Here is a 109,720-nt window from a genome sequence, read left to right as displayed (position 1 = left end):
GGCGCGGCGATGCGCAGCGAGGTGCCGGCCTTGTCGACCGTCACCGCGTCGGCCTCGATGCCCGCGAGCGTGAGCGCGCGGCCCAGCGCATCGCCGACCCGGTAGGGCTGCGGCGCGCCGTCGTTCACCGACAGCACGGCCACGCCGGCCTGGCCCGCGCCCTTGATCAACCCCTTGACCGCGATGTTCGCGCGGACCTCGCCGGGCCCGAACCAGGCCGCGAGCGCATCGGCCGTGGGATCGGCGACAGCGGCCTGCGCGGGCGCGGCGCGCACCGGCAGCGCGGCCGGCGTGAGCAGCCGGCCCCAGGTCACGGCACCGGCCACGACCAGCGACAGGCCCGCGGCATGAACGAGAAGGCGGGCGGAAGGTGGCGTGAAGGGGCGCATGGTGAAGGGCGGTCAGCGGGCCGCGAGGGCGGCGGGCACCCCCTGTGTCTATCACGCGGGCGTTGGGGTTTCGTGTCAGCACTGCGTTTCATCGCAGCATCACGCAGCCTGCCTAGCATCGGCCGCATGGCGTGTTTCCACGACGGGATGACGAGCGGCATGCGACCACGCGCAGGCGGGGAGCGCGGCTTCTCGCTGATCGAACTGATGATCGTGCTGGTCATCGTCGGCATCGCCACCGCCGCGATCAGCCTGGGCATCGCGCCCGACCCCGCGCAGGAACTGCGGCGCGACGCGCGCGAGCTGGTGCGGCATCTGGCCGTGGCGCAGAACGAGGTGCGCGTGGACGGCCGCACGATCGCGTGGCAGGCCGATGCCGAGGGCTACCGCTTTGCGCGCGGCACCTGGGTGCAGCGCGGCGGCAGTGCGATCCCGCAGGTGACGACGCTCGGCGCGCTCGACACCTTTGCGGCGGACGACGAGCTGCGTCCGCGCGGCTGGCGCGTGGGGCCGGTCGAGGTCGTGCCGGCGGGGCCGGTCGTGCTCACGTCGGAGCCTGTGGGCGCGAGCTGGCAGCGCGAACTGCGGCATGGCGCGGCCACGGTGACGGTGACGCGGGATGCGTCCGGGGCGTTTCATGTGCGCTAAGAACCGCGGCTTCACCCTGATCGAAATCTTGATTGCGTTGACCATCGTGAGCATTGCGTTGGCCGCGATCGTGCGCGCCTCGAGCCTCACCATCGGCAACCTCGGCCTGCTGGAGCGGCAGTCGCTGGCGATGCTGTCGGCGGGGAACCAATTGGCGGAGCTGCAGCTGGGCGGTGTGCCCGGGGCGCCGGGCGTGTCGCGCAGCGACTGCCCGCAGGGCGGCATCCGCTTCGTCTGCCGGCTGGAGGTGGGGACCGTGGTCGATGGCTTGCGGCCCGTGCGCGTGCAGGTCTACGCGGCCGACGACGAAGACCGCCTGCTGGCCACGCTGCACACACGCAGCGCGCCACCATGAAGCGCACGCAACGCGGCTTCACGCTGGTCGAGGTGATGATCGCCATCGCGCTCATGGCCGTGCTCGCCGTGATGTCCTGGCGCGGCCTGGACAGCGTGAGCCGTGCGAACGACCAGCTCGAAGACCGCACCGAGCGCGTGGCCCGGCTGCTGCGCGCGCTGGACCAGTTCGAGCGCGACGTGGCCTTGCGCGCGACCACCGAGCTGCCGGCGCCGGCATCGGCGAATCCGTCGGCCGCCTTGCCGCTGCTGCCGGTGGCGATGCAGGCGCGCCAGCCGAACGGCGCGCCGTTCGTGGTCGAGATCGTGCGCACCGCGCCGGCCGCGCCCGGGCAGTGGCAGCGCGTGCAATGGTGGGTGCGCGGCGATGTGCTCTACCGCGCGGCGGGGCCGGTGTCGGCCGTTTTTCCGCTGCAGGCGCCGGAGCCTGCGGACCGGGTGGCGGTGCTCGACGGTGTCGCCACCTTCCAGCTGCGCGCCTGGGAACCGGGCCTGGGCTGGCGCCGCCTGCCCGGCGTCGCGCCGGCGCGCGCACCGGCCACCGGGGTGGAGTTGCTGCTGGCGGTGTCGGCGGGCAATGACACTGCCGCGCGGCAATTCCGGCGCGTGCTGGCGTTCTGAGCCGCCTCAGGCCTCGGGTGCGCGCAGGCGCGGCTCCCAGTCTTCGACGCGCCCCGCATCCACCCGCTTGCGAAACGCGGCGCGCCAGCGCTCGGCCAGGGCGGGCAGGGCGGCGGCCTGTTCCCATTCGGGGGCGAAGCGCGCGTCGCGCGAGAACAGCAGCGCGATGAGGCGCGACAGCGGCCAGTCCGGGTGCGGACGTTCCACGCGCGTGGCCATCGCGCCGGCCCGCACCCAGCCGGGCTCGAGCACGCGGTAGTACCAGCCCGTGCAGCCGCGCGCCTGCATCTCGCGCGCCATGCCGGGCCTGCCGAAGTGCGCATCGATCTTCCAGCAGGGCTGCCGACCCTGCGACACCTGCACCCGCGCATCGCCGAGCTGCACGACGTCGCCGATGCACACGGTCGATTCGTTCCAGCCCGTGGTCGAGATGTTCTCGCCGAAGGCGCCCGCGTGCACCAGCAGTTCGGTGTGGCAGCCACCCGCCGCCCAGCTAGCGTAGTGCTCGCGCGGGTAGTGGTGCACGGCCTTCTCGACACCGCCGTGGATGCGCAGGTCGGCCTGCGCGTCGCCCTGCAGGCCTGTGGGCGAAAGCCACAGCGCATCGGCCGCGGGTGTCTTGCGGATGCCGCTGCGCGTGCGGCCGTCAGGCAGAAGGGCCACGAGGCCGACCAGCAGTGCATCGATGGGCAGGGCGGGCTGCGTCATGCGAGCTGATCCAGCCATGCGGTCAGCATGCGCGTCGCGGCATCGGAGCGCAGGTCGGCCAGCTCGGCGCTGCGGGCACGCAGCGCGGGAATGTCGATGCCGGCCGTGGCCAGTTCGTGGTGGTGCCCGATGAGCCAGGGCTCGATGCGCGCGGGGTCGGCCTCGGGGTGGAACTGCAGCGCGAGCGCATGGCGGCCGTGGCGGAAGGCCTGGTGTGGCGTGCGCGCGGTGCTCGCCAACAGTTCGGCGCCGGACGGCAGGTCGAAGGTGTCGCCGTGCCAGTGCAGCACGGGTTCGCCGTCCAGCGCCGCGAGGCACGAGGCCCGGCCCGCCGCGCTCAGGTCGACCGGCGCCCAACCGATCTCCGTGTGCCCCGACGGGTACACGCGCGCGCCGAGCGCACGGGCCATGAGCTGCGCGCCCAGGCACAGGCCCAGCGTGGGGCGCTGCAGCGCCAGCCGTTCGCGCAGGCCGCCGATCGCTTCGGCGAGCCAGGGGTAGGTTGCCGTGTCGCAGGCCCCGATGGGGCCGCCGAGCACCACGACGAGGTCGGCGTGGCGCCACTCGTCGGCGCTGAGCGCGGACGGGCCCGCCTGCCGGTAGTCGATGGCGTGGCCGGCCCGGGTGAGCACGTTCGTGAAACGCCCGAGGTCTTCGAAGGCGAGGTGTTGCAGGGCGATGCATGGCATGCGGCGAGTGTCCTTTCTTCTTTCAGGCGCGGCAGGCGGTGTCGTCGCACGGGCCGTCTGGCGATGCATCGTCTGCAGGTTGCGCAATGAGGTGCGCGGGCGCCTCCTCGGCCGCGAGCTGCCCGATGGCGGCGCCCAGCGCCATGTCGTCGAGCAGGCCGAAGTGGCTCATGCGCAGGCGCCCCTGCCGGTCGACCAGCACCGTGCTCGGCGTGCCCTGCCACTGGTAGTCGCGCATGGTGGCGGGGATGCCGCCGGTGGGCGAGGGCTGGTCGATGCCGATGGGAAAGCCCAGGCGGTACTCGCGCACGAAGGCGTCGAGCGCGGCCGGCGTCATGACGTCGTGGTGCTCGAACACCGAGTGCAGGCCGATCACCGCGACGTCTTTCGCGGCGAACAGCTGCCGCGTCTTCTTCGCCTGCGGCAGGCCGTGCGACACGCAGGCCGGGCACAGCATCTGGAACGCGTGCAGCACCACGACCCGGCCGCGCAGCGACGCGAGCGTGACGGGCGCATCGGTGTTGAGCCACTGCGCGACCTGCAGCTCGGGCGCCTCGGGGCGCGGCCAGGCCATGTCAGGCCGCCTCGGTGCGCAGCTTCACCTGCGGGAAATCCACCGGCACCTGGAACGCCACGTTCACGTAGTTGGTGAACAGGTTCAGCGCGACGTGGGCCAGGATCTCGACGATGTGCCGGTCGTCGAAGCCCACGGCGCGCAGGGCCTGCACGTCGGCGTCGTTGACCTGGCCGCGTGCATCGACGAGCTTGAGCGCAAAGCGCAGCGCCGCCGCCGTGCGCGGGTCGGCCGATTCGCCGGCCTGCGCGGCGGTCATGTCGGCCGCCGACACGCCCGCCTTGCGACCCAGTGCGGTGTGGGCCGCGAGGCAGTAGTGGCAGGCGTTGCGGTCGGCAACGGCCACGGCGATCTGCTCGCCGAGCTGCGCCGGTATGACGCCGCCGCCGAGCGCGCCGAACGATCCCCACAGGCTGCGCAGCGCCGCGGGCGAGTTGGCGACGGCGCGGAACATGTTGGGCGTGGCGCCGAAGGCACCGTGGATTTGGGAGAGCAAGACCTGGGCGTCGCCGGTGTCGGCGGTGTCGGCGGTGTCGGTGACGAGGTTGACGCGGGGCATGAAGACTTCCTTTCGGTGATGACGATGGATGCAGTGTCTTCCCGAAATCCGTATGATTTGAACGCTTTCATCCATTCAACACACCTTTTCATCCAATGCCGAGCGCAACACCGCCGCCGCCCATCGACAGGCTCTCGTCCCTGCTCGAGCGTTTCCGTGTCCGGGCCCACCTGTTCCACACGGGGCCGCTGTGCGGCGTGACGCACTTCGCGGCGAAAGAGGGGCGCAGCTTCCTGCATGTGATGCGGCGCGGCGAGATGGTGGTCACGCATTCGGCGCCGTCGGTGCGTTCGGCCGGCGTGCCGCGCAAGCTGGTCGTGAAGGAGCCCAGCCTGCTTTTCTACCCACGCCCGCTGGCGCACGACTTCCACAACGCGCCCACCGAAGGCTCGGATTTCGTCTGCGCCACGGTCGACTTCGACGGCGGCGAGGCGCACCCGCTGGTGCGCGCCTTGCCGCCGCTGGTGCGGCTGCCGCTGCATGCGGTCGACGGCCTCGAAGCGGCGCTGGCGCTGCTGTTCGCGGAAACCGGGCGCGTGCTGTGCGGGCACCGGCTGCTGGCCGACCGGCTGTTCGAGGTGGTGCTGATCCAGCTGCTGCGCTGGCTGCTCGACCATCCGCAGGAGAGCGGGGTGCCCGCCGGCCTGCTGACGGGCCTGGGCGATCCGCAGCTGGCGCGCGTGCTGGTCGCGCTGCACGAGCGCCCGGGCGAGCCGTGGCCGCTCGAACAGATGGCCACGGAGGCGGGCATGTCGCGCAGCGCGTTCGCCGCGCGCTTCAAGTCGGTGGTGGGCGCAACGCCCGCCGACTACCTGGCGCAGTGGCGCCTGACGATTGCCCAGGCCGAGCTGCGCACGGGTGCGTCGGTCAAGGCGATTGCCGACAGCCTCGGCTACGCGAACGCCTCGGCGCTGTCGCGCCTGTTCGCGCAGAGGGTGGGCGTGTCGCCGCGCGAATGGCTCGCGCGGCAGTCGGCTTGAACGTTCAGTCCGCGGCGCGCAGGAAGCGCTCGGTCAGCAGCACCCAGTAGGCGCCGCCCACGGCAACGTTGCTGTCGTTGAAGTCGTAGCCCGGGTTGTGGACCATGCAGGCGCCGTGCGCGTCGCCGTCGCCATTGCCGATGAGCAGGTAGCAGCCGGGCACGCGCTCCAGCATGAAGGCGAAGTCTTCGCTGCCCGGTAGCGGCGGCGTCTGCCAGGTGACCTGCGCCGGGCCCACGAGTTCTTCGGCCACGGTGCGCGCGAAGGCGGTTTCTTCGGGCGTGTTGACCAGCACCGCGTAGCCGGGCCGCCAGTCGATCTGCGCCTGCACGCCGAAGCTCTCGGCCTGCGCGGCCACCAGCGCCTTGATGCGGGTTTCGATCTTCTTGCGCACCTCGCGGTCGAGGGCGCGCACGCTGACCTCGAGCACCGCGCCTTGCGGGATCACGTTGTTGGCCTTGCCCGCATGGATGGCGCCCACCGTGACCACCGCCATCTGCAGCGGGTCGATGTTGCGCGAGACCACGCTCTGCAGCGCCATCACGATGCTGGCCGCGGCCACGATGGGGTCGGCCGCGCGGTGCGGCATGGCGCCGTGGCCGCCCACGCCGGTGAGCGTGATGGTGGCGTAGTCGGACGAGGCCATGGCCGGGCCTTCGCGCATCGCCAGCCGGCCCTGCGCCATGCCGGGCATGTTGTGCATCGCGAAGATGGCGTCGCAGGGGTAGCGCTCGAACAGGCCGTCGTCGATCATGCGCACCGCGCCGCCGCCGCCTTCCTCGGCAGGCTGAAAGATCAGGTTCAGCGTGCCGTCGAAGCGCCCGCGCTCGGCCAGGTGCTGCGCCGCCGCCAGCAGCATCGCCGTGTGGCCGTCGTGGCCGCAGGCGTGCATCACGCCCGTGTGTTCGCTGGCGTAGGCCAGGCCCGTGGCCTCGTCGATGGGCAGGGCGTCCATGTCGGCGCGCAGGCCGAGGCGGCGCGTGCCGCTGCCGCGCACCAGCCGGCCCACCACGCCGGTGCCGCCGATGTGGCGCTCGACGGTGTAGCCCCAGGCTTCGAGTTTTTCGGCCACCAGCGCCGAGGTGCGGTGCTCGTCGAAGCCGAGTTCGGGGTGCTGGTGGATGTCGCGGCGGATGCCGATGAAGGTGTCGGCGCTGGCGTGCAGGTCGTTCAGGAGGGCGGTGGTGCTCATTGGGGTTCCAGGCGGATGGACTTGGCGATGTCGCGGTAGCGCGCGGTCTCGGCTTCGTAGAACTTCGCCGATTCGGCCAGCGTCGTCTGCGGCGAGGCCAGCTGCGTCTGGGCCGCGAGCTGCTCGCGCACGCTCGTTTCCTTCAGCGCCGCGCCGACGGCCTGGTGCAGCTTCTGCACCACGTCTTCGGGCGTGTTCTTGCGCACGAAGAAGCCGCTCCAGGTCTTGTAGTTGACGTTCTTCAGCTCCTTGCCTTCGCTGGCGGTGGGCACGTTCTTCAGCAGCTCGGAGCGCTGCCCGCCGAGCTGGCCGAGGATCTTCAGCCGGCCCTGGTCGGCCAGCGCGCCCATGGCGGCGCTGTAGACCAGCACGGCAAAGTCGACCTGGCCGCCGCCGATGTCCTGCAGCAGCGGCGCGTTGCCCTTGTAAGGCGCGTGCATGAGCTTCACGCCGGTGTCCAGCTGCACCTTCTCGAGGATCAGGTGGTAGAGCGAGCCGATGCCCACGCTGCCGTACGACAGCGGCTTGTCGGGCGACTTGCGCGCCAGCGCAATGAGTTCGTCGACGCTGTTGGCCGGCAGGTCCTTGCGGGCGACGAAGACCATCACCGCCTCGGCCACCGGGTGCACCATGCGGAAGTCTTCGGCCTTGAGCTTCACGGCCGCATTGGCCAGCGGCGCAAGAATGATCTCGTTGGGCGAGCCCTGGAAGAGGTAGTAGCCGTCGGCCGGCGCGGCCAGCACCTTCTGTGCGGCCATGGCACCGCTCACGCCGCCCAGGTTCTCCACGACCACCTGCTGGCCCAGCGCCTTGCCCAGTGGCACGGTGAAGATGCGCGCGGTGGCGTCCGAGGGGCCGCCGGCCGGGTAGGGAACCATCAGGTTCACGGGCTTGGCGGGAAAGCCGTCGGCGCGGGCGGGGCCCGCGGCCGCCAGCATCAGCCCGCAGCCGAGCAGCAGCGCGGATCGGAAGAGCGAAGTCGTCGTCAAAGTCATGTCTCCTGGGGTGGTGCCGGCTCGTGGGGCCGGATGCAGGGGAATGCTAGGAGCGGCTCGACGCAACGTCCAATGCATTGTTGGCTGCATTAGCATGAGTCCAATGCATTCCTGAAAACGAGGCTTTCGCCATGACGCTGGTTCAACTGAGGCACCTGATTTCGCTGGCCCACACGGGCTCGTTCAGCCAGTCGGCGCAGGCGCTGCACCTGACGCAGCCCGCGCTCAGCCGCAGCGTGCGCGCGCTCGAGGACGAGCTGGGCATGCCGCTGTTCGACCGCATCGGCCGGCGCAACGAGCTCACGGTCTTCGGGCGCGAGGTGCTGGAGCGCGCGCGGCTTTTGGTGTCGGAGGCCGAGGCGCTGCGCGACCGTGGCCGGCAGATGCGCGAAGGCGAGGGCGGCACCGTGCGCATCGGGCTGGGCTCGGGGCCCGGCGCGCTGCTGATGACGCCCTTTCTGCTGCACATGGCGACGCACCATCCGGCCGTGCGCACCGTGATCGCGCGCGGCAGCACCGACTTGCTGGCGCAGGCGCTGCGCGAGCGCAGCCTGGACGCGCTGGTGGTCGATGCGCGCGCACTCAAGCCCGCGCCCGACCTGGTGCTGACCCACGTGTACGAGCTGCGCGGCGCTTTCCTGTGCCGCCGCGGCCATCCACTCACACGGCTGCGCAAGGGCGTGAGTTTCGAGGCGGTGCAGCGCTACCCGATCGCCTCGACACCGCTGAGCGACGAGGTGGCCCGCACGCTGGTCGAGACCTACGGCCCACAGGCACATCCTGCCAACTGCGTGACCCTGCAGTGCGAGGAGCTGCCCAGCATCGCCGACGTGGTGCGCCAGAGCGACACGGTGCTGCTCGCGGTGCACGAGTCGGCACCCGACCTGGTCGAGCTGCGGATGGAACCGCCGATGCGCGGCACGGCACGCTTCGGACTGGTGACCTTGCGCCAGCGCACCGAGGCACCGGCGCTGGCGATTCTTCGGCGGTTGATGAAGGAACGGATGGCGGGGGCGTAGGGCGCCGCCTGCTCAGGACGCCGCCTGTGCCGACAGCGCAAGCTGGAGCTCGTCCAGCAGGTCCGCCACGCGCATGTGATCCGAAGCGGTTTCGGCGCGAGCGATTTCTTCCAACGCATCGGCGGGCGCTGCCACAGCCGCAGCATCGACCATCAAGGCCGCGCCCCTGATGCGGTGCGCATGGTGCGCCGCGCTCGCGGTGTCGCCCGCAGCGAACGCCCGGCGCAGCGCCGCAAGATCTTCCGCCATGGCCTCGTGAAACTGCGGCGGCAAGGCCGTGTCGGGGCGTTGCGGCGACGACGGCGCCCCGCCCAGCCAGAGCTGCAGCATGCTCGACAGTTCGTCCAGGCGCAGCGGTTTCTTGAGCACGCCGTCCATCCCGCTTTCCATGCATTCGTCGAGGTGCGCCGAGTCGGTCGCGGCCGAGATCGCGATCACGGGCAGATGGCCGGCACCGGCTTCGCGCTCGCGCTCTCGGAGGCGCCGCGTCGCCTCGTAGCCGCTCATCCCCGGCATGTGGCAGTCCATGAGCACGAGCGCAAAAGGATGTGGCGGCGCGAGCGCCGCCAGTGCCGCCGCGCCGTCGGCCTCGATCCGGGCGTCGTAGCCCAGCATGCGCAACTGCTCCGCGATGATGAACTGGTTGCCCGGATGGTCCTCCACGACCAGCACGGTGGCCGCAGAACCGGAAGGCGGCTTGCCATGCGCCGCAGCAGCATCCCTGGACAGTTCTTGTGGGGGCGACACAAGCTTCACCGGCAGGGCGAACTCGACCGAGGTGCCCGCACCAAGGCGGCTCGTCAACCGGATCTCGCCGCCCATCAATTCGACCAGCTCCTTGCAGATGGTCAGCCCCAGGCCGGTGCCGCCGAAGCGCCGGGTCGTGGAATTGTCGGCCTGCGAATAGGCATCGAAGAGGGTGGCCTGCTGCGAGGGCGCAATGCCGATGCCGGTGTCGCTCACCGTGACGGTCAGCAGGCCGTTCATGTCGCCATCGTCCAGAAGCTCCAGCGTCACATCGATGCGCCCGCGCTCGGTGAACTTCACGGCATTGCCCAGCAGGTTGAGCAGCACCTGCCGCAACCGCGTGGGGTCGATCAGCACCTGCCGGCCCGACGGGTTGTGCGTGCGCACCGCGATGACCAGCGGCTTGTCCTGCGCGTTCACGCGCGCCACATGCGCCACCTTCTGCGCCAGCGCGTCGACGTCGGTGGGCACCAGTTCCAGCGCGAGGCGCCGGGCGTCCAGCTTCGAGAGATCGAGCACATCGTCCAGCAGCGACAGCAGGGCTTCGGCTGCCGCCGAAGCGGTGCGCGTGAAGCGTGTTTGGCGCGCATCCAGCGGCGTGTGCGCCAGCATCTCGATGGAGGCCAGCACCGCGTTCATGGGCGTGCGGATTTCGTGGCTCATGACCGCCAGGAAGTTCGACTTGGTGCGCTCGCTCTTCTGCGCGGCGCGCTGCGCCACGCGGGCGCGCCAGGCGAACCAGCCGAGCAGCACGACGCCGCCGAGCAGCAGCAACAGCTGCGGCAGGCGGTACCGGACGATCGACAGCAGTGAGGGCTCGCCGAAGTCGGTCTGCTCCAGCCACCGGTCGTTCATCTGGCCGGTCTCCGCCGCCGAGAGGCTCGCGAGCGACTTCTCCACGATGGAATGCAGCAGCGGCAGGTCGGCGCGAACGCCCATCTGGGCCACGTACAGGAGATCGCCGATCGTGCCGGAGATGCTCAACTGGCGCGCATGCCTGCGGCGCATCATGGGCAGGAACACCGCGTCGGAGCCGATGGCAGCGTAGGCCTCGCCGGTGATCACCGCATCGAGGCTTTCCATCGGTTCGCTGGTGGGCAGCACGCGCACGCCGGGGTAGCGCTCGGCGAAGACATGGGCGTAAGTGCCTCCGCCGCGCACGGCCGCCACCTTGCCGTCCAGGTCCTTCATGTGCAGGACGAAGGGGGCGTCGGTGCGCGTGACGATGATCGTCTGCGCCACGAAGAAGGGATCGGTCAGGCGCAGCCGGGCGCCGACCTCGCGCGTGGTTCGCTGGGCGCTGGCGTTCGGGAACATGTCGACCTTGCCGTCGAGGAAGGCCTGCTGGGCTTCCTGCCAGTCGGGGGTGGCGTGCAGCTCGAAGCGCAGGCCCGACTTGCGCGCGACCGCGTCGAGGTACTCCGCGATCAAACCCTTGTAGCGGCCATGCTCGATGGATTCCAGCGGGCTCAGCCGCGTGTCGGCGGCATAGCGCACGACGGGGTTGGCGTTCATCCAGCGCTGCTCCTCGTCGGTGAAGACAGGCTGCGCCTGCGCCCAGGCGGGGCCGGCGGGGAGGGCCATCGCGCCGCACATCGCCCACCGCGCCGTTCGTCCGAGAGCGCGCCAGGGATTCATGTCTTGTCCAGCTGGTGGCGGATCTTGAACAGCTCGTTGTCCGTGCGGATGCCCAGCTTGCGGAACGCCGCGTGTTTCTGCGTGCTGATGGTGTTCACGTTGCGGGAGAACTTGGTGGCGATCTGCGTGACCGACAGGCCCTCCAGGCAGCAGCGCAGCACCTCGCGCTCGCGCGGGGACAACTGGGGATGCTTCGTGAGCGCCTCGGCGTCGGTGTGGTGCGACGCGGCCTCGGAAAGGGTGGCGATGTCCGCCGCCATGTCGGGATGCAGGTGGATGCGGCCCTTGCTCACCGTGCGCACGGCCGCCACGAGCTCGTCCAGTTCCTGGTTCTTGCCGACATAGCCGCGCGCGCCGGCTTTCAACGCCAGTGCCACGGTGGCCGCGCTGTAGTGCGCGGAGATGACGATCGTCCGGCTGCGCGGATGCCGGACCTTCAGCGCCCGCAGGAGGTTGAGCCCGTCGATGTCCGAAGGCCCGAGCGAGAAATCCACGAGCACGACATCCGCCGCCAGGGTGGCCAGGGCATCGAGCAGTTCGCGGCTGGTGGCATGGCTGCCGACCACCGACAGGTCGGGCTCGTCCGCCAATCTGGCGATCAGGCCATGCCGGACGACCGCGTGGTCGTCGAGCACCATCAGGCGAAGCGGCTGCGCGGCGAGGTGGTGTGCCATGAGGACCCTCCCAGTGGGCGGATCGTAGGCGGCTCGCCCCCACGTCGACACCATCACAACGAGGGGATGCGTGAGTGCATGCCGCGCGAGCCCGCGCCGCCCCGGGTTCGAATTTTCGAACGATCCCTAAGTCGACCTCCCGGTTTTTCGTTGTATTTCTATATCGGGAAAAGCACCCGAAAAGAACAATTCATCGGAAGAAAACACGCCGCCGCTCACACGCTTTTCGTGCGCACTTTCAAGGGCACTCGCTGCAAGAGGCGCAAGGCCCTTGCAACGCGAAACCCGATGCATCGGCGGTTGGATTGGGTTCGTTGCGGTGCAGTCAAACGCATCGTTTCGAGGCCATGGGTGGGTTTCAACGAATCCTTCGTTGAACCCTTTTTTGAAGTTCTTGAGGACATACCAGTGAAGAAAATTGCAACCCTTGCCGCTGCCACCTGCGCGGCTGCCGTGATGTTCGTGCCCGGCCAGGCGAGCGCCGACAGTGCCGAGCTCCGGATCGCCGGCATCATCGTGCCGGCCGCCTGCACGCCCGTTTTCACAGGCGGCGGCGTGGTCGACTACGGCAACATTCCCGCCAGCTCGCTGAATCCGACGGCCCAGACCACGCTCGCGGACAAGTCGACCCAGCTGACGCTGACCTGCGATGCGCCTGTGCTGTTCGGCTTCAAGGTGATCGATGAACGCGCTGCGACGGCGGTCGCCGCGTTGGAAACCATCCCGGGGTATGCCACGAATGCGAAGTTCGGCCTGGGCGCTGTGGATGGCAAGAACATCGGCGCCTATTCGTTGCAGATCACGAAAGAGACGGCCGATCAAGGCAGCACCAAACACATCAACAGCGTGGACGGCGGAGCCACCTGGTCGGACTTTGCGGGCGGCATGACCGGCGACGGCGGCACGCTCGTTGCCTTCGCCGCCAGTGCCACGGGAACGGTGCCGGGCGCCCACACCGCCATCACGGCCGACATCCGTGTGGTGACCGCCATCGACAAGGGCAGCAACCTGCCGCTGACCCAGCAGATCCCGCTGGATGGCCTGTCGACGTTCGAACTCGTCTACCTGTAAGCAGCAACTGACGAACAGCCCGTCGATCCCTTTCCGCTCTTGTTTCTTCTGCCGTCAAGGGCAGCGTTTCGGGGCCATGGCGGGCGTCAACGAATCCTTCGTTGAAATCTCTTTTTTGAAGTTCTTGAGGAAATTATTCGTGAAGAAAATTGCAACTCTTGCCGCTGTCGCCAGCGTGGCCGCCGTGATGTTCGTGCCCGGCCAGGCGAGCGCCGACAGTGCCGAGCTCCGGATCGCCGGAACCATCACGCCATCCCCTTGCACGCCCGTTTTCACGGGCGGAGGCGTGGTCGACTACGGCAACATTCCCGCCAGCTCGCTGAGCCCGACGGCCCAGACCACGCTCGCGGAAAAGTCGATCGAACTGATCATGACCTGCGATGCGCCTACGCGGTTCGGCTTCAAGGTGATTGACGAACGCGCCGCGAGCGCGATCACTTCGCTTGAAACGATCCAGGGGGCCGCCCCGAACATGAAGCTCGGCTTGGGCACTTCGGATGGCAAGAAGATTGGCGCCTATTCGTTGAAGCTCCTGGGTCTGATCACCAGTGAAGGCGGCGCGTATATCGTTCAGAGCGATAACGGCGGCACCAGCTGGAGCCAAGTTGGCTCAAAATCTGCCCTGGTTGCTGATGGGAGCAGGCTCATTGGGGCCGTCAACAGCTCCACGACCACGACGCCGAATCCCCACAAGTCCATCACGACCACGATCGGCGTGACGACCGCCATCGACAAGAGCAGCAACCTGCCGTTGACCCACGCGATCCCGCTGGATGGCCTGTCGACGTTCGAACTCGTCTACCTGTAAGCCGTACGGCTGTATCGGGCGGTCCTTCCGCCCGATACAGGGTGGTGCCGGGCAGGGCGCCTGGCGCAACCCTTTCCAGGACGTCCCGTTCTCGAGCCCGCTGCGGCATTGAGCACCGGCCGGCATCGCGTCCGGACCGATCGGGATCGACGCGGTGCCACGGCTGGCGAACGGCCCGTCGGTCCCTCCCCATTTTTGATTCTTCTCGAAAGCACCCCTTTCGAGACGGCGGACGCGCTCGTCCGTACACAGGAAAGAGAACCGTGAACTTCATCCCCGCCAGATTTGTTTTCGCACTGTCCGCCTCGACCGCATGGATCGCGGGCCTTGCCCCGTTGCCGCTGCATGCCGCGGGCATGCTGCCGGAGACCTCGGTCGTCATCGTCAACGAGAGCGATGGCGAGGCCAGCATCAACGTCAAGAACACGGACACCAAGCCGGCGCTCATGTTCACGTCGCTGACGGGCATTCCCGGGGACGATGACACCCTGCTGATCGTGACCCCGCCGGTCGCCCGGGTCGAGCCGGGTGAGACACAGCTGGTGCGTTTTCTGCTGCAGACCAAGGAGCCGCTGAAGACGCAGCGCCTGCGGCGCGTCATCTTCGAAGGCATCCCGCCGAAGAACACGGAACCGGGCCTGCGCGTGACCATGAACGTGCGCCAGAACCTGCCGGTGCTGATCCACCCCAAGGGCCTGGCGAAGGACGACCAGCCATGGAAGCGACTGAAGTGGTCGGTCGGGACCGGCACGCTGCGCGTGGTGAACGACAGCCCGTATGTGGTGCGCCTGGCCACCGCGGTCCAGTTGCTCCCGTCGACCGCGACGGTCGACTTGCCGCGCCCCCATGTGCTGCCCGGCGAGACGGTGGAAGTGCCCCTGCCGGCCGCTGCGAAGGGGGCCGCCACGGTGCGGATGGTGCCTGCGACGGTGTACGGCTTCACCGTGGCCAGCTACGACGTCAGGCTCGCGGCGCACTGACGATGGCTGGGCAGTCGTCCTTGCGCACCGTGGTCCCGGCGGCCGTCACGGGCGAGCGCGCGAAAGGCACTTCGGCCGGCCTGCCGGCGATGCTCTGCGTGCTGTTGGCCTCTCCGTCGGCCTTTGCCCTGGCCGGCGAGGATCGCGCCGACGTCATCGAGCAGTTCATCAAGGAAAAGCAGGGCGCCGGCTTCGACCTGGACGTGCTCAGGCAGCGCGGCATCGACCCCAAGCTGGCGGACTACTTCCGCCGCGAAGCCCGCTTTCGCGCCGGGACGAGCGTGGTGACGCTGTTCGTCAACGGCGAGCGGCGCGGGCTGGTGCCCGCCACCTTCGATGCGGACGGCCGCCTGTGCTTCGACGAGACGCTGCGGGACAAGGCCGGCCTCGTCACGGGCCGCGGGGCGGGAGACGCAGCTGCGGGCGCCACGGCCTGCGACGAATTCCAGCGCCAGTTCCCCAGCACGATCGTCGAGCTGCGCCCCGGCAGGGACGAGGTCCGCCTCCTCGTGCCGACCGACGCGTTTCGGGCCCGCGAGCGCGCCGACACCTTCAGCCGCGGCGGCGTCGCCGGCCTGCTGAACTACGACCTGCTGACGATGGACAGCCGCCATGCCGGCGGCACCAGCAGCTTCCATTCGCTGGGCACCGAGGCCGGCCTGAACGTCGGCGACTGGATCTTTCGCAGCCGCCAGAGCTACACCTCGAACAACGGCAGGGAGAAGCTCCAGCACCTGTATGCCTACGGCCAGAAGACGCTGACCGGCTTGGGCTCGACGATGCAGGGCGGCCAGATCACCATCGCCAGCTCGATCTTCCCGGGCGATCCGATCCTGGGCGTGCAGATCGTCCCGGAGGAGGCCCTGCGCGCGGACGCACGCGACAACGGCGCCGTGGTCGAGGGCATCGCCCACACGCAGGCCCGCGTCGAGGTGCGGCAGAACCATGCGCTCATCTATTCGACGGTCGTCCCGCCGGGGCCGTTCTCGCTGACGGGCCTGCCTCTGCTCAGCAGCGCGAGCGACCTGGAAGTCACGGTCATCGAGGCCGACGGTTCCCGGCGGCCGTTCACCGTGCCTGCCGCCGCCCTGGGCGCGACCGCGCTTCGCACGACGGCGGGCTATTCGTTCGCGGTCGGACGCTACCGCCCGTATGGCCACGGTGAGCGGCAAGACAAGCCCTGGGTGGCGACGGGCACCGGCACCTGGGCGCTCGACAAGCGCACGCACCTGACGGCAGGTGCCATGGCGGCCTCGCGCTACCAGGCCGCGGCATGGGCCGTGAATCGCATGGTGGTGCCGGGCACGATGGCGGGGTTTCGCCAGGCCGTGTCCAACGCCACGGGGGAGGGCGTGCGTGGCACGCAGGTCAACGCGTCGCTGAGCAGCGTGATCTCGCCCGCCTTGTCGGCGTCGATGAGCGCCACGCAACAGACCCGGGGCTTTCGCGACCTGGCGGACACGGTGAACCCGGACCTGTTCGACACCGGCTGGACACGCCAGCGCTACAAGGGCCAGTACACGGGCTCGGTCGGCTGGACCCACGCGAGCCTTGGCGGTTTCCGGCTGGCCTATTCGGCCTCCTCGAGCTTCGATGGGCGCCATATCCAGCGCGTGATCGGCTCGTGGGTGAAGTCGTTCCCGCACGCCACGGTGTCGCTCAACGTGGAACGCAGCACGGGCGACCTCGGGCGCTTCGACAACCGGCATGCGGCTTATGTCACCGTGAGCATTCCGCTGGGCTCGAAGACGGTCAAGACGTACGTCAACCGCTACGACGACCGGACCCGCGCCGGCGTCACGCTCAACGAGCGCATCAACGACACCACGAGCTACCAGGTCTCGGCCGAGCGGGACAGCCGCGACGGGCGCAACGACTTCGCGGGGCGCCTGAGCCTGCTGCCGCGCTACACGCAAGCCAACCTGGGCTTCTCGCGCAACGGCGCGAGCACCACCTACAGCGGGCAACTGCAAGGTGGCATCGTCGCCCACAAGGACGGCATCACGTTCTCGCCGTACCCCGTGCAGGACACCTTCGGCATCGTCTCGGTGGGCGGCGTGTCCGGCGTCCGGATCGGCACGCCGCAAGGCCCGGTGTGGACCGATGCCTGGGGGCGCGCGGTGGCCCCGCAGCTGTTCCCGTACCACACGAGCCGGCTGGAGATCGCGACCCGGTCGCTGCCCCGCAACGTCGACCTGGTGAACGGCTACCAGGAGCTCGATGCGGGCCGCGGGTCGGTGAACCACATCCGCTTCGGCGTGGTCAACGCCCGCCGGGTGCTGCTGAAGGCCGTCGGTCCCGCAGGGCAGGCGCTCGAGAAGGGCGGGGCGGTGGTCGACGGCGACAACCAGTACGTCACCTCGGTCGTGGACGGCGGGCAGGTCTTTCTGCCCGACGTGCGAGACGGCGCGAACTTGAGGGTCACGCTGTCGAACGGCGACAGCTGCAGGCTCGCGTTTTCGCTGCCGGAAAAGCCAGACGCCTCCGCCTACTTTGAATCGGCCGATGCCACCTGCACAACCATGGAAGCACACCAATGATCACGATGAAAAGCCTGCGCCGAATGAGCGCGACGTTCGGCATGGCACTTGCCGTGCTGGCAGCAATGCCGGCGCATGCACAAGCCTCGGGGCGCTGCGATGCGCAACTGAGCGAGTCGCTCGTCGACTACGGGCGGATGACCCGCGCACAGTTGCTGGAGCGCCAGCCCGACCCCGCCCGCGCCTCGCTGGGCAAGCGCCTCGTGACGCTCACGGCGGTGTGCGCCGAACGCACGGCGGTGGCGCTGTCGTTCCAAGGCGCGGCGGCGGACGACACGGGTTTCCGGTTCGCCGGGAACGGTCGCTTCACCCTTCGGGTCGTGCAGGCGCAGTTCGACGGCAAGCCGGTTCGCCTGGCCGCATCGCATGCGGACGCCACGGGCTCGGCCCCTTCGTCGTTCCTTCGGCCCGGCGACCGGATGTCGCCCATGGACAGCGCGGGCCTGGCCCAGGGCCAGCGCCTGACGGTCCAGCTCGAGATCGAGCCCTTCGTGGGAGTTGCTGCCACGCGCGTGAGTGCCGAGAGCACCTGGGAAGGCGCGGGGCGTTTCGAAGTTCTGAGCCGTTAGCCCGTCGTCCAGAGCGCAAGCCACCCCGTCGACTCGCCCACAAGGCGATTCGACATCCGATCCATCCACTCACCTCCGGAGCGATCCTTGAAGCAGAGTCATTGCACCCTCCACACCGCCACCCCCTCCACGCTGCGGCTGCCCATCACATGGGGCGAGACCGCGTGCGCCACCATCGCGGTGATCGACCCGGAACTGCGGCCCCGACAGCAGATGGGGCGGGCCATCCGCAGGCTCGGCCATTGGCCGCTGGTCTTCACCAGCGCACTGGAACTGATGCAGGCGTGCCGTTACCTCCACCTTCGCTTCGACGCCGTGGTCGTGGCCTGCCCGGTGGACGCCGGCGCCGCGGGCGCACTGATCGCCCAGGTGCGGGAGCAGGTGGGTCCAGAGTGCCCCCTGGTCCTGAGCGGCGGCAAGCGTGGTCTGCGTGAACTGGCGGTCCTGCATGCGCGCGAATCCGACCACGTGGAGGTGACGCCGTCTTCGTTCGAAGAGGCGTACCTCCTGATGCGGTGCTTCCTGCAGTGGCACCGGGCACGGGTGGCGGGCCAGTTCGTCGAGTGGGGCGCGTTCCGCTTCGACCTGTCCGCGGACAGCGCGCAGGTGGCCGGCATCCGGGTCGAACTGACGCCCAATGAGTTCGACCTGGCCATCGTGCTGTTCAGGAACGTCGATCAGGTCCTGACCCACCACGCGCTGCGCGCGCTGGTGTGGGACAGCGGCCACCGCTGCGGCTCCGGGGTGCTCTCCACGAACGTGTGCGGCCTGCGCCGCAAGCTCGGCCTGGGCGCCGGACGCCATGGGTTGGAACTGCAGGCCGTTCCGGGGCAGGGCTACCGGCTGAGCAGCACGGCCAGCGCGCCGGAAGAGAACAGGCGCCGGCAGCGGGAACCCGTCCGAAGGGCAGGGGAACGCGGCTGGGGGAGCGCAGCCGCTGCGCCGGGCTCGGCCGCCTAGGCGCTTGCCGATGCGGCTTCTGCCGCCGCATCGGGCCGCGCCAGCCCCGACGCCACCGCCGCCAGGATGCCGCGCAGCCAACGGTGCGCCGGCTCGTGCTGCGAGCGGTCGTGCCACAACTGGTAGAAGCGCATGCGCGGAAAGCCCTGCGGCGCGGGCACCGCCACCAGCGGCAGCGTGTGCACGAACTGCATCGCGAAATGGCGCGCGGTGGTGAAGACCAGGTCGGTGCCCACCAGCAGGTGCGGCGCCACGGTGAAGTAGGGCACGGCAATGCAGGCCTCGCGCGTCTGGCGCAAGGTGGCCAGGTGCGTCTCGACCACGCCGCGCTGCGACGCCGCATACGGCGTGGGCACCACGTGGCGCGCGGCGATGTAGCGCTCCATCGTCATGGCGCCCTTGGCGGCCAGCGGGTTGTTCTTGCCCATGAGGCACATCAGGTCGTCCTCGAGCAGCAGCGACAGGTGCAGCCGGTCGGGCGGCTGCGGCCAGTTGCCGATGACGATGTCGAGCTCGCCCTGCGCCAGCGCACGCTCGTAGTCGTAGGTGACGCTCAGCGGGTGCACCACCAGCCGCGCGTGTGGCGCCTCGGCGCGGAACCGCGTGGTCACGTCGGCCAGGAAGCTCATCGCCAGGTAGTCGGGCAGCGCGAGGTGGAAGGTCATCGCGCTGGAGGCGGGCTCGAACTGCTCGGGGCCCGAGAGCATGCGGTCGATCTCGAGCAGCGCGCCGCGCGCGCGGTCGCGCAGCTGCAGCGCCCGCTCGGTCGGCACCATGCCGCTGCGCTCGCGCACCAGGATGGGGTCGGCGAACACCTCGCGCAGCCGGCGCAGGGCGGTGCTGATGGCGGGCTGGGTCTGGTTCATGCGCACGGCGACCCGGGAGACGCTGCGTTCGGCCACCAGGGCGACCAGCACGCGCAGCAGGTAGGTGTCGACGGGAGCGTGGGAGCGTGACATGGCGGCAGGGCGGAAAAAAATGCCTCTGGGGGCGTTGCCGGCGGCAGGACCCTCATTGCAAACCGTTATGTCGCACATTCTAGAGAGCGTGATCCGGGGCCGCGATATCTGCCTACAGTTCGCCACCAGCGGGAACGGCAGCCGCAAGCGGACCCACAGAAGGTCCCAGGCGGCGCATCCCGTCCACACCTAGAAATGGAGACAACCATGAGCATGGACGCCACGATGGCGCCGGTCCGGGAACACACCGCCACGGCGGAACTGGACGGCATCTACCGCAAGATCATCTTCCGCCTGATTCCCTTCCTGATGCTGCTGTGGGTGCTGGCCTGGATCGACCGGGTCAACATCGGCTTCATCAAGCTGACGATGCTGGACGACCTGAAGTGGAGCGAAGCGGCCTACGGGCTGGGCGCGGGGATCTTCTTCCTGGGCTACTTCTTCTTCGAGGTGCCCAGCAACCTGCTGCTGCAGAAGATCGGCGCCAAGAAGACCATCATGCGCATCACGATCGGCTGGGGCCTGACCTCGATCGCCACGATGTTCGTGAAGAGCACCGAGATGTTCTACCTGCTGCGCTTCCTGCTGGGCGTGTTCGAGGCGGGCTTCTACCCCGGCATCATCCTGTACCTGACCTACTGGTTCCCCGACAGCCGGCGCGCCAAGGCCTTCGGCATGTTCATGTCGGCCTCGGCCTTCGCGGGCGTGATCGGTGGGCCGCTGGCCGGCACCATCATGAACAACATGCATGGCGTGAACGGCTGGGCCGGCTGGCAGTGGGTGCTGCTGCTCGAGGGCATTCCCTCGGTGCTGGCCGGCATCGCCACCTACTTCTACCTGACCGACCGGCCCGAGCAGGCCCACTGGCTCACGGCGCGTGAACGCCAGCTGGTGCACGACGACCTGGAACGCGACCGCAAGACGCTGGGCCACCGCGAGCACAGCATGCTGGCCTCGCTGAAGAACGGCAAGTTCTGGCTGCTGATCCTGATCTTCTTCTGCATCATCGCGGCGAACTCGTCGCTGACCTTCTACGGCCCGACGCTGGTGAAAGAGATCGGCTTCACCAACCCGCTGACCGTGGGCTGGATCATGGCCGGCGCCTACCTGTGCGGCGCGGCCGGCATGATCTGGAACGGCTTCCACTCCGACCGCCACCAGGAGTCGCGCTACCACTGCGCGCTGGCCGCGGCGCTGGGTTCGGGTGCGTTGCTGGTGGTGGCGCTGTTCCTGCGCCAGAGCCCGGCCCTGGTGCTGGCGGGTCTCACGCTGGCCATCGTCGGCACCATGAGCGCGATCCCCGTGTTCTGGCAGATGCCCAACCGCTTCCTGGCGGGCACCGCGGCCGCCGGCGGCGTGGCGCTGATCAACTCGATCGCCAACCTCGCGGGCTTCGGCGCGCCGTGGATGCTGGGCCTCATCAAGACCGCCACCGGCAGCCTGGCGCCGGGCCTGTATGTGGTCGCGGCGGTCGAAATCTGCGCCACCGTGCTGATCCTGCTGTTCGTGCCGCGCCTGCACAAGACGCCCGCGCGCTGATTCCTTCCACCCCTTCGTCCGACTGTCTGAATACAAAGGAGATGCTCTCCATGCCTTCCCACGCCCATCGTTTCGATCTCCAGGCGCTCAACGCCATGGACTGCGACGCGTTCGTCGCCGCACTCGGGCCGACTTTCGAGAACTCGCCCTGGGTCGCACGCTCGGCCTGGTCGCTGCGGCCCTTCGCCACCATCGACGCGCTGCACGAAGCCATGCTCGACGTGGTGCGCCGTGCGCCCGACGCCCAGCAGTTGGCGTTCCTCTGCGGCCACCCCGAGCTGGCGGGCCGCGAAGCCCAGGCCGGCACGATGACCGCCGAGTCGGTCGGCGAGCAGGGCAGTGCAGGGCTGAACGCCCTCAGCCGCGAAGAGATGGCCGAGATCCAGCGGCTGAACCGCGTGTACCGCGAGCGGCACGGCTTTCCTTTCATCATCGCGGTGCGGCGCAGCACCAAGGGCCAGATCTTCGAGGCGCTGCGCAGCCGCGCCGCCGAGTCCACCGAAGCCGAGCGCCGCGCGGCGCTGACGCAGATCGGCCTCATCACCCGCGGTCGCATCGACACGCTGCTGGGTGCGTCCATCTCCCAAGGAGCGGTCCATGCCTGAGAAAGAAATTTCCCTGCCCGCACGCCGTCGCTTCGCGCTGTCGGGCCTCGCGCTCGGCGCTGCAGCCCTGGCGCCGCACGGTGCTGTTGCGCAAACGGCCGCACCCGCCGGCCCGGCCCAGGCCAGCGGCCCGATCGTGCTGCACGGCGTGAGCCCGCGCCTGACCGTGCATGCGCTCGACACCTTCCACGGCGCCGCGGCGACCGGCCTGCGCATCGATCTCTCGGTGCGCGAGGGCGACGGCTTCAAGCTGCTGCGCACCGTGACCATGAACGGCAACGGCCGCTCCGACGAGCCACTGCTGATCGGCGACAGCTACCGTGCCGGCGACTACGAGCTGCTGCTGCACGTGGACGAGTACTTTGCGCGCAAGCAGTCGCGCCTGCCTACGCCGCCGTTCCTGTCGAAGCTGCCGGTGCGCATCCGCGTGGCCAACGTGGCCGAGCGCATCCACCTGCCGATCCAGTTCGGCCCGTGGAGCTACACCTACTCGCGCGGCAGCTGACCAAGCAGGCCCCGTTCGTTCCCTTCGTCCGCAAGGAGTTTTGTTCTCATGACCGGCATCACCACCCACGTGCTCGACATCACCACCGGCCGCCCGCTCGTCGGGTTGAAGGTCGACCTCTACGACGTGGCGACCACGCCGCCGACGCGCCTGAACAGCACGCGCACCAACGCCGACGGCCGCACCGACGCGCCCATGCTGGCCGCCGCCTCGGCGCGCACCGGGCAGTTCGAGCTGCAGTTCCATGTCGGGGATCACTTCAAGGCGGCCGATGCGCTGTCCGACGTGGTGCCCGTGCGCTTCGCCATCGCCGACGCCGCTCAGCACTACCACGTGCCGATGCTGTGCGCCCCCTGGTTTTTTTCCACCTATCGCGGCAGCTGACCGCGGGAGCTTTTGCTGAATGACAACATCCCATGACCCCCACGCAGGCGCGTACCTGCTCGACTCCATCCGCCTCGCCATGGGCAACATCCGCGAGCGCAAGACCTGGCCCTTCGGCGCCGTGATCGCACGCGACGGCAAGGTGATTGCCACCGCCGTCAACGAGGTGGACGCCCTGTGCGACCCCTCGGCCCACGCCGAGATGCAGGCCGTGCGCGCCGCCGCCAAGGCCCTGAAGAGCACCGACCTGTCGGGCTGCACCGTGTACGCCAGCGGCTACCCGTGCTCGATGTGCCTGACGGCAATGTACCTGTCGGGCGTGAAGGAGGTGTTCTACGCCTACTCGAACGAAGACGGCGAACCCTTCGACTTGTCGGCCGCGCGCGGCTACGTCGAGATCGCCCGGCCGCTGGAGAAGCGTGAGATGAAGCTGCATTCGCTGCCGGTGCGCGATGAGGCCGATGAGGACTTGTACGAGGCCTGGCGCAAGGTGACGCAGCCGGCGGGTTGAGCCAGAGACAGCGCTGCGCCCGAGCCTGCTGGGCCGATGCTGCGTGCCATACTGCCCGCGTGTTCACGTGGCGCAGCAGCCATCGAGGAGAAAGACGCACATGGTCCAGCAGGCCAAGCGCAGCGCAACCACCGTCGGGGCCATCCTCGCCTCGGCGCGACAGCTGTTCATCGAGCGGGGGTTCGCGGCCGTCAGCATCGACGACATCGCGGCCGGTGCAGGGATCGCCAAGGGCGGTCTGTATCACCACTTTCGCGCCAAGCACGATGTCTTCGAGGCCGTGCTCGATGCGGTGCAGGCTGAGCTCGCAGCGGAGCTCGGCACGCGCATCCAGCGCATTGAAGGGCACCGCTCGCCCCACACCATCGCGACCAACCTGCGCATCTACCTCGAAGCGGCCACGCAGGAAGGCCTGCGCCAGCTGATTCTGGTCGACGGGCCCGTGGTGCTCGGCTGGGAGCGCTGGCGCGGCATCGACGACCGCCACTTCATGGACTCGATCCGCACCGGGCTCGTGGCCATCATGCCGGCGGGCACGCCACCCGAAGAGATCGAGGCCGCCACGCGGCTCATCGCCGGCGCGGTGGCCGAAGCAGCGCTGGCCTGCGGGGCGGTGCAAGACCCGATGGCCGCCGTGCAGCTGCATTGCCGGTTGCTCGAAACCATGCTGTGCGGGCTGCAGCAACACGGGTCGGATCCGAACCCGGATTGACAAACCGACTTTGAGTCGGTAAATTTTCGCCATCGCATCCGATGGAGACAGACATGGCGTTTCCTGGCAAGACCGATCCCGCCGACCCCGCCCTGGGAACCGAAGCGTTGTTCGCGCGGTACCACGTCGGATGGGAAACACGCGACCCCGACCGCATCGCGTCGCTGCATTCCGAAGACACGACCTATTGGCTGCACGACGGTTCCACACCGGTGCGCGGGCGCGAGGCGCTGCGCCAGTACTGCGTCGACGTGTTCGCCCGCTATCCCTTCAGTTTCGAGCTGCGGCGCAGCCTGTTCGGCGCGCGGCACTGGGTGCTGGAGTGGGTGATGGTGCTGCCGCTGAAGGACACGGCAGGGCAGCCGTTCACCGCGCGCGTCGAGATGCTCGACGTGGTCGACGTCAACGACGCCGGCGAGGTGACGCGCAAGGACGTCTACATGAACGGCGCCCAGTCGCAGGCCGCCTTTGCGCGCGCGGGCATCGCGCCCGGCCAGCAGTAGCCGCCCCGTTCTCGAACATCGCTCCCGCCTCCGGCACGCCGGAAGCGGGCAGGGCGCAGCCACGCCCATCGACCGACGCTCACCACCCACCAGGAGCACGCCATGCAGACCCGCCCGCATCACACGTTCTGGCCCCGGCGCCTGCCCCGCGCCTTGCACGCGGCGCGCACGCCGCTGTGGGACAACCTCGCGGTCAATGCCCGCCGCTTTCCCGGCAAGGCGGCGCTCATCTTCATGGGCCGCACGCTGAGCTACGCGCAGTTGTGGGCCGCCGTCGAGCGCCTGTCGGCCGGCCTGCATGCGCTGGGCGTGCGCCCCAGCGACCGCGTGCTGCTGGCGATGCAGAACTGCCCGCAGCTGGTGATCGCACATTTCGCGATCCTGCGCGCCGATGCCGTGGTGGTACCGGTCAACCCGATGAACCGCGCCGAGGAGCTGAAGCACTTCATCGTGGACCCCGATGCGCAGGTGGCGATCGCGACGGCGGACCTCGCGGTCGAGCTCGCGAAAGCCAGCGATGCCTTGCCGCAGGCGCAGCAGCTGCGCCACCTCGTCGTGACGCAGTTCACCGATGCCTTCGACCCGGCCGCGCTGTCGGAACAGGACATGCCGGCAGCCTGGGCGCCGTGGCTGCTGCCACGGCGCGAACTGCCGATGCTGGCCGGCGGCGCGGTGCACGCGTGGTCCGACTGCCTGGCCTGCGAAGCAGCGCCGCCCACGGCCCGCGCCGATGCGGACGCACTGGCCCTGTTGCCCTACACCAGCGGCACGACCGGCCTGCCCAAGGGCTGCATGCTCAGCCACGCGAACGCGATGCACAACGCGATGGCCATCAACGCCTGGGGCAACGTGACGCCGCAGAGCATCCACCTCGTGGCCGTGCCGATGTTCCACATCACCGGCATGGTGGGCGTCATGCATGCGGCGATGCAGGTGGGTGCCACGGCCGTGCTGATGCCGCGCTGGGACCGCGAGCTGGCGGGCCGGCTGATCGCCACGCACCAGGTCACGCACTGGGCCAACATCCCGACCATGGTCATTGACCTCTTGGCCAGCCCGAACGTGGCGCGCTTCGACCTGTCGAGCCTGGTGGCCATCGGTGGCGGCGGGGCGGCGATGCCGCAGGCGGTGGCGCAGCGGTTGTTCGAGCAGTACGGCCTGCGCTACGTCGAGGCCTACGGCCTCACCGAAACTGCCGCACCCTCGCACTACAACCCGCCCGACACGCCCAAGCTGCAGTGCCTGGGCATCCCGTTCATGAGCACCGACGCGCGCGTGATCGACCCCGACACGGGCCGCGAGGTCGCGCCGGGAACGCAGGGGGAGATCGTGATCCACGGGCCACAGGTCTTCGCGGGCTACTGGAAACGCCCGGCGGACACCGAGGCTGCTTTCGTCGAGATCGACGGCAAGCGCTTCTTCCGCTCCGGCGACATGGGGCATGTGGACGGGGAGGGCTACTTCTTCGTCACCGACCGGCTCAAGCGGATGATCAACGCGAGCGGCTTCAAGGTCTGGCCGGCTGAGGTGGAAGCGCTGATGTTCCGTCACCCGGCCATCCAGGAGGCCTGCGTGATCGCGACCCGGGACGCCTACCGCGGCGAATCGGTCAAGGCGCTGGTGGTGCTCAAGCCTGCGCAAGCGCCGGTGAGCGCGCAGGACATCATCGACTGGTGCGCCGCGAACATGGCGGCGTACAAGGCGCCGCGCGTGGTGCAGTTCGTCGATGCGTTGCCCAAGAGCGGCAGCGGCAAGGTGATGTGGCGCGCGCTGCAGGAAGCAGAGGCTGCGTCAGCGTGAATCCGACGGCCCAGGGCGAACGATGACCGGCGCATGCTGCGCCATGAGCCCGGCGACCCACTCGATGAACGCGCGCAGCTTGGCGCTCACATGCCGGTTTGGCGCGAACGCCACGTACAGCGGCATCGGATCGAGCTGCCAGTCTTCGAACAGCGGCAGCAGTTCGCCGCGCGCCCGGTGCGGCGCGGCCATGTAGTCCGGCAGCCAGAGGATGCCCAGGCCCGCCAGCCCCGCGGCGAGGTAGGCGTTGCCGTCGTCGACCGAGAGCACGTAGCGGCCCTGCACGTCGACGCGCTCGCCGCCTCGGCGCATGGCGTACGGAAGAGTCTTGCCGTGGCGTGACCACAGGAAGCCGACGATGCGGTGGTGCGTGTCTTCCAGCTCGCGCGGATGTGTTGGCGCGCCGGCCAGCTCGAGATAGCTCGGTGCTGCATAGACCCCGAGTTGCAGGTCGCCCACGCGGCGGGCCATGAGCGAGGGGTCGGTGAGCTCGCCGCCGCGCACGACGCAATCGACGTTCTCGCCGATCACATCGACCATGCGGTCGCTCACGCCCATGTCGAGCTGGATGTCGGGGTAGCGCGCATGGAAGGCCGGCAGCGCGGGCACCAGGATCATGCGGGCTAGCGGGCTGGGCACATCCACGCGAAGGCGGCCGCGGGGCAGGGCGGCGGCGCCCGACAGGCTGGTCTCGGCATCGTCCAGGTCGGCCAGCAGCCGCACCGCACGCTCGTAGTACGCCGCGCCATCGGCCGTGACGTTCACCTTGCGCGTCGTGCGATTGAGCAGCTTCACGCGCAGCCGCGCCTCCAACTGCTGCACGAGCTGGGTCACGCTGGTCTTGCTCATGTGCAGCGTGTCGGCGGCCTTGGTGAAGCTGCCCGCTTCCACCACGCGGGTGAAAGCTTGCATTGCATCGAAACGGTCCATGAGAGGGCTCCTGCGGGGCGTGTGCCGTGATTGTTTGGGATCTGCAAACAGTGATTGTTGGCTTTGCCCGTTTATCGATGGCGCGTGGCTTCCTAAAGTCCCTGCATCGTCCTCATTCACCGCAGAAAGAAAGCATCCCATGGCCTCACGCGACGTCGTTTTTCCACCCGGGCGCCAGGCGCTCTATGAACGCAACCGCTATTCGCCGGCCGTCCGATCCAACGGCTTCCTGTTCGTGTCGGGGCAGGTCGGCAGCCGCGAAGACGGCTCGCCGGAGCCTGAACTGGAGGCGCAGGTGCGGCGCGCGTTCGACAACCTGAACGCCATCCTGAAAGCCGCGGGCTGCACTTTCGACGACGTGGTCGACGTGACGGTCTTCATCGTCGATCCAGAATCGAACTTCGAAACGATCTGGAAGCTGGTGCCCGAGTACTGGGGCGAAGCGCCGCACCCGACGCTGACCGGGATCGGCGTGACGTGGCTGTATGGCTTTCAGTTCGAGATCAAGGTGATTGCGAAGCTGCCGGATGGGAGCACGCTGAGCTGATTCGGCTCAGGGCTACTTCGCTCTGGCCTGAAATGAAGGGCTGGGCGAAGTGCGAAGGCCGGAAGTGCATTGGGCTCGGGTCGAGGACTGCCAAGGCTCTCTGGTTCATAGCGGCAAACGGTCCGCATCCCCACAAGTCATTTTACATAATATACATTGTGTTGATTTTAGATGGACCATCCCAGCCGCATTCAACCCATCCAGCCGCTCACCACTTCCCATCCTTCGGCACCGCCTTCACCGCATTCGCCTTCGCATCCCCAGCCGCCTTGATCAGCTCCGCAGACTCAGCCCGATTGGCTTTCACTGCAAAGTCGACCGCAGTCATGCCAAGCTGGTTCTTCATCGCCGTGTCCGCGCCTTCGGCCAGCAGCAGCTTCACGGCGTCGTTCGATCCGTACATCGCGGCCATCATCAGCGGCGTGGTGCCGTTGGGCGACTGGGCATCGATGAAGGCGTGGTTCTCGAGCAGCAGCTTCATGATCGACAGTTGCCCGCTGCTGGCCGCGTAATGCAGCGGTGCCCAGCCGGTCTTGTTGACGGCGGCGTCGCGCTTGAGCAGTTGCACCACCAGGTCCTGCTGGCCCTTGATCGACGCCAACATGAGCGGCGTTTCGTCCTTGGCGTTGGCCAGGTCGACGTTGAGTTGCGGCGACTCCATCAGCACCTGGATGACCTTCGGCGACGGCTCGCGCAGCGCGAGCATCAAACCGGTCTGGCCGTGTTCGTCGCGCGTGTTCGGGTCGAAACCGCGGTTCAGCAGGGTGCGCACACCGCTGGCGTTGTCGCCGCGCACGGCGCGGAAAAAGTCTTCGAACGAACCGGCATGCGCTGCAAAAGATGCAGCCATGACAACAAGATATATCGACTTCTTAAAGTAGTTTTTCATGATTTGACTTCCCTGAACAAAGCTTCGAAGTTGTCGCTTGTCGCCTTGGCGATGTCCTCTACGGGCATTTGTCGCAGTTCGGCGATCTGTTGCGCCACGAAGGGCACGTACGACGGATTGTTGGTCTTGCCTCGGTACGGCACGGGCGCCAGGTAGGGGCTGTCGGTCTCGATCAGCATGCGGTCCAGCGGCACGAAGGCCGCCACGTCGCGCAGGTCCTGGGCTTTCTTGAAGGTCAGGATGCCCGAAAAGGAGATGTAGAAACCCAGGTCGAGCGCGGCGCGTGCCACCTCGGCGGTTTCGGTGAAGCAATGGAACACGCCGCCGGCCGCCCTGCCCGCGCCGTCTTCGCCCTCCTCCTTGAGGATGGCCAGCGTGTCGGCCGAGGCGTCACGCGTGTGGATGATGAGCGGCTTGCGGGTCTGCTGCGCGGCGCGGATGTGCACGCGGAAGCGGTCGCGCTGCCACTCCATGTCGGCGATGCTGCGGCCGCCCTTGCGTTCTTCCATCTGGTAGTAGTCGAGGCCGGTTTCGCCGATGGCCACGACGCGCGGGCGCGCCGACAGGCGCACCAGGTCTTCCACGGTGGGCTCGGCGATGTCCTCGTTGTCGGGGTGCACGCCCACGCTGGCCCAGAAGTTGTCGTAGCTGGCGGCCAGGGCCTGCACGTCGTCGAATTCCTCGAGCTTGGTGCAGATGCACAGCGCCCGGTCGACCTTGGCGGCGGCCATGGCGGCGCGGATCTGGGGCATCTGGTCCGCGAATTCGGGAAAGGTCAGGTGGCAGTGGGAGTCGGTGAACATCGGAAAGGATGAAGTGCGGCGCGCCTGTGGGAGATCGCGCCGTGTCCGGAGTTCCGCGTCACGGGGACGGCGGCGGAGAAAGAACTCAGATGGTCTGGGTCGGGCGGTCGGAGGCCATGGAGCCACCGAGCGCGGCTTCGATGCGCGCCTTCAGCTGGCGCGACTTCTCGTCCGAGGGAAAGCGCACACCGACGCCCGGCGCCCGGTTGCCGGCGGCGCGGGCCGGCGTGATCCAGGCGACCTTGCCGGCGACCGGATAGCGCTGCGGGTCTTCGGGCAGCGTGAGCAGCACGTAGACGTCGTCGCCCAGCCGGTATTCGCGCGTGGTCGGAATGAAGATGCCGCCTTCGGCAAACAGCGGGATGTAGGCCGCGTAGAGCGCGCCCTTTTCCTTGATGGCGAGCTGGATGACGCTCGGCCGGGCGGGCGTGGCAGACGAAGCGGCGGCGGGAGCGACAGGTTGGTTCATGGGCGGCGAGCGGCAGAGTTTAGGGTGCTTCGCGCCTCGCTCACAAGCGCTTCGAGCATGAGGCCGGCGTTGAACGGGTGCTCGGCGGTCCGCGCGGCGGCGGCGAGCGACTTCGACCAGCGCGCCAGCGCCAGCTTGTGCGGGGCCGGTGGCAGGTCGGCCGCGTCGAAGAAACGGGGTTCGGCGCCATGGCCCACGGCCATGAGGTCGTGGCAGAGCTTTTGCAGCGAGACGACGGCCTGGGCCGGCGCCTGGTCGGCCAGCGCGCCCACGTCGCCGCGCGACACGGCCTTGGGCAGCAGCGACCACGCCTTGGGCGACTGGCCCGAGCGCGCCAGCCGCAGCGCATCGCTGGGCCGTCCGCCCGCGGCACGCAGCAGTTGCGCGGCATCGGCGGCCGGCACGTCTTGCGCCACCAGCCAGGCCTCGGCCTCGGCGGTTTCGGGCCAGGGCAGCGTGAAGCCCAGGCAGCGGCTGCGGATGGTCGGCAGCAGCTGCCACGCGGCCTCGCTGGCGAGCACGAAGCGCACGTCGCCGACGGGTTCCTCGAGCGTCTTGAGCAGCGCGTTGGCGGTGATGGTGTTCATGCGCTCGGCCGGATACACGAGCACGACCTTGCCGCGGCCGCGCGCGCTGGTGCGCTGGGCAAAGCCGACGGCGTCGCGCATGGCTTCGACGCGGATCTCGCGGCTGGCCTTGCGTTTCTTGTCGTCGATGTCGGACTGCGCCTTTTCGTCGAGCGGCCAGCCCAGTTCCTGCATCGCGACTTCGGGCATCAGCACGCACAAGTCGGCGTGGGTGCGGACCTCGATGGCGTGGCAGCTCGCGCAGTGGCCGCAGGCGGCACCGCCCTCCTCCACCGGTTGTTCGCACAGCCAGGCGGCGGCGAGCGCCAGCGCGAGTTCGTACTGGCCGATGCCCGACGGGCCTTGCAGCAGCCAGGCGTGGCCGCGCTGGCGCAGCAGTTCGGCCAAGGGCTGGCGCAGCCACGGGGTCAGTGTGTTCACCGGCTCGCTCATCGCGCGGCTCCCTGCACCGGCGCCAGCACGCCGCGCGCCACCAGCGCGGTGTCGATCTGCTGCCAGACCTGGTCGCGGGCCTGGCTCGCGTCGATGCGCACGAAGCGCGACGCATCGGCGGCGGCGCGGGCCGCATAGCCCTGCGCCACGCGGCGGAAGAACTCGACGGGCTGGGCCTCGAACTTGTCGGGCACGCGCGCACCGGCCAGGCGCTGGGCGGCGATCTCGGGGGCGAGGTCGAACCACACGGTCACTTGGGGTTGCAGCAGTTGCGAAGCCGGCAGACCGGCCCGGCCCGCCTGCACCCACTGTTCGAGGGTGGCCAGCACGGCGGTGTCGAAGCCGCGTCCCGCGCCCTGGTAGGCGAAGGTGGCGTCGGTGAAGCGATCGCACAGCACGACCTCGCCGCGCGCCAGCGCCGGCTCGATGACCTGGGCGATGTGGTCGCAGCGCGCAGCGAACACCAGCAGCGATTCGGTCAACGGGTTCATCGGCTGTTCGAGCACCAGCCCGCGCAGCGTCTCGGCCAGCGGCGTGCCGCCGGGTTCGCGCGTGCGCACCACGGTGCGGCCCTGTGCCTTGAAGCGGGCTTCCAGCGCGTCGAGGTGGCTGGACTTGCCCGCGCCGTCGATGCCTTCCAGCGTCAGAAACAGACCGCCATTGCTGATCGAACTCATTGGGTCGCCTTGGGTTGGGAGCTGCTGCCGCCGCCGCGCTGGTAGCGGTTGACCGCGCGGTTGTGGTCGTCGAGCGAGCTGCTGAACTGGCTCGTGCCGTCGCCGCGCGAGACGAAGTACAGCGACTTGCTCTGCGCCGGCTGCACGGCCGCCAGCAGCGCGGCCTTGCCGGGCATGGCGATCGGCGTGGGCGGCAGGCCGCCGCGGGTGTAGGTGTTCCAGGGCGTGTCGGTCTGCAGGTCGCGCTTGCGCAGGTTGCCGTCGAAGGCGGTGCCCATGCCGTAGATCACGGTCGGGTCGGTCTGCAGCGGCATGCCGATGCGCAGCCGGTTGGTGAAGACGGCGGCAATCTCCGCGCGGTCGTTGGCCTTGCCTGTCTCCTTTTCGACAATGCTGGCCAGAATAAGCGCCTCATCGGCCGATTTGAGCGGCAAATCGGCCGCGCGTGCCGCCCAGGCGGCCTCGAGCTTCTTGTCCATGGCCCGCATGGCGCGCTGCAGCAGCGCGATGTCGGTCGAGCCCTTCGAGTAGGTGTAGGTGTCCGGGAAGAAGCGCCCTTCGGGGTGCAGGCCCGGCTTGCCCAGCGCGGCCATCAGCGCGTCTTCGCTCATGCCCACGCTTTCGGGCTTGAGCTGTTCGGCCTTGGCGAGCGCGGCGCGCACCTGGCGGATGTTCCAGCCTTCCACCAGCACCACGCTGCGCGTGGCTTCCTCGCCGCGCACCAGGACGTTGAGCAGCAGCTTGGGCGTGACACCGCGTTCCAGTTCGTAACTGCCGGCGCGCATCTGGCGGTCTTGCCCCGAGACGCGGAACCACAGGTACAGCAACTGCGGCTGCACGTCGACGCCGGTGTCGGCCACGGCCTGCGCAATGCCGCGCGGCGTGGTGCCGGGCTCTACCGACAGGTCGACGCTGGGCGTCGGCAACTTGAGCGGCTGGTGCACCCACCAGAGACCGGCGCCGCCGAGCGCCAGGACGGCCAGGGCCACGAGCAGGAAGAGCGTGAGGAAGAAGCTGCGCACGAATCCGAGGAAAAGACGGAGGAAGAAAAAGGGCTGGCAAGCAGATGGACACCGACCCGCGGGAACGGCCGGCCCCGTCGCTGCGACGGGGAATCCCTGCCGCCCCGAAGGAACAGGCACGGCCATGATAATTCAGCGATGACCACAGTCGTTCTCAACGGGGTGAGCACCCTGCCCCACCTCGGCGTGATCCGCGCCGAAGGCCCCGATGCCGCCAGCTTCCTGCACGGCCAGCTCACGCAGGATTTCTCGCTGCTCGGCGCCACCGAAGCCCGCTTGGCGGCGCTTTGCACGGCCAAGGGCCGCGTGATCGCCAGTTTCATCGGCATCCGCCCGCAACCCGAACTCATCCTGCTGGTGTGCAGCCGCGACATCCTGGCGGCCACGCTCAAGCGCCTGTCGATGTACGTGCTGCGCGCCAAGGTCAAGCTGACCGACGCCACCGAGCAGTTCGCGCTGCACGGCGTGGCCGGCACCGCCCTGACCGCCAACGGCCTCGACGCGGCCCTGCCGCCCGGTCGCAGCACGGCCATCGGCGAAGACATCAGCGTGGTCTCGCTGTACCCGGCCGACGGCGTGCCGCGCGCGCTGTGGATCGCGCCGGCCGACCAGAAGGCGCCCGTGGGCCCGACGCTCGACGCCGCCCTGTGGCCCTGGAGCGAGGTGCGCAGCGGCATCGTCACGCTGACCACGCCGGTGATCGAGGCCTTCGTGCCGCAGATGATCAACTACGAGTCGGTGGGCGGCGTGAACTTCAAGAAGGGCTGCTACCCCGGCCAGGAAATCGTGGCGCGCAGCCAGTTCCGCGGCACGCTCAAGCGCCGCACCTACCTCGCGCAGACCGACGCCCCGCTGGCCGCGGGCCAGGAGGTGTTCGCAGCCAACGACGCCGAACAGCCCGTGGGCACGGTGGCGCAGGCCGCGCCCGCGCCCGACGGCGGCTGGTCGGCGCTCATCTCCATCCAGATCGCCGCGCTCGAGGCCGGCGGCCTGCACGCGGGGGCGCCCGGCGGGCCGGCGCTGTCGGTCGAGCCGCTGCCCTATCCGCTGCTCGAAGACATCTGATTTCCCCTGCGTCCCTGCCTTCTTTCCGGGGGCGCTTGGCGCTGTCTCACCGACAGCGCCATTTTTTTTGCGCGACGCTTAACCCCGTTCGCGAGGCCCCGCCGTAGAAGCCTGCATCGATCCACTCCTGGCAAGGAAGCCACCATGATGCAGCGCAGACTTCTCCTCACCACCGTCCTGGCCCTGACCGCGCTGTCGGCGGGGGCGGAAAGCCCGATGCGGCCGTACCCCTCCGGTGCCAGCCGCATCGGCGGGCTGATGAACATCAGCATCGTCGACCGCACGAGCGGCGCCGAGCTGCCGATCTACCGCCACCGCGGTGAGTACTGGGTGGCCGGACGGCCCGGCGCGCGCTATGCGATCCGGGCGCGCAACGCGATGGGCGAACGCATCATGGCCGTGATGTCGGTGGATGGCGTCAACGTCGTCACCGGCGAAACCGCCGGCGTCGGCCAGAACGGCTACGTGTTCGGCCCGCGCGAGCGCAGCGACATCGCGGGCTGGCGCAAGAGCGATTCGCAGATCGCGGCCTTCGAATTCGCCGCCGCCGGCAATTCCTACGCGAGCCGCACCGGCCGCCCCGACGACGTGGGCGTGATCGGCGTCGCGATGTTCCGCGAACGCCGGCCGGAACCGCCGCCGCCGGTCGTGACGCCCTATCCGTCGCGCGACGAGTACAGCAACAGCAGCCGTGAGCGGCGCAGCGAGGCGCCGCCGGCACCGTCGTCGATGGGCGATGCGCGCGCCAAGGCGGCCCCGCCCGCCGGCAACGCCGGCAACGCCGGCAATGCCGACATGGCCGCCGAGTCGTCGGCCGGCGCCATGGCCCGCCAGTCGGCGCCCAGTCCGAGCCTGGGCACGGCCCACGGACGGCGCGAGACCTCGTACGTCGGCAAGACGACCTTCGAGCGCGCCAGCTCGCAGCCCGACGAGGTGATCCGCATCCGCTACGACAGCCGCGAGAACCTGGTCGCCGCGGGTGTCATCCCGGTGCCGCAGCGCTGGCCGCGCCCGTCGGGCCCGTCGCCATTCCCGGGCTCGGACCCCGGCTACGTGCCGGACCCGCCGGCCCGCTACTGATCGGGAGTGCTCAGCGCAGCGCGCGCCGCATCTCGATGTGCGCGATGCCGGCTTCCTCGAAAGGCTGGCCGTGCACCGCGTAGCCCAGCCGCGCATAGAAACGCTCGGCGCTGCGCTGCGCATTGAGCGCCACCTCGCGGTCGCCACGCGCGCGGGCCGCCTCTTCGAGCGCCAGCACCACGGCCGCGCCGTGGCCGCCGCTGCGCAAGGTGCGGTGCACCGCCATGCGGCCGATGTGCGAGACGCCGTCCTCGGCGGGCAGCAACCGGCCGGTGCCGATGACCTGGCCGAGCCGGTTGCGCGCCACCGCGTGCAGCACGACGGCGTCGTGCGCGTCCCACTCCAGCTCCTTGGGAATGTTCTGTTCCTCGATGAACACGGCGCGGCGCAGCGCGCTCGCGCCTTCGCCGAGCGTGGCCCAGTCGCCGGTCTCGACGGTGCGCATCGGCTCGCCGGCCTCGAAGGCCGTCAGCGTCTCGCGCAGGGCCGCGGGCACCGGCTTCGAGGTCTGCGTGGCCGGGTCGGCGAACACATAGACGAGCTCGCAGCCCACCAGGAACTCGTCCTGGCGGAACAGGCCGCCCTGGAAAATGATCGACGAGTTGCCGATGCGCGCGCACTTCATGCCCACGTCGATCACGTCGTCCATGCGGGCCGAGGCGCGGAAGTCGATGGTCGCCTTGCGCACGTACAGGTCGCCGCCCAGCGAGTGCATCGCCTCTTCGTACGGCAACGCCATCGCACGCCAGTAGTCGGCGATGGCGGTGTCGAAGTACATCAGGTAGTGCGCGTTGAAGACGATCTTCTGCATGTCCACCTCGGCCCAGCGCACGCGCAGGCGGTGGAAGTAGTGGAAGTCCTCGCGGCGGACCGGGGTGTTGTTGTTGTCGCTCATGGGTTCAATGCCTCTTTCAGTGCGCGGGCCGCGTCGTTCTGCGCCTGCAGCGCTTCGGGAATCGCGCGGCCCATCTTGATGAATTCGTGGATCACGCCACGGTAGATTTCCAGGTCGACCGCCACGCCCGCGGCGCGCAGCTTGTCGGCGTAGGCGATGCCTTCGTCCACCACCGGGTCGGCCTCGGCCAGCCCGATCCAGGCCGGCGCCACGTCGTCGACGTCGTCGGCCAGCAAGGGCGCAAAACGCCAGTCGTCGCGGTCGGCGGGCGTGTTCACGTACTGGGCGAAGAAAAAGTCGATCATGGCCTTGGTCAGCAACGGGCCGTCGACATGGCGTCGGTGCGACTCGGTGTCCTGGTGCGCGGCCATGCCGGGGTAGATGAGCAACTGCAGCGCCAGCGGCAGGCCGGCATCGCGCGCCAGGATGGCGCACACGGCCGCCAGCGTGCCGCCCGCGCTGTCGCCGCCCACTGCCAGGCGCGTGCCGTCGAGGCCCAGGCTGGCGCCCTGCGTGGCGATGAACTGGAAGGCGTCCCAGGCGTCGTTCGACGCGGTCGGGAACTTGTGCGCGGGCGCGAGCCGGTAGTCGACCGACACCACCGCGCAGCCGCTCTTGAGGCTCAGCACGCGGCACAGCGTGTCGTGCGTGCGGATGTTGCCGACCGTGAAGCCGCCACCGTGAAAGTACACGAGCACCGGCAGCACCTCGGCCGACGGCGCGTACAGCCGCGCGGGAATGGCGTGGCCGTCGCGCGCGGCGATGTGGAAGTCTTCGATGCGCGCCAGTTCGGGCTTGGGCACTTCGAGCACGCCCGCGCCCTTTTCGTACGAGGCCTTGGCTTCGTCGGGCGTGAGCTGGTCGAGCGGCGGATGGCCCGCGCGCGCCATGCGTTCGACCACGCTGGCCATCTTCGGGGTGAGTGCGGGTTGCGCGAGGCGGTTCGCTGTCGTGGTCGTGCTCACTTGAAAGACACCACCACCGGTTGCATGCGCGACAGCCCTTCGTAGCTCACCACCACCGTCTGCCCGGCCTTGGGCGGCAGCAGCGGCGAGAACGAGCCCAGGCTGATCAGGTCGCCCGGCTTCAGCGCGATGCCTTCCTTGGCCAGCGCGCCGGCCAGCCACACCACGGCATTGAGCGGGTGCTCGAGGATGTCCGATCCCTTGCCGGTCGCCAGCTCCTTGCCCTGCCCGTCCTTCATGACCACGCGCATGTCGCGCAGGCTTTCGAGCATCCAGGACTGGCCGTCGGCCGTCGCCGGCACATCGACCGGCAGCCCGCGCACGCCGAGCCGCGCACCGACGTTGATCGCCGCCACGCCCGGGCCGTTGAGCTTCGAGGGCGTCTGCACCGCGAGGTCGGGCAGCTCGATGAAGGGAATGAGCTGGTCGATGTTGGCCAGCACCTCGGCCGGCGTCTTCGCCTTGTGGATGTCGGCGCTCTTCACGCGCACCAGCATGTCGGCCTCGAACAGCGGCCGCGCGCCGAAGGCCGCATCGACCACCGCGCCGCTGTCCAGCAGCATGCGCTGGTAGAGCACGCCCCACACCGGCTGGTCGTAGTTGAAGCGCTTCTGCACCGCGGGGTTGGTCAGGCCCGCCTTGTAGCCGACCACCTCGCCCAGGTTGCGCGCATGCAGCACGTTGAGCTTGGCGCGCGTGCAGGCGGCGTCGGCTTCGCTGAGGTTCTCGATGTCGGCAGCGGGCGTGCGTGCCGCCTGCGCGGCGGCGAAGTCGGCCACCTGGGTGTCGCTGAGGCAGGCGGCCTGGACCGAGGCGGCCAGCAGCGCTGAGCCCAGTGCGACAGACGCAAGGGTTTTGTTGGTGGGCAAGAATGTCCCCTCTTGTTAGATTCGAACGGTCAGCAATCGTACTGCCCTCGGGCGTTCCCCCTCATGGCCCTCATCCAATACCTCACCCAGATCCAGTTCGAATTCGGCGCCATCAAGCTCCTGTCGAGCGAGTGCGCGCGCATCGGCATCAACCGCCCCCTGATCGTCACCGACGCCGGCGTGCGCGCGGCCGGCGTGCTGCAGAAGGCGCTCGACGCCATCGCCGATCTCGAGGTCTCGGTGTTCGACCAGACGCCCTCCAACCCGACCGAGGCCGCAGTGCGTGCCGCCGTCGAGCTGTACCGCAGCGGCCGCTGCGACGGCCTCATCGCCGTGGGCGGCGGCTCCGCCATCGATTGCGCCAAGGGCGTGGCCATCGCGGCCACGCACGACGGCCCGCTCAAGACCTACGCCACCATCGAAGGCGGCTCGCCCAAGATCACCGAGCGCGCGGTGCCGCTCATTGCCGTGCCCACCACCAGCGGCACCGGCAGCGAGGTGGCGCGCGGCGCCATCGTCATCGTCGACGACCACCGCAAGCTGGGCTTTCACAGCTGGTTCCTCATGCCCAAGGCCGCCATCTGCGACCCCGAGCTCACGCTCGGCCTGCCGCCGCGGCTCACGGCCGCCACCGGCATGGACGCCATCGCGCACTGCATGGAAACCTTCATGTCGGCCGCCTTCAACCCGCCGGCCGACGGCATCGGCCTCGACGGCCTGGAGCGCGCCTGGGGCCACATCGAGCGCGCGACGAAAGACGGCAGCGACCGCGAAGCGCGCCTGAACCTCATGAGCGCGTCGATGCAGGGCGCCATGGCCTTCCAGAAGGGCCTGGGCTGCGTGCACTCGCTGAGCCACAGCCTGGGCGGCGTCGATCCACGCCTGCACCACGGCACGCTCAACGCCCTCTTCCTGCCGGCGGTGATCCACTTCAATTCGGGCGCCGAGTCGGTGCAGAAGGAACAGCGCCTGCAGCGCATGGCGCAGGCCATGCACCTGGACTCGGCCGGCGACCTCGGCCACGCGATCCGCGACATGAACGCGCGCCTGGGCCTGCCCAAGGGCCTGGCCGAAGTGGGCGTGACGCCCGCGATGTTCGAACAGATCATCGACGGCGCCATGGCCGACCATTGCCACAAGACCAACCCGCGGCTGGCCACGCGCGACGACTACAAGGCGATGCTCGAAGCGTCGATGTAAAACCTTTGCGTCACTCCTGCTGCGCAGGCGTGCATTCGCTTTCACAAAAGGCCGTTTCGACGGCCTTTTTGCATGGGGCGCGTCATGGATGTGACACGCGGCGTTTTCATACTGGCTTGGCCCCATCTGCAGAGGCTTCGCATCCGTGAAAGCCCGAGGGGTCAGGGAAGTGTCGAATGCCGCGTACCGTCCAAGTCCATACCGTCCTGAGCGCCGAGCAGCTCAAGTTCCGCGCGATGCGGGGACATGAAGGACTCTCGCAACTCTTCGAGTTCGAGGTCGACATGGTCAGCACCAGCTTCAACCTCGACCTGAAGCGCCTGCTCGGCACCTCGCTCACGCTGGCCATTGTCGACGACGGCGCGCCGCGCTACCTCAACGGCACCGTGGTGCGCTTCGAGCTCGTCGGGCGCGCCAACGAGACCGGCCGCCACTACATCTACCGCGCGCTCGTGCAGCCGTGGCTGTGGTACCTCACGCGCACCACCGACTGCCGCATCTTCCAGAACCAGAGCGTGCCCGAGGTGCTCGACGCGGTGCTGGGCAAGTACGGCTTCCAGTTCGAGAAGCGCCTCACCGGCAGCTACCGCCCGTGGGAATACTGCGTGCAGTACCAGGAGAGCGACTTCGCCTTCGTGAGCCGCCTCATGGAGCACGAAGGCATCGCCTACCACTTCGAGCACAGCAACGGCTCGCACCTGCTGGTGCTGGCCGACGACACGGGCGGCTACCACCCGCTGCCGGGCCACGCCCGCATTCCCTACCGCCCGCGCGACCGCGTGGTGAATGCGCTGGAGCCCTGCATCGACCGCTGGCGCGTGGCCGAGCAGATCACCTCGGGCCGCGTGATGCTCGACGACTTCGACTTCAAGAAGTCGCGCGCCTCGCTGCAGAGCGTGCAGCAGGACCCCAAGGGCCACGACCACGCGACCTACGAAGTCTATGAATGGCTCGGCGGCTACAGCGAGCACCAGCAAGGCGACGCCTACGCGAAGATCCGCCTGCAGGAGCTGCAGTGCGCGCACGAGCTGGCCTCGGGCCACACCAACGTGGTGGGCATGGCGCCGGGCCACCTGTTCGAGATGACGCACTGCCCGCGCGAGGCCGACAACCGCGAGTACCTCGTCACCGGAACGCGCTACGACCTGCGCGAGCCCGAATACTCGACCGGCGGCAGCAGCGAATCGGTGTGCGAGTTCGACTTCACCGTGCTGCCCTCGGCCGTGCCCTACCGCCCCGCGCGCACCACGCCGCGCCCGCGCACCAACGGCCCGCAGACCGCCACCGTGGTCGGCCCCGAAGAGATCTGGACCGACCGCTTCGGCCGCGTGAAGCTGCAGTTCCGCTGGGACCGCTACGGCCAGTCGGACGAGAACAGCTCGTGCTGGGTGCGCGTGTCGAGCAACTGGGCCGGCGCCAACTACGGCACCATGCACATGCCGCGCGTGGGCCAGGAAGTGATCGTCGATTTCATCGGCGGCCAGCCCGACCGCCCCATCATCACCGGCCGCGTCTACAACAGCGACCAGATGCCGCCGTGGGAGCTGCCCGCCAACGCCACGGCCAGCGGCATCCTCACGCGCTCCAGCACCGGCGGCGCGGCCAACCAAGCCAACATGCTTCGCTTCGAAGACCGCGCGGGCGCCGAGCAGATCCTGCTGCACGCCGAGCGCAACCTCGACGTCGAAGTGGAAGCCAACGAGACCCACACCACCGACGGCACCCGCACCACCCTCATCAAGGGCCACGAGTCGGCCACCTACCAGGACGGCGAGACGCGCGACATCACCGCCGGTGCCACGGAAACCATCACCGGCGGCGACACACGCGACGTGACCGGCGGCTTCAGCGAAGCCGTGAGCGGCGGCGTGACGCAGCGCATCACGGGCGGCAAGACGCGCACGCTCAGCGGCGGACTGAACGACACCATCTCCGGCGGCGTGACGCTCGCCATCAGCGGCGGCTTCAACGGCACCATCGACGGCCAGGAAATCCGCTTCGTGAGCGCGGGCCGCAACGACACCATCAACACGTCGAACACCGTGCATGTGAACGGGCCGTCCAACACCACGGTGACCGGCCCCACGGTCCACACCTCGCCGGACGTGACCTTCAACACCACGAACCACATCCACAACACGACGCAGCACGTGATCAACACCAACGTCTACAACACGACGTCCAAGGTCTACAAGAACATCACGAACGACTACACGAACAACTCGAAGACCTACATCAACAACTACGCCAAGAGCAACGACTGGCGCTGGTACCGCGCGGGCGGCGTGGGTGCGCGTTTTTCGGCGGTCGGGCTGGCGCTCGACCTGTGGGGGCTGCGCCAGCAGAACTACATCCTCAACTCGCAGTTCTCGGGCATACGGCTCGACGTGGCGGTGTTCCGCTCGCAGAATTCGGCGACCGAGATCGAGGGAAAGATGCTCAAGGTCGCGAACATCGGCATGAAGATCGCCAGCGGCGGCCTGGCCTTCGCCGCCAAGGCGATGACCGTCAAGGTCTGAGCCGATCGCCCCATCGATGGCCATCTGGGAACAGGTCCTCTGGAGCGTCTTCGCCGTGATGATGGGCGGGGCGCTGCTGGCCGGCGTCGCGGTGGTCGTCACGGCCACGCGCGAGCAGCGCAAATACACGCAGGAGCGGCGCATCGGCGAGCGCCTGGGCCTTGCCGGCGTGGCCACGCACGGCGTGGTGGCGCAGGTGCGGCGCTCCGAGCACCAGCTCACCAGCCCGGGCAGCCACGGCCAGTGCATGGTCGCGCTCGAATTCACGCTGCAGATGCCGCCGTCGTCCCCGGTGCCGAGCGTGGTGCTGCGCACGCTGGTCGACGAACTGCTGCTGCCCCGCCTCGCGGTGCCGGGCGCGACCCTGCATCTGATCCAGGACCCGGCGCACCCCGACGTGGTGTCGGTCGACCGGCAGCGCATGCCGCTCGAAGTGGCACCTGCACGGAGCTGATCCCCCTTGAAAACCGTCAAGCCGCTGCGGCTGAGCGTCATCACGCGCCCCTTCCTGCGGGGCCACCAGCAACGCCTGGGTGTCACGCTGATGGGCATGGTGTCGATGGACGCCGCGCCCGTGCTGCTGCCCGAACCGGAGTTCTGGAAGATCGCCGCCGAAGAGCTCGGCCCCACGGGCGCCATCGACCTGGGCATTCCCAAACCCCACGCCGAGTTCCTGGCCACGGGCCACGCTTATACGCACCATCAGGACGACAAGACCGCCTGTGCCGTCGCGATGCGCGTGGGTGAGCTTTCGCGCCAGCTGCTGGTGTTCGGCGACCGCTTCTGGCTCGACGGCCGTTCCACCGCGCCGCAGCCCTTCGAATCGATGCGGTTCGACGCCACGCGCGCCTACGGCGGCCCCGGTTTTGCCGAGAACCCGCAGGGCATCGGCCACGCGCTCGAGACCGTCAACGGCCTGCAGGTGCAGCGCCTGCCGAACATCGAAGACCCGCAGCAGCGCATCGACCGGTCCGATCGCGAGACCGAGCCGGCCGGCTTCGGCCCGATCGACCTGACCCGACCCAGCCGCATGCGCCTGATCGGTCGGCAGTACGACGGCCACTGGCGCGAGCACCTGTTCCCCGGTTTTTCGGAGGACATGGACTGGCGCTTCTTCAACGCCGCGCCGCCGCAGCAACGCTGGTCTGCGCGCGACCACATCCCCGGCGGCACGCCCTTCGAGATCTGGCACATGCACCCCACGCAGCCGGTGCAGCGCGGGCGTTTGCCCGACTGGCGTGCGCGCGCCTTCATCGCGCGCCGAAGCGGGCGCAGCCGTGAACCCGAGCAATTCGACGAAGTGCCGATGCGCCTCACCACGGCGTGGTTCTTTCCGCACCGCGGCCAGGTCGCGCTGATCCACCACGGCGAGATCGACATCGTGGAAGACGACGCCGACGACGTGACCCATGTGATGCCGGCCATCGAAGCCGCGGGCGATGCACCGCGCCCGCTGGCGCACTACTTCGCCCTCCTCCAGCGCCGCTGCGATCCCGAGACCGGCGCGCTGCATGCCGCCCGCGACGACGAGCTGCTGCCCGCGCAGGCCATCGGCCCGTGGCTCGACACCCTGGACGACGGCGACGAATCCGCATTGGTGCGCAACATGCGCGAGCGCGGCGACCGGCTGCGCGCGGACCTGATGCAGCAGGCCCGCGAAGCCGGCCACGATCCGCGCCTGCTGCGCGAGCGGCCGCTGCCCGCGCCCTTTCGCAAGGCGCCGACGCTCGCCGAGCTGCCCGAGTTCGTCGAGCACACGCGGCGCTTCACGCAGGACCAACGCCAGGCGCTCGAAGAGGGCCGGCGCGAGCTCGAACGCGCGGGGCAACGCAATGCAGCCGAGTCGCGCCAGGTCGGTTTCGATTCCGCAGAGTTGGTCTCGAACATCGACCGCACCACGACCAAGGGGCCGCCCGCCTTCGATGCGCAGACCGTGCTGCAGGGCATGTTCGGCATCGCCGCCGCCACGGGCACGTCCGCGCTGCCGTCCGCGCAGCAGCGGGCCTTCGCGGACGTGGTCGAGAAAGGCCAGCGCGGGCTGATCGACATGTACCGGATGGGCGCGCAGCACCAGTCGCCGGCCGACGTGCTCGAAGGCGAACGCGCTGCCGAAGCACGCCGGCGCGTGCAGGAGGCGATGGCCACCACGCGCGACCTCTCGGAGATGGACCTCACCGGCGCCGACCTGTCGGGCATGGACCTGCGCGGTGCGCGCCTGCACCGCACCTTGCTCGAACACGCGAACCTCGAAGGCGCCCGGCTCGATGGCGCGGATGCCACCGAGGCCGTGCTCGTGCGTGCGCGCCTCACCCAGGCCTCGCTCGCGGGCTGCGTGCTGCACCGCGCGAACCTCAGCCTGGCGCACTGCGTCCACACCGTGCTCACCGGCGCGCAGCTGCACCACACCACGCTCGAGCAGACGCACTTCGATCATTGCGACTTCTCGCAAGCCTCGCTGGAGCACCTGACCGTGCTCGGCCTGCAGGTCGACCACTGCCGCTTCGATGCAGCGCATCTTTCCTACGTGACCTTCCTCGAACAGACCCGCCTGCAGGACTGCAGCTTTCGCAACGCCGTGCTCCACAAGGTCGGCCTGATCTCGTGCATCGCCGAGCGGCTCGACTTCAGCGAGGCCAAGCTCGAAGCCTGCGCCTGGGCCCACACGCCGGGCGACACCGGCATCGTCTTTCGCGGCGCCACCCTGCACACCACCTGCTTCGTCGGCACCAGCAGCCTGCGCACCATGGACTTCGAAGACGCGACCTTGGTGCAATGCGGCCTGCGCGAGATGCCGCTGGACGGCGCGCGCTTCGTGCGTGCCACGCTCGACACCTGCGACCTGTCGGCCTGCAGCCTCACGGGCGCGGACCTCAGTGGCTGCGATGCGCCCGAAAGCCTCTTCATCCGCGCCGACTTCACGCAGGCCTCGCTGCGCGGCGCCAACCTCATGCATGCCAGCCTGCAGAAAGCCCGCCTGGTCCGCACCGACCTGCGCGAGGCCAACCTGTTCCGCGCCGACGTCTCGCAAACCCTGATCGACAGCGTGACCGACACGCACGGCGCGCACCTCGAACAGGCCAAGACCCTCCCGCGCCGCGCCGCGGACCCGGTGCGATGACACCGGCCGAGCTGGCAGCGAAGATCCGCGGCGGCGACCACATCCAGGACCAGGACTTCCAGGGCATGGAATTTGGTGGCATGGACCTGCGCGGCGGCAGCTTCGGTGCCTGCGACTTCCGCCGCGCGAACCTGCATGCCGCGCAGCTCGCCGAATCGGTGTTCGACAGCTGCCGCTTCGACGACGCGGTGCTCGACACCGCCGATCTGCAGCACGCCGCCTTCCACCGCTGCGCCCTGCCCCGCGCGCAGCTGCGGTCTGCGGCGATGGCCCACGCCGTCTTCTCCGAGGCCGACCTGAGCGGCGTCGACATGAGCGCGGCGCAGGCGGGCCAGGCCACCTTCCACCAGAGCACGCTCGACGGCGCGGGCTTCGGGCGCGCGGACCTCACGAAGGCGGTGTTCGGCGAATGCCGCCTCGACGGCACGCGCTTCGACGACACGGCGCTGAACACCACCGTCTTCTACCGCGCGGCGCTGCGCGGCACGCACTTCAAGGGCGCGAGCTTCCACAACGTGATCTTCGGCGAGGCCGACCTCGCGGGGCAGGACTTCTCGGCGCAGTCGTTCCATCTGTGCCAGTTCATCGACGCCGACCTCACGGGTTGCAACTTCGCCGGCGCGCGCCTGAGCCAGTGCAACTTCAAGGGCGCGAAGCTCGAAGGCGCGGTGCTGTCGGGCGTGCAGGCGCCGCAATGCCTGTTCCCCGAAGCCGACCTGCGCCGGGTGGATGCGCGCGGCGGGCAGTTCGACCAGAGCCTGTGGGTGAGTGCCCGGCTCGACGACGCCGACCTGTCGGACGCGCGACTCGAACAGTGCGTGTTCCACCGCGCAAGCTGCCGCCGCACCGCGTTCGCCCGCAGCCACCTCGTGTACGCGGATTTCTCCTACGCCGACCTTGCCGATGCCGACCTGCGCGGCGCCACCTTCCACCGCACCCAGATGCACCGCGCGATCGAGACCGGCGTGCGCTGGAGCGACCGCCTCGGCGTGCTCGACAGCGACCCGGCGCTGTTCGAGGCCGAGCGCTTTTCCGCCGCCCGTGCGAGCCGCCCGCAACGCGCCGGCCGCGACACCTTCGGCCGGCCGTTGCCGCCCGATCCACAGGACACCCCGCCATGAACCAACGAGCCCTTCGCGAGTCTGCTTCGCCGCCGTCGGCGACGCCCGAGACCGAGATGCACGCACTGCTGCGCAAGCCGCTGCCTGCGGTCGCCGCACCGGCCTGGACCGGCAGCGCGCTCGGCACCGTCGTGCAATCGCTGCCCGACGGCCGCTTCGTCGTCGAGCCGCAGCCGGGCGGCGCGCCCTGGCACTGCCCGCGCGCCGCGAGCTGCCTGCTGCAGCCTGCCGCGGGCGACGTCGTGCTCGTGGCCGGGCCGCAACGCGACCAGCTGTTCCTGATCGCCGTCGTCACGCAGGCCGACCCCAGCCAGTCGCAGCTCGTGGCCGAGGGCGACCTCACGATCCGCTCGCGGCGCGGCGGCATCGCGCTGCAGGCCTCCGCATTCGCACTTCAGGCCGACAAGGCCACGGTGGACATCACCGACATGGCCTACCGCGGCGCCGAGGTGCGCGTGACCACGCTGGTCGCCCGCTTCGTGGGCCGCACGCTCGAGACCGTGCTCGACCGCCTGAGCCTGCTCACGCGTTCGAGCTTTCGCCTCACCGAAGAGGTCGAGCAGGTGCGCGCGGGCCAGATCGACATGCAGGCCTCGCAGAGCCTGCGACTGCACGCCAAGAACACCTTCGTCACCAGCCAGGCGCTGGTGAAGGTCGACGCCGAACAGATCCACATGGGTTGATACCGACAAGGAGCCAGAACCATGTTCGCCAACGCACAGATGATGGGAATGGACCTCGCGTTTCCCGATGTCTGCAAGACACCGCCCGCGCTGCCCGTGCCCTACCCCAACATCGCGCTCGGGCCCACGGCCCTGCCCAACGCCTGGAACATCCTGTACGGCGGCACGCCCGTGCACAACATGGCGACCACCACCCCGATCACCAACGGCGACAACGCCGGCGTGCTCATGGGCGTGGTGTCGCAGACGGTGATGGGGCCGTCGCGCCACATCACCGGCGCGTTCACGGTGCTGCTCAAGGGCACGCCCTGCACGCGCATGACCAGCCTGGCAGTGCAGAACCGCTGCAACATCGTGGGCATGCGCATCGTGCCCAGCCAGTTCAAGGTGCTGGTGCTGGCACCCTGAAACAGCGTGGGGCGCTCAGTCGAGCTTGACGCCCGCCGTGCGGATCACCTTGCCCCACTTGGTGGTCTCGGAGGCAATGAACGCGTCGAACTCCTCGGGCGTGCTGCCCGCCGGGAAGGTGCCCATGGCGTCGAGCTTGGCGCGCGTCTCGTCGCTCTTGATGATGCGCGCCACCTCCTCCGACATGCGCTTGACGATCTCGCGCGGCGTGCCCGCCGGCGCCAGCATGCCGGCCCAGGTGCTTCCGGTGAAACCCGCGAAGCCCTGCTCGATGAAGGTGGGCACGTCGGGCACGGCCGGCAGGCGCTTGTCGCCGGCCACGCCGATCAGCCGCACCTTGCCGGCCTTGCCCTGGTTGATGAGGCCCGTGGGCGCATCGAAGAACAGCTGGATCTGCCCGCCCATCAGGTCCGTCAGCGCGGGCACCGCGCCGCGGTACGGGATGTGGATCATGTAGGTCTGCGTGAGCGACTTCCACAGCTCGCTCGTGAGGTGCGCGGCCGAGCCGTTGCCCGAGGAGCCGAAGCTCACCTTGCCGGGGTGCTTGCGTGCGTAGTCGATGAGCTCGCGCGCGGTCTTGAACGGCGCGTCGTTGTTGACCGCCGCCAGCAGCGGCGACACCCCCATCAGCGACACGCCCACGAGGTCCTTGCGCGGGTCGTAGGGCAGCTTGGGGTACAGCGTGGTGTTGGCCGTGTAGGCCGCGATGACGACGCCGAAGGTGCTGCCGTCGGGCGCGGCCTTGGCCACGGCATCGACGCCGATCAGGCTGTTGGCGCCGGGCTTGTTGTCGATCACCACCGGCTGGCCCAGGCGTGTCTGCAGGCCCACCTGCACCAGCCGCGCCATCTGGTCGGTGAAGCCGCCCGGCGTATAGGGCACGACGATGCGGATCGGCTTGTTCGGCCAGGCGCTCTGCGCGAAAGACGGTGCGACCAGGCTGGCAGCGGCGGCCGCGGTGGCAAGGGAAAAACGGCGGCGGGAGAGCGTGGCGTGCGGCATGGTCGGGAACCCTTCGGATGGCATGGATCGGACCATTCTCGAAGCGCGCTCCTGCGCGGGCGCTCAGGGTTTGTCCCCGACGGGACAAGCTGGGTTCACAGCGGCAGGATGTCGCGCGAGCGCCCGTCGTCGCCGAGCCAGGCTTCGAACTCGTCCGACAGCCGCGTCGCCTCGCGCGTGGCCTGGCCCCAGGCCGCGATGCGGGCCTGCGCGTCGTTCGCGAAGCGGATGAAGTCCTTGCGGTCGGGCAGCTTGCCGTGCGGCAGCGTCTTCACCCATTCGGGATTCGGCGCCAGCACCACCATGCGATCGAGAAAGCGCGTCGACTTGTGGCGCCAGCGCAGCCCCTTGTCGAGCCAGCCCGGCACCACGGCCTGCTGAAAGTGCGGGTACAGCACGATGCCTTCGTCTGCCGGCTGGTAGTCCAGGTGCAGGTGGTAGTCGGTGATGCCGCCGTCCCAGTAGGCGCCGCGCGGCGCGCCCGGAATGTCGTGCACCGCCGCCAGCAGGAACGGAATGGAGCACGAGGCCTGCAGCACGCGATTGAAGTTGGCCTCGCTCAGCGCGTGCTGGCGCGTGCGGAAGTCGGTCGTGCCGAAGGGCAAGGCCGCGCCGGGCGTGGAGAACACGCAGCGCTCCAGCCAGGCGCCCAGGCTCTTGCGGTGCAGGCTGTTGCTCGCGAAGGCGCCCAGGTAGCCGACCGGCGTGCGCGCCCTGCCCTCGCGCCCCAGGATGTGACGCCCGCGCGAGGTCACCACATGCAGCCGGTAGCGCGCATGGCCCAGCACCTCGCCGATGCGTCCGCCGTAGAAGGTGTCGAGGCTTTCCGCGAAGCGTTCGCTGAGCTGGTGCGGGCTGAGCCGCTTCTGGCCCGGCGGTACCTCGAACTGCTGGCGCACGTAGTCGTGCTCGAAGCGCCCGAAGGCCGCCTCCGGGTCCGACAGGCAGGCCGTCGCCAGCCGCCACGCGCCGATCGACGCACCCACCAGGTCCACCGGCTGGCTCGACCGCGTGAGCCAGCGCCCGAAGATGAAGCGATCGAGCGGCCCGAGGATCAGCCCCTTGGGCCCGCCCGCCGCGCCGGGGACGGTGCGCACGTCCTGCGGGCGCAGGCCGTGCTGCTCGATGTGCTGGCGGGCCGCGGGGCCGGCGTAGATGCGCAGGGCTTTCATGCCGACGGTGATTGCAAGAAACGTGCGGTCCGCGGGTGGCTTACTTGCGCAACCCCTGCAACTTGGCAAACGCACTCGCCATCTGCCCCGCCGGCTGCGGCGAGTTGTCGCGTCGGCCTTGCTGCTGCTGGCCGCGCCCTGCCCCTTCGAAGCGGTTGTCGCGCGGGCCGTCGCGGCGTGCGGGCGCGGCGTCGAGCTTCATCGACAGGCCGATGCGCTTGCGGGCCACGTCGACTTCCATCACCTTGACCTTGACGATGTCGCCGGTCTTGACGACTTCGCGGGCGTCGTTGACGAACTTGTGGCTCAGCTGGCTCACGTGGACCAGGCCGTCCTGATGCACACCGAGGTCGACAAAGGCGCCGAACTGGGCGACGTTGCTCACGGTGCCCTCGAGGATCATGCCCTCGGTGAGGTCGGAGATGTCGTCCACGCCGTCGTTGAAGCGTGCCACCTTGAAGTCGGGGCGCGGGTCGCGGCCGGGCTTCTCGAGTTCGCCCAGGATGTCCTTGACCGTGATGACGCCGAACTTCTCGTTGGCGAACAGCTCGGGCTTGAGGGTCTTGAGCATGTCGGCGCGGCCCATCAGCTCGGCGATCGGCTTGCCGGTCTTGACGATGATCTGCTCGACCAGCGGGTACGTTTCAGGGTGCACGCCGGTGATGTCCAGCGGGTCGGCGCCGTCGCGGATGCGCAGGAAGCCGGCGCTCTGCTCGAAGGCCTTGGGGCCGAAGCCGGTCACGTCGAGCAACTGCTTGCGAGTGGAGAACGCACCGTTGGCCTCGCGCCAGCGCACCACGGCCTTGGCCACGCTGGCCGACAGGCCGGACACGCGGCTGAGCAGCGGCACGCTGGCGGTGTTCAGGTCGACGCCCACCGAGTTCACGCAGTCCTCGACCACGGCCTGCAGGGTGCGCGCGAGTTCGCTCTGGTTCACGTCGTGCTGGTACTGGCCCACGCCGATGCTCTTGGGGTCGATCTTCACGAGCTCGGCCAGCGGGTCCTGCAGGCGGCGCGCAATGGAGGCGGCGCCGCGCAGGCTCACGTCGACGTCGGGCATTTCCTGCGAGGCGAATTCGCTGGCGGAATACACGGAGGCGCCGGCTTCGCTGACCACGACCTTGTCGACGGTCATTTCGGGCGCACCGGCCTGCGCGGCCATCTTGGCCAGCAGCTTGATGAGGTCGCCGGCCAGCTTGTCGGTCTCGCGGCTGGCGGTGCCGTTGCCGATGGCGATCAGGTTCACGCCGTGCTTGGCGCACAGCTTGCCCAGGGTGTGCAGCGAGCCTTCCCAGTCCTTGCGCGGCTCGTGCGGGAACACGGTGGCGGTCTCGACCAGCTTGCCGGTGGAGTCGACCACGGCCACCTTCACGCCGGTGCGGATGCCGGGGTCCAGGCCCATCACGACGCGGCGGCCGGCGGGAGCGGCCAGCAGCAGGTCGCGCAGGTTGTCGGCGAACACCTTGATGGCGACCTTTTCGGCGTCTTCGCGCAGGCGGGTGAACAGGTCGCGCTCGGTCGACAGCGCCAGCTTCACGCGCCAGGTCCAGGCCACGCACTTGCGCAACAGGTCGTCGGCCGGGCGGCCGGCGTGGCTCCAGCCCAGGTGCAGCGCGATCTTGCCTTCGGCGATGCTGGGCTTGCCCGGCTCGGGCTCCACCGGCAGCACGAGCTTGGCGTCGAGCACCTCGAGCGCGCGGCCGCGGAACACGGCCAGGGCGCGGTGCGAAGGCACGCGGCCGATGGGTTCGTCGTAGTCGAAGTAGTCGCGGAACTTGGCGATGTCGGCGTTGTTCTCGTCCTTGCCGGCCATCAGGGTGGACTTGAGCAGGCCTTCGTTCCAGAGCCATTCGCGCAGGCGCTGCACCAGCACGGCGTCTTCGGCCCAGCGCTCGGACAGGATGTCGCGCACGCCGTCGAGCACGAGGGGCACCGTGGAGAAATCGGGGCCCGGCTTGCCGTCGTCCAGCGTGGTGGCGGGCTGCAGGAAGGCCTTGGCTTCGACGGCCGGGTCCAGCGTGGGGTCGGCCAGCAGCTTGTCGGCCAGCGGCTCGATGCCGAATTCGCGGGCGATCTGGCCCTTGGTGCGGCGCTTCTGCTTGAACGGCAGGTACAGGTCTTCGAGCTCCTGCTTGGTGGGCGCGAATTCGATCGCGGCGCGCAGCTCGGGGGTCAGCTTGCCCTGCTCGTCGATGGCCTTGAGCACCGCCACGCGGCGGTCTTCGAGTTCGCGCAGGTAAGACAGCCGGGCTTCCAGTTCGCGCAGCTGGATGTCGTCGAGGCCGCCCGTGACTTCCTTGCGATAGCGGGCAATGAACGGAACCGTGGCGCCTTCGTCGAGCAGTTCGACGGCGGCCTTCACCTGGTGCTCGCCGACCTTGATTTCAACGGCGAGCTGGCGAATGATTTTCTGCATGTCTTGAGCGCGTCCCTGGCAAAGCGCGGAAGTTTGCCATAGGCGACGAGGCCCCCCGCCGGGCACCGGCGCGGGATGGTTACAACGTGCTCTCGGCCGGTGCCGCGACCGCCGACTGCGGCAGCACTTCGCCGGGCATCACGAGCCGGATGCGCAGCCCGTGTGGCGCCGCGTCCATGACGGCCAGCTCGCCATGCAGCGCGTCGGCGCGCTCGCGCATGCTGCGCAGGCCCTTGCCGCCCGGTTCGCCGGCCGCCGCATCCAGGCCGCGGCCGTCGTCGAGCACTTCGAGCACCAGGCCGTGCGAGCGTTCGCGCGGGCCGAAGCGCACTTCCACGCGGGTCGCCTGCGAATGGCGCAGCACGTTCGACAAGGCCTCCTGCGCAATGCGGCACAGCTGCATCGCGGCCTCGGGCGACAGCGGCGGCGCCAGCACCACGTCCTGCACGTTCCACACGAGCGTGATGCCGAGCCGGTCGAACGCCGGTTGCAGCCGGTAACGCAAGTGGCCCAGGCGCTCGCCGATGCTGGTGTCGGCCTGGTCGTCGAGGGAGTCGACCGTCATCTGCAGCTCCAGCAGGCAGGCCTGCAGGGCCATCGACAGTTCGCGGGCGTCGGCGGAGCGCGGGTCGTAGCTGGCCATGAGCGCCACCAGCCGCGAACCGACGCCGTCATGCAGGTCGCTGGCGATGCGGCGGCGCTCGGCGAGCACGGCCTGCGCCTGGCGGTAGCGCACGAGGCGGCGCCGCGTGAAATACCAGGTGGCCACGATCATGCAGAGCACGGCGACGTTCACCCCCTGCAGGGCCCAGAAGGCGGCCGGCACCTCGGTACCCAGTGTGGTGATCGCCGAGGTCGCGCGAATCACCTGCCCGACCACCGGCGTCAGGTGCAGCGCGAAGGCGAGCCCCACCCACAGCAGCATCCGCTGGCGCGAGGCACGCGGCCACAGCCAGATCAGGAGCACACACCAGGCGGCGATCGAAAGCCACACGAACTGGTCCTCCAGGAAATACGGCGGGAGCGGGGGCGCGGGCGCGCGCATGGGTGGCTCCGCTGCGAACGCGGCGCGCCCGAAGCGCGCCCTAGAGCAGCCCCCGGTGCGAGGCGAAACTCACGGCCTGCGCGCGGGTATGGGCGTGCAGCTTGCGGTAGATGTTCTTGACGTGCGCGTTAACCGTCTGGGCACTGATGGTGAGCTGCAGCGCGATCTCTTCCGTCACATATCCCGTGGCTACAAGTCGCAACACTTCGCGCTCCCGTGCCGACAGGGTCGCCTTGCTGTCCGGCGGGCGCACCGGGCTCGGATTGGCGCGCTGGTGGTCCAGGTGAACGAGCAGCCGGCGCGCCAGCCGGGGGGTGATGGCAGCGCCGCCATTCACCACCTGCAGCACGGCCTGGGCATAGCTCTGGAACCAGGCGTTCTTCACCAGGTAACCCGAGGCGCCGAGCTCGAAGGCATGCAGCACCTGGGGCTCGTCTTCCAGCGCGGAAATGACGATGATCTCGGCGGCGCTGCGGTGCTTCTTGGCCTCTTCGATGAGCTCGAATCCGCTGCCGTCTCCGAGGCGGATGTCGACCATGAGCACATCGAATTCATGCTGCATCAAGAGGCGCCTTCCCTCGCGCAGGGAGCCGGCCTGGCCTTCGAGCTGGATGCGCAGATCGCCCAGCAGTTCCTGGGCGATGACACGGCGGACAAAGGGGTCGTCGTCGACGAGCAGGACACGAACGGGCTTGGTTTCCTGGCCCGTGAGGTAGTCCGGCCACGGCAGGGTATCCGCCGAGGGAGCCAGCAGCCCACCGAACTGGCCGGGATTGGAGAATTTCCTAGCGCCACCACCGACATCGGTCAATGAAATGTCGAGATCGTTTTCCATTTAAGCCCCCTTGTCACAGATAAAAGTCGCGACTTCGTGAACAAAAGTTAATCGATTTCTACTCTTTTTCCGGCTATCGGTTTTTTTGATTACCTTGGTTTCTTTCGGTTGCAATATTGCCAGATTGTGAACCAAAGTGATAGTTCCCACGAGGGGAACAGGGCCTAGAGCCGGCTCTCTGCCAACGCCCAAAACGCCCTCGGACATTGCTTTCGCCATAGCCTTGCACTACCCAGCCTGAGGCATTTTTCGATCCCTTCCCCCCGCTGAAACTGCATCCCGGTCGCAACGGAATCCATTCAATCCGTGCTCGCTGACCGTCGCTGATGGCCGGATTCCCCGGCGATCGGGTTCGTTTCAACACTATCGAGGAAGCATCATGAAGAAGACTCTTATCGCCATGGCAGTGGTTCTCGTGGCTGGCATCGGGACCGCAACCGGCAGCAGCGTGGCGCTCGCCGTCACCAACACCACGACCGGCTCCTCCAGCTCGGCTGGCTCGGTCGCCGCCAGCTCCGGAACGGGCAGCGCACTGAGCTACAACGCAGCCAGCTCCACCTCGTCGGCCACGGCCAACGCAGCGGGCGGCGCAGCAGGCAACGCCTTCCTGCGCGTCGGCGGCGCCACCGCCAGCGGCTCGGCCACCACGCAAGGACGCGTGACCAGCGTGGCAGCAACGACCGGCAACGGCGTGGCTGCAGGCGGTGCGAATGCACAGGCTAATGCGACCTCGAGCGCCAATGCGAACTACGCCGGCGGCGGCGCCAACCCCGTGAGCGGCTCTGCAGGCGGCGCAGCCGGCTCCACCACCAACAACACCGCAGCCACCGCTGCAGGTCCTGGCGGCGGTCTGGCCGTGGTGACGCGCACCTCGGGCACGACGGCCGGCTTCAGCGCCAATTCGGGCGCGGTCAACGGCATCGTCAACGGCACGACGACCTCGGCCACGTCGGGCTCGACCGGCGGCTCCACGGGCGTCATCAACTTCGCCGTGGGCAACGCAGCGGGCTTCAGCAACGGTGGCGGCACCGCCGGTGGCGCGATCTCCGGCGCAACGGCCAACGCTCCCTGAGCGATCCGGACCATCGGTTGTTGGACCAGAAACGGGGAGGGGCACGCCCCTCCCCTGCTTCCCAAAGGAGTCGAAAAAATGAAAACATTGATTGCCCTGACCTTGCTGGGCCTGTCCGCCGGCGCCTTGGCGCAGACCACGGCGGGTGGCGCCAACAACCAGTCGCAGAGTTCAGCCACCACCAACGCCCAGGGCAACACCCAGGCGGTGAATTTCAATAGCTCCGCCCCCTCGGAAGTCACCTCCCGGGCCACGGTGGACAGCAACAGCACACAGAACATCAACAACACGGGCGCGACGACCAGCACTGTCGACTACCGTGGCAGCTACACCGTCAAGAACGTGCCCTCCGTGAGCGGCCCGAACCTGACGACCAGCAACGACACCTGCATGGGCAGCACCAGCGCCAGCGCCAACGGCGCAGGGGTCGGGCTGAGCTTCGGCACCACCTGGACGGACGAACACTGCAAGCGCCTGAAGATGAGCCGCGAGCTCTGGAACAAGGGCATGAAGGCAGCGTCGCTGGCCATGGACTGCATGGACCCGGCGGCCCAGGCGGCCCTGGAGATGACCGGCTCGAAGTGCCCGCAGTCGATGACCGCCGAAGAGCGCGTGAGCGCGTTCGGACCGCAGGCCTCCTCGGCCGGCGCGCCCGTGGCGGCACGTCCGGCGGCACCGGTGGCACCCGTGGCCGCGGCTCCAGCACCTGCGCCGGCTCCCGTGGCGGTGGCCGTGCCCCAGCCGGTGGCGCCCGTGGCACCTGCGGCGCCTGTCGCGTTGGCGCCGGCCCCGGCACCCGCGCCGGTCGTGGCGGTCCAGCAGCCCGCCGCACCGGCCACGCTGGTCGAGGCGATGCCCATGGCAGCCCCGGCGCAGGAACAGCCGGCGCCGCAACCCGCGCCGGCCGCGACCGCCGTCCCGGTGTCTGCGCCGGAAGTGGCACCGGCCCCCGTGGCCGCAGCGCCTGCCGAGGAAGCCGCGGCACCTGCGGCGGAGCCGGCCCCGGTCATGGCAAGCGCCGTGGCCCCGCAGCCGGACATCCTGGAAGCGCGCATCACGCGCCGCCTGCCGGCTGAACCGGCCGACGAGGTGGCGTCGGCACCGGCCGACGCGCAATGAGGTCGGCTCTGGAGTCCATCACCATGAACACCAGGACCGTTCCTCTCTGGCTGGCCGCCTGTTGCGTGGCGACGGCGTCGGTCGCCGCCACGCCGATCATCCGCATCGAGCGGATGCCCATGGGCAGCGGCCTGCAGAACGCCAGCGGCACGGAAAACGCCGAGCCGGTGGGCGACTACGGCGTCTGGCACGTGCCGCAGTACATGCCGGGGTTCCCGACCTCGGCCACCATCTGGCCGCGCGTCGTGATCATCCAGTGCAACGTCACGCGGTGCAGCGGCTACGAAGTGACGCCCGAACTGGGCCGGGGCGAGTACCTGTTCTTCCGGCCCGCGGAAGACAGCAGCGTCGGCCGCAAATAGAGACAGGCGCGCAGACGCAGCTTTTTCGCACGATGCGCCGCCGGGTCCGCAAGGTCCCGGCGGCGCGCGGCCGTGTGCGTATACCCTTCGCGCATGCACAACCCCCTCGTGCGCGCCTTGCGCGCCCTGTTTCGCGCCGTTGCCACCACGATCCTCGTGCCGGTGCTGCTGTTCGAGGAATGGGGCTGGGCCCCGCTCGCGGCATTGGTCGCGCGGCTTGCACGGCTGCCCTTCTGGGCGCGGCTCGAGAACCTGCTGCGCGCGCTGCCGCCCTGGGGCGCGCTGCTGGCGTTCTTCGTGCCGATGCTGCTGCTCTTTCCGGTGAAGCTGCTGGCGCTGTTCCTGTTCGGCCGCGGCCACGCGTTCAGCGGCATGGCCGTGCTGCTGCTGGCCAAGCTCGCGGGCACGGCCGTGGTCGCGCGGATCTTCCAGCTGGTCGAGGGCTCGCTGATGCGGCTGGCCTGGTTCGCCCGCTGGTACCCGCGCTGGAAAGGCTGGAAAGACCAGGTGCTGACACGGGTGCGCGAAAGCCGCCCCTGGCGGATCGTGCGTGCGGTGCACCGGCGGGTGCTGCGCGGCTGGCACCGGCTGCGCGCCGAGTGAATCTATTTTTACCCGGGTGTATTGTGTTTTATATTTTGCCCGGGTAATATTTGGAGATGAATCCATCTCCCCACACCAGGCGTACCCTGGTCAAGCAATACAAGGACAGCGTGCGCCCCGCCGGCGTCTTCGTCATCCGCAACCTGACGGACGGCCGCGTCTACGTGGCCGGCAGCCTCGACGTCGAAGGCGCCATGAACCGCGCCCGCTTCGAGCTGAACCTGCGCTCGCACCGCAACAAGGCATTGCAGCGCGACTGGGTGGCGTATGGCACGACGCACTTCGGTTTCGAGGTGATCGATCGGGTGAAGGAGCGCGACGACCCCGCCTTCGACCGCGCGGCGGAGCTGGAAAAGCTGCTGGAGCTCTGGCGCGAGGAACTCCAGTGCACCACTGACAAGGGCTACAACACGCCATGAGCACCGACGCACTGGGTTTTTGCCTCGACCTCGGCCGCGCCCACGCCAGCCTGAGCCTGAAACTCAACGAGGACCTGGGCGCCTTCCACGGGCTGGACTACGACGACTTCACCCTGCTCCACCTGTTGCTGCGTGCCGGCAACGACCGCATGCCGATGACCGAGCTCGCGCACACGCTGGGGTTGCCAATGTCGGCGCTCATCCGCAAGATGGTGCTGCTCGAAAAGACCGGCCTGGCCGAGCGCACGACGGGAACAGATGGCGACCCCCGGCGCCATGCGAATATTCGCAGCGGCGGAAAGAAGTTGATGCAAGCCGCCATCACCACCGTCGAAGCGATCTGCGTCGATGCCGTGAAATCGCTGGACCCGCAACGCCTGCCAGACCTGCATGCCGCGCTGCGGGTGCTGTGCGATCACGACACGCCGCACGCCTGAACCGTCCTGCGGGTAGATTACGAACCTCGTTTCGTTCCGCCCGGATCGACAACCCAAAAAGAATTTGCATGTCACCCGACGAACTACCGACCACATTCACTGCGTTTGCCGGCTTCCAGCGCGTCGCCGCCGGCACCAAGGCCCAGGTGCTCACGCAACTGCGCGAGCGCGGCGACGCCGCCACCTGCCTCGTGTTCGACGACCAGACCGGCGAGCAGCTCGATGTCGACCTGCGCGACCCCAAGGCCATCGAGACCTCCGCGCTCGAAGCCGAGAAACACGAAGACGCGCCGCGCGGCGTCGGCCGTCCGCGCCTGGGCGTGGTGGCGCGCGAAGTCACGCTGCTGCCGCGCCACTGGGACTGGCTCGGCCGCCAGCCGGGCGGCGCCTCGGTGGCGCTGCGCAAGCTGGTCGACGACGCACGCCACGTGCACGCCGACCGCGACACGGTGCGCGCCGCGCGCGAAGCCACCTACCGCTTCATGACCGCCATCGCGGGCAACCTGCCCGGCTTCGAGGAAGCCACGCGCGCGTTGTTCGCGGGCGAGCATCAGCGCTTCAGCGACCTCGTGGAACCCTGGCCCACCGACCTGCGCGTGCACCTGCACAAGCTGTCGGCCGGTGGCTGGGGTGCCGCATGAGCGCGGCGCCCGACAGCAGCAGCAGCACCACCTCCACCGGCCCCGGCAACCCGAGCGGATTGCGCGGCGTGCCCGTGGCGCCGGTGGGTGCGCCGCGTCCGCTGTGGAAGGTGTTCCTGTTCTTCCTGGCGCCGATGTTGCTCAGCAACATCCTGCAGTCGCTCTCCGGCACCATCAACAACGTCTACGTCGGGCAGATGCTCGGCGTGAGCGCGCTGGCGGCGGTGTCGAGCTTCTTCCCGGTGATGTTCTTCTTCATCGCCTTCATCATCGGCCTGGGCGCGGGTGCGTCGGTGCTCATCGGCCAGGCCTGGGGCGCGCGCGACGCGGCCAAGGCCAAGGCGGTGGCGGGCACCACGCTCACGGTGGGCCTGCTGCTGGGGCTGGCGATCGCGGTGTTCGGGGGCCTTTTCACCACGCCGATGCTGGCCATGCTGGGCACGCCGCCCGACGTGCTGGCCGACTCCACGCGCTACGCCCGCATCATGCTGATCGCGATGCCCGGCGTGTTCCTGTTCCTGCTGGCCACCGCCATGCTGCGCGGCGTGGGCGACACCATCACGCCGCTGCTGACGCTCTTGATTTCCACGGCCATCGGCCTGGTGGTCACGCCCGCGCTCATCCGCGGCTGGGGCGGGCTGCCGCAACTGGGCGTGGCGGCCGGCGCGTGGGCCTCGGTGCTGTCGTTCGCGGTCGCGACCACGTGGCTGGGCTTCCGGCTGCGCCAGAAGAAGAGCCCGCTTGCGCCCGACGCGGAGTTCGTGCGCTGCCTGCGCATCCAGCCGCAGCTGCTCAAGGCGGTGCTGAAGATCGGCGTGCCCACGGGCGTGCAGATGATCGTGGTGGCGCTGGCCGAAGTGGTGCTGCTGTCGATGGTCAACAGCTACGGCTCCAACGCCACGGCCGCCTACGGCGCGGTGAACCAGGTGGTGGCCTACGTGCAGTTCCCGGCCATCTCGATCGCCATCACCACGTCGATCCTCGGCGCGCAGGCGATCGGCGCGGGCCGCGCCAACCGGCTGGGCGCCATCGTGCAGACCGCGCTGGGCATGAACCTCGTGCTGACGGGCGGGCTGGTGCTGCTGGGCTACCTGTTCTCGCGTCCGCTGATGGGCTTCTTCATCACCAGCGCACCGGTGATCGAGATCGCGCAGAACCTGCTGCACATCATGCTGTGGAGCCTGGTGCTGTTCGGCATGGCCTCGGCGATCTCGGGGATCATGCGCGCCAGCGGTTCGGTGCTGGTGCCGACGCTCATCTCGATCGTCTGCATCCTGGGCGTCGAAGTGCCGGTGGCCTGGCTCATGAGCCGCCATTTCGGCATGGGCCTGGACGGGATCTGGGTCGCCTACCCGGTGACCTTCGGCGCGATGCTGCTGCTGCAGACCGCGTACTACCGCCTGGTGTGGCGCAAGAAGCCGATCGGCCGGCTGGTCTGATCGGTGCCTCGGCGGGGGTCACTCCCCGTCGAAGGCCTTCTTCACCGTGGCGATGTCGAGCTTGATCATCTTCATCATGGCCGCCATCGCGCGGGCCGCCTTGGCCGCGTCCTTGTCCTGGAACATGCGGATCAGCGGCATCGGCGTGACCTGCCACGACACGCCGAAGCGGTCGGTGAGCCAGCCGCACTGCACGGGCTGGCCGCCGCCCTCGAGCAGCTTGTCCCAGTAGTAGTCGACCTCTTCCTGCGTCTCGCAGGTCACGATGAGCGAGATGGCCGGCGTGATCTTGTATTCGGGCCCGCCGTTGAGCACCATGAACGACTGCCCGTCGAGCTCGAAGGTCGCGGTGAGCAGCTTGCCCTTCTTGGCGGGATTCACATCGCCCCAGAGCAGCGTGTCGGTGAGGCGTGACTTCGGAAATATGGCGGTGTAGAAGTTGACCGCATCCTCGCCGTTGCCGTCGAACCAGAGGCAGGGAATGATCTTCTGCATGGAATCTCCTTGGGTTGAATGATGAACTGAAGGGTTCAGTATCAAAGCCGAAGCGGCGCCCTGTCAACCTGCGCCGCGGCTGTCAGTGAGAAGTTCGCAGGCCGGGCCGAGGGCCACAATGGGCCGGTCCTTCGCTTCGGAACTGCCATGTTCGCCCCTTCCAGAACCCGCCTTGGCGCCCAGGCTTTGCTGAGCGCCGCGCTCGCCACCCTGGCGATGTCGGCCGGCGCGGCCGAGGCCACCTACCCCGACGCCGCCGCCAGCGACCCCGCCCGGCTCGGCTGGATGACCGGCTCGCCGCCACCGCCCGACCGCACGCTGCGTTTCGACGACGGCAGCTATTTCCGATTTCCGGCGATGCGTTGGAGCGTGTCGAATTTCCGCCAGCTGATGCCGACCGTGAACGTGTCGCGCGGGCTCGGTGCGCCGTCCGCCCTGCCCCAGGCCTTGCGCAAGGACATCGACACGCTGCGCTTCACGCCGCTCGATGCGAAGACGCCCATGACCTGGGACGCATCGCTGGCCGCCACCTACACCGACGGCATCCTCGTGCTGCACCGCGGACGCGTGGTCTACGAGCGCTACTTCGGCGTGCTGAGAAACGACGGCCAGCACGGCGCCATGTCGGTCACCAAGTCGGTGGTCGGCACGCTGGGCGCGATGCTGGTGGCCGAAGGCACGCTCGATGCCAACAAGCCGGTGGCCCACTACGTGCCCGAGCTGGCGACATCGGCCTTCGGCAACGCCACCGTGCGCCAGGTGCTCGACATGACCACGGGCCTGAAGTTCAGCGAGGACTACGCCGACCCGAAGGCCGAGGTCTGGGCCCATGCGCAGGCAGGCAACCCGCTGCCCAAACCCAAGGACTACACCGGCCCGCGCAGCTACTACGAGTTCCTGCAGACCGTGCAGCCCGAGGGACGGCACGGCGAAGGCTTCGGCTACAAGACCGTCAACTCCGACGTGCTGGGCTGGGTGATCGCGCGCGCCACCGGTCGCACCGTGGCGCAGCTGCTGTCGGAGCGCATCTGGCGCCAGCTGGGCGCCGAGCAGGACGCCTACTTCACCGTCGACTCCATCGGCACGCCCTTCGCGGGCGGCGGCCTGAACACCGGCCTGCGCGACCTCGCGCGCTTCGGCGAGATGCTGCGCAACGACGGCCGCGTGAAAGGCAGGCAGGTCGTGCCCAAGGCCGCCGTCGAAGACATCCGCCGCGGCGGCGACAAGGCCGCCTTCGTCAAGGGCGGCTACCCGCTGCTGCAGGGCTGGAGCTACCGCAACATGTGGTGGGTCACGCACAACGACCACGGCGCCTACATGGCGCGCGGCGTGCACGGCCAGCGCATCTACATCGACCCGAAGGCCGAGATGGTGATCGTGCGCTACGCCTCGCACCCGATCGCGGGCAACGCCGCGAACGACCCGGTGACGCTGCCGGCCTTCGAGGCGCTGGGGCGACACCTGTTGGCACAGCGTCGCTGACCTACCAGCGGTAGGTCGCCGTGGCCGTCGCCGTGCGCGGGTAGCCGTAGTAGCAGTTGCGGTAGCCGCAGTTCGCGAAGTACGTCTTGTTGGTCAGGTTGCGCAGGTTCAGCGCCAGGCTCCAGCGGTCGATGTCGTAGCCGAGCATGGCGTCGAACACCGTCGACGCAGGCACCTTGCTCGGCCACGCGGCCTCGCCGTCGCCGTAGTTCGAGCCTGTGTAGCGCGCGCCCAGGCCCACCTTCACGCCGCCGGCGAAGCGGTAGTCCGCCCACACCGACAGCCGGTGGCGCGGCACGGCCGTGGCCTGCTTGCCGATCTCGCTCGTGTTGCTGCTGGCCGTGACGATGGCCCGCGGCGTGTAGCTGTACGACGCCGTGAGGTTCAGGCGCGAGGCGATCTCGGCCGTGGCCTCGAGCTCCAGCCCGCGCACCGAAATTTCGCCCGTCTGCTTGGGCATGAACTCGCCGTCGTAGCTGATGTAGTTCTTGCGCCGCAGGTCGAAGATGGCGGCGCTGTACATCGCCTTGCTGCCCGTGGGCTGGTAGCGCACGCCGGCCTCGTATTGCTTGCCGCTTTCGGGCTTGAACGGGTCGCCCGACGCCGGGTCGATGGTGGCCGTGGGCGCAAACGACTCCGAGTAGCTCAGGTACGGCGCCCAACCGCTCGGGTGCAGGTAGACCAGGCCGGCCCGGCTGGTGAACTTGTGGTCGCGCATGCGCTGGCGCGAGCCGTCGAGGCGGCTGTCCACGGTGCTGTCGGCGGTGTCGTAGCGCCCGCCCAGCGTCAGCGTCCAACGCTCGCCCCACTTGATCTGGTCTTGCAGGTAGACGCCGGTCTGCGCAAGCCGCGTGACGCCGTCGAAATACGGCGCGGGCCGCTCGATTGGCCCGCCGTACACCGGCGCGTAGATGTTCAGCGGCGAGGCGCTGCCGCCGCTGAAGGTGACCTGGTCGATGCGCGTGCGCTGGTAGTCCAGCCCGACCAGCACCTTGTGCTGCGTCTCGCCCAGGCGGAAATCCGCCTGCAGCTGGTTGTCGAGTGCCAGGGCGCCGATGTTCTCGCGGCTGCCGAACACGCTGCGCGACATCTGCTGGAAGTTGAGCGGGTCGTTCGGCACGTCGGGGTTCAGCGCCATGAAGCCCTTCAGCTGCGTGCCCGTGTAGTCGAGCTTCTGGTGCGCGTAGCGCGCGTTCTGCCGCACCGTGAAGGTGTCGTTGATGCGGTGCTCGAACTGGTAGCCGACCATCTGCTGGTCCTGGTCGAAGCGGTCGAAGCCGGGCTCGCCGACGAAGAGTTTCGAGGGAATGGTGGTGCCGATCGCGGTCGGATCGAGCGAGCCGACCTGCGGCCGTGCGCGCGTGTAGACCCCGCCGCGCGTGCGCGAGAACTGCGACAGCAAGGTGAGCGTGGTGTCGCCAGACGGCTTCCAGGTGAGCGCAGGCGCGATGTACATGCGGTCGTCGGCCTCCTTGCCCGCCGGCAGTTGCGCATCGCGCACGAGGCCGGTGATGCGGTACAGCAGCTTGCCGTCGGCATCGAGCGCGCCCGAGAAATCGCCCGCCACCTGCTTGCGGGCGTGGTCGCCCACCTGCAGCTGCAGCTCGCGCACGGGCTCCGCCGTGGGCCGCTTGCTGACCACGTTCACCACCCCGCCGGGGCCGCTCATGCCGTACAGCACCGACGACGGGCCGCGCAGCAGCTCGATGCGCTCGGCGCCGTAGTTCTCGGTGCGCCACACGCCCCAGGTGCTGTTGTTGCGCAGCGGCAGGCCATCGAGATAGAAGCCCGGCGAATAGGCGTCGAAGCCGCGCAGCGAGATCCAGTCGTAGCGCGAGTCGGCGCCGTAGGTGGTGGTCGACACGCCCGGCGTGTAGCCCAGCGCGTCCTTGAGGTTGGTGGCGCCGATGGCCTCGATGCGGTCGGCCGTGATCACCGAGATCGACTGCGGCGTCTCGATGATCGGCGTGTCGGTCTTGGTGGCGGTGGCGCTGCGTTTGGCGACATAGCCCTGCACCCGGCCCGTGGCGCTTTCCTCGCCGTCGGCCACGACGGTCACCGCCGGCAGCGTGGAGGTGCCGCCCGTGGCGGGCGCGGTCTTGATGACGGCCGCATTGCCTTCCATCGTGGCCGCCAGGCCGCTGCCCGCCAGCAAACGGTCGAGTGCCTGCCGGGCCGTCAGGCTGCCCGAGATGGCGGGCGCGGTCTTGCCCGCGATCAGGCTCTGCTGCACGACCAGCTGGATGCGGGTCTGCCGCGCCCAGTCGTTCAGCGCCTCGGCCAGCGGCTGGGCCGCGATGCGGATCGGCTGGGGCGCGCCCTGCGCCCGGGCCATCAAGGGCGCGTTCGCCAGGGCCAGTGCAACGGCCAGGGCCAGCGGCGCGGGTGTCATCTTTGTTCTCAAGCGCTTCGTCATCGAACGTCTTCCAGGTAGTGAATGCAAATGGTTCCTATCTGGGCTGACGCACGAGCCGGCGGAATCCCCGTAGTGCCGGCGAGAAATTCTTGATTCTTTTGTTTCAGGGGGCTGGCAGGATTTCCGCGACCGTGCCGGTGTCCTTCAGCCGCACCGGCAAGGCGCTGGCCAGGGCGCGCCGCAGCGTGCGCGCGTCCCGCGGGTCGAAGGTGCCGCTCAGTCGCAGGGCCGCCACGGCCGGGTCGTTCACCACCAGGCCGGTGCTGCCGTAACGCTCCAGCTCGGCCAGCGCGCGGGCCAGCGGCGTGTCGACGAAGCTCAGGCGGTGCTCGCGCCAGGGCGCGATGCCGTCGCGCGGCACGGCCGAGACGGCGGAGAACCGGCCCTGCGCATCGCTTTCCACCTGGCGGCCGGCGACGAGGAAGACTTCGCTCGTCGCATCCGGCGCCCGGCGCACCACGCGCACCTTGCCCTCTTCCACCGACACCCGCGTGCCATCGGCGCCCGGCATGCCGGGGGTGTGGCGCACGGCGAAGCGCGTGCCGACCACCCGCACGCGCAGCGGACCGGCCAGCACGTCGAAGGGGCGTTTCGCATCGGACTGCACCGCGAACACCGCCTGCCCGTCGATCAGCGTCACCTCGCGGCGGTCGCGGAACAGGCGCACTTCGAGGCGGGTGGCGGTGTCCAGCCGCAGCCGGGAGCCGTCGGGCAGCGGCGCTTCGAGCTGCTGCCCGCGCCGGGTGGCGAAAGCCTGTTCGAACACGGGCTGGGCCTGCACGTGGTGCCAGCCGAGGTAGCCGGCGCCGACCGCCATGCCGGAGGCTGCCAGGACGAAAGCAGGTTTCAGGAAGCCGCGGCGCGTGGGTGCGGCGGGCGCGCGGCCTTCGAAGCCGCTGCGCCAGCCCGCGACCGTCTCGGGCGCGATCGCGTCGAAGGCGCGCCAGCGCGACTCCCATTCGCGGAACGCCTCGCCATGGCGCGCATCGGCACCGAGCCAGGCCTGGAACGCGCGCTCGTCGGACACGCTCCATTGCGCGCGCTGGCGGCGGACGAACCAGTCCAGCACGTCCTGTCGCAGGCGCAGGGCTTCTTCGGACGGTGGCGACGTGAGGGTCATGACGTGGGGATCGTTCTTATGGGGGTAGACGCACGAGCGTGGTCAAACCCTGTAATGGGGCGTCTCATCTCACTCTGAACCACGGGTCCGCTCCAGGCACGCCCAGCACGCCTCCATCGCGATGCGCAACTGCATCTCGACCGTCCGCACCGAGATGCCCATGCGCGCAGCCACCTCGGCGTACGAGAGCCCGTCGAACTTGTAGAGCACGAAGGCTTCGCGGCAGCGCAGAGGCAGCCGGTCGATGGTCTCGACCATGGCCGCCATGCCCTGGCTGGACGACAGGATGGCGTCGGGCTCGAAGGTGGGCGGGCCGATGCAGTCGTCGGCGTCGGGCGGTGCGTCATCGGGCGCCGCCGTGTCGCCGCCCGCGCGCACGCTGGTGCGGCGGTGGTGGTCGGTGACGAGGTTGCGGGCCGTGCGGTACAGCAGCGCGCGTGGGTCGCGCACCACGCTGCCCGTGCGCTGCGCCTCGTACACCCGCACGTAGCTCTCCTGCGCCAGGTCGGCCGCGGTGGCGCGGTCGGGTACCTTGCGGGACAGAAAGCTCAGCAGCTCGCGGTAATAGCGTTCGAACACGGGCGCACCACAGCCGGAAAGGGTTGGTCGAAGTCCAGGGGCAGGTTGGCTTCGACACGGCGTGGCTACCTGAGAGATTCAGAACAAAAGAAAACGCGAGATTATGTGCGGGTTCAACCCGCCGATCGCCGAAGGGTAGGCATTTCGCCTGCCGCGCACGGCATGCGCGCGGGCTACCCTCCCCTTCGGCTCCGCCCGGACTCGCCTGCCCTCAGTTCCCGCACGCCGGGTGCTTCTGCCCTTCGGTGGTGTTCGGCAGGCCCAGGAAGTCCAGGATGTGCGGCGTCGTGCCGTCCACCTGCGTCAATGCGGTACCCCCGAGGCTGCCCACGCAGTAGCTGGGCTTGAGCGGGTTCTGGTGGTTGTTGTTCAGGATCAGCAGCGTGCTGCGTTCGGCCGCCGTCTGTCCGCCGTGGCCACTGCCGGTGCCGCCGTGGTCGGAGGTGACGACGATCAGCCATTCCTCGTTCGCGTAGTTCGGCCGCGACGTGAGCGCCGTGAGCACCTGCTGGATCTGCTGGTCTTCGCCGGCGATCTTGCCTTGGTAGAACGCGTTGAGCGGGTCGTAGCTCGGCGCGTGGACGTCGACGTTGTGCAGGTAGTAGAAGATCGCCGTCGGCGGGTGCTTCCAGCTCAGCCAGCCTTTCACCGCATCGGTGGCCTGCTGCGAGTTCTTGGCCGCGTTGGCGACCACGAAATCGGCCAGCGCCGGGCGCAGGTTGTGGGTGATGTTGAACCAGTCGCCCACCACCGCGGTCGTGGCCGTCGGCCAGGCCGCCTTGATCTGGTCGAACACGTGCGTCTTCTTCAGCGGCAAGGTGGTGGTGTTCGAGGTCACGCCGTGCTTGTCGGCCCAGAAGCCGGTGAACACCGACGACCAGCCGGGCCCGCTCACGGTCGCCTGCTTGGTGCCGCCCGCCAGCACGTTGCCGTGGAAGGCGCCGCCGGCGACCAGCGCCGACATCGCCGGCGTCTGCACGCAGCCCGCGCACTGGATGGCGTCGCCGCGCAGGCCGTCGATGCCGATCAAGAGGATGTGCTTGTTGCCGGGCACGGGGTTGGGAACGCCCTCGCCCGCGATCAGCGAGTAATGGTCGTAGGGGTTGCCGACGTAGTCGGTCTTCAGGCCGCCCACGTCGCCGGCGCGTTTGTCGCTCAGGTCGCAGCGCTGGTTGGTCTTGTGGTAGTCGAAGGACTTGCACCACGACGAGCGGCTCGCGTCGGTGCAGGCGTTGGCGCAGTCGGCGGGCGTCACGGCCTGCAGGGCCTCGGTGTTGTAGCCGCTGATGGCTGCGTTGGGTGTGCGCGCGAAAGGTTTCAGCGGATCGGGCTTGAGGCTGTAGTGGTCATACGGGTTGCCGGGGTAGTCAGTCTTCAGCCCGCCCACGTCGGCGGCGCGCTTGTCGCTCAGGTCGCAGCTCTGGGCGGTCTTGTTGTAGTCGAACGAGACGCACCAGGCGCCGCGTGGCGCGCCCAGGCAGGCCGACGCGCACATCTCGGGCGTCGACTGCGTCAGGTTCTCGATGTTGTTGCCGGAGATGGCGGCGTTCGGCGTGGCCGCGAAAGCGTCCAGCGAGGCAGCGCTTGCATGTCCTGCCAGCGCTGCGAACAGCAGGCCCGCCAGGGATGCACGGATCGATGACTTCATGAGGTCTCCTCATCACAGGGTCGTGGGGTGATTCCCGGGCACCGCCTCGCCGCTTTTTCAGTGCGAGTGCAACGCCGGGCGGAGTAAATCACCGCCGCCTGCCATCGATCCAATTCAAAAATCTTCGATGTTGTATTGAGCAGAGCTATACATCATCGCGTCACGCAGCGGGGTCAAGCCGCGATCAAACCGCGCGGTTCGAGAACGCCATCACCCCGTCGTCCACGCGCCCGAGGCGCAGCAGGAGGATGTCGCGCAGGTAGTTCTGGTGCAGCTTCCACGGCGTGTGCGCGCCCTGCTTCGGAAACTTGTCGAGCGAGCGCTGCACGTAGCCCGAGCTGAAATCGATCCACGGTTCGGGCGACAGGTCGGGGCCCGCGTTGTACGGCGTGCATTGCCGCCAGCCGTGCTTGTGCATGTGGTTCAGCAGCCGGCAGACGTAGGCGCAGGTCAGGTCGCACTTGAGCGTCCACGAGGCATTGGTGTAGCCGAAGGACGAGGCCAGGTTGGGCACGTCGCTGTACATCATGCCCTTGTAGTTGAAGGTCGCGGCGGGGTCGACGCGGCGGCCGTCCACGCTCAGTTCGATGCCGCCGAGCACCTGCAGTTCGAGGCCGGTGGCGGTGACGACGATGTCGGCCTCCAGCACGCGGCCCGACTTCAGTCGCAGGCCTTCGGGCGTGAAGGTGTCGATGTGGTCCGTGACCATCGAGGCGCGCCCCGCGTTGAGCGCGGCGAACAGGTCGCCGTCGGGCACGAGGCACAGGCGCTGGTCCCACGGGTTGTAGCGCGGCGTGAAGTGCGTGGCGATGTCGTAGCCGGGCCCGAGCGCGTGGCGCACGCCGCCCAGCAGCATGCGCCGGACGCGCGCCGGCTTGCGCCGCGCGAGCCGGAAGAACAGCATGCCGAGCGTCACGTTCTTCCAGCGCGTGAGGCGGTACGCGGCCATCGCGGGCAGCAGGCGCCGCAGGCGGTTGGCAATCGGGTCTTCGGCCGGGCGCGCCACCACGTAGGTCGGCGAGCGCTGCAGCAGCGTGACGTGCGCGGCGGTCTGGGCCATGGCGGGCACCAGCGTCATCGCGGTGGCGCCGCTGCCGATCACGACCACGCGTTGGCCGCCGTGGTCCAGGTCGGCGGGCCAGTGCTGCGGATGGACGATGCGGCCTTTGAAGTCGGCCATGCCGGCGAAGTCGGGCGTGTAGCCCGCTTCGTAGCGGTAGTAGCCGCTGCACAGGAAGAGGAAGTTGCAGCGCCACTGCACGAGCCGCTTGTCGGCCCCCTGCTCCACATCGACCGTCCAGCAGGCCTGCGCGCTTGACCAGGCGGCGCGCACCACGCGGTGCTGGTAGTGGATCTTGTCCTCTACGCCGTGCTGGCGCGCGGTGTCGCGCACGTACTGCAGGATCGACGGGCCGTCGGCGATCGCCTTGGCCTGCGTCCACGGGCGGAACACGTAGCCCAGCGTGTACATGTCGGAGTCGGAGCGCACGCCCGGGTAGCGGAACAGGTCCCAGGTGCCGCCGCTGCGTTCGCGCCCTTCGAGGATCGCGTAGCTGCGGCCCGGGCACTGCGCCTGCAGGTGGCAGGCGGCGCCGACGCCGGACAGGCCGGCGCCGACGATCAGGACATCGACATGCGGCGGCGCGTCGGCCGGTTGTGCTGCTTCCATCGGTGGTTTGTCTCCTGTCTCATGGCTTGTCGTTGTCTGGCTTTTCCACGGGCGTGCGCCGGATCATCAGCCAGGCGCTGACCGCACTCAGCACGGCCAGGCCGGCGCTCAGCAGCATCACCCAGCGAAAGCCCGCGACGAAGGATTCGGCCACGGCGCGCTTCACGGCAGCAACGGTGGCCGCATCGGCGCCCGGCGGCGCGCCGGCCGCGGCCAATCGGTCGCGCTCGGCGGCAAGAAAAGCCCGCACCTCGTCCGACGCGCCCATCGCCTGCAGCCGCTCGGCCAGCGCCGCGTCGAAGGCCCAGGCCATGATGGCGCCGAACACGGCAATCGCGAGCACCGCCGCCGCGCGCGACACCGCGTTGTTCACGCCCGAGGCCACGCCCGCGAGGTCGGGCCCCACCGCATTCATGACCGTGGTGGTGAGCGGCGCGACCGTCACCGTCATGCCGAAACCCAGCACCACCACGGCGGGCAGAAAGCCGCTCCAGTAGCTCGCGCCCACGCCCGGCAGCGCGAACAGCGCGAAGCCCACGGCCGCGATGGCCGGCCCGATGACCAGCGGCACGCGCGGCCCGAAGCGGTCGACCAGCTGCCCGGCCCAGCCCGAGAGCGCGAACATCAGGAAGATGAACGGCAGCAGCGCCGCACCCGCCACCGTGGCCGAATAGCCCTGCACCTGGATCAGGTTGAGCGGAAAGAAATACAGCCCGCCGCCCAGCGCCGCATACAGCAGCAGCGTCAGCAGGTTGGCGCCGCTGAAGTTGCCGATGCGCAGCAGCGACAGCGGCAGCATCGGTGTGCGCGCCCGGCGTTCGGCGACGACGAAGCCGATGCTGCCCGCGACACCGATGGCCAGCGCCGCGAGCACGGCCGGCGAACGCCAGCCCTGCGTCGGCGCTTCGATGAAGGCGTAGACGATACCGCCCAGTCCGGCGGTCGCCAGCAGCGCGCCCCACAGGTCGAGCCCGCCGCGCGCCGCGGCGCCTTTGCTCTCGGGCACGTGGCGGCGCACGATCCACAGCACCAGCAGCGCCATCGGCACGTTGATGAGAAAAGCCCAGATCCACGAGAAGTGATCGACCAGGAAGCCGCCCAGCACCGGCCCCACCGCCGCCGTGATGCCGCTGAAGCCCGACCAGGTGCCGATGGCCTTCCCGCGTTCCTTCTCGGGAAACGACGCGCTGATGAGCGCCAGGCTGCCCGGCACCAGCAGCGCCCCGCCGATGCCTTGAATCGCGCGTGCGGCGATGAGCTGCTGCACGTCGGCTGCGAGCGCACAGCCCACCGACGACAAAGCGAACACGACGACGCCGATGGCAAAGATGCGCCGCCGCCCGTAGCGGTCGCCGAGCGCTCCGCCCACCAGCAGCAGCGCCGCGAGCAACAAGGCGTACGACTCGACCACCCATTGCGCCTGGAAGGCCGTGGCATGCAGGTCGGCCTGGATCGCCGGCAAGGCGACGTTGACCACGGTGCCGTCGATGAAGGCCATGCTCGAGCCGACGATGGCCGCGGCGAGCACCCAGGGCTTGGAGACTTCGGGGCAGGCGCCCTCTTCCGTGGGAGATGGAGACCCATGCAGGATCAGCGTGTCGTCGCAGGGCGCCTTGCCGATCTGTGCCATGGGGCCTCCGTTCTAGCGAATGGTGGCGTGGAGCCTTCCCCCGTCGGGGAAAGGTGAAAGCCTCAGGTCGCGCACGCCGTCGCGCCCGGGTTCGTCAGCGCCGCGTTCACGCTGCGCGCCATGGCCGCCGCCGCCGCGGCCGTCACGCGCTGCGCGCCTTGCGCCAGCGCGTCCATGCCGCCGCCGGTGGCTTCGCCCGCGTCGAGCCGGCACACCAGCGTGCGTGCCTCGTCGGAGCGGCGCAGGGTCCAGGTGAAGCCGGCGTCCACGCGCCCGCCGTCCACCATCTCGAACTGGCGCACCTGCACCGCCACGCGCCACACGGGCTGCGAGGTCTGGCGGCCGCCCTGCGTGACGTCGAGCGCGCCGAGCCGGCTGGCGATGCCGCTGCCCAGCGCGTCGCGCAGCTCGTTCTCGAAGGACGAGGCCCAGCGGTGCTGCTCGAGCACGTCGACCTGCACGCCGCCGGTCGGGCGGCGCACCACCATCTGCGGGCGCGCGAGCCGCTCGGGCACGGCCACGGGCGCGAGCTCGATGTACAGCGGCGTGGCGGCATCGCTCTGGCGCGGCGCGGCATCGGTGAGCGCGGGCGGGCTGGCCAGCGTGTAGTAGCTGTCGGGCTTGCTCGCGCAGCCCGCCAGCACCAGCAACGCGGCGGCGCCCGCGAGCGCGAAGGTCGTCGTCGTCTTCATTTCTTGTCGTCCGGTTTGCCGCGCAGCAGCGATTCGGGATGGCGTTCGAGGTAGTCGGTCAGCACGCGCACCGAACCGGCGGCGCGCGTCAGCTCGCGCAGGGTCTGGCGCATGTCCTGCTGCAGCGGCGAGTCGTCGGCCAGCGTGCGTTCGGCCGAGTTGACGGTCTTGCGCACGTCCTTCATGGCGGCGGCCAGCTCGGGCGTCACGTCGCTGTTGATGCGGCTGACGGTCTGCTCGGTGCTGGTGAGCGTCTTGTTGAGCGTGGCCAGCGTGGTGCGCAGGTCGGTGGCGATCTGCTCGTAGGGCACCTTGTTGAGCTTGGTCGCGATTTCCTGCACCTGCGACTGGATTTCGTCCAGGCCGTTGGCGATGGTCGGCAGCTCGATCGGGCTCTTCGACAGGTCGATCTTCGCGGGCGGCGCCTTCGGGAAGAAGTCGAGCGCCACGTAGACCTGGCCGGTCAGCAGGTTGCCGTTGCGCAGCTGGGCGCGCAGGCCCTTCTCGGCCAGGAAGCGCAGCCGTTCCTGCTGCGTCGCGCGCGACTCCGTGGCTTGCGCACCGGCGCCACTTTCGCGGCGGCGCAGGCGGTCGGGGTAGATCTGCACCAGCACCGGCATGCGGAACTCGCGCTCGGCGCGGTCGAACTCGACGCCGATGGATTTGACCTCGCCCAGCACCACGCCGCGGAAGTCGACCGGCGCGCCCGGCGTGAGGCCGCGCAGTGACTGGTTGAAGTACATCAGCAGCGTCTGCGAGGGGCCGTCGGGCTCCTTCATGGCGGCGCTTTCGTCCTGCGCCAGCACGAAGGCGGTGTTCTCCTTGGCCAGCGGGCCCATGGCGTCGTCGGGCGCCTGGAAGGCGATGCCGCCGAGCAGGATGGTGGCCAGCGACTGCGTGCGCAGCGTGAAGCCGCTGGCGCTGAGCTGCGCGTCGATGCCGCTGGCCTGCCAGAAGCGCGTGTTCATGCCGACGAACTTGTCGTACGGCGCGTTCACGAACACCCGCAGCGTGACGCCGCGGCCGTCGCCGTCGAGCTCGTAGGCCGCGACCTGCCCGACCTTGATGCGCCGGAAGTACACGGGCGAGCCGACATCGAGCGAGCCCACGTCGCGCGCCCGCAGCAAAAACTGCTGGCCCGAGTCGCCGCGCGTGACGATGGGCGGCGCTTCGAGGCCGGTGAACTCGCCCGCGGTTTCCTTCTCGACGCCCGCGTCGGCGCCGATGTAGGCCCCCGACAGCAGCGTGCCCAGGCCCGAGATGCCCGACGTGTCCAGCCGCGGCCGCACCACCCAGAAGCGCGAGTCGGCCGAAGTGAAGCCCTCGGCGTCCTTGTTGAGCTGCACCAGCACGCGCACGTGCGAGCGGTCGCGCGCCAGCCGCAGGCTCTGCACCAGGCCGATCTGCACGTCCTTGTATTTCACGGCGGTCTTGCCGGCTTCGAGGCCTTCGGCCGTCTTGAAGGTCAGCACGATCTCGGGGCCGCGCTCCATGAGGATGCGGGCCACCAGCGTCACGCCGACCAGCGCGGCGACGATGGGAATCAGCCAGATCAGCGAGGGCAGCCATTCGCGGCGGCGCGCCACTTTCGGCTTCGGCAGCGCGGGCGGGGCCGACGCTGCCGGACGGTCTTGCGGTTGCGTGTCTTCTTCACTCATGCGATTTTTTCTTCCCTGCTTTCAATCTGTCGTTCGTCCGTGTCGGCTTGCGGCACCGGGCCGTCCCACGTCAGGCGCGGGTCGAAGCTCAGCGAGGCCAGCATGGTCAGCACCACCACCGCGCCGAAGGCCGCGATGCCCACGCCCGCGGTGATGACCGCGAAGCCCTGGATCTGCACCAGCCCGGTCAGCAGCGACACCACGAACACGTCGAGCATCGACCAGCGCCCGATGATCTCGATGATGTGATACAGCTTGGCCCGCTCGCGCCGGCGCCAGTTGCTGCGCCGCTGCGCCAGCACCACAAGCAAGAGCAGTACCGCCAGCTTGAACAGCGGCACCAGGAAGCTCGCGATGAACACGATGGCCGCCAGCCCCCAGGCGCCCGACACCCAGAAGTAGATGACGCCGCTCAGGATGGTGTCGTACTGCGCGCCGAACAGCGTGCGCGTGATCATCACCGGCAGCAGGTTGGCCGGGATGTACATGATGCAGGCCGCGATCAGGAAGGCCCAGGTGCGGTTCAGGCTCTGCGGCTTGCGTGTGTGCAGGTGCGTGCCGCAGCGGGCGCAGGCGTCGCCATCTTCGGCATCGCGCCAGACGGCCGTGCAGTGCGTGCAGACATGCAGGCCGAGCCCGGCGGCCGTCGGCACCGGGTTCTCGTGGTCGTGCTCGTCGTCGGCCTGCGCCTCCCAGGGGCGTGCCGAGGCCAGGCGGGCGGGCAGCCCGCGCATGTTCATGCGCGCACCTCCGGCGCGGCTGCATCCTCTTCATCGGCTTTGCGGAAGGTCATCTCCCAGAACGCACCGGGGTTGAACGACAGCACGGCCGTGAGCGTCACGGTGAGCGCCACGAAGGCCCACAGCGCGGGCCCCGGCACCACCGTCGCCATGCTCGACAGCTTGACGATCGCCACCAGCACGCCGAGCAGGAAGACCTCGATCATTCCCCAGGGCCGCAGCGACTGCATCATGCGCACCAGCACCGCAAAACCCCAGGGCCGGTGCGCGCGGGCCAGCGGCACCAGCAGGTAGGCCAGGATGCACAGCTGCAGCAGCGGAAACAGGATGGTCGTGGCCAGCACCAGCAGCGCCACCGGCGACATGCCCTCGGCGCTCAGCACCACCACCGCGCCGGCCAGCGTGGTCTGGCTGCGCAGGCCCTGCAGCTCGATCTCGACGATGGGAAACAGGTTGGCGATGGCGAACATGATCAGGCTCGCGACCGTCAGCGGCAGGATGCGCCGCTGCTGCGCGCCCGGGTGCCGGTCGAGCTCGGTGCCGCAGCGCGGGCACTCGGCCACGTCGCGCGGCGCCAGCGGCGTGCGGGCGTAGACCGCGTCGCAGCCCGGACAGACCACGGTGTCAGGTACTTCCTTCATGAGGCCGTACCCTACCTTATTCAGGCATGCGGACTTGTCGTCTTCAGCCGCAGACTGCTGAAAACCGCCGCCACCGCCGCGCAGCCCGCTGCCAGCACCAGCGCCACCACCGGGCCATGCCCGCCGTGCGGGCTCCAGACGCTGAATACCGCCGCCAGCACCACGGCCCCGAGCGTCTGCCCCGTGAGCCGCGCCGTGCCGAGCATGCCGCTGGCCGCACCACTTCGGTGCGCCGGTGGCGAACTCACGATGGTGTGGTTGTTCGGCGACTGGAACAGGCCGAAGCCCAGGCCGCACAGCGCCATGCGCCAGGCGATGTCGGCATTGCCCGGGTGCGCCGGCAGCGCCGCCAGCAGTGCCAGGCCCGTGGCCAGCAGGCCCAGGCCGATGCCGCCCAGCAGCCCGTCGGGGTAGCGCCCGATGAGCCGCCCGGCGATGGGCGCCATCACCACGATGGCCAGCGGCCACGCCGTGATCAGCAGGCCGGCCTCGATGTGGCTGCGGCCGTACACGTCGAGCAGCAGGAACGGCAGCGCGATGTAGGCAAGCATCTGCGCGCAGAACGCCGCCACCGAGGTGCCCATCGACAGCGCGAACACCGGGATGCGCAACAGGTCGATGGGAAAGAGCGGCACCGCCTGCGTGCGCTGGCGCCGCAGGTAGACGAAGCCCACCGCCAGCCCGGCCGCCAGCGTGGCCCAGGCCGACCACGGCGTGCCCGTGGCCTGCACCCCGCCCTCGCGCACGCCCAGATGGTCCACGCCGAGGAAGACCAGCGAGAACATCAGCACGTTGAGCGTCACGTCGACCAGCGAGAAGCGCGCGCCCGCGGCCGGTGCCGAGCGGTTGAACGGCAGCGCCCGCATGCCCAGCGCGAAGGTGACGATGCCCAGCGGCACGTTGATGGCGAAGAGCCACGGCCACGACGCCACCGACAAGATCGCCGCCGCCACCGAAGGCCCGGCCACCGACGAGGTGGCGACCACCAGCGAATTGATGGCCATGCCCCGCCCCAGCTGCGCCGAGGGGAACGTGAGCCGCACCAGCGCCGCGTTGACGCTCATGATCCCCGCCGCGCCCAGCCCCTGCAGCGCGCGCGACGCGATCAGCGTGGCGAGCGAATTGGCGAAGGTCGCGGCCAGTGACGACACGGTGAACACCGCCATGCCCACGAGGTACACGCGCCGGTAGCCCACGAGGTCGCCCAGCGAGGCCAGCGGCAGCAGCATCACCAGCGTGGCGATCTGGTAGGCGTTGACCACCCAGATGGCCTGCGCCGGCGTGGCCTGCAGCTCGCGCGCAATGCCGGGCAGCGCGAGGTTGACGATGGTGCCGTCGAGCACCGAGACCGTGAGCCCGAGGATGATGACCAGCATCGCCCAGCCGCGCGCGGGCGCGGCCAGGCCGTCGAGCTGGGCCTGCGGGCCGCTGCCTGTCATGGCGATCGTCATGTCAGGCCTCCTGCGCCCTGCCCCCGGTCGGCTCGGAGCGCACGCCGCCGAGCGTGAGCCAGGTCAGCACCAGCGCGATGAGCGCACCGGCCGCCATGCCCGCCACCATCGGCAGCGGACGGCCGTTGGAGAACAGGCCCACCACCGCCATCGCCAAGGCGCCGGTCAGCATCTGCAGCGTGCCCAGCAGCGCCGAGGCCGTGCCGGCGATGGCGCCGTGCATCTCGAGCGCCAGCACGCCGGTGGTCGGGATCACCAGGCCCATGAAGCCCGAGGCGATGAAGTACAGAACGATCAGCACCCACAGGTTGTCGCCGCCCATCGCGAAGTACACGAACATGGCGACCATCGCCACGCCGCAGCAGGCCACGCCGAACTTGACGAGGTTGACCAGCCCGTAGCGCTCGCCCAGCGAGCCTGTGAACTGCGAGGCCGCGATGAAGGCCGCCGCGTTCACGCCGAAGGCCACGCTGTACATCGCGGGTGACAGGCCGTAGTGGTCGATCATCACGAACGACGAATTGGCCAGGTAGGTGAAGAAGCCCGCCATCGCGAAGCTGCCGATGAACACCAGCCCGAGGTAATGCCAGTCGCGCAGCAGCAGCCAGTAGGCCGACAGCGCGCTGCCCAGGCTGCTTTCGACACGCTCCGAGGCCGGGCGTGTTTCGTCGAGCAGCTTGACCATCATGGCCAGGCCCGCCACCGCGGCGATGGTGACGGCCCAGAACACGCCGCGCCAGCCGGTGAAGGCGATGACCAGGCTGCCCGCGAGCGGCGCCAGGATGGGCGACACGCTGAACACCAGCATCAGCAGCGACATCAGCCGCGCGGCGTCGGTGCCGGTGTGCAGGTCGCGCACCACGGCGCGCGGAATCGCCATGCCGGCGGCCGCGCCCAGGCCCTGCACGAAGCGCAGCGCGATCAGGGTCTGGATGTCGGTCGCCAGCGCGCAGCCCACACTGGCCAGCGCGAACAGCACCAGCCCGGCATACAGCGGCGGCTTGCGCCCGACCATGTCGGAGATCGGGCCGTAGAGCAGCTGGCCCGCGCCGAGCGACAGGAAGAAGGCGGTGAGGCTCATCTGCACCGCGCCGATGTCCGCATGCAGGCTTTGCCCGATGGCGGGCAAGGCCGGGAGGTACATGTCGATCGCGAAAGGCCCGATGGCGGAGAGCAGGCCCAGCAGCAGGGCCATCTTGAAGAACGGAGAAGAACGCATTGGGTCGATTGTGGCGAAGGCTCGCAATCGGTGCAGGCGTGGGGTCGGCGGCTTTCGCCGCTAGTGCATTCGTTCTACCGGACGGTACGCCGCGCCTATTCAGTACAGCGTGGCCTGCTGCCGCGCGGGCAATTCGCGGTCGTAGGTGGCGCCGTCGAAGGCGGCATCAGTCAGCGCGGAAAGGATGGCGCCCGGCGTCGGCACGGTGCGCGGTGCGTCTCCCGACACCGGCACCCAGAGCTTCGAACGCTGGATCGCGCGGGCGCACTGGAAGAACACGGTCTCGACGGCGACCTCGATCACACACTGCGGCGCGCGCCCTTCCACCGCGAAGCGCGCCAGCAATTCGGGTGCCACGCTGATGCGTGCGCGCCCGTTCACGCGCAGCGTCTCGCCCACGCCCGGAATCAGGAACAGCAGGGCCACGCGCGGGTCGGCCACGATGTTGCGCAGGCTGTCGATGCGGTTATTGCCGCGCCGCTCGGGCAGCAGCAAGGTCTTGTCGTCCTGCACCGCGACGAAGCCCGGGGCGTCGCCGCGCGGCGAGGCGTCGAGCCCGCCGGGCCCGGTGGTCGCGAGCACCGCGAACGGTGATGCGGCGATCAACGCCTGGTAGCTCGGGTGCAGGTACGGCACTTCTTTCTTGAGCGAAGCCTCGCCCGGCTGGCCGAACAGGGCTTCGAGTTGGGCGACGGTGTCGATGGTGGTCATGGGGCGATGTTCTCCTGGATCGGGGTGGATGGCGATGCGCGCCGGACACAGGCCAGCGCCGCCACCGCCAGCAACAGCGCGGCACTGCCGTAGATCCACGGCGGCGAAGCAATGGGCAGCAGCACGCCGGCCAGCAAGGGTCCGGCGCCCGCGCCGATGTCGCGCCAGACCGCGCGAGCCGCCAGCGCCCGCACGCGCTCCGGCCCGGGCGTGCGACGCGCCACGATGGGCGGCAGGAGCGGCAGCTGCAGCGCGCGCAGCACCACGATCAGCGCCGCGCAGCTCCACAGCCAGCCCAGGCCGAAGCCCACGAGCGCGAGCGACGTCACCAGCGACAGGCTCACGAGCAGGCGCTCGGCGCCGAAGTGCTCCGCCATGCGTCCGCCCACCGGCCCGAGAAAGATTTCGGCGAGGTAGCGCAGCGCCATCAGCACGCCGGCCACGATCACCGCGCCGCCGGGCAGCAGGTCCTTGCCGAGGTACGACAGGCCCACGATGAACAGGCCGTCGAGCGCCAGCCCTTCCATGAACGACCAGCCGTCGAGCGCGTTCGGCCGCGAGAAGCGCCGCGTCGGCGCGGCACTGTGGTGCGGCTTCGACGGCAGCCGCCGCGTGACGAACAGCGCGAGCAACGACACCACCGCCAGCACGCCGAAGATCGCGCGCGGCCCGACCGTGTACGCCAGCAACGCACCGAGCGGCAGCGCAAGCACCGGCCCGGTCGCGATGAAGGCGCGCGACCGCCCGCTGCGCCGCGCGGCACCGAGCGGGTCGGCCGTGGCCAGGGCCTGTGTCGACAGGTTGAGCGCCGCGAAGCACAGACCCCAGGTCAGCCGCAGCGGCAACAGCGCCCAGAACCCCGAGAGCGTGGCGTAGCCCAGCCCGCAGCAGGCGGCGGCCACCACGGCCAGCGTGCAGCTCGCCCGGTCGCCATGGCGCGCATAGAAACGCGCCACCCAGCCGTAGCCCGCGATGCGCACCAGCCGGTTGGCCGCCAGCAGCAGGCCGACCTCGGCCAGCGAGACGCCGAACTGCGACGCGTACATGGGCAGCAGCAGGTAGAGCACCACGTCGGCCGGCAGCGAAAGGCCGAGCGCCATCGCGGCGTGGCGGGAATCCAGGTCGGTGGAACGGACGGGAACGGCGGGAGAAAGCGGTGGTGCAGCGGACATCGAGCCCGTATCGTGCCCGCTCGCGACGCCCACCGACAAACGACATTCCCGCGCGGCATGCGTGAGAAAATCGCACGCATGCCGCTTCGCGAACCGCCCCTCCATGCCGTGCGTGCCTTCGTGGCGGCGGCCCGCCACCTGAGCTTCACGCGTGCCGCGGTCGAACTGCACGTGACGCACAGCGCGGTGAGCCGACAGATCAAGAGCCTCGAAGCCTGCCTGGGCGTGGCGCTGTTCGAGCGCCGCATCCGGCAGGTCACGCTGACGCCCGAGGGCCAGCAGTTCTTCGCGGAAACCGAACCCGCGCTCGCGCAGATCCACGCGGCGGCCCGCGCGCTGCAGCTGCAGGGCCCGGCGCGCGCGGTGCGCATCAACGTGCGGCCCTCGTTCGCGGTGCGCTGGCTGATTCCCCGGCTGCCGTCGTTCGTGGAACGCCATCCCGATATCGAGCCGCAGGTCGTCACCAGCACCGTCATGCCCGAGCAGGCCACGGACAGCTTCGACATCGCCGTGCGCCGCGGCCTCGAGGGCTGGCCGTCGTCGATCCAGGTGCGGCCTTTCCTCGAAGACGAAGTGCTGGTGGTCGGAGCGCCCGCGCTGTTCAAGGCGCAGCCGCTGCCCGACCTGCGCGCCCTCGCCTCGCATGTGCTGCTGTCGGCCCGCACGCGCAAGGACGACTGGGACGACTGGAAGAAGCAGGTCGGCGCACCGCGCGCGCGGCCGGCCGGGCGGCTGCAGTTCGATCACCTGCACTTCGTGCTGCAGGCCGCGGTCGACGGCCTGGGCATCGCGCTGGCGCCGACCTCGCTGGTGGCGCACGACCTGGCCTCGGGGCGGCTGCAATCGCCGTTGCCTGGGTTGCGGATGACGCTGGAGCGCTACTACTACGGCCTCGCGCCCGACGCGGTGCCCGAGGCGGTGTGCGTGGCCGAGTGGTTCGAACAGATGAACGCGGGCTGAGGCTTCCACGTCCGTAAACGGCCAGCGGCAGACGGGCGCGGCCCCGAGGATGCGGTCTTTCTCTTCGTGTGCCGCCCGATGCCCTCGCCTCTACCCCGCTCCTTCTCCCACCTTGCCTGGGCCAATCTGGCGGCGCAGTCCGCCGAACAACTGAGTCTCGCGGCCGTGCCGCTGGTGGCCGTGCTCGCGCTCGGCGCCGGGCCGGGTGAGATCGGCTTCCTGGCGGCGGTGCAGACGCTGCCCTTCCTGCTGGTCTCACTGCCGATGGGCCTGCTCGCGGACCGCATGTCGCGCCGTCGCCTGATGGTGTGGGCCGAGGGCCTGCGCGCGGTGTCGCTGCTGGCCTTGCTCGGCATGGTGCTGTCGTCGACGCTGGGCATCGGCGGGCTGGCCGTGCTCGGGTTCCTCGGCGCGGTCGGCACCGTGGGCTTCAGCGTCGCGGCGCCCGCGCTGGTGCCGGCCCTCGTGCCGCGCGACGCGCTGGCGCGCGCCAACGGGCGGCTGGAGCTGGCGCGCAGTGCCGCCTTCACGGCCGGGCCCGCGCTCGCGGGCGCGCTGGTCGCGTGGGCCGGTGCGTCGTCGGCCTTCGTGCTGGCGGCGGTGCTGTCGGTGGCGGCCGTGGGCCTGTTGCTGCGTTTGAACGAAGCGCCCCGCCCTGCAGCCCCGTCGCGCCATCCGCTGCGCGACGTGCACGATGGCGCGCGCTTCGTCTGGCAACACGCGTTCCTGCGGCCGATGCTGATGACCGGCGCGGTCTTCAACATCTCGTGGTTCGTGCTGCAGGCGGGCTATGTGCCTTATGCCGTGCGCGTGCTGGGCCTCGGCGCGCAAGCCGTGGGCTTCACGCTCGCGATGTACGGTGCAGGCATGGTGGTCGGTGCGCTGCTGACTTCGCGTGTGACGGCGCGGCTGCCTTTCGGTCGCGCGATCCAGGTCGGGCCGGCGGTCGCGGTGGCCGCCGCCGCGACGATGGCGGCCACGCTCGTCGTGCCGACCGCCTCGCTGGCCGCGCTCTCGTTCTTCCTGTTCGGCGCGGGGCCGATGGTCTGGGTCATCACCTCGACTACGCTGCGCCAGAGCGTGACGGCCTCGGCGATGCTGGGCCGGGTGTCGGCGGTGTTCCTCACGGTGAATGCGGGTGCGCGCCCCGTGGGCGCGACGCTCGGCGGTCTGGTCGGCGCCTTGTGGGGCGAGCCGGCCTGCCTGCTGCTGGCGCTCGCGGGCTTCGTGCTGCAGGCCGCGATCATCTTCGGCTCGCGCATCGCAGGACTGCAACAACTGCCCGTGCCGGCAGCCTGACCGTTCCAGCTCAGAACAGCGAGCGCGTTCCGCTCGGCGTGGCGCCTTCGATGTCGAGCATGCGCAGCTTGGTCAGCGCGCCGCCGCCCGCCGAGAAGCCGCCCGGCTTGTTGCCTGCGGCCAGCACCCGGTGGCACGGCACGACCGGCGCGAAGGGGTTGTGGCCCATGGCCTGGCCGACCGCGCGCGACAGGCCCTTGTCGCCAAGTTCTTCGGCCACCTCGCCGTAGGTGCGCGTCTGCCCCGGCGGAATGCGCCGCGCGATCGCATAGACGCGCTGATGGAATTCGGACACGCCGCGCATGTCGAGCTCGATGTCGCACAGGTCGTCGGTCGCGCCTTCGAGCAGCGCCTGCACACCCGCGATGGCGTGCTGCGCGCGCGGCGACGGCGGGGCTTCCTCCAGATCAGGAAAGCGCCGGTGCATGCGCGCACGCGTCGCGGCCTCGCCCCGTTCTTCGGGCAGTTGCACACCGACCAGCCCCTGCGTCCCCCAGGCCAGCGCGCACACGCCGATGGCGGTCGGGAACAAGGCAAAGCCGGATTCGGAAGGGGATGCGGCAGTCATCGAGGCATTGTGATTCAAGGTTGAAAAACGGCGCGCGGACATGGGCGCGAAGACCTCTTCCGCAAAAGAGCAAAAGTACCAGCCAAACACCCCGAAATACCAGACTTTCATTCGGCGCTTCGAGGCATTTCCGCTCATCCTTTCGAACGCGCCGAACGTCGGCAAGCCGTTGTCGGACATGTGCATCGCCCCCTAGTCTCGCGCCCAGAAGTTGTCGGCTGAAATTCCAAAACAACAGGGAGACACATGCACATGAGGCCACGCGATTCTTCGCGGCCGGCGCGGCTGCGCGACCAACGCGGACTGACGGCCATCGAGTTGATGGTCACGCTGGCGATCCTCGCGATCCTGATCGGCATCGCGGCGCCTTCGATGACGCGCTTCATCGTGCAATGGCGGCTGTCCAACGCCGTCAACGCCGTGACCGGTTCGTTGCGCACCGCACGCACCGAAGCCATTGCCCGCGCAAGACCCGTCGTCGTCTGCCAGTTGCGCGCAGGCACCGCGGTCGAGTGCGAAACCGGCTCGGGCGGCAACGATTTCGCGGCCGGCTGGATCGTCTTCGCCAAGAACGACCGCGACGGCGACTTCGCCTATTCCGAGTCGACAGACGAAGTGCTGTTGCGACAGGACGCACTGCCTGGCATCGCGAAGATTGCTCTGGGCAAAGCCGGACGCTTTGTCTTCCTGCCCAATGGTCTGGTGAGCTCGGGGAGCAACAGCATCACGGTCGAGGCCCCCGGTTTCGAAACAGCCAGTGCCACCCCATGGGCACGCAAGACGCTGTGCATCAGCAAGCCCGGGCGCATCCGCTACGCCGCGGAGGGTGAAGACTGTTCGGGCAACGACGAATGAAGCGCCCCACACAACAGCGCGGCGCCACCCTCATCGAGGTGCTGGTCGCCATCGTCATCCTGGCCATCGGCCTGTTCGGCATGGCCGGGCTCACGTCGGCGGCCCTCAAGTACAACCAGTTCTCGCGCATGCGCGCCACCGGCCTGAGCCTGGTGAACGACTACGCGGAACGCGCCCGCGCCAACCTCGCGGGCTTTGCCGGCTACACCCACGCCAAGGCCTACAACGCCAGCGCGCGCGAAGCGGCCTCCACGGACCCCACGCCGCCGCCAGCCGCGTGCGAGGTCGACACCTCCGTTCCCGACAAGCCGGTCAACACCTGCGGCGCGGCCATTGCCGCCTACGACCTCGCGCAGTGGCTCACGAATGTCGGGAACCGACTGCCCGGCGGCACGGCCTACGTCACGACGGAACTGGTCGACGCGGCCTCCGGCGTGAACGGCCTGCCGGCCACGCGCGTGCTGAACATCTGGCTGATCTGGCGCGCCATCGCGGAGGACGTGGGCTTCGGGCTGCACCAGGCCTGCCCCATCGCCGGCGCCAACATCGCGGCCCCGGCAGAGGTGAACTGCATGTATTTCCGGATCACGCTGTGAGCGCCGTCTTCACTGTTCCCCCGCGCAGGCGCAACCCGGTCCGTGGCTTCACGCTGATCGAACTGATGATCTCGCTGACGATCGGGCTGGTGATCCTGGCAGCCGCCCTGTCCACGTTCTCGACCTCCAGCCGCAGCAGCCAGTTGTCGCAGGCCGAGACGCAGTTGAACGAGGACGGCATCCTCGCGCTCAACCTGATCCAGCAGCAGCTCAAGCAGGCCGGCTATTCGCAGCAGCTCATCCCGAGCAACGGCGCCACGGTGATGGGCAACTACGCCGGCCCCGCCGTGCGTGGATGCACCGGCGGATTCACCGACGCCGCAGCCGCCTTCGACAAGCTGTCGTGCACGGGCAAGGGCAGCGACGCCATCGCCATCCGCTACGAAGCCACCACCGACAACACCATGCCCACGGGCACCGACGCCAAGCTGGCGACGAACTGTCTGGGCAACGGCATCAACGCGCTCACGCCGTCGCAGGTGAACCCGTCTCCCACGCCGGCACCCGGCGCGCCCCCACCCGCCAACTACGCACTGGCCGACAACCGCTATCTGGTGACAGACGCGAGCACGGCGCCGATGCTGTCGTGCCGCGGGATAGAAAAGCGCGACACCGTCAACGCCATCGGTGCCTCGCAACCGCTGCTCGCCAACGTCGAGAGCATGCGCATTCTGTACGGCGTGGCCAGCCGTCCCAGCATCGAACTGGCGGCCACCTACGACCCGCTGCGACACCAGATCGTCAAGTACCTGGATGCCGCGGGTGTCGATGCCCTGCCCGGCAGCGGCGTTCTTGCCGATCTCGCCGAAGACCGTTGGAGCCGCGTGCTGAGCGTGCGCGTGTGCCTGCAGATGCGCAGCGACCGGCCGGTGCGCGACGTGCCCGACGGTGGCCTTGCCTACAAGCGATGCGACAACACCGACCGCACCGGCACCGACGGCTACCTGCGCAGGACCTTCACCACCACGGTGCTGCTGCGCAACCGCCTGATCACCCCATGAACACGAAGCCATCCCCTCTTCCGCGCCGCATCGCCGGCCGTGCGTACGAACGCGGCGTCGTACTGATCGTCACGCTGATCCTGGTCGTGATCCTGTCGCTGGTCGGCACCTTCGCGATCCGCAATGCCACGCAGAGCGAGCGCAGCGTGAACGGCATCCGTTCAACCGAGGTCGCGCGCGAGGCCGCCGAGACCGCGCTGCGTTTTTGCGAACAGGTGGCCATCTTCGACGGTGACGACAAGGACTACACCGAGTACGCCTCCGTCGGCATGCGCGCCCGGATCATCACGACCCCCATCGGCTCGGAGTTCGACGAAACCGCGGCATGGCGCAAGAAGGCCAGCTGGGTGGGCAACAGCGCGATCGTCGTTCCGAAGGCCTACGTCAACAAGAAGCCCACCGGCACCACGGTCGACGCGACGCCCCTGGAGATCGAACCGCGCTGCCTCATCCAGAAGATCGCCACCACCTCGACGCCCAGCCTGACCGGCTACCTGATCACCGCCCGGGGCTTTGCCAACAACGCCAGGTTCGAGACGTCGACCGGCATCGCCACCCAGGGCGCCGAAGCGTGGCTGCAGTCCGTGCTGACGCGCAACAAATGACTCCATGACCTTCATCGCCATGCCACACCTGCCTTCTGCTTCTTCGCGCTCCCGCCGCGGCTTCACGCTGATCGAAGTCATGGTCGTCGTCGCGATCGTCGCCATCCTGGCCGCCATCGCGCTGCCGAACTACCAGGAGCACGTGCGCCGCTCCAAGCGCGCCGAAGCCCAGGGCATCCTGATGGAGGCCGCGCAGTTCATGCAGCGCTACTACTCGGCGAACGACCGCTACACAGCTGCCGCGGGCGATGCCGGCGAGGAGACCGAGCAGAAGAAAGGCGCAGAAAGCCTGTTGCCCAAGGCCTTGCAGCAGTCACCGAAGTCCGGCGCCGCCAACTACACCATCGCCGTCTTCGCGCGCGACACCCCACCCAGCTACATCCTCAAGGCCACCCGCACCGGCAGCATGACCGGCGATCGGTGCGGCACGCTGACCTTGAGCGGCCTGGGTGTGAAGGACATGGACGACGAGGTCGCGGGACTGCTGACGAAGGAGTGCTGGCGATGAATCTCGCACGCCTCGTCAGCACCCCACTTTCAACCGCAGGGAAAACCGCATGACCGCCACGCGCCCGTTTCTTGTTCCGGCACCCGCCAAGGCCGCACGCACGCTGCGAACCTTCGTCAGCCTCGCTGCCGCGTGGGGCGCGGCGCTTCTTTCCATCGGCGACGCGCTGGCCGCCACGACGCCAAGCCAGGCCCCGCTGTACAACGCCGTGCCGGGCGCCAAGCCCAATCTGATGTTCGTGCTGGACAACTCCGGGTCGATGGACGACGAGATGCAGGACGGGTATGCGGTCAACGACCAGTGCAAGGGAGAAGAGAAGGATTGCAGGGGCAAGTACGGGTGGTATTCGATGCGGTCCAGCAACATCAACACCCAGTACTACAACCCGGCGATCACCTATAGCGCCAGAGTTGATGCAACCGGAAAGGAAAAGCCCAACCCGGTTTCTTTCATCAACAACCAGTCGTCCACCGACAGAAGGCCTTTGCACGAAGCGGGGACGACGACAAGCACCAAGAAGTTCACCTACGTTCTGTGCAAGAACAACGACTGTTCCACCGAGGCCAATCGAACAGTCAGCACCATCGGGGCGCTCGATGTCGGCGATGTCCCCTTGCCACCCGGACACAGGCGGACCGACTGCGGGAGCGCCAACGAATGCCCCGCGGCGCTGGAGCGCAAGAACATCGCGAACTGGTACACGTGGTACCGCAACCGCGCACTCGCCGTCAGCACCGCGCTGGGCCTAGCGATGCAGAGCTACGACAACAAGTTCAGGGTCGGGTACGTTCAATACAACCAAAGCGTGGCGGAAGTAGATCCGAGAAACCCGGCCAAACCCGCCGAGCACATCGTCAGCGGCGTCAACTACTTCAAGGACGAGTCCACCGCTTCGGGGCAGAAATGGAAGTCCAGGTTCTATAGCTGGATCTACGACATCGTCCCCAACGGAGGAACGCCGAGCCACAACGCCCTGAGACTCGCCGCCGACTATTACGCCGGAAAGGAGACCGCGACCTATGCGACCTCCTCGCTGACCCACCCCTGGAAGAACGATCCCAACGACGTGACGAGCGGTGAATTGAGCTGCAGGCGCGCCTACGCCATCGTGCTGTCCGATGGCGCCTGGAACTCGGGTACGGCGCAAGACATCGACACTCGCTTCACAGCCACGACCGCCAGCACCAACTACGACGGCAAGCCTGCCGGAAGTGCAGCGAAGTTCAAATACGACCCCAAGGGCGCTCCCGCCCGCGACAGCCTGGACCTGCCCCAAAGGTTGAGCGCCAGAAACCTCTACATCCCCTACAGCGATGGCGGCACCAGCAGCAACGGTTTCGCCGACCTCACGGCCCGCTACTTCTGGCACACGGATTTCTCCAACACCCTGTCCAACGACGTGCCACCCGTGGAGGGCCAGCACAACCCCACCTTCTGGCAGAACATGACCACGTACACCATCGGCTGGGGCCTCACGCCCTCGGGCGACTCACCCCTCAAGAAAGGGCTGACGTGGGCGCAGATCGAGAAGTACAACAGCGACTGGCTCGCGGGCAATCCGGTCACGCCGCCGCAGTGGGCAACCGGCAACCTGAACCTCGACGGATCGGACGCGGGCGACGCCCGGCGCGTCGACGACTTCATCCGTGCCGGCTTCACCGGCGGCGGCCGTGCCTACAGCGTGTACTCGGGCGAGGACGTGCGCCGCGCGCTCGACAACGCCTTGAGCAGCATGGTCGGCTCCGGCAACGACGCCGGCGTGGCGGTATCGGGCAACAGCAACGAGTTCCAGACGCTGCAGGGCCAGTACAAGTACACGACCGAGTACCAGACGGCCGACAACAGCGGCGACATCAAGGCCTTCGCGCTGAATGCCGACGGCGCCAACGCTGTCTTCGACGATGCCGGAAAGCCGAAGCCAGCCTGGTCGGCCAATGCCAGGATGACGGCCGTGGACAAGCGCACGATCCTTGCCCTCTCGAACTACGACCCCAACGCCCCCGGGAGCGCCCAGCGCACGGCGCTCACCTACGGCACCCGGCTGAGCGACCTGCCGAACGATCTCCAGGCCCTGCTGAATGCCGACAAGCAGCAGTCCACCGACGAACGCTTTGTCCGCTACCTGCTGGGCGAGGACCCGCAGAAGGATGCCGACGGCACGGTCTACCGGCTGCGCAGGCAGCCCATCGGCGCCTCGGTCAACTCGCCGCCGGTGTTCGTGGGGGGACGCTTCGACATGGGCTACGGCACCTTCGGCTCGGTCGACGGCAAGGACACCTACCCCGATTACAAGGCACTCAAGACCACGCGCCCTCCCACCATCTTCGCGGCCACCAACAACGGCAAGGTCCATGTGCTGAACGCCGGCAGGAGCGACGCCGCAGGCAGCGAGCTGGCCGCGTTCATGCCCAAGGGCGCCATGGCCTCGCAGATCGACCTCGCCAGCGCGAACTTCCGCTTTCGCTACACGCTCGACGGCCCGCTGGTCGAGCAGGATGTGTACGACAGGAACGGCCAGACCCCGGCCGGCGAAAAGAACACCTGGCGCCAGCTGGTGCTGGGCACGGGCGGACGCGCGGGCCCTTTCATGTACGGACTGGAATCGCCGTTGAACAACGCCGACCGGACCCCGGGCAAGGAACACTTCCTCTGGGAAGTGAACAACAAGCACAAGGACTATCCCCACCTGGGCCATGTGACCAACAACCCCGCCGCGGGCCAGCTGGACGACGGCACCTGGGTGATGCTGACCGGCAACGGCCACTACCCCGAAACGCAGAAGGTCGGGCTGTACGTGGTGGAGGCGCTCACCGGCAAGCTCAAGCAGTTCATTCAACTCCCCACGGGCTATGGCGGCGAGGTCAGCGGCGGCAACCGCGGCCTGGGCGGCGTGGTCGCGGTGCGGGACAGCACCCGCCGCATCGTGGCGGCCTACGCCGGCGACGCCAATGGCAACCTGTGGCGCTTCGACCTGCGAAGTGCGAAGCTCGCGGCCTCGGTTCCCAGGCGGCTTTTCACCACGCCATTGGGCAAAAAGCAGCCTATCTACGCGGCGCCGACCTGGCAGGTCCACCCGGGCGACGGAAGCACGTGCACCTACAGCGCCACCTCGCAGTGCGGCGCCATCGTGGTGATCGGCACGGGCATCCTGCTCGACGAGGACGACCTGGCCATGCCGGCCACGAAGCAGGCCCTCTACGGACTCTGGGACCAGACCCCGATCGGAGGCGACGACAAGGCCGGCGCCGTCGCGCTCAGCACCTCGAACCTCGTGACGCAAACCATCATTCCTGTGGCGAAGACCGGCGCCGGCATCGAGGAGGGAAAGGACTTCTACCAGCTCAGCACGAATGCCGTCGATTGGAAAACCAAGAAGGGATGGCAACTGAACCTCGGCACCATCACCCACCCCGGCGCGATGGCCAACGGCGAGCGCGTGGTCGGCGACCTCGCCAACCTGGGCAGCAGCGTGATCGTCTCGTCCTTCCTGCCGGAGGACAAGAAACAGGGCATCGAATCCTGCACGGCCACGGGCAGCCTGCCCAACATCATCTACGTGCTCGACGCACTCACCGGCAAGAACAAGAACTCCTTCGACGTGGATGGCAACGGCAGCTTCGACGCGTATTCGGTCGTCTCGATCCCTAGCGGCGGCTTCACGCGCGGCAACGTGAACTCGCGCAACATGGTCGGCCAGCCCAACGAAGGCCAGCCGGACGGCAAGCCCAGGAGCAGCTGCACCAACGAAACCGGCTTTCTCACCGGCGTGGGCGGCACGCAGAAAGCCGGTGACGGCTGCCCGGACTCCCGCACCTGGCGCCGCAGCTGGCGCCAGGTGGTCTCGCCACCCTTCTGAGTGCCGAAAGAGAAAACCGCAGCCGCCTCAGAGCATCATGTGCCGCGCCAGCAGCACCGCCACATGCACCGCCTCGCGCTGCGCGCCGTCGCCGATCTGGTGCCTGCAGCTCGTGCCGTCCGCCACCACGATCGCATCGGGCCGCGCACGGATGGCCGGTAGCAGGCTCGCCTCGGCCATCTGCATCGACACCTCGAAGTGGCTCGCCTCGTAGCCGAAGCTGCCGGCCATGCCGCAGCACGAGCTCTCGATCAGCTCGGGCTCGGCGCCCGGAATCAGCTTCAGCACCTCCATGATCGGGCTCACCGCGCCGAAGGCCTTCTGGTGGCAGTGGCCGTGCAGCAGGATCGGTGCGGTGGCCGGCTTCAGTGCAAGTTCGAAGCGCCCTGCCTTGCGTTCGCGGGCGATGAACTCCTCGAACAGCAATGCCTGCTTCGCGACGGCCTGCGCCTTGTCGCCGAAGCCCATCACCAGCGTTTCGTCGCGCAGCGTGAGCAGGCACGAGGGCTCGAGCCCGACGATGGGAACGCCGGCCTGCGCCAGTGGCAGCAGTGCATCGATCAGCGCCCCGGCGCGAATCTTGGCCTCGTCCACCATGCCGCTGGCCAGGAAGGTCCGGCCGCAGCAGTGGTGCCCGCCGCCCTTCTCCACCGTGTGCAGCGCATAGCCCGCGGCGTGCAGCACGCGCGCCGCCGCAAAGACGTTCTCGCTTTCGAAGGTGCCGTTGAAGGTGTCGACGAACAGCACGGCGACCTTCTCGCCGCGCGCCGCCGCAGCCAGCACCGAGGCCTGATCGGAAAACAGGCCGGCCGCCACCGCGGCCTTCGTCCGCCAGAAGGTGTCGGTGCGCCATTCGGGCAATGAGCGCTTCGCCGAAAAGCCCAGCATCTTCTCGCCCAGCCATGCCGCGCCCGGCACGCGGTTGCGCAGGTTCAGCAGCCAGGGCATTCGGCTGGCGCGGTGCGCGTAGTCGGGCATGTAGGCGACCAGCTTGTCTTTCAGCGTGTGGCCATGGCGCTTCTTGTAGTGGTCGAGAAACTCGATCTTCATCTTCGCCATGTCCACGCCGGTCGGGCAGTCGCGCTTGCAGCCCTTGCAGCCCACGCACAGGTCCATGGTCTCGTGCATGGCCTCGCTGGTGAAGGCGTCGGCGCCGAGCTGGCCCGACAGCGCCAGGCGCAGCGTGTTGGCGCGGCCGCGCGTCAGGTGCTGCTCGTCGCGCGTCACGCGGTAGCTGGGGCACATGGTGCCGGCGTCGAACTTGCGGCAGTGGCCGTTGTTGTTGCACATCTCCACGGCCTTGGCGAGGCCACCGGTGCTGTCGCCGCCCGTGCCGGGCGCGGTGGTCACCTCGGTCACCGGGTCGGCGTTGACGTTCCAGCCCGACCAGTCGAGCACGGGCTTCAATTCGATGCGGCGGTACGGCCTGGGCGCCGTGGGCGGCGCAAAGCGGAACAGCGCGCCGTCGTCCATGCGCGGCGGGTCGATGATCTTGCCGGGGTTGAACAGGCCGATCGGATCGAGCTGCTGCTTGATCGCGCGAAAGGCCTCGTTGATCGCCGGCCCGAACTGCCATTCGATCCATTCGCCGCGGCACAGGCCGTCGCCGTGCTCGCCGCTGAAGGCGCCCTTGTACTTGCGCACGAGCGCGCTGGCCTCTTCGGCAATGGCGCGCATCTTGGCCGCACCGTCGGCGCGCATGTCGAGAATGGGCCGCACATGCAGCGTGCCCACCGAGGCATGCGCATACCAGGTGCCGCGGCTGCCGTATTTGGCAAACACCTCGGTCAGCGCGTCGGTGTATTCGGCGAGGTGTTCGAGCGGCACCGCGCAGTCCTCGATGAAGCTCACGGGTTTGCCGTCGCCCTTGAGGCTCATCATGATGTTGAGACCGGCCTTGCGCACCTCCCACAGGTTCTTCTGACGGCCGTCGTCGGGCATCTCGACCACGCTGCCGGGCAGGCCGAGGTCGCCCATCAGTTCGATCAGCCGCTTCAGCTGCGGCAGCAATGCGGCCTTGTCGGCGCCCGAAAACTCGACCAGCAGGATGGCGGCGGGCTTGCCGATCAGCGCTGTTTCCACGGTCGGCTTGAAGGCGGGGTTGGCCAGGCTCAGCTCGATCATCGTGCGGTCGACCAGCTCCACCGCCGTCGGCCCGAGCTTCACGATGTGCTGCGCCGCGTCCATGGCCGCATGGAAGGTCGGGAAGTTCACGATGCCCAGCACCTTGGCGCGCGGCAGCGGCGCCAGCTTGAGCTTCAGGCTGCGGGTGTAGGCCAGCGTGCCTTCGGCGCCGATCAGCAGGTGCGCGAGGTTCACGCTGCCGTCGGCCGTGTACGGCTTCTCGCTCTGGTTGTCGAAGATGTCGAGGTTGTAGCCCGCCACGCGGCGCATCACCTTGGGCCATTGCTGCGCCATGGCGTCGCGGTGCTCCTGCGCCAGCCCGTGCACGAACTGCGCGATGCCCGCCGCGCGCGCACCGAGCGTGCCCACCGGACCGAACTCAACCAGCTCGCCGCTCGACAGCCACGCGCTCGCGCCCAGCACGTTGTGCACCATGTTCCCGTAGGCGATGGAGCGCGAGCCGCAGGAGTTGTTGCCCGCCATGCCGCCCAGCGTGGCCTGTGCGCTGGTCGACACGTCGACCGGATACCAGAGCCCGTGCGGCTTCAGTTGCGCGTTCAGGTGGTCGAGCACCAGGCCCGGCTCGACCGTGGCGGTGCCCTCTTCCACATTCACCTCGAGCACCTTGCGAAAGTGCTTGCTGTTGTCGATCACCAGCGCCGCGCCCGTGGTCTGGCCGCACTGGCTGGTGCCGCCGCCGCGCGCCAGCACCGGCACCTTCAGGTCGCGCGCGATGTCGATGGCGGTGGCGATGTCGCGCTCGTTCGTGGGCACGAAGGCGCCGACCGGCGTGATCTGGTAGATCGACGCGTCGGTGGCGTAGCGCCCGCGCGAACCGTCGTCGAACAGCACCTCGCCCTGCGTGTCGGTGCGCAGCCGGCGCGCCAGCAGTTCGCAGGTGTCGTTGGGCGGAAGAACGGTTCCGGCTGGCTGCATGTGGCTGGCGGGATCGATGCGCATGGTGGGGTGTCAGCTCGCTTTGTTGGTTGTGCTCTTGCTCTTGGCTTGCGGGTAGATCTGCCCGGCGCGCAGCAGCTCCAGCACGGTGTCGCGCTTGCGCAGCACGTGCGCCGTGAGCACCTTGCGCATGGCCTGCGCGTCGCGCGCGGCCAGCGCCTGCACCATCTGCTCGTGCTCCTCGACCGCGTGCTTCCACTTGGTCTCGTCCTGGTTGGTGCGAAAGCGCAGCGACTGCACCCGGGCATTGATCGAGCGGTAGGTGTTCGACAGCACCGGGTTCGCCGCCGCGTCGTTGATGGCCGTGTGGATGCGCGCGTTCAGGCGGTAGTAGCCCGACAGGTCGCGCCGCGCGAAGCAGGCCATCATTTCGTAGTGCAGCGCGCGCACCTCGGCCAGTTCCTCGTCGGTGATGCGCTTGGCCGCCAGCTCGCCCGACATGCCCTCGAGCATCGCCAGCACCTCGAAGGTGTTGAGCACGTCGGCCTCGGTGAGCTTCACCGCCACCGCGCCGCGATTGGGCAGCAGGTCGACCAGCCCCTCGGCCGCCAGCAGCTTGATGGCCTCGCGCAGCGGCGTGCGCGACACGTTCAGCTGCAGGCACAGCTCGCGTTCATTGAGCTTGGCACCGGGCGCGATGCGCCCCTCCACCAGCATGGTGCGCAGGCGCGACGCCACCTGGTCATGCAAGGCCAGCCTGGAGATTTCGATGATTTCAGCGGTCATATGGGGTTCCCTTGTCTGCATTTTGAATGCAAAAAATAGCCGATACAACCTGGGTTTATAGGTGTAAACCAGCATACATAAATGCATTTTGAATGCAAAACTGAGCGCACAAGGAGAGCCCATGCTGCAACTCGACATCCACCCCACCGGCCGTCACTTCCTCCAGATTCCCGGCCCCAGCCCGGTCCCCGACCGCATCCTGCGGGCCATGAGCCTGCCCACCATCGACCACCGCGGGCCCGAGTTCGGCACGCTGGGCCTGAAGGTGCTCGGCGGCATCAAGGAGATCTTCAAGACGAAGCACCCGGTCGCGATCTACCCGGCCTCCGGCACCGGCGCCTGGGAAGCCGCGCTCGCCAACACGCTCAGCCCCGGCGACCACGTGCTCATGTACGAGACCGGTCACTTCGCATCGCTGTGGCAGAAGATGGCCACGCGCCTGGGCCTGTCGACCGAGTTCCTGGCCTACACCGGCACCGACGCCCACCTGCCCAACGCCCCCAGTTGGCGCCGCGGCGTGCAGGCCGAGCTCATCGAGGCGCGCCTGCGCAAGGACACCGAGAAGAAGATCAAGGCCGTGTGCGTGGTGCACAACGAAACCTCGACCGGCGTCACCTCCGACATCGCCTCGGTGCGCAAGGCCATCGACGCGGCGGGCCACCCCGCGCTGCTCATGGTCGACAGCATCTCGGGCCTCGCCAGCGCCGATTACCGCCATGACGAATGGGGTGTCGACGTCTGCGTGAGCGGCTCGCAGAAGGGCCTGATGCTGCCGCCCGGCATCAGCTTCAACGCCCTCTCGCCGCGCGCCCTCGAAACGGCCAAGCACGCCAAGCTGCCCAAGGCCTTCTGGGCCTGGGACGAGATCGTCGAGATGAACAAGGACGGCTACTGGCCCTACACGCCCAACACCAACCTGCTGTACGGCCTCTCGGAATCGCTGGACATGATCCTCGGCGAAGGCCTGGACAACGTGTTCGCGCGCCACCAGCGCTGGGCCGCCGGCGTGCGCGCCGCGGTCAACACCTGGGGCCTGCCGATCCAGTGCGCCGACCCCTCCGTGTACTCGCCCGTGCTCACCGGCGTGATCACGCCCGAGGGCGTCGATGCCGACGCCGTGCGCCGCCTGATCCACCAGCGCTTCGACCTTTCCTTGGGCACCGGCCTGGGCAAGCTCAAGGGCCGCATGTTCCGCATGGGCCACCTGGGCGACAGCAACGACCTCACGCTCGTGGCCATGGTCGCGGGTGTCGAGATGGGCATGAAGCTCAGCGGCATCAAGCTGGCGGGCAGCGGCGTGCAGGCGGCGATGGACTATTTCGCGAGCCACCAGGCCGCACCGGTCGGCCTGCAAAAAGCAGCCTGACCCCGGCGCACGCCAACCCACACGGGCCGCAGCGCATCGCTCGAACGATGCGGCGGTCCACCACCACCCTGCCGGGCCCGCGCAAGCGGCTCCCGGCACGCATCGGATTCCCCAACCGACGGAGACAAAGAAGATGCAAAGACGTTCCCTGATCCAGGCCGCCGCCGGCGCGGCCGCCACGCTGGGCGTGCCCCGGCTGTTCGCGCAGGAGTGGCCCACGGGCCCGGTGCGCATCGTGGTGGGCTTTCCACCCGGCGGCGGCACCGACGCGCTCGCGCGCGTGGTCGCGCAGAAGCTCACCATCATGTGGGGCCAGCAGGTCATCGTCGAGAACAAGGCCGGCGTCGCCGGCGTGCTCGCGGCCGACTACGTGGCGCAGCAGCCCAGCGACGGCAGCACCCTGCTCATGGCCCACATCAACAGCCACGCGCTCGCGCCCAGCCTGCAGCCCAAGCTGCGCTACAACGTCGAGCGCGACTTCGTGCCGATCGTGCTCGTGGGCGTCACGCCCAACCTGCTCATCGCCAACCCGGGCCAGAAGGCCCTCAGCGTGAAAGACATCGTCGCCGCCTGCAAGGCCGCGCCCGGCACTGTGAGCTTCGGCTCCGCCGGCGCGGGCTCGGCCCAGCACCTGGCGCTGGAGATGTTCAAGCTGCAGGGCGGCGTCGATGCGCTGCACGTGCCCTACAAGGGCAGCGGCCCGCTGCTGGCCGACCTGATGGGCGGCCAGATCCAGTACAGCTTCGAGACCATGACCGCCGCCACCCCGCACGTGAAGAACGGCCGCGTGCTCGCCGTGGCGCAGACGCGCACCAAGCGCGCCAAGGGCCATCCGAACGTGCCGACGATGCAGGAGCAAGGCTTCGCCGGCTTCGAAGCGACCACCTGGTACGGCCTGGCCGGCCCCGGCAAGCTGCCCCCGGCCATCGCGCAGAAAGTGAACCGCGACGTCAACACCGTGCTCGCGATGCCCGATGTGCAGGAACGGCTCGACACCTACGGCGCGGAAGACGGCGGCGGTTCGCAGGACAAGTTCAAGCAGTTCATCAGCACCGAGATCGCCAAGTGGGCGAAGGTGGTGAAGGATGGCAAGGTGCAGGTCGAGACTTGAGGGTCGTTGTTCAGGGCGACGCTCACGCCGACGGGGCACCTTGCTCCGCGAATGTCCCCCGGGGCTGCGCCCCTCCTCCTTGATTTCGCTGCGCAAGGCACCCCATCGGCGTGAGCGAGTTCAGAGCGGTTGTTGATCGGCCGCGCACCAGCAGCGCGTCCATGTGCCCAGGACACTGGGTGCTTCCCGCAGCGAAATCAAGGAGGAGCCGAAGGCGGGGGACATTCGCGGAGGGAAGTACCCGGTGGCCTGTGCACGCGCCCTGAATGAACGATCCAGAAGAAACTGAGAAGATCCAAAAATGACGCCCGACCTAAAAGCCCTCACCGAAGCCCTCATCGCCGCACGCCAGGCCAACCGCACGCTCGACGCCACCCCGTGGACCGACGCCCTGCCAGACGCACCGCAAGCGTATGAAGTGCAAGACGCCGTAGCAGCAGCCCTCGGCTGGTTCGACGGTGTTCCGAAGACCTGGAAGTCCGGCGGCAGCTCCCGCAGCGCCACGCTCACACACGCCCCGCTGCCCCCATCCGGCGTGCGCCAGAGTCCCGCCAACTTCAGCGACCTCACATTTCACGCCCCCGGCATCGAAGCAGAGATTGCACTAAGGCTCGGCCAGGACGTCACACCCGCACAAGCCGCCGCACTCGACCACGACAACTCGGCAGCGCTCATCGACGCCATGGCCGTCTCGGTCGAAATCGTCGATGCCCGCTGGCAAGACCTGGCCGCCACACCCGCCCTGCTGCGCCTGGCCGATTCCCAGGTCCATGGCGCACTCGTGCTCGGCGAGTGGCAACCGTACGCCGCCGTCGACTGGGCCTCGCAGCGCTGCGAAACGAAGATCGGCGACGCAGAAACGGTGGTGCGCGAAGGCACGCACCCGCTGGCCGATCCGGCCTGGCTACTGCCGATCTGGCTGCGCCACCTCACGCGCCACGGCCAGACCGTGCCCGCCGGCACCGTCGTCACCACCGGCTCGTGGGTCGGCGTGCTGCCTTGCCGCCGCGGCGATCAGGTGACAGCCGAGTTCCCCGGCATCGGCGCCGTGCGCTTGAGCGTGTAACGCCCGCCACCCACGCCCGAACACGCCACCAGGAAGTCGAGCACCGCCCGCACCCGCGCGGGCAGCGTGCCGGCCTTGCCGATGTACACCGCGTGGATCGGCTCGATCTCGCCCGGGTTGAACTCCTCGAGCAGCGGCACCAGCCGGCCGGCATCGATGTCGTGCTGGATGTGATACAGCGACAACCGCGCCACCCCCGCCCCCGCAATTGCCAGCTGCCGCAGCGTCTCACCGTCGCCCGCGCGCACCGGCCCCGCCACCGGCAGCATCACCATGCGGCCATCGACACGCAACGGCCAGTCGGGCGTGTTGCGCCGGTAGCTCCAGCCCAGCCGGTTGTGCGCCTCCAGCTCCTGCGGCGTGCGCGGCGTGCCGTACTTCGCCAGGTAGTCCGGCGCGGCCACGATGGCCTGGCTGGTTTCGCCCAGGCGCCGCGCCACCAGGTCGGACGACGGCAACTGGCCCCAGCGGATCGCGATGTCGGCGCGCTCGTCCATCAGGTCGACGATGCGGTCGGTCAGCGCAATGTCGAGCGTGATCTGCGGATGCATCTCGAGCAGGCGCGGCACCAGCGGCACCAGCTTGTGGTGCCCGAAGGACACGCTGGCGTTGATGCTCACCCGCCCGCGCGGCGCCGCACCGGCCGCGGCGCAACGCTCCGCCTCGTCCATGTCGGCCAGCACGCGCGTGCTGCGCTCATAAAAATGCAGCCCCTCGGGCGTGAGCTGCAGCTTGCGCGTGGAACGGTGCACCAGCTGGATGCCCAGGCGCAGCTCGAGCCGCGCCACCAGCTTGCTGACCGCCGAGGGCGTCATGTCCAGCAGCCGCGCCGCCGCCGAGAAACCGCCCGCCTCCACCACCTGAACGAAGGCCTCCATTTCACCGGAGCGGTTGACGTCAATGCGCGGCATGGCCTTCCTTTACTGTGACTTGAATTCACAAGTGCATGTACTGGCGGCATTCTAGTCATCGAGGCCGATCGTCCGCACAGTACAGGCATCATGCCCATCGCTCTCCTTGCCCTCACCGCCGGTGCCTTCGGAATAGGCACCACCGAATTCGTCATCATGGGCCTGCTCATGCAGGTGTCGACAGACCTTCACGTCTCCATCACGGCCGCCGGCCTGCTGATCTCGGGCTACGCGCTCGGGGTCGCGGTCGGCGCGCCCGTGCTCACCATCGCCACCCGCAAGCTGCCGCGCAAGACCGTGCTGCTCGCATTGATGGCGATCTTCACGCTCGGCAACCTCGCCTGTGCACTCGCCCCCAACTACGAAATGCTCATGGCCGCGCGCGTCATCACCTCGCTGGCGCACGGCACCTTCTTCGGCGTCGGCTCGGTGGTCGCCACCGGCCTCGTGGCGCCCGAACGCCGCGCCTCGGCCATCGCGATCATGTTCACCGGCCTCACCGCCGCCACGCTGCTGGGCGTGCCGGCCGGCGCGTGGCTGGGCCTGCAACTGGGCTGGCGCTCGACCTTCTGGGCCGTGACGCTGATCGGCGTGCTGGCCTTCGTGGTGCTCGCGGCCTTCGTGCCCCGCATGAAGGGCGAGGCCAAGCCGGCACCGCTGCGCGAAGAGCTGGCCGTGCTCGCCCGCCCGCAGGTGCTGCTGGGCCTGGCGATGACGGTGCTCGGCTTTGCCGGCGTGTTCGTGGTCTACACCTACATCCAGCCGCTGCTGACGCAGGTCACCGGCCTCTCGGAATCGGCCGTGTCACCGGTCCTGCTGGTGTTCGGCGGCGGCCTGGCCGTCGGCAACATCCTGGGCGGCAAGCTGGCCGACCGCGCACCGATGGCCGCCGTGCTCGGCACGCTGGTGGCGCTGGCCGTGGTGCTCGGCGCGATGCAGTTCACCATCGGCACGCCGTTCACCGCCGTGATGTTCGTCGGCCTGCTCGGCGTGGCCTCGTTCGCCACGGTGGCACCGATGCAGCTGCGCGTGCTCGAGAAGGCCTCGGGCGCGGGCCAGAACCTCGCGTCGAGCCTGAACATCGCGGCCTTCAACCTCGGCAACGCGCTGGGTGCCTGGGTCGGCGGCGTGACGATCGACCACGGCCCGGGGCTGCGCGCGCTGGGCTGGGTGGCCGCGCTGCTCACGCTCGTGGGCCTGGCGATCGCGCTGTGGAGCCGCGCGCTCGACCGTCGTGCGCAAAAGACCGGTCAGCTGCCGGCCGACGGCGCCTCGGCACGGGCCTGATCCGCAACCCCCAGGCGGCGCGCGAAGAACGAAAGGATCTCGTCGCGCGCCGCAATCGTCGGCTGGCCGGCCTCGTCGATCAGGTGCGCCGTCACCACGCTGTGCGGGCTGGCCACCACCTGCGAGAAAAACGACGGCAAGTCGCGCGTGTTGGCCGCGCTATCGGGCAGCACGCGGGCCACGAAGCGATCGCCCAGCGCCTCCGCGTACGCCGCGAAACGCTGGGCCCGGCAGAAGCGGTCGCCCTCGAAGCGGTAAGCCATCACGGTCAGGTCCTCGCGCTCCAGGCGTTGCCGCACCTGGGCGATCTCTTCCGGCGAGATCTCGATGCCGCCGGGGTTGTCCAGCGGCAGCGACGGCTGCGACAGCACGGGCGCCAGCACCGCCGGTTCCAGCATCATGGTGAGCGCGAAGTTGCCGGTGAAGCACATGCCGATGGCGCCCACGCCCGGCCCGCCGCATTCCGCATGCGCCAGCCGCGCGAGCGCGCGCAGCCACTGCGTCACCGGGCTCGAGGCGTTGCCCGCGAAGGCGCGGAACTCGGCGCTCACGCAGGCGCGCTGGAACACGGCCTTGCCCTCTTCCGCGTCCGGCACGGCGCCGTCGCGGCCGAACATCGACGGCATGTAGACCGTGAAGCCGGCCTCGCGCACCCAGCGGGCGAAACGCGCCACGTGCGGGCTGATGCCGGGCATCTCGGTCATCACGATCACGGCCGGGCCGGTGCCGGCCACGTAGACCGCCTTGGTGGCGCCGTCGAGCGTGATCTCGCGGCGGGTGAAGTCGTCGAGCGGGTCGGTCATGGCAAGGCCTCCCGGGCGTGCGGGGGGGCGCCGTGAGGAGCAAGGGCAAGGATGTGGGACACGAAGGCACTTTCGGTGTTGCGACGATGCCCATTGCACCTGAGCACGCACTAGACTGCCAGTGTCCATTCAGACGCCTATCAGGCGTTTTCTGCCATGCACGATTTCACCGTTCTCGTCCTTCCGGGCAGCTTCGCCACCAGCACCGCCGTCACGCTCGACGTGCTGGCGGCCGCCGCCACGCTCGCACCGCGCCACCAGATGCCCCGCCCCACCTGGCGCGTGGTGTCGCCCGATGGCGGCAGCGTGCCGCTGAGCAACGGCCTGCAGATCGACACCCTCGCCATGCCCCGCCGCGCGCGCGCCGACGGCTCGACGTGGATCGTGCCCGGCCTCGGCGTCGACAAACCGGCCGACCTCGCACTGCGCCTGACCGACGACCACGCCCGCGCCGCCATCGACGCGGTGCGGCGCCATGCCGCACGCGGCGGCGCGGTCGCGGCTTCGTGCTCGGCCGTGTTCCTGCTGCAGGCAGCCGGCCTGCTGGCGCAGCGCCGCGTCACCACCTCATGGTGGCTGGCGCCCGAGCTGCGCCGGCTCGAACCGGCCTGCCATGTCGATGCCGACCGCATGGTCTGCGCCGATGGGCCGGTGAGCACGGCGGGCGCGGCCTTTGCGCAGTCGGACCTCATGCTGCATCTGCTGCGCACGCGCTTCGGCCCCGCGCTGGCCGAGGCCGTAAGCAAGGTGCTGCTGATCGACGGTCGCCAGGCGCAGGCCCCCTTCGTCGTGCCGTCGATGCTGTCCAACGGCAACGAGCTGGTCGCGCGGCTCACGCGGCGCATCGAGGCCGCACTGCCCACGCCGCCCAGCGTGGCCGCGCTGGCCGAAGAGTTCGCGATGTCGCAGCGCACGCTGGCCCGGCGCGTGCGCGCCGCCACTGGCCTGGGGGCGCTGGCGCTGGTGCAGAGCGTGCGGCTGAACCGCGCGCGCCTGCTCATCGAAAGCAGCCGCATGACCATCGAGCAGGTCGCGGCGCAGGTCGGCTACGAGGACGCGACGGCGCTGCGGCGGCTGATGCGCAAGTCGGCCGGTGCACCGCCGAGCCGGTTCCGGTCGGCGCTGCAGGCGACGTGACGCGTTTGCCGCAGAATGCGCCGCACCATGAACCGTCCGCCCGTAGTCCTTCGCCCCGCCACCGCAGCCGACGCGCACACCCTTGCCGCGCTCGCGATCCAGGTCTGGCTCGACACCTACGCCACCGACGGCGTGAACGACGTGCTCGGGCGCTACGTGCTCTCGACCTTCACGCCGGCCGCGTTCGCCGCGTGGTCGGAATCGCTCCACGTCGCGCTGCGCGTGGCGCAGGTCGGCGACCAGCTCGTGGGCTATGCGCTGCTGCAGTTCGGTGCCGCGCAGCCGCTGGTGCCGGGCTGCGACACCGAGCTGCGCACGCTCTACGTGCAGTCACCCTTCCAGCGCAGCGGCGTCGGGTCAATGCTGCTGCGCGAAGCCCGCAGCGCCGCTCATGCACGCACGGGCAGCGACGGCCTGTGGCTCGCGGTGTACGCGAAGAACCCGCGCGCCGTCGCGTTCTACGAAAAGCAAGGCTTGGTCGCGATGGGGCTCACGCAGTTCATGCTCGGCGGGAAGCCGCACGACAACCACGTGATGGCGACACCGCGCCGCTGATCAGGCCAGCGGCAGCTCGATGCAGGCGGCCAGCGGCACCTCCGTGACGCGCTCGCTGCTCGCCACGACCACCGCCCGCCCCGGCTGCGCAACGCGCCGCCCGATCGCCTGCCACAGGCCGTGGATCGAACGCGCGTCGAGCGCGCCCACCGGGTCGTCCAGCAGAACCACGGGCCGCCCCGATGCGAGCGCGGCGGCCAGCCCGACCTTGCGGCGCGAGCCGGTCGACAGCATGAACATCTGCTTTTCCAGGTGCGGCACGAGAGAGAAGGCCTCGACCAGGCGCTGCCACTCGGCGTTGTCGAACCCCGCATCGCCCTCGCCCAGCAAGGCCGTGCAGGCCTGCACACTGAGCGCGTCGAAGGCTTCCGACGCCGGTTCACAGAAGAAGACCTGGCGCCGGTAGGCGGCGGGCTCGGCGTCGAGCGCCACGCCGGCCGCGCGCAGTTGCCCGGCCGATGCGGGCTGCTGTCCCGCCAGCACGCGCAGCAAGGTCGACTTGCCGCTGCCGGTGTCGCCGTACAGCAGCGTGACGCCCTCGCCGATGGCGGTGGACCAGCCATCGGCCAACGCAGGCTGGTCGGGGTACGCGAAGCGCAGGTTCTGGATCTGCAGGAGGGAAGAAGTCGGGGAAGTTCGCATGAGAAGGGGGAACGAAACGGCGATGAACGCGATTGTGTCGCTGCCGTGATTCAGACCCCGCCGGCGTCCAACGGCGACAGCCCCTTCACCCACTCGAACACCGCCGCCACGTTCGGATCGTCACGCCGCGCCTGCGGGCACACGAGGTAGAACGGCGAGCCTTGCAGCACCGGCCCGAAGGGCTGCACGAGGTTGCCCGCGCGCAGTTCGTCGGCGATGAGCGCCAGGCCCATCAGTGCCACGCCCTGCCCCTGCAGCGCAGCCGAGACGGTGTGGGTCTCGTCGGAGAACACGGGGCCGGCCGTCACGTCCAGGCCGGGCACCTGGGCCACCTGCTGCCATGCGGCCCAGGTGCCGGGCTGGGTCTTGCTGTTCGGCACCGCGAAATGCAGCAGCGTGTGCTTCACGAGGTCGGCCGGGCGGCGCAGCTTGAGCGCGGGGCTGCAGGCCGGCGCGAAGACGGTGTCGAACAGCTTCTCGGCCACGAGGCCCGGCCACTGGCCCTTGCCGTAGCGGATGGCGACGTCGGCCGTGAGGCCGTCGAGCGGCACCGCGTCGTGTGAGGCGTGGATACGCAGGTCGAGCCGGGGATGCGCCGCACGCAGCGCCCCCACGCGCGGCAGCAGCCAGCGCGCGGCCACGGCGGGCGTGGTCGACAGCGTGATGGCACTGCGCTCGGGCGGCGCACGCAGGCGCGCCACGGCCTGGGCCATGGCAGCGAACGAATCGCTCAGCACCACCTGCAGCTCGCGGCCCTGCGGCGTCAGCACGAGCTGGCGCGGCTGGCGCACGAACAGCGCCACGCCCAGCGACTCCTCGAGCTGGCGCACCTGGTGGCTGATGGCCGTGGGCGTGACCGACAGCTCGTTCGCCGCGAGCTTGGCGCTGCAATGGCGCGCGGCGGCCTCGAAGGCGCGCAGCGAGGCCAGCGGAGGCAGGGAACGCAGGAGGGCCATGGCGTGGAATAGATGAATTCAATTTTCTGCAGCGAGAAAAATTCGTCGTTTGTCCGGCCATGAATGCTTCGATAAATTGGGAACCATGTCAAGCAGACAGCTGAATTCCCTTCATCTAACCGAGGACCACGCCATGACCACCACCACCCTGCTCCACATCGATGCCAGCCCCCGTTCCGGCCGTTCGGGCTCGGTCGTCCACGGCTCGCATTCGCGTCGCCTGAGCCACCACTTCGTCAGCACCTGGCAGGCGGCCCGCCCACACGACGAGGTGATCTACCGCGACTTCGGCATCGCGCCGCCGCAGGCGGTCACCGGCGACTGGATCCACAGCGCCTACACGCCCGCCGAAGCGCGCGAGCCCTGGATGCACGAGGTGCTGGCCGAGAGCGACACCTTCATTGCCGAGCTGCGCCGCGCCGACGTGATCGTGATGGGCACGCCCATGTACAACTACAGCGCGCCGGCCACCGTGAAGGCGTGGATCGACAACATCGTGCGCGTCGGCGAGACCTTCGACATGGACCCGAGCCTGGACGACCCCTACGTGCCGCTGCTGGCCGAGCGCCCGCGCCGCACGGTGCTGCTCACCGCGCACGGCAGCAGCGGCTTCGGGCCCGGCGGCATGCAGGCGCATCTGAATTTCCTGGTGCCGGGCGTGAAGGCCGCGCTGGGCCTGGTCGGGCTGCGCGAGGTGCACGACATCGCGGTCGAGCATGCGGAAGACCGCGGCGACCTGCTGGAACGTTCGATGGCCGAGGCGCTGTCGGGCATCGAGCAATTGGTGCGCGACCTGCAGGCGAAGGTGCAGGCCGGCTGAAGGCGACCCGCGAGGGGCCGCCTCAGGAAGGGATCAAGCGGAACGCAGCTGCTCGCGCAGCTTCTGGCCGATCTCGGGGCGCTCCAGGAACGGGTCGGCCGGGTTGGTGATCGACACGATGTTCTCCATGCGGCTCTTCACGTTGCCCAGTGCCTTGGGGTGGCTGAACACGTAGAACTGGTTGTCGCTGATGGCTTCGAACACCTTGTGCGCCACCTCGGCGGCCGTGATCTTGCCGCTGCTCACCGCCTTGTTGCTCATGGCCTGGCCGATGAGCTGGCTCTTGGTGAGTTCGGTGTCCTTCGGTGCGTTCGGGCGGTTGCGCTCGCTGCTCGTGATGCCGGTGGGCACGAAGTACGGGCACAGCAGGCTGGCGCCGATCTGGTCGGTGACCAGGTTCAGGTCCTGGTACATGGTTTCGGTCAGGCTCACGACGGCGGCCTTGGCCGCGTTGTAGATGCCCATGTTGGGCGGCGTGAGCAGGCCGGCCATGCTGGCGGTGTTGGTGATGTGGCCGCGGTAGCTCGGGTCCTTGGCGGCGGCCTCGAGCATCATCGGCGTGAACAGGCGCACGCCGTGGATCACGCCCCACAGGTCGACGCCCAGCACCCATTCCCAGTCGGCCACGGTGTTTTCCCACACCAGGCCGCCCGCGCCCACGCCGGCGTTGTTGAACACGAAGTGCGGCGCGCCGAAGCGCTCCTTGACGGCGGCGGCCAGCGCTTCCATCTGGGCCGCATCCGACACGTCGACCTTGCGCGCCAGCACCTGGACGCCCAAGGCTTCCATTTCTGCCTTGGCCTTGTCGAGTGCGTCCTGCTGCACGTCGACCAGCACGAGGTTCATGCCGCGGGCGGCGCCGATGCGCGCGCATTCGAGGCCGAAGCCCGAGCCTGCGCCGGTGAGTACGGCGGTCTTGCCCTTGAAGTCCTGGATCATTTGCCGGTGTCCTTGTCTCTGACGTTGAAGCGGAAGCCCCTATTGAAATACGGAACGCGCGCCGGCGCAGTCACGAAGGTGCCCCGACCCGCGCCCGCACCGGGCGTTTTCAGGCCTCTGCTTTCTTCAACACATACCCGATGCGCGGAAAGTGCACATGCACCGTGCCCGTGCGCTCGCTGCTGCGTTCCAGCGTGTAGTGCGTGCGCGTGGCAGCCACCAGCGTGCCCGCCGTCTCTTCGAGGCCGAAGCTCTCGGCGCGGATGGTGACGGCGCTGCCCAGCGCAATGCCGTGGTCGTCCTGGAAGGTGCTGTCGGTCAGCAGCGTGTGCGGCGTGGCGGCCTTGGCGACGGCGATGGCCTCGTCGCTGGAGAACTTCGACGAGGTGCCGTGGCCGATGGCCGCCATGCGGTCCATCCAGTCGAGCACCGCGGGCGTCAGATCGAGGATGCCCTTCACCGCCTCGATGCGGCGCGTGTACCACAGCGGGTGGTAGGCCGAGAAGTCGGCGATGCACGGCACTTCGCCCAGCAGGAAGGGCTTGTCGTCGAGCATGTCGGACAGGCGGCGCAGGTACGACTTGTAGGCGCTGGTGGCGTCGGCCGGGCGCAGGCGCGTCATGTTGCCGGCGCTCATCTTGCCGCGGTCTTCGCCGAAGGCCTTGATGGCTTCGGGCGGCGCCTTGGCGAACACCTCGGCGGCGCCCTTGGGCTGCAGGCTCCAGGCCATCGCGGCCCAGAACAGCGAGGTGTCGGCCCACTGCGCGAGGATGCGCGACATGCCTTTTTCGGGCTGCGGGTAGAGCGTGGGCTCGGGCTGCAGGTGCTCCAGCACGTCGGCGATGAGCGCGCTGTCGCAGTACATGTCGGCGCCGATCTGCAGGAACGGCGTCTTGCGGTAGCCGCCCGTGAGCACTTCCACGTCGGGCTTGGGCATGATCGGCGGAATGAAGACCGACTTCCACGCCAGCTGCTTGGCGCCGAGGATCGTGCGCACCTTTTCCGAGAACGGCGAGGTGGTGTAGTGGTGAAGGATGAGGTCGGCCATGGTGTCTTTCGTGGAGGTGTTCTTGTCGGGGCTCAGCGCGGCTGCGCCCGCTGGATGATCGAATCGAAATCGGTGCCCGCGCCCAGCGTGCCGAAGGCCTGGCCCCAGTCGCCGCCCAGGCGCGAGGCGCAGAAGGCGTCGGCCACGGCGGCGGGCGCGGTCTGCACCAGCAAGGCGGCCTGCACGGCCAACGCCACGTCCTGCGCGAGGCGGCGTGCCTCGGTCTCGGAGGCCATGGCCTCGATGCGTGCGGGCAAGGCGTCGGCCAGGCGGTCGAGGGCGGGCTGCTGGCCGCGCGCGGGGGCCAGCTCGTGCGCCAGCGCGGCCACGGCGTCGCCCTTGCGCAGGCCGCGCAGCAGGTCGAGCGCCATGATGTTGCCGGCGCCCTCCCAGATGGAGTTGAGCGGCATCTCGCGGTAGATGCGCGCGAGGATGCCCTCGCCGCCCTCTTCCACGTAGCCGTTGCCGCCCAGGCACTCCATGGCCTCCTGCGCGAAGTGGCTGCCGCGCTTGCAGATCCAGAACTTGGCGACCGGCGTGAGCAGGCGCGCCATCAGGTTCTCGTGCGCGTCGGCCTGGCGATCGAAGGCCCGTGCGAGGCGGATCGCCAGGGCGGTGGCGGCTTCGCTTTCGAGCGCGAGGTCGGCCAGCACGTTCTTCATGAGCGGCTGTTCGACCAGCGGCTTGCCGAAGGCCTGGCGCTGCGCCGTGTGGTTCAGCGCGATGCCCAGCGCCTGGCGCATGAGGCCGCTCGTGCCGAGCGAGCAGTCGAGCCGCGTCATCGTGCCCATCTCGAGGATCTGCGGAATGCCGCGGCCTTCCTCGCCCACGAGCCAGGCGCTGGCGCCATGGAACTCGACCTCAGAGCTGGCGTTGGCCTTGTTGCCGAGCTTGTCCTTCAGGCGCTGGATGTGGATGGCATTGCGCGTGCCATCGGGCAGCACGCGCGGCAGGAAGAAGCACGACAGCCCGGCCGGCGCCTGCGCGAGGATGAGGAAGGCATCGCACATCGGCGCCGAGAAAAACCATTTGTGGCCGGTGATCGCGTAGCGCTCGCCCCAGGCGTCGCTGCCGTCGCGCACGGCCTGCGTGGTGTTGGCCCGCACGTCGGAGCCGCCCTGGTTCTCGGTCATGCCCATGCCCATGGTCACGCCGGGCTTGTCGTGCAGCGGCTTGAGCGCGGGGTCGTACCAGAGGCTGGCGAGCTTCGGGCCCCAGTCGGCATGCACGCCTGCGTTGCCGCGCAAGGCGGGCGTGACGGCGTAGGTCATCGAGATCGGGCACAGCACCGACGGCTCCAGCTCGGTGAAGAGCATGAAGCCCGCCGCGCGCAGCACGTGCGGCGAGGCGGACGTGCCGGTCCACGGCGTGCCGTGCAGGCCCGCGCCCACCGCGGCAGTCATCAGCGCGTGGTAGCTCGGATGGAACTCCACCTCGTCGATGCGACGGCCGAAGCGGTCGTGCGTGTGGAGTTCGGGCGTGTGGATGTTGGCCAGCCGCGCATGCGTCTGCATGGCGGCCGAACCGAGGGCGGCGCCCAGCTCGTGCAACTGCGTGGTCTGCAGCGCGGGCGCGTTGAACTTCAGCGCATCGCGCAGGGGGCGGTGGGTGTCGAAGAGGTTGTAGTCGACCAGCGGCGTGGGCTGGTTGAAGACCTCGTGCGTCGTGTCCATGACCGGCCTCCTTGCCGTGCGTTTCAAGCCATCAAATGAGCTTGACCAGTTGCTTGCCGAAATTCTTGCCCTTGAGCAAACCCAGGAAGGCCTCAGGGGCGGATTCGATGCCCTGCGCGATCGACTCGCGCGGCTTGAGCTTGCCCGTACCCACCAGCGTGCCGAGTTCGGTCAGCGCCTCGGGCCACACTTCCATGTGCTCGCTGACGATGAAGCCCTCGATCTTCAGGCGGTTGATGAGGATCAGCGCCGGGTTCGCCAGCGGCAGCGGCTGGCCGTCGTAGCCCGCGATCATTCCGCACAGCGCCACGCGTGCAAACGCGTTGGTGCGCAGCAGCACGGCGTCGAAGATGTAGCCACCGACGTTCTCGAAGTAGCCGTCGATGCCGTTCGGGCAGGCTTCCTTGAGCGCGGCGCTCATGGTCTTCACGTCGGGGTGCTGGCGGTAGTCGATGCAGGCGTCGAAGCCGAGCTCGTCGGTCACGTACTTGCACTTGTCGGGGCCCCCCGCGATGCCGACCACGCGGCAGCCGCGCGCCTTGGCCAGCGCGCCGAAGGCGCTGCCCACCGCGCCGCTGGCGGCGGTGATGACCACGGTTTCACCTGCCTTGGGCGCGATGATCTTCACGAGGCCGTACCAGGCCGTCACGCCGGGCATGCCCACGGCGCCGAGGTAGTGCGACAGCGGCACGTGCGTGGTGTCGACCTTCTTCAGCGCGCCGGGCTGCGAGCCATCGACCACGCTGTATTCCTGCCAGCCGCCGAAGCCGACGACCTTGTCGCCCACGGCGTACTTGGGGTGCTTGCTCTCGACCACCTCGCCCACCGTGCCGCCCTGCATCACTTGGCCCAGCGGCTGGGGTTGCGCGTAGCTCTTGGCGTCGTTCATGCGGCCGCGCATGTACGGGTCGAGGCTCATGAAGTGGTGGCGCACCAGCACCTGGTTGTCCTGCAGCGCGGGCGTCTCGGTGGTCACGAGCTTGAAGTTGCTCGCCACGGCTTCGCCGTCGGGGCGGTTGTCGAGGATCTGTTGCTTGTTGGTCGGCATGGAAGTCTCCGGAAATGGGATGTCGGTTGGTCGGTCGGTCAGTCGGTGGATGGCGGACGCATCGCGTTCGCGCTCGCGGGGCCGGTCGGCAGCCGGCGCTTCACGTACTTGAAGGTGCCGGTGGCATGGGCGCACACGCGCTCCTGCTCGTCGTAGATCTTGGCCTCGGTGAAGGCCAGCGTCGCAGTGCGATGCAGCAGCGTGCCGCGTGCGTGCAGCGGGCCGACCGACGGTTGCATGAAGCTGGTCTTCATCTCGATGGTGACCACACCGGTCTCGGGCGCCACGCTGCGCGCAGCGGCCGCCATGGCGATGTCGAGCAGCGTCATGCAGGCGCCGCCGTGCGTCACGTCGAAGGTGTTCAGGTGCTCGGGCTTGGCGGTGTAGATGATCTCGGACTGGCCGTCCTCGAACTTCGTGAGCTCGAAGCCGAGGTGGCGCGCGAACGGAATCTGGCTCGTGTACGAGCGGATGTTGATGTCGCTGGACTTTTCAGGCGAATCGGACATGTCAGGCCGCACCCAGCACCACGCTCACGCCGCCATCGACCGCGACCCACTGGCCGGTGATGTGCTTGCCGGCATCGCTCGCGTACAGCAGCGTCAGGCCCTTCAGGTCTTCGTCGTCGCCCAGGCGGCCCAGGGGCGCCGAGGCGGCCATGTGCTCTTCGCCCAGGGTCTTGATCAGGCCGGCGGCCATCTTCGTCATGAAGAAGCCCGGGCAGATCGCGTTCACGTTGATGTTGTACTTGCCCCATTCGGCCGCCAGCGTCTTCGTGAAGCCGATCACCGCGGTCTTCGAGGTGTTGTAGGCCAGCGTCTGCATGCCGGGCGGGTTGCCGTTCAGGCCCGCGATCGAGGCGATGTTGATGATGCGCCCGCGCTTCTTCGGGATCATGTAGCCGTTGGCAACCTGCTGCGCCAGGATGAAGTAGCCGCGCACGTTGAGGTTCATCACCTTGTCCCAGGCCTCGACCGGGTGGCTCTCGGCCGGCGAACCCCAGCTGGCGCCGGCGTTGTTGATGAGGATGTCGACGCCGCCCATGCGCTGCAGGGTCTCGTCGGCCAGGCGGCGGGTGTCTTCTTCCTTGGAGCAGTCGGCGGCGATCCAGCGCGCGTCGATGCCGGCGGCCTGAAGCTCGGCGGCAGCCTGTTCCAGGTCGTCGGCCTTGCGCGAACTCAGCATGATCTTCGCGCCGGCTTCGCCCAGCGCATGGGCCATCTGCAGGCCCAGGCCGCGCGAGCCGCCGGTGATGAGCGCCGTCTGACCCGTGAGGTCGAACAGCTGTTGGGTGGTGCGGGGCTTCGTCATGTCGGTGTCTCCGGTGTGGATGATGAAAGAAGAGGGTTGCGTTGGCGGTGAAGGCGGTGGCTTCGGGTCGTCAGGACGCGGCGTCGTCCGCCTCGACGGCGGCGGCCTTGCCAGCGGCCACGGCCTTTTTCAGCCGGCGCCAGTCGGCCTCGTTCACGTCGGCATAGCCTTCGGCGAAATCAGCGAGCGCCGTGTTGAAGCTCTTGGCGCCCCCCAGGTAGCCGTCGATGGCCCAGGCGTCGCCGCCCTTGGCATGCGCGCGGGCCAGGCTGTAGCCGCAGGCCTCGGCGAACTCGAGCAGGTCGACCGGCTTGAAGTCCTCGAGCTTGTAGGAGGCCTTCATGTCGCGCAGCTGCCGCACGTAGAAGCCGCGCCCGCCCGGTCCCTGGGCCCAGCCCAGGAAGACGTCGCTGGCGGCCTGTGCGAGCCGCTGGCCCTGCACCACGCGCTGGCCCTGCACCACGCGCTGGCCCGGCGACGCCGTGTCCGGTGCCGCGCCCAGCGGGGCTTCGAGCACCGACTCGCCGGCCTCCTTGCACTGCAGGAACAGCGGGTGCGCGCGGTCGGCCACGAACAGCAGCAGGAAGCAGCGCCG

107 protein-coding genes (2 of these 107 running past the window's edge) are annotated in these 109,720 nt (G+C 69.0%); 53 read left to right on the top strand and 54 right to left on the bottom strand.

What is annotated here, in order from left to right:
* A protein-coding gene (locus AC1RLW_RS04830) for a type II secretion system protein N (RefSeq protein WP_493192356.1) crosses the window boundary here: on the bottom strand, positions 1-389 show its 5' portion. 43 nt of this gene lie to the left of the window's left edge; the window shows 389 of its 432 coding nt (coding positions 1-389); its start codon is at positions 387-389; its stop codon lies off the left edge, out of view.
* A gap of 159 nt (positions 390-548) precedes the next feature.
* Between AC1RLW_RS04830 and AC1RLW_RS04825 the strand changes: the two genes are divergently transcribed.
* The 3 genes from AC1RLW_RS04825 to AC1RLW_RS04815 are packed head-to-tail and all read left to right on the top strand — an operon-like array spanning position 549 to position 2,012.
* Positions 549-1,037, top strand: coding sequence for a prepilin-type N-terminal cleavage/methylation domain-containing protein (locus tag AC1RLW_RS04825; RefSeq protein WP_493192355.1), 489 nt, complete (start codon positions 549-551; stop codon positions 1,035-1,037).
* Positions 1,027-1,392, top strand: coding sequence for a type II secretion system minor pseudopilin GspI (gene gspI, locus AC1RLW_RS04820; RefSeq protein WP_492735357.1), 366 nt, complete (start codon positions 1,027-1,029; stop codon positions 1,390-1,392). Before AC1RLW_RS04825 ends, gspI begins: the two co-directional genes overlap by 11 nt.
* Positions 1,389-2,012 carry a type II secretion system protein GspJ gene (locus tag AC1RLW_RS04815; RefSeq protein ID WP_493192354.1) on the top strand — a complete coding sequence of 208 codons (624 nt, stop codon included), beginning with the start codon at positions 1,389-1,391 and terminating at the stop codon, positions 2,010-2,012. Before gspI ends, AC1RLW_RS04815 begins: the two co-directional genes overlap by 4 nt.
* 6 nt (positions 2,013-2,018) lie before the next feature.
* On the opposite strand, the gene AC1RLW_RS04810 is transcribed toward AC1RLW_RS04815, so the two are convergent.
* Genes AC1RLW_RS04810 through AC1RLW_RS04795 form a run of 4 tightly spaced genes read right to left on the bottom strand, consistent with a single transcriptional unit; the run spans position 2,019 to position 4,542 of the window.
* Positions 2,019-2,720, bottom strand: a complete 702-nt coding sequence (locus tag AC1RLW_RS04810) for an MOSC domain-containing protein (RefSeq protein ID WP_493192353.1) — start codon at positions 2,718-2,720, stop codon at positions 2,019-2,021.
* Positions 2,717-3,409, bottom strand: a complete 693-nt coding sequence (locus AC1RLW_RS04805) for a glutamine amidotransferase (protein ID WP_493192352.1) — start codon at positions 3,407-3,409, stop codon at positions 2,717-2,719. Before AC1RLW_RS04805 ends, AC1RLW_RS04810 begins: the two co-directional genes overlap by 4 nt.
* A 22-nt stretch (positions 3,410-3,431) precedes the next feature.
* Positions 3,432-3,983 (bottom strand): redoxin family protein, encoded by a 552-nt coding sequence (locus AC1RLW_RS04800; RefSeq protein WP_354346984.1) that lies wholly within the window; start codon positions 3,981-3,983, stop codon positions 3,432-3,434.
* 1 nt (position 3,984) lies between these two features.
* On the bottom strand, positions 3,985-4,542 hold the full coding sequence (locus AC1RLW_RS04795; protein ID WP_493192351.1) for a carboxymuconolactone decarboxylase family protein: 558 nt from the start codon (positions 4,540-4,542) through the stop codon (positions 3,985-3,987).
* Between the two features lie 95 nt (positions 4,543-4,637).
* On the opposite strand from AC1RLW_RS04795, the gene AC1RLW_RS04790 reads away from it, so the two are divergent.
* Positions 4,638-5,522: a cupin domain-containing protein gene (locus AC1RLW_RS04790; protein WP_493192350.1), complete on the top strand. Its 885-nt coding sequence runs from the start codon at positions 4,638-4,640 to the stop codon at positions 5,520-5,522.
* Between the two features lie 4 nt (positions 5,523-5,526).
* Here the strand turns inward: AC1RLW_RS04790 and AC1RLW_RS04785 are convergent, their stop codons facing one another.
* Both AC1RLW_RS04785 and AC1RLW_RS04780 read right to left on the bottom strand, forming a co-directional pair.
* Positions 5,527-6,714, bottom strand: coding sequence for a M20 aminoacylase family protein (locus AC1RLW_RS04785; protein ID WP_493192349.1), 1,188 nt, complete (start codon positions 6,712-6,714; stop codon positions 5,527-5,529).
* Positions 6,711-7,709 (bottom strand): tripartite tricarboxylate transporter substrate binding protein, encoded by a 999-nt coding sequence (locus AC1RLW_RS04780; RefSeq protein WP_062472854.1) that lies wholly within the window; start codon positions 7,707-7,709, stop codon positions 6,711-6,713. Before AC1RLW_RS04780 ends, AC1RLW_RS04785 begins: the two co-directional genes overlap by 4 nt.
* Before the next feature lie 131 nt (positions 7,710-7,840).
* On the opposite strand from AC1RLW_RS04780, the gene AC1RLW_RS04775 reads away from it, so the two are divergent.
* Positions 7,841-8,728, top strand: a complete 888-nt coding sequence (locus AC1RLW_RS04775) for a LysR family transcriptional regulator (protein WP_493192348.1) — start codon at positions 7,841-7,843, stop codon at positions 8,726-8,728.
* A gap of 12 nt (positions 8,729-8,740) precedes the next feature.
* Here AC1RLW_RS04775 and AC1RLW_RS04770 read toward each other — a convergent pair whose 3' ends face one another.
* A complete protein-coding gene (locus tag AC1RLW_RS04770) occupies positions 8,741-11,059 on the bottom strand; it encodes an ATP-binding protein (RefSeq protein WP_493192347.1) in 2,319 nt (772 codons plus the stop codon).
* 50 nt (positions 11,060-11,109) lie between these two features.
* On the bottom strand, positions 11,110-11,787 hold the full coding sequence (locus AC1RLW_RS04765; RefSeq protein ID WP_493192346.1) for a response regulator: 678 nt from the start codon (positions 11,785-11,787) through the stop codon (positions 11,110-11,112).
* 150 nt (positions 11,788-11,937) lie between these two features.
* On the opposite strand from AC1RLW_RS04765, the gene AC1RLW_RS04760 reads away from it, so the two are divergent.
* The 6 genes from AC1RLW_RS04760 (at position 11,938) to AC1RLW_RS04735 (ending at position 18,715) form a co-directional block, all read left to right on the top strand.
* Entirely contained in the window at positions 11,938-12,858 is a 921-nt protein-coding gene (locus AC1RLW_RS04760; RefSeq protein WP_493192345.1) for a DUF1120 domain-containing protein, read from the top strand.
* 76 nt (positions 12,859-12,934) lie between these two features.
* Positions 12,935-13,666, top strand: coding sequence for a DUF1120 domain-containing protein (locus tag AC1RLW_RS04755; RefSeq protein WP_493192344.1), 732 nt, complete (start codon positions 12,935-12,937; stop codon positions 13,664-13,666).
* Positions 13,667-13,929: 263 nt separating this feature from the next.
* Positions 13,930-14,646 (top strand): fimbria/pilus chaperone family protein, encoded by a 717-nt coding sequence (locus tag AC1RLW_RS04750; protein ID WP_493192343.1) that lies wholly within the window; start codon positions 13,930-13,932, stop codon positions 14,644-14,646.
* Between the two features lie 29 nt (positions 14,647-14,675).
* Positions 14,676-17,186 (top strand): fimbria/pilus outer membrane usher protein, encoded by a 2,511-nt coding sequence (locus AC1RLW_RS04745; RefSeq protein WP_493193058.1) that lies wholly within the window; start codon positions 14,676-14,678, stop codon positions 17,184-17,186.
* Between the two features lie 23 nt (positions 17,187-17,209).
* Positions 17,210-17,755 (top strand): DUF1120 domain-containing protein, encoded by a 546-nt coding sequence (locus tag AC1RLW_RS04740; protein ID WP_493192342.1) that lies wholly within the window; start codon positions 17,210-17,212, stop codon positions 17,753-17,755.
* An 87-nt stretch (positions 17,756-17,842) separates the two neighbouring features.
* Entirely contained in the window at positions 17,843-18,715 is an 873-nt protein-coding gene (locus AC1RLW_RS04735) for a winged helix-turn-helix transcriptional regulator (protein ID WP_493192341.1), read from the top strand.
* Here the strand turns inward: AC1RLW_RS04735 and AC1RLW_RS04730 are convergent.
* A complete protein-coding gene (locus AC1RLW_RS04730; RefSeq protein ID WP_095947651.1) occupies positions 18,712-19,674 on the bottom strand; it encodes a LysR family transcriptional regulator in 963 nt (320 codons plus the stop codon). The two genes, AC1RLW_RS04735 and AC1RLW_RS04730, sit on opposite strands and share 4 nt — an antisense overlap.
* A 207-nt stretch (positions 19,675-19,881) precedes the next feature.
* Between AC1RLW_RS04730 and AC1RLW_RS04725 the strand changes: the two genes are divergently transcribed.
* From AC1RLW_RS04725 to AC1RLW_RS04690, 8 genes are all read left to right on the top strand, one after another.
* Positions 19,882-21,213, top strand: coding sequence for an MFS transporter (locus AC1RLW_RS04725; RefSeq protein ID WP_070060608.1), 1,332 nt, complete (start codon positions 19,882-19,884; stop codon positions 21,211-21,213).
* Positions 21,214-21,263: 50 nt separating this feature from the next.
* Entirely contained in the window at positions 21,264-21,818 is a 555-nt protein-coding gene (gene uraD, locus AC1RLW_RS04720) for a 2-oxo-4-hydroxy-4-carboxy-5-ureidoimidazoline decarboxylase (RefSeq protein ID WP_492735328.1), read from the top strand.
* The gene (locus tag AC1RLW_RS04715) at positions 21,811-22,323 is read left to right on the top strand and encodes a hydroxyisourate hydrolase (protein WP_493192340.1); all 513 of its coding nucleotides are present in this window, start codon (positions 21,811-21,813) and stop codon (positions 22,321-22,323) included. Before uraD ends, AC1RLW_RS04715 begins: the two co-directional genes overlap by 8 nt.
* A 48-nt stretch (positions 22,324-22,371) precedes the next feature.
* Positions 22,372-22,707: a hydroxyisourate hydrolase gene (gene uraH, locus AC1RLW_RS04710; RefSeq protein ID WP_062472877.1), complete on the top strand. Its 336-nt coding sequence runs from the start codon at positions 22,372-22,374 to the stop codon at positions 22,705-22,707.
* A 19-nt stretch (positions 22,708-22,726) separates the two neighbouring features.
* The gene (locus AC1RLW_RS04705) at positions 22,727-23,218 is read left to right on the top strand and encodes a nucleoside deaminase (protein ID WP_493192339.1); all 492 of its coding nucleotides are present in this window, start codon (positions 22,727-22,729) and stop codon (positions 23,216-23,218) included.
* Between the two features lie 100 nt (positions 23,219-23,318).
* A complete protein-coding gene (locus tag AC1RLW_RS04700) occupies positions 23,319-23,930 on the top strand; it encodes a TetR/AcrR family transcriptional regulator (RefSeq protein ID WP_493192338.1) in 612 nt (203 codons plus the stop codon).
* Positions 23,931-23,983: 53 nt separating this feature from the next.
* The gene (locus tag AC1RLW_RS04695; protein WP_493192337.1) at positions 23,984-24,433 is read left to right on the top strand and encodes a nuclear transport factor 2 family protein; all 450 of its coding nucleotides are present in this window, start codon (positions 23,984-23,986) and stop codon (positions 24,431-24,433) included.
* Between the two features lie 102 nt (positions 24,434-24,535).
* Positions 24,536-26,233 (top strand): long-chain fatty acid--CoA ligase, encoded by a 1,698-nt coding sequence (locus tag AC1RLW_RS04690; RefSeq protein ID WP_493192336.1) that lies wholly within the window; start codon positions 24,536-24,538, stop codon positions 26,231-26,233.
* Here the strand turns inward: AC1RLW_RS04690 and AC1RLW_RS04685 are convergent.
* A complete protein-coding gene (locus AC1RLW_RS04685) occupies positions 26,225-27,163 on the bottom strand; it encodes a LysR family transcriptional regulator (RefSeq protein WP_493192335.1) in 939 nt (312 codons plus the stop codon). The genes AC1RLW_RS04690 and AC1RLW_RS04685 overlap by 9 nt on opposite strands.
* 139 nt (positions 27,164-27,302) lie before the next feature.
* On the opposite strand from AC1RLW_RS04685, the gene AC1RLW_RS04680 reads away from it, so the two are divergent.
* Positions 27,303-27,710: a RidA family protein gene (locus AC1RLW_RS04680; protein WP_095745271.1), complete on the top strand. Its 408-nt coding sequence runs from the start codon at positions 27,303-27,305 to the stop codon at positions 27,708-27,710.
* 208 nt (positions 27,711-27,918) lie between these two features.
* Here AC1RLW_RS04680 and AC1RLW_RS04675 read toward each other — a convergent pair whose 3' ends face one another.
* From AC1RLW_RS04675 to mltG, 6 genes are all read right to left on the bottom strand, one after another.
* Positions 27,919-28,599 carry an ankyrin repeat domain-containing protein gene (locus tag AC1RLW_RS04675; RefSeq protein ID WP_070060614.1) on the bottom strand — a complete coding sequence of 227 codons (681 nt, stop codon included), beginning with the start codon at positions 28,597-28,599 and terminating at the stop codon, positions 27,919-27,921.
* Positions 28,596-29,402 (bottom strand): TatD family hydrolase, encoded by an 807-nt coding sequence (locus AC1RLW_RS04670; RefSeq protein ID WP_070060615.1) that lies wholly within the window; start codon positions 29,400-29,402, stop codon positions 28,596-28,598. The genes AC1RLW_RS04675 and AC1RLW_RS04670 overlap by 4 nt, the downstream gene beginning before the upstream one ends.
* An 85-nt stretch (positions 29,403-29,487) precedes the next feature.
* Positions 29,488-29,871 (bottom strand): PilZ domain-containing protein, encoded by a 384-nt coding sequence (locus AC1RLW_RS04665; RefSeq protein ID WP_062472893.1) that lies wholly within the window; start codon positions 29,869-29,871, stop codon positions 29,488-29,490.
* Positions 29,868-30,890, bottom strand: a complete 1,023-nt coding sequence (locus AC1RLW_RS04660; protein WP_095947640.1) for a DNA polymerase III delta subunit-related protein — start codon at positions 30,888-30,890, stop codon at positions 29,868-29,870. Before AC1RLW_RS04660 ends, AC1RLW_RS04665 begins: the two co-directional genes overlap by 4 nt.
* On the bottom strand, positions 30,887-31,558 hold the full coding sequence (tmk, locus tag AC1RLW_RS04655; RefSeq protein WP_493193057.1) for a dTMP kinase: 672 nt from the start codon (positions 31,556-31,558) through the stop codon (positions 30,887-30,889). The genes AC1RLW_RS04660 and tmk overlap by 4 nt, the downstream gene beginning before the upstream one ends.
* Positions 31,559-31,563: 5 nt before the next feature.
* Positions 31,564-32,589: an endolytic transglycosylase MltG gene (gene mltG / locus AC1RLW_RS04650; protein WP_062472898.1), complete on the bottom strand. Its 1,026-nt coding sequence runs from the start codon at positions 32,587-32,589 to the stop codon at positions 31,564-31,566.
* A 138-nt stretch (positions 32,590-32,727) separates the two neighbouring features.
* Here mltG and ygfZ point away from each other — a divergent pair, with 138 nt between their 5' ends.
* Together ygfZ and AC1RLW_RS04640 are read left to right on the top strand one after the other, a co-directional pair.
* Positions 32,728-33,654, top strand: a complete 927-nt coding sequence (gene ygfZ / locus AC1RLW_RS04645) for a CAF17-like 4Fe-4S cluster assembly/insertion protein YgfZ (RefSeq protein WP_493192334.1) — start codon at positions 32,728-32,730, stop codon at positions 33,652-33,654.
* 147 nt (positions 33,655-33,801) lie between these two features.
* Positions 33,802-34,734: a hypothetical protein gene (locus AC1RLW_RS04640; protein ID WP_493193056.1), complete on the top strand. Its 933-nt coding sequence runs from the start codon at positions 33,802-33,804 to the stop codon at positions 34,732-34,734.
* Between the two features lie 10 nt (positions 34,735-34,744).
* On the opposite strand, the gene AC1RLW_RS04635 is transcribed toward AC1RLW_RS04640, so the two are convergent.
* The 3 genes from AC1RLW_RS04635 to AC1RLW_RS04625 are packed head-to-tail and all read right to left on the bottom strand — an operon-like array spanning position 34,745 to position 37,463.
* Positions 34,745-35,629 carry a YbgC/FadM family acyl-CoA thioesterase gene (locus tag AC1RLW_RS04635; RefSeq protein WP_493192333.1) on the bottom strand — a complete coding sequence of 295 codons (885 nt, stop codon included), beginning with the start codon at positions 35,627-35,629 and terminating at the stop codon, positions 34,745-34,747.
* Positions 35,626-36,540, bottom strand: coding sequence for an alpha/beta hydrolase (locus tag AC1RLW_RS04630; RefSeq protein ID WP_493193055.1), 915 nt, complete (start codon positions 36,538-36,540; stop codon positions 35,626-35,628). Before AC1RLW_RS04630 ends, AC1RLW_RS04635 begins: the two co-directional genes overlap by 4 nt.
* Positions 36,541-36,590: 50 nt before the next feature.
* Positions 36,591-37,463, bottom strand: a complete 873-nt coding sequence (locus AC1RLW_RS04625) for a 2-keto-4-pentenoate hydratase (protein WP_492696203.1) — start codon at positions 37,461-37,463, stop codon at positions 36,591-36,593.
* A 63-nt stretch (positions 37,464-37,526) separates the two neighbouring features.
* Between AC1RLW_RS04625 and gbd the strand changes: the two genes are divergently transcribed.
* From gbd to AC1RLW_RS04590, 7 genes are all read left to right on the top strand, one after another.
* Positions 37,527-38,663 (top strand): 4-hydroxybutyrate dehydrogenase, encoded by a 1,137-nt coding sequence (gene gbd / locus AC1RLW_RS04620; RefSeq protein WP_095947634.1) that lies wholly within the window; start codon positions 37,527-37,529, stop codon positions 38,661-38,663.
* Between the two features lie 176 nt (positions 38,664-38,839).
* Positions 38,840-41,182 (top strand): type VI secretion system Vgr family protein, encoded by a 2,343-nt coding sequence (locus tag AC1RLW_RS04615; protein ID WP_493192332.1) that lies wholly within the window; start codon positions 38,840-38,842, stop codon positions 41,180-41,182.
* Positions 41,183-41,198: 16 nt separating this feature from the next.
* Positions 41,199-41,636 carry a hypothetical protein gene (locus tag AC1RLW_RS04610; protein WP_493192331.1) on the top strand — a complete coding sequence of 146 codons (438 nt, stop codon included), beginning with the start codon at positions 41,199-41,201 and terminating at the stop codon, positions 41,634-41,636.
* A gap of 6 nt (positions 41,637-41,642) precedes the next feature.
* A complete protein-coding gene (locus tag AC1RLW_RS04605) occupies positions 41,643-44,300 on the top strand; it encodes a DUF2169 family type VI secretion system accessory protein (RefSeq protein WP_493192330.1) in 2,658 nt (885 codons plus the stop codon).
* Positions 44,297-45,421, top strand: coding sequence for a pentapeptide repeat-containing protein (locus AC1RLW_RS04600; protein WP_493192329.1), 1,125 nt, complete (start codon positions 44,297-44,299; stop codon positions 45,419-45,421). The genes AC1RLW_RS04605 and AC1RLW_RS04600 overlap by 4 nt, the downstream gene beginning before the upstream one ends.
* The gene (locus AC1RLW_RS04595; RefSeq protein WP_493192328.1) at positions 45,418-46,104 is read left to right on the top strand and encodes a DUF3540 domain-containing protein; all 687 of its coding nucleotides are present in this window, start codon (positions 45,418-45,420) and stop codon (positions 46,102-46,104) included. The genes AC1RLW_RS04600 and AC1RLW_RS04595 overlap by 4 nt, the downstream gene beginning before the upstream one ends.
* Before the next feature lie 21 nt (positions 46,105-46,125).
* Positions 46,126-46,512 carry a DUF4150 domain-containing protein gene (locus tag AC1RLW_RS04590; RefSeq protein WP_056580973.1) on the top strand — a complete coding sequence of 129 codons (387 nt, stop codon included), beginning with the start codon at positions 46,126-46,128 and terminating at the stop codon, positions 46,510-46,512.
* A gap of 15 nt (positions 46,513-46,527) precedes the next feature.
* On the opposite strand, the gene AC1RLW_RS04585 is transcribed toward AC1RLW_RS04590, so the two are convergent.
* The 5 genes from AC1RLW_RS04585 to AC1RLW_RS04565 all read right to left on the bottom strand — a co-directional run bounded on the left by AC1RLW_RS04585 (position 46,528) and on the right by AC1RLW_RS04565 (position 52,982).
* On the bottom strand, positions 46,528-47,514 hold the full coding sequence (locus AC1RLW_RS04585) for a tripartite tricarboxylate transporter substrate binding protein (protein WP_493193054.1): 987 nt from the start codon (positions 47,512-47,514) through the stop codon (positions 46,528-46,530).
* A 95-nt stretch (positions 47,515-47,609) separates the two neighbouring features.
* Complete coding sequence (locus tag AC1RLW_RS04580; protein WP_493192327.1) at positions 47,610-48,686, bottom strand: phospholipase; 1,077 nt, start codon at positions 48,684-48,686, stop codon at positions 47,610-47,612.
* Between the two features lie 40 nt (positions 48,687-48,726).
* Complete coding sequence (locus AC1RLW_RS04575) at positions 48,727-51,102, bottom strand: Tex family protein (RefSeq protein WP_493192326.1); 2,376 nt, start codon at positions 51,100-51,102, stop codon at positions 48,727-48,729.
* Between the two features lie 79 nt (positions 51,103-51,181).
* Positions 51,182-52,096: a sensor histidine kinase gene (locus tag AC1RLW_RS04570; protein WP_369628865.1), complete on the bottom strand. Its 915-nt coding sequence runs from the start codon at positions 52,094-52,096 to the stop codon at positions 51,182-51,184.
* A 91-nt stretch (positions 52,097-52,187) separates the two neighbouring features.
* Complete coding sequence (locus AC1RLW_RS04565; protein WP_062472928.1) at positions 52,188-52,982, bottom strand: LuxR C-terminal-related transcriptional regulator; 795 nt, start codon at positions 52,980-52,982, stop codon at positions 52,188-52,190.
* Between the two features lie 379 nt (positions 52,983-53,361).
* On the opposite strand from AC1RLW_RS04565, the gene AC1RLW_RS04560 reads away from it, so the two are divergent.
* From AC1RLW_RS04560 to AC1RLW_RS04525, 8 genes are all read left to right on the top strand, one after another.
* A complete protein-coding gene (locus AC1RLW_RS04560; protein WP_062472930.1) occupies positions 53,362-54,054 on the top strand; it encodes a hypothetical protein in 693 nt (230 codons plus the stop codon).
* A 78-nt stretch (positions 54,055-54,132) separates the two neighbouring features.
* Complete coding sequence (locus tag AC1RLW_RS04555) at positions 54,133-55,173, top strand: hypothetical protein (RefSeq protein WP_447744079.1); 1,041 nt, start codon at positions 54,133-54,135, stop codon at positions 55,171-55,173.
* A 23-nt stretch (positions 55,174-55,196) separates the two neighbouring features.
* Positions 55,197-55,535, top strand: coding sequence for a hypothetical protein (locus AC1RLW_RS04550; RefSeq protein WP_062480212.1), 339 nt, complete (start codon positions 55,197-55,199; stop codon positions 55,533-55,535).
* A 93-nt stretch (positions 55,536-55,628) separates the two neighbouring features.
* Complete coding sequence (locus AC1RLW_RS04545; RefSeq protein WP_095745288.1) at positions 55,629-56,138, top strand: hypothetical protein; 510 nt, start codon at positions 55,629-55,631, stop codon at positions 56,136-56,138.
* A 56-nt stretch (positions 56,139-56,194) separates the two neighbouring features.
* Complete coding sequence (locus AC1RLW_RS04540; protein ID WP_492726718.1) at positions 56,195-56,557, top strand: GIY-YIG nuclease family protein; 363 nt, start codon at positions 56,195-56,197, stop codon at positions 56,555-56,557.
* Positions 56,554-56,994, top strand: coding sequence for an AsnC family transcriptional regulator (locus AC1RLW_RS04535; protein WP_493192325.1), 441 nt, complete (start codon positions 56,554-56,556; stop codon positions 56,992-56,994). Before AC1RLW_RS04540 ends, AC1RLW_RS04535 begins: the two co-directional genes overlap by 4 nt.
* A gap of 68 nt (positions 56,995-57,062) precedes the next feature.
* Positions 57,063-57,635, top strand: coding sequence for a DUF2239 family protein (locus AC1RLW_RS04530; RefSeq protein ID WP_070060635.1), 573 nt, complete (start codon positions 57,063-57,065; stop codon positions 57,633-57,635).
* A complete protein-coding gene (locus tag AC1RLW_RS04525; protein ID WP_493192324.1) occupies positions 57,632-59,074 on the top strand; it encodes an MATE family efflux transporter in 1,443 nt (480 codons plus the stop codon). Before AC1RLW_RS04530 ends, AC1RLW_RS04525 begins: the two co-directional genes overlap by 4 nt.
* 18 nt (positions 59,075-59,092) lie before the next feature.
* On the opposite strand, the gene AC1RLW_RS04520 is transcribed toward AC1RLW_RS04525, so the two are convergent.
* Complete coding sequence (locus AC1RLW_RS04520) at positions 59,093-59,569, bottom strand: VOC family protein (RefSeq protein WP_095947618.1); 477 nt, start codon at positions 59,567-59,569, stop codon at positions 59,093-59,095.
* A 147-nt stretch (positions 59,570-59,716) separates the two neighbouring features.
* On the opposite strand from AC1RLW_RS04520, the gene AC1RLW_RS04515 reads away from it, so the two are divergent.
* A complete protein-coding gene (locus tag AC1RLW_RS04515; protein ID WP_493192323.1) occupies positions 59,717-61,051 on the top strand; it encodes a serine hydrolase domain-containing protein in 1,335 nt (444 codons plus the stop codon).
* A gap of 1 nt (position 61,052) precedes the next feature.
* Here AC1RLW_RS04515 and AC1RLW_RS04510 read toward each other — a convergent pair whose 3' ends face one another.
* The 14 genes from AC1RLW_RS04510 to AC1RLW_RS04445 all read right to left on the bottom strand — a co-directional run bounded on the left by AC1RLW_RS04510 (position 61,053) and on the right by AC1RLW_RS04445 (position 78,397).
* The gene (locus tag AC1RLW_RS04510; RefSeq protein WP_493192322.1) at positions 61,053-63,467 is read right to left on the bottom strand and encodes a TonB-dependent siderophore receptor; all 2,415 of its coding nucleotides are present in this window, start codon (positions 63,465-63,467) and stop codon (positions 61,053-61,055) included.
* Positions 63,468-63,570: 103 nt separating this feature from the next.
* Entirely contained in the window at positions 63,571-64,587 is a 1,017-nt protein-coding gene (locus tag AC1RLW_RS04505; protein WP_493192321.1) for a FecR family protein, read from the bottom strand.
* Between the two features lie 69 nt (positions 64,588-64,656).
* Positions 64,657-65,166: an RNA polymerase sigma factor gene (locus tag AC1RLW_RS04500; protein ID WP_493192320.1), complete on the bottom strand. Its 510-nt coding sequence runs from the start codon at positions 65,164-65,166 to the stop codon at positions 64,657-64,659.
* A gap of 211 nt (positions 65,167-65,377) precedes the next feature.
* Positions 65,378-66,814, bottom strand: a complete 1,437-nt coding sequence (locus tag AC1RLW_RS04495; protein WP_493192319.1) for a PAN domain-containing protein — start codon at positions 66,812-66,814, stop codon at positions 65,378-65,380.
* Positions 66,815-66,998: 184 nt separating this feature from the next.
* Positions 66,999-68,483, bottom strand: coding sequence for a flavin-containing monooxygenase (locus AC1RLW_RS04490; protein WP_493192318.1), 1,485 nt, complete (start codon positions 68,481-68,483; stop codon positions 66,999-67,001).
* 19 nt (positions 68,484-68,502) lie between these two features.
* Complete coding sequence (locus AC1RLW_RS04485) at positions 68,503-70,113, bottom strand: MFS transporter (RefSeq protein ID WP_493192317.1); 1,611 nt, start codon at positions 70,111-70,113, stop codon at positions 68,503-68,505.
* Positions 70,114-70,175: 62 nt separating this feature from the next.
* Positions 70,176-70,805 (bottom strand): PqiC family protein, encoded by a 630-nt coding sequence (locus AC1RLW_RS04480; protein ID WP_493192316.1) that lies wholly within the window; start codon positions 70,803-70,805, stop codon positions 70,176-70,178.
* Entirely contained in the window at positions 70,802-72,463 is a 1,662-nt protein-coding gene (locus AC1RLW_RS04475; RefSeq protein WP_070060642.1) for a PqiB family protein, read from the bottom strand. The genes AC1RLW_RS04480 and AC1RLW_RS04475 overlap by 4 nt, the downstream gene beginning before the upstream one ends.
* Positions 72,460-73,197 carry a paraquat-inducible protein A gene (locus AC1RLW_RS04470; RefSeq protein WP_493193053.1) on the bottom strand — a complete coding sequence of 246 codons (738 nt, stop codon included), beginning with the start codon at positions 73,195-73,197 and terminating at the stop codon, positions 72,460-72,462. Before AC1RLW_RS04470 ends, AC1RLW_RS04475 begins: the two co-directional genes overlap by 4 nt.
* A 2-nt stretch (positions 73,198-73,199) precedes the next feature.
* A complete protein-coding gene (locus tag AC1RLW_RS04465; RefSeq protein WP_062480238.1) occupies positions 73,200-73,844 on the bottom strand; it encodes a paraquat-inducible protein A in 645 nt (214 codons plus the stop codon).
* Between the two features lie 20 nt (positions 73,845-73,864).
* Positions 73,865-75,295 (bottom strand): MFS transporter, encoded by a 1,431-nt coding sequence (locus tag AC1RLW_RS04460; RefSeq protein WP_493192315.1) that lies wholly within the window; start codon positions 75,293-75,295, stop codon positions 73,865-73,867.
* A gap of 1 nt (position 75,296) precedes the next feature.
* A complete protein-coding gene (locus tag AC1RLW_RS04455; protein WP_167395025.1) occupies positions 75,297-76,514 on the bottom strand; it encodes a multidrug effflux MFS transporter in 1,218 nt (405 codons plus the stop codon).
* Positions 76,515-76,613: 99 nt separating this feature from the next.
* On the bottom strand, positions 76,614-77,225 hold the full coding sequence (locus tag AC1RLW_RS04450) for a pyridoxamine 5'-phosphate oxidase family protein (RefSeq protein ID WP_493192314.1): 612 nt from the start codon (positions 77,223-77,225) through the stop codon (positions 76,614-76,616).
* Entirely contained in the window at positions 77,222-78,397 is a 1,176-nt protein-coding gene (locus AC1RLW_RS04445) for an MFS transporter (protein ID WP_070060646.1), read from the bottom strand. The genes AC1RLW_RS04450 and AC1RLW_RS04445 overlap by 4 nt, the downstream gene beginning before the upstream one ends.
* Before the next feature lie 78 nt (positions 78,398-78,475).
* Here AC1RLW_RS04445 and AC1RLW_RS04440 point away from each other — a divergent pair, with 78 nt between their 5' ends.
* Together AC1RLW_RS04440 and AC1RLW_RS04435 are read left to right on the top strand one after the other, a co-directional pair.
* Entirely contained in the window at positions 78,476-79,357 is an 882-nt protein-coding gene (locus AC1RLW_RS04440; protein WP_095947606.1) for a LysR substrate-binding domain-containing protein, read from the top strand.
* Between the two features lie 78 nt (positions 79,358-79,435).
* Positions 79,436-80,656, top strand: a complete 1,221-nt coding sequence (locus AC1RLW_RS04435) for an MFS transporter (RefSeq protein ID WP_493192313.1) — start codon at positions 79,436-79,438, stop codon at positions 80,654-80,656.
* Between the two features lie 10 nt (positions 80,657-80,666).
* On the opposite strand, the gene AC1RLW_RS04430 is transcribed toward AC1RLW_RS04435, so the two are convergent.
* A complete protein-coding gene (locus tag AC1RLW_RS04430) occupies positions 80,667-81,224 on the bottom strand; it encodes a methylated-DNA--[protein]-cysteine S-methyltransferase (protein WP_493193052.1) in 558 nt (185 codons plus the stop codon).
* 246 nt (positions 81,225-81,470) lie between these two features.
* Here AC1RLW_RS04430 and AC1RLW_RS04425 point away from each other — a divergent pair, with 246 nt between their 5' ends.
* The 6 genes from AC1RLW_RS04425 to AC1RLW_RS04400 are packed head-to-tail and all read left to right on the top strand — an operon-like array spanning position 81,471 to position 88,645.
* Positions 81,471-82,079: a GspH/FimT family pseudopilin gene (locus AC1RLW_RS04425; protein ID WP_493192312.1), complete on the top strand. Its 609-nt coding sequence runs from the start codon at positions 81,471-81,473 to the stop codon at positions 82,077-82,079.
* Positions 82,076-82,675: a type IV pilus modification protein PilV gene (gene pilV / locus AC1RLW_RS04420; RefSeq protein ID WP_493192311.1), complete on the top strand. Its 600-nt coding sequence runs from the start codon at positions 82,076-82,078 to the stop codon at positions 82,673-82,675. Before AC1RLW_RS04425 ends, pilV begins: the two co-directional genes overlap by 4 nt.
* Entirely contained in the window at positions 82,672-83,676 is a 1,005-nt protein-coding gene (locus AC1RLW_RS04415) for a PilW family protein (RefSeq protein WP_493192310.1), read from the top strand. Before pilV ends, AC1RLW_RS04415 begins: the two co-directional genes overlap by 4 nt.
* On the top strand, positions 83,673-84,281 hold the full coding sequence (locus AC1RLW_RS04410; RefSeq protein ID WP_493192309.1) for a pilus assembly PilX family protein: 609 nt from the start codon (positions 83,673-83,675) through the stop codon (positions 84,279-84,281). Before AC1RLW_RS04415 ends, AC1RLW_RS04410 begins: the two co-directional genes overlap by 4 nt.
* Before the next feature lie 4 nt (positions 84,282-84,285).
* Entirely contained in the window at positions 84,286-84,789 is a 504-nt protein-coding gene (locus AC1RLW_RS04405) for a type IV pilin protein (protein ID WP_493192308.1), read from the top strand.
* A gap of 49 nt (positions 84,790-84,838) precedes the next feature.
* Positions 84,839-88,645, top strand: a complete 3,807-nt coding sequence (locus AC1RLW_RS04400; RefSeq protein ID WP_493192307.1) for a pilus assembly protein — start codon at positions 84,839-84,841, stop codon at positions 88,643-88,645.
* A 27-nt stretch (positions 88,646-88,672) separates the two neighbouring features.
* Here AC1RLW_RS04400 and AC1RLW_RS04395 read toward each other — a convergent pair whose 3' ends face one another.
* Positions 88,673-91,729: an FAD-binding and (Fe-S)-binding domain-containing protein gene (locus tag AC1RLW_RS04395; RefSeq protein ID WP_493192306.1), complete on the bottom strand. Its 3,057-nt coding sequence runs from the start codon at positions 91,727-91,729 to the stop codon at positions 88,673-88,675.
* A 9-nt stretch (positions 91,730-91,738) separates the two neighbouring features.
* Positions 91,739-92,452, bottom strand: a complete 714-nt coding sequence (locus AC1RLW_RS04390; RefSeq protein ID WP_307638171.1) for a GntR family transcriptional regulator — start codon at positions 92,450-92,452, stop codon at positions 91,739-91,741.
* A 121-nt stretch (positions 92,453-92,573) separates the two neighbouring features.
* Here AC1RLW_RS04390 and AC1RLW_RS04385 point away from each other — a divergent pair, with 121 nt between their 5' ends.
* The 3 genes from AC1RLW_RS04385 (at position 92,574) to AC1RLW_RS04375 (ending at position 95,995) form a co-directional block, all read left to right on the top strand.
* A complete protein-coding gene (locus tag AC1RLW_RS04385) occupies positions 92,574-93,818 on the top strand; it encodes a pyridoxal-phosphate-dependent aminotransferase family protein (RefSeq protein ID WP_307638170.1) in 1,245 nt (414 codons plus the stop codon).
* Positions 93,819-93,951: 133 nt separating this feature from the next.
* Complete coding sequence (locus AC1RLW_RS04380) at positions 93,952-94,929, top strand: Bug family tripartite tricarboxylate transporter substrate binding protein (protein WP_159276971.1); 978 nt, start codon at positions 93,952-93,954, stop codon at positions 94,927-94,929.
* Positions 94,930-95,230: 301 nt separating this feature from the next.
* Complete coding sequence (locus AC1RLW_RS04375) at positions 95,231-95,995, top strand: fumarylacetoacetate hydrolase family protein (protein ID WP_493192305.1); 765 nt, start codon at positions 95,231-95,233, stop codon at positions 95,993-95,995.
* On the opposite strand, the gene AC1RLW_RS04370 is transcribed toward AC1RLW_RS04375, so the two are convergent.
* Positions 95,944-96,906: a LysR family transcriptional regulator gene (locus AC1RLW_RS04370; RefSeq protein WP_095948546.1), complete on the bottom strand. Its 963-nt coding sequence runs from the start codon at positions 96,904-96,906 to the stop codon at positions 95,944-95,946. The genes AC1RLW_RS04375 and AC1RLW_RS04370 overlap by 52 nt on opposite strands.
* A 90-nt stretch (positions 96,907-96,996) precedes the next feature.
* Between AC1RLW_RS04370 and AC1RLW_RS04365 the strand changes: the two genes are divergently transcribed.
* Positions 96,997-98,193, top strand: coding sequence for an MFS transporter (locus AC1RLW_RS04365; RefSeq protein ID WP_493192304.1), 1,197 nt, complete (start codon positions 96,997-96,999; stop codon positions 98,191-98,193).
* Here AC1RLW_RS04365 and AC1RLW_RS04360 read toward each other — a convergent pair.
* Positions 98,157-98,996, bottom strand: a complete 840-nt coding sequence (locus tag AC1RLW_RS04360) for a dienelactone hydrolase family protein (RefSeq protein ID WP_493192303.1) — start codon at positions 98,994-98,996, stop codon at positions 98,157-98,159. The genes AC1RLW_RS04365 and AC1RLW_RS04360 overlap by 37 nt on opposite strands.
* 156 nt (positions 98,997-99,152) lie before the next feature.
* Here AC1RLW_RS04360 and AC1RLW_RS04355 point away from each other — a divergent pair, with 156 nt between their 5' ends.
* Both AC1RLW_RS04355 and AC1RLW_RS04350 read left to right on the top strand, forming a co-directional pair.
* Positions 99,153-100,133 carry a GlxA family transcriptional regulator gene (locus AC1RLW_RS04355; protein ID WP_493192302.1) on the top strand — a complete coding sequence of 327 codons (981 nt, stop codon included), beginning with the start codon at positions 99,153-99,155 and terminating at the stop codon, positions 100,131-100,133.
* A gap of 27 nt (positions 100,134-100,160) precedes the next feature.
* A complete protein-coding gene (locus tag AC1RLW_RS04350) occupies positions 100,161-100,688 on the top strand; it encodes a GNAT family N-acetyltransferase (RefSeq protein ID WP_493192301.1) in 528 nt (175 codons plus the stop codon).
* On the opposite strand, the gene AC1RLW_RS04345 is transcribed toward AC1RLW_RS04350, so the two are convergent.
* Positions 100,689-101,330, bottom strand: a complete 642-nt coding sequence (locus tag AC1RLW_RS04345) for an ABC transporter ATP-binding protein (RefSeq protein ID WP_493192300.1) — start codon at positions 101,328-101,330, stop codon at positions 100,689-100,691.
* A 50-nt stretch (positions 101,331-101,380) separates the two neighbouring features.
* On the bottom strand, positions 101,381-102,286 hold the full coding sequence (gene gcvA, locus AC1RLW_RS04340; protein WP_493192299.1) for a transcriptional regulator GcvA: 906 nt from the start codon (positions 102,284-102,286) through the stop codon (positions 101,381-101,383).
* 133 nt (positions 102,287-102,419) lie between these two features.
* Here gcvA and AC1RLW_RS04335 point away from each other — a divergent pair, with 133 nt between their 5' ends.
* Positions 102,420-103,106, top strand: a complete 687-nt coding sequence (locus tag AC1RLW_RS04335; RefSeq protein ID WP_070060663.1) for an FMN-dependent NADH-azoreductase — start codon at positions 102,420-102,422, stop codon at positions 103,104-103,106.
* A gap of 33 nt (positions 103,107-103,139) precedes the next feature.
* On the opposite strand, the gene AC1RLW_RS04330 is transcribed toward AC1RLW_RS04335, so the two are convergent.
* The 7 genes from AC1RLW_RS04330 to AC1RLW_RS04300 all read right to left on the bottom strand — a co-directional run.
* Complete coding sequence (locus tag AC1RLW_RS04330; RefSeq protein ID WP_062471360.1) at positions 103,140-104,045, bottom strand: SDR family oxidoreductase; 906 nt, start codon at positions 104,043-104,045, stop codon at positions 103,140-103,142.
* 109 nt (positions 104,046-104,154) lie between these two features.
* A complete protein-coding gene (locus AC1RLW_RS04325) occupies positions 104,155-105,093 on the bottom strand; it encodes a glutathione S-transferase family protein (protein ID WP_493192298.1) in 939 nt (312 codons plus the stop codon).
* 32 nt (positions 105,094-105,125) lie between these two features.
* The gene (locus AC1RLW_RS04320; protein WP_493192297.1) at positions 105,126-106,766 is read right to left on the bottom strand and encodes an isovaleryl-CoA dehydrogenase; all 1,641 of its coding nucleotides are present in this window, start codon (positions 106,764-106,766) and stop codon (positions 105,126-105,128) included.
* 31 nt (positions 106,767-106,797) lie between these two features.
* Positions 106,798-107,814 carry an NADP-dependent oxidoreductase gene (locus tag AC1RLW_RS04315; RefSeq protein ID WP_493192296.1) on the bottom strand — a complete coding sequence of 339 codons (1,017 nt, stop codon included), beginning with the start codon at positions 107,812-107,814 and terminating at the stop codon, positions 106,798-106,800.
* Between the two features lie 38 nt (positions 107,815-107,852).
* On the bottom strand, positions 107,853-108,323 hold the full coding sequence (locus tag AC1RLW_RS04310; protein ID WP_082817985.1) for a PaaI family thioesterase: 471 nt from the start codon (positions 108,321-108,323) through the stop codon (positions 107,853-107,855).
* A 1-nt stretch (position 108,324) separates the two neighbouring features.
* The gene (locus AC1RLW_RS04305) at positions 108,325-109,125 is read right to left on the bottom strand and encodes an SDR family oxidoreductase (protein WP_095745325.1); all 801 of its coding nucleotides are present in this window, start codon (positions 109,123-109,125) and stop codon (positions 108,325-108,327) included.
* A gap of 70 nt (positions 109,126-109,195) precedes the next feature.
* Positions 109,196-109,720, bottom strand: the end of a protein-coding gene (locus tag AC1RLW_RS04300) for a DUF2252 domain-containing protein (RefSeq protein ID WP_493192295.1). 891 nt of this gene lie beyond the right edge of the window; 525 of the gene's 1,416 nt are visible here — the last part of the coding sequence; the start codon falls outside the window, past its right edge; the stop codon is at positions 109,196-109,198.

This window comes from Variovorax sp. GW822-FHT04A09 (assembly GCF_058801005.1).
The sequence above is the reverse complement of the archived record's forward strand: the minus strand, read 5'-3'. Positions and strand labels throughout refer to the sequence as shown.

What these genes read in the sequence shown, in the direction of transcription:
- AC1RLW_RS04825 (WP_493192355.1), top strand. Translation starts at nt 549, where the DNA reads ATGCGACCACGCGCAGGCGGGGAGCGCGGCTTCTCGCTGATCGAACTG.
- gspI (WP_492735357.1), top strand. Translation starts at nt 1,027, where the DNA reads ATGTGCGCTAAGAACCGCGGCTTCACCCTGATCGAAATCTTGATTGCG.
- AC1RLW_RS04815 (WP_493192354.1), top strand. Translation starts at nt 1,389, where the DNA reads ATGAAGCGCACGCAACGCGGCTTCACGCTGGTCGAGGTGATGATCGCC.
- AC1RLW_RS04810 (WP_493192353.1), bottom strand. Translation starts at nt 2,720, where the DNA reads ATGACGCAGCCCGCCCTGCCCATCGATGCACTGCTGGTCGGCCTCGTG.
- AC1RLW_RS04805 (WP_493192352.1), bottom strand. Translation starts at nt 3,409, where the DNA reads ATGCCATGCATCGCCCTGCAACACCTCGCCTTCGAAGACCTCGGGCGT.
- AC1RLW_RS04800 (WP_354346984.1), bottom strand. Translation starts at nt 3,983, where the DNA reads ATGGCCTGGCCGCGCCCCGAGGCGCCCGAGCTGCAGGTCGCGCAGTGG.
- AC1RLW_RS04795 (WP_493192351.1), bottom strand. Translation starts at nt 4,542, where the DNA reads ATGCCCCGCGTCAACCTCGTCACCGACACCGCCGACACCGCCGACACC.
- AC1RLW_RS04790 (WP_493192350.1), top strand. Translation starts at nt 4,638, where the DNA reads ATGCCGAGCGCAACACCGCCGCCGCCCATCGACAGGCTCTCGTCCCTG.
- AC1RLW_RS04785 (WP_493192349.1), bottom strand. Translation starts at nt 6,714, where the DNA reads ATGAGCACCACCGCCCTCCTGAACGACCTGCACGCCAGCGCCGACACC.
- AC1RLW_RS04780 (WP_062472854.1), bottom strand. Translation starts at nt 7,709, where the DNA reads ATGACTTTGACGACGACTTCGCTCTTCCGATCCGCGCTGCTGCTCGGC.
- AC1RLW_RS04775 (WP_493192348.1), top strand. Translation starts at nt 7,841, where the DNA reads ATGACGCTGGTTCAACTGAGGCACCTGATTTCGCTGGCCCACACGGGC.
- AC1RLW_RS04770 (WP_493192347.1), bottom strand. Translation starts at nt 11,059, where the DNA reads ATGGCCCTCCCCGCCGGCCCCGCCTGGGCGCAGGCGCAGCCTGTCTTC.
- AC1RLW_RS04765 (WP_493192346.1), bottom strand. Translation starts at nt 11,787, where the DNA reads ATGGCACACCACCTCGCCGCGCAGCCGCTTCGCCTGATGGTGCTCGAC.
- AC1RLW_RS04755 (WP_493192344.1), top strand. Translation starts at nt 12,935, where the DNA reads ATGGCGGGCGTCAACGAATCCTTCGTTGAAATCTCTTTTTTGAAGTTC.
- AC1RLW_RS04740 (WP_493192342.1), top strand. Translation starts at nt 17,210, where the DNA reads ATGAGCGCGACGTTCGGCATGGCACTTGCCGTGCTGGCAGCAATGCCG.
- AC1RLW_RS04730 (WP_095947651.1), bottom strand. Translation starts at nt 19,674, where the DNA reads ATGTCACGCTCCCACGCTCCCGTCGACACCTACCTGCTGCGCGTGCTG.
- AC1RLW_RS04725 (WP_070060608.1), top strand. Translation starts at nt 19,882, where the DNA reads ATGAGCATGGACGCCACGATGGCGCCGGTCCGGGAACACACCGCCACG.
- uraD (WP_492735328.1), top strand. Translation starts at nt 21,264, where the DNA reads ATGCCTTCCCACGCCCATCGTTTCGATCTCCAGGCGCTCAACGCCATG.
- AC1RLW_RS04715 (WP_493192340.1), top strand. Translation starts at nt 21,811, where the DNA reads ATGCCTGAGAAAGAAATTTCCCTGCCCGCACGCCGTCGCTTCGCGCTG.
- uraH (WP_062472877.1), top strand. Translation starts at nt 22,372, where the DNA reads ATGACCGGCATCACCACCCACGTGCTCGACATCACCACCGGCCGCCCG.
- AC1RLW_RS04705 (WP_493192339.1), top strand. Translation starts at nt 22,727, where the DNA reads ATGACAACATCCCATGACCCCCACGCAGGCGCGTACCTGCTCGACTCC.
- AC1RLW_RS04700 (WP_493192338.1), top strand. Translation starts at nt 23,319, where the DNA reads ATGGTCCAGCAGGCCAAGCGCAGCGCAACCACCGTCGGGGCCATCCTC.
- AC1RLW_RS04695 (WP_493192337.1), top strand. Translation starts at nt 23,984, where the DNA reads ATGGCGTTTCCTGGCAAGACCGATCCCGCCGACCCCGCCCTGGGAACC.
- AC1RLW_RS04690 (WP_493192336.1), top strand. Translation starts at nt 24,536, where the DNA reads ATGCAGACCCGCCCGCATCACACGTTCTGGCCCCGGCGCCTGCCCCGC.
- AC1RLW_RS04685 (WP_493192335.1), bottom strand. Translation starts at nt 27,163, where the DNA reads ATGGACCGTTTCGATGCAATGCAAGCTTTCACCCGCGTGGTGGAAGCG.
- AC1RLW_RS04680 (WP_095745271.1), top strand. Translation starts at nt 27,303, where the DNA reads ATGGCCTCACGCGACGTCGTTTTTCCACCCGGGCGCCAGGCGCTCTAT.
- AC1RLW_RS04675 (WP_070060614.1), bottom strand. Translation starts at nt 28,599, where the DNA reads ATGAAAAACTACTTTAAGAAGTCGATATATCTTGTTGTCATGGCTGCA.
- AC1RLW_RS04670 (WP_070060615.1), bottom strand. Translation starts at nt 29,402, where the DNA reads ATGTTCACCGACTCCCACTGCCACCTGACCTTTCCCGAATTCGCGGAC.
- AC1RLW_RS04665 (WP_062472893.1), bottom strand. Translation starts at nt 29,871, where the DNA reads ATGAACCAACCTGTCGCTCCCGCCGCCGCTTCGTCTGCCACGCCCGCC.
- AC1RLW_RS04660 (WP_095947640.1), bottom strand. Translation starts at nt 30,890, where the DNA reads ATGAGCGAGCCGGTGAACACACTGACCCCGTGGCTGCGCCAGCCCTTG.
- ygfZ (WP_493192334.1), top strand. Translation starts at nt 32,728, where the DNA reads ATGACCACAGTCGTTCTCAACGGGGTGAGCACCCTGCCCCACCTCGGC.
- AC1RLW_RS04640 (WP_493193056.1), top strand. Translation starts at nt 33,802, where the DNA reads ATGCAGCGCAGACTTCTCCTCACCACCGTCCTGGCCCTGACCGCGCTG.
- AC1RLW_RS04635 (WP_493192333.1), bottom strand. Translation starts at nt 35,629, where the DNA reads ATGAGCGACAACAACAACACCCCGGTCCGCCGCGAGGACTTCCACTAC.
- AC1RLW_RS04630 (WP_493193055.1), bottom strand. Translation starts at nt 36,540, where the DNA reads ATGGCCAGCGTGGTCGAACGCATGGCGCGCGCGGGCCATCCGCCGCTC.
- gbd (WP_095947634.1), top strand. Translation starts at nt 37,527, where the DNA reads ATGGCCCTCATCCAATACCTCACCCAGATCCAGTTCGAATTCGGCGCC.
- AC1RLW_RS04615 (WP_493192332.1), top strand. Translation starts at nt 38,840, where the DNA reads ATGCCGCGTACCGTCCAAGTCCATACCGTCCTGAGCGCCGAGCAGCTC.
- AC1RLW_RS04610 (WP_493192331.1), top strand. Translation starts at nt 41,199, where the DNA reads ATGGCCATCTGGGAACAGGTCCTCTGGAGCGTCTTCGCCGTGATGATG.
- AC1RLW_RS04600 (WP_493192329.1), top strand. Translation starts at nt 44,297, where the DNA reads ATGACACCGGCCGAGCTGGCAGCGAAGATCCGCGGCGGCGACCACATC.
- AC1RLW_RS04595 (WP_493192328.1), top strand. Translation starts at nt 45,418, where the DNA reads ATGAACCAACGAGCCCTTCGCGAGTCTGCTTCGCCGCCGTCGGCGACG.
- AC1RLW_RS04590 (WP_056580973.1), top strand. Translation starts at nt 46,126, where the DNA reads ATGTTCGCCAACGCACAGATGATGGGAATGGACCTCGCGTTTCCCGAT.
- AC1RLW_RS04585 (WP_493193054.1), bottom strand. Translation starts at nt 47,514, where the DNA reads ATGCCGCACGCCACGCTCTCCCGCCGCCGTTTTTCCCTTGCCACCGCG.
- AC1RLW_RS04580 (WP_493192327.1), bottom strand. Translation starts at nt 48,686, where the DNA reads ATGAAAGCCCTGCGCATCTACGCCGGCCCCGCGGCCCGCCAGCACATC.
- AC1RLW_RS04575 (WP_493192326.1), bottom strand. Translation starts at nt 51,102, where the DNA reads ATGCAGAAAATCATTCGCCAGCTCGCCGTTGAAATCAAGGTCGGCGAG.
- AC1RLW_RS04565 (WP_062472928.1), bottom strand. Translation starts at nt 52,982, where the DNA reads ATGGAAAACGATCTCGACATTTCATTGACCGATGTCGGTGGTGGCGCT.
- AC1RLW_RS04560 (WP_062472930.1), top strand. Translation starts at nt 53,362, where the DNA reads ATGAAGAAGACTCTTATCGCCATGGCAGTGGTTCTCGTGGCTGGCATC.
- AC1RLW_RS04555 (WP_447744079.1), top strand. Translation starts at nt 54,133, where the DNA reads ATGAAAACATTGATTGCCCTGACCTTGCTGGGCCTGTCCGCCGGCGCC.
- AC1RLW_RS04550 (WP_062480212.1), top strand. Translation starts at nt 55,197, where the DNA reads ATGAACACCAGGACCGTTCCTCTCTGGCTGGCCGCCTGTTGCGTGGCG.
- AC1RLW_RS04545 (WP_095745288.1), top strand. Translation starts at nt 55,629, where the DNA reads ATGCACAACCCCCTCGTGCGCGCCTTGCGCGCCCTGTTTCGCGCCGTT.
- AC1RLW_RS04540 (WP_492726718.1), top strand. Translation starts at nt 56,195, where the DNA reads ATGAATCCATCTCCCCACACCAGGCGTACCCTGGTCAAGCAATACAAG.
- AC1RLW_RS04535 (WP_493192325.1), top strand. Translation starts at nt 56,554, where the DNA reads ATGAGCACCGACGCACTGGGTTTTTGCCTCGACCTCGGCCGCGCCCAC.
- AC1RLW_RS04530 (WP_070060635.1), top strand. Translation starts at nt 57,063, where the DNA reads ATGTCACCCGACGAACTACCGACCACATTCACTGCGTTTGCCGGCTTC.
- AC1RLW_RS04525 (WP_493192324.1), top strand. Translation starts at nt 57,632, where the DNA reads ATGAGCGCGGCGCCCGACAGCAGCAGCAGCACCACCTCCACCGGCCCC.
- AC1RLW_RS04520 (WP_095947618.1), bottom strand. Translation starts at nt 59,569, where the DNA reads ATGCAGAAGATCATTCCCTGCCTCTGGTTCGACGGCAACGGCGAGGAT.
- AC1RLW_RS04515 (WP_493192323.1), top strand. Translation starts at nt 59,717, where the DNA reads ATGTTCGCCCCTTCCAGAACCCGCCTTGGCGCCCAGGCTTTGCTGAGC.
- AC1RLW_RS04510 (WP_493192322.1), bottom strand. Translation starts at nt 63,467, where the DNA reads ATGACGAAGCGCTTGAGAACAAAGATGACACCCGCGCCGCTGGCCCTG.
- AC1RLW_RS04505 (WP_493192321.1), bottom strand. Translation starts at nt 64,587, where the DNA reads ATGACCCTCACGTCGCCACCGTCCGAAGAAGCCCTGCGCCTGCGACAG.
- AC1RLW_RS04495 (WP_493192319.1), bottom strand. Translation starts at nt 66,814, where the DNA reads ATGAAGTCATCGATCCGTGCATCCCTGGCGGGCCTGCTGTTCGCAGCG.
- AC1RLW_RS04490 (WP_493192318.1), bottom strand. Translation starts at nt 68,483, where the DNA reads ATGGAAGCAGCACAACCGGCCGACGCGCCGCCGCATGTCGATGTCCTG.
- AC1RLW_RS04485 (WP_493192317.1), bottom strand. Translation starts at nt 70,113, where the DNA reads ATGGCACAGATCGGCAAGGCGCCCTGCGACGACACGCTGATCCTGCAT.
- AC1RLW_RS04480 (WP_493192316.1), bottom strand. Translation starts at nt 70,805, where the DNA reads ATGAAGACGACGACGACCTTCGCGCTCGCGGGCGCCGCCGCGTTGCTG.
- AC1RLW_RS04475 (WP_070060642.1), bottom strand. Translation starts at nt 72,463, where the DNA reads ATGAGTGAAGAAGACACGCAACCGCAAGACCGTCCGGCAGCGTCGGCC.
- AC1RLW_RS04470 (WP_493193053.1), bottom strand. Translation starts at nt 73,197, where the DNA reads ATGCGCGGGCTGCCCGCCCGCCTGGCCTCGGCACGCCCCTGGGAGGCG.
- AC1RLW_RS04465 (WP_062480238.1), bottom strand. Translation starts at nt 73,844, where the DNA reads ATGAAGGAAGTACCTGACACCGTGGTCTGTCCGGGCTGCGACGCGGTC.
- AC1RLW_RS04460 (WP_493192315.1), bottom strand. Translation starts at nt 75,295, where the DNA reads ATGACGATCGCCATGACAGGCAGCGGCCCGCAGGCCCAGCTCGACGGC.
- AC1RLW_RS04455 (WP_167395025.1), bottom strand. Translation starts at nt 76,514, where the DNA reads ATGCGTTCTTCTCCGTTCTTCAAGATGGCCCTGCTGCTGGGCCTGCTC.
- AC1RLW_RS04450 (WP_493192314.1), bottom strand. Translation starts at nt 77,225, where the DNA reads ATGACCACCATCGACACCGTCGCCCAACTCGAAGCCCTGTTCGGCCAG.
- AC1RLW_RS04445 (WP_070060646.1), bottom strand. Translation starts at nt 78,397, where the DNA reads ATGTCCGCTGCACCACCGCTTTCTCCCGCCGTTCCCGTCCGTTCCACC.
- AC1RLW_RS04440 (WP_095947606.1), top strand. Translation starts at nt 78,476, where the DNA reads ATGCCGCTTCGCGAACCGCCCCTCCATGCCGTGCGTGCCTTCGTGGCG.
- AC1RLW_RS04435 (WP_493192313.1), top strand. Translation starts at nt 79,436, where the DNA reads ATGCCCTCGCCTCTACCCCGCTCCTTCTCCCACCTTGCCTGGGCCAAT.
- AC1RLW_RS04430 (WP_493193052.1), bottom strand. Translation starts at nt 81,224, where the DNA reads ATGACTGCCGCATCCCCTTCCGAATCCGGCTTTGCCTTGTTCCCGACC.
- AC1RLW_RS04425 (WP_493192312.1), top strand. Translation starts at nt 81,471, where the DNA reads ATGCACATGAGGCCACGCGATTCTTCGCGGCCGGCGCGGCTGCGCGAC.
- pilV (WP_493192311.1), top strand. Translation starts at nt 82,076, where the DNA reads ATGAAGCGCCCCACACAACAGCGCGGCGCCACCCTCATCGAGGTGCTG.
- AC1RLW_RS04410 (WP_493192309.1), top strand. Translation starts at nt 83,673, where the DNA reads ATGAACACGAAGCCATCCCCTCTTCCGCGCCGCATCGCCGGCCGTGCG.
- AC1RLW_RS04405 (WP_493192308.1), top strand. Translation starts at nt 84,286, where the DNA reads ATGACCTTCATCGCCATGCCACACCTGCCTTCTGCTTCTTCGCGCTCC.
- AC1RLW_RS04400 (WP_493192307.1), top strand. Translation starts at nt 84,839, where the DNA reads ATGACCGCCACGCGCCCGTTTCTTGTTCCGGCACCCGCCAAGGCCGCA.
- AC1RLW_RS04395 (WP_493192306.1), bottom strand. Translation starts at nt 91,729, where the DNA reads ATGCGCATCGATCCCGCCAGCCACATGCAGCCAGCCGGAACCGTTCTT.
- AC1RLW_RS04390 (WP_307638171.1), bottom strand. Translation starts at nt 92,452, where the DNA reads ATGACCGCTGAAATCATCGAAATCTCCAGGCTGGCCTTGCATGACCAG.
- AC1RLW_RS04385 (WP_307638170.1), top strand. Translation starts at nt 92,574, where the DNA reads ATGCTGCAACTCGACATCCACCCCACCGGCCGTCACTTCCTCCAGATT.
- AC1RLW_RS04380 (WP_159276971.1), top strand. Translation starts at nt 93,952, where the DNA reads ATGCAAAGACGTTCCCTGATCCAGGCCGCCGCCGGCGCGGCCGCCACG.
- AC1RLW_RS04375 (WP_493192305.1), top strand. Translation starts at nt 95,231, where the DNA reads ATGACGCCCGACCTAAAAGCCCTCACCGAAGCCCTCATCGCCGCACGC.
- AC1RLW_RS04370 (WP_095948546.1), bottom strand. Translation starts at nt 96,906, where the DNA reads ATGCCGCGCATTGACGTCAACCGCTCCGGTGAAATGGAGGCCTTCGTT.
- AC1RLW_RS04365 (WP_493192304.1), top strand. Translation starts at nt 96,997, where the DNA reads ATGCCCATCGCTCTCCTTGCCCTCACCGCCGGTGCCTTCGGAATAGGC.
- AC1RLW_RS04360 (WP_493192303.1), bottom strand. Translation starts at nt 98,996, where the DNA reads ATGACCGACCCGCTCGACGACTTCACCCGCCGCGAGATCACGCTCGAC.
- AC1RLW_RS04355 (WP_493192302.1), top strand. Translation starts at nt 99,153, where the DNA reads ATGCACGATTTCACCGTTCTCGTCCTTCCGGGCAGCTTCGCCACCAGC.
- AC1RLW_RS04350 (WP_493192301.1), top strand. Translation starts at nt 100,161, where the DNA reads ATGAACCGTCCGCCCGTAGTCCTTCGCCCCGCCACCGCAGCCGACGCG.
- AC1RLW_RS04345 (WP_493192300.1), bottom strand. Translation starts at nt 101,330, where the DNA reads ATGCGAACTTCCCCGACTTCTTCCCTCCTGCAGATCCAGAACCTGCGC.
- gcvA (WP_493192299.1), bottom strand. Translation starts at nt 102,286, where the DNA reads ATGGCCCTCCTGCGTTCCCTGCCTCCGCTGGCCTCGCTGCGCGCCTTC.
- AC1RLW_RS04335 (WP_070060663.1), top strand. Translation starts at nt 102,420, where the DNA reads ATGACCACCACCACCCTGCTCCACATCGATGCCAGCCCCCGTTCCGGC.
- AC1RLW_RS04330 (WP_062471360.1), bottom strand. Translation starts at nt 104,045, where the DNA reads ATGATCCAGGACTTCAAGGGCAAGACCGCCGTACTCACCGGCGCAGGC.
- AC1RLW_RS04325 (WP_493192298.1), bottom strand. Translation starts at nt 105,093, where the DNA reads ATGGCCGACCTCATCCTTCACCACTACACCACCTCGCCGTTCTCGGAA.
- AC1RLW_RS04320 (WP_493192297.1), bottom strand. Translation starts at nt 106,766, where the DNA reads ATGGACACGACGCACGAGGTCTTCAACCAGCCCACGCCGCTGGTCGAC.
- AC1RLW_RS04315 (WP_493192296.1), bottom strand. Translation starts at nt 107,814, where the DNA reads ATGCCGACCAACAAGCAACAGATCCTCGACAACCGCCCCGACGGCGAA.
- AC1RLW_RS04310 (WP_082817985.1), bottom strand. Translation starts at nt 108,323, where the DNA reads ATGTCCGATTCGCCTGAAAAGTCCAGCGACATCAACATCCGCTCGTAC.
- AC1RLW_RS04305 (WP_095745325.1), bottom strand. Translation starts at nt 109,125, where the DNA reads ATGACGAAGCCCCGCACCACCCAACAGCTGTTCGACCTCACGGGTCAG.